We start from the raw sequence: 115,343 nt of genomic DNA on the forward strand, positions 1-115,343 counted from the left end.
GCCCGCTGGCGGATGATCCAATCCAGGAAACCATCACCTTTGATGATTTCGCCAAAGTTGACCTGCGCGTGGCTCTGATTGAAAACGCCGAGTTCGTGGAAGGTTCCGACAAGCTGCTGCGCCTGACGCTGGATCTCGGCGGCGAGAAGCGTAACGTCTTCTCCGGCATCCGCTCTGCTTACCCGGACCCGCAGCCGTTGATTGGCCGCCTGACCGTGATGGTGGCCAACCTGGCACCGCGTAAAATGCGCTTCGGCATCTCGGAAGGGATGGTGATGGCCGCAGGCCCTGGCGGCAAAGATATCTTCCTGTTAAGCCCGGATGACGGTGCGCAACCAGGCCAGCAGGTGAAATAAACTGCATAAAAAAACGCTGCTTCGGCAGCGTTTTTTATTTATGAATTCTGAAAAAATCCACCTTTATGCCTTTTTTGTTCCGCCCCAAATTACCGCAATGTAGTATCTGATATCTCTCAATTCCTCTATTACCGAACACAAAATGCGCACTAAAAATATAATACCGATGGTAACAGCCATCATGATGATACTGACCTGTCTGTGCGGGTGCGACAACACCGAAAAAAAGAAGGTTTTTATAAACAAGATCAATAATGTAGAAATAACCACCACATTTATTTATAAGGGAGATAAAGTACTCAAGCAGATATCAAAAAATAGAATGTATTATTCCGATACCCCGGGTAAGACGAAAGAAGCATTCGAAAAAGACATGAGCCCAATGCAGCAGGAATATCGAAAAATAAAAGGATTAGAGGACGCAATCGTGTATTTCGATACTTATGCTGAAGAGACCGTCACGATGAATATCGATGAGCTCGATTTTGATATGCTGAAGAAAGTAACGGGCATCAGCACAACGGGCACCAGGGGATTAAGCATGAAAAAGACGCAGGAGCAATTTGAAGCATCCGGATTCACAGAAGTAAAATAGGAGCGCGATCGGGTCTTTATGACAACGACCGCAGCACCCGCATTTGTAAAATCGCAGGCCGGATAAGGCACCACCGCCATCCGGCAGCAACGTGCGCCGGAATGCCTGATGGCGCTTCGCTTCTCAGGCCTACGAAGGCGGCGTTATGATTTTACCGCGTGCTCGCGAATCGCCAGACCGCGCAGGAAATAGCGCAGGAACTGGTCGCCGCATTCGCGGAAGTTTTTGTGGTCAGGGGCGCGCATCATGGCGGTGATTTCCGGCATAGAGACGCGGAACTGCTGCTGAGTCAGGATAGCCAGAATATCGTCGGTTTTCAGCGCAAACGCGATACGCAGTTTCTTCAGCATGATGTTGTTGTTAATACGGCGTTCTACCGCCAGCGCCGGCGCAGACTCGTCGCGACCGCGCTTTTCGTAAATCAGGCCGTTCAGGAAGCACGACAGCATAATATCAGGGCACCGTACGAAGCCTTCTTCATCCTCTTTGCGCAGCCACGGCGTCAGCTGTTCAGCGGTGACTTCGGCTTCGCCCAGCGCGAAAATGCGCACCAGATCGTTGTTGTTCATTTTCAGGATGTAGCGGACGCTGCGTAAAATATCGTTACTGACCATAGTGCCTTCGACGGTGGTGATGAAAAAATTTGATGGCTGATTCTACACGAATTACAGCCCCAGCGCCTCTTTCAGGGTCTTTAAATAGCGCCGGCTCACCGGCACCGTCTGCCCGTTGCGCAGCAGCAGTTCGGCCTGGCCGTTGTCTTCCAGACGAATTTCCTTCAGATGCGCCATGTTCACCAGATGCTGGCGATGGCAGCGGATGAGCGGCGTTCGGCTCTCCAGCGTGCGTAGCGTCAGCTCGGTAAACCCTTCTTTTCCTTCGCCGCTGGTGACGTACACCCCGCTCATCCGACTGCTGACAAAGGCCACATCATCCATTTGCAGCAGATAAATGCGGCTATGCCCGGTGCAGGGAATAAACTTCAACGCCTGCTGGCTCTCGCCGAGCAGCGACACATCCTGCGCCGCGCGCTCCTGGCGCAGGCGAGCGAGCGTTTTCTCGAGTCGTTTTTCTTCGATGGGCTTGAGCAAATAGTCAAAGGCATGTTCTTCAAAGGCTTTTACCGCATATTCGTCAAAAGCGGTCAGAAACACGATATAAGGCCGGTGTTCCGGGTCGAGCATCCCAACCATCTCCAGCCCGCTGATGCGCGGCATCTGGATATCCAGGAACAGCACATCCGGGTGCAGCCGGTGTACCGCGCCGATGGCCTCAACCGCGTTGGCACATTCGCCGACAATCTCCAGATCCTGCTGGGTTTGCAGCAGCACGCGCAGGTTCTCCCGCGCCAGCGGTTCATCATCGACAATCAGCACTTTAATCATGCACTCTCCTCCAGAGGTAACCGCAGGGTAACACGGGTAAAACGGTCCGGCTCGCAGGCCACCGAAATGCCGCACTCGTCGCCAAAGCGCATTTTCAGCCGCTTATCAACCAGACTCATGCCCAGCCCGCTGGACTGTGCGTTGGGCAGATACAGCCCGGCATTATCTTCAATCTCCAGCACCAGATGCTGCCCCTGCTGGCTCGCGCGCAGGGTAATTTCCCCCACGTCCATCAGTTGCGAAGTCCCGTGCTTAATGGCGTTCTCGACGATCGGTTGCAGGGTGAAGGCCGGAAGCTGGTGGTGGGCCAGCGCATCAGGAATCGCCAGGTGCACCTGCAGCCGCGACTGAAAACGCGCTTTTTCAATTTGCAGGTAGGCGTTCACATGCTCAATCTCGTCGGCCAGGGTGACAATTTCCGACGGCCGTTTGAGGTTCTTGCGAAAAAAGGTCGACAGATACTGCACCAGTTGGCTGGCCTGTTCGCTGTCACGGCGAATCACCGCCTTCAGCGTATTCAGGGCGTTAAACAGAAAATGCGGATTGACCTGCGCGTGCAGCAGTTTAATTTCCGATTGTGTCAGCAGTGCTTTCTGCCGCTCGTACTGCCCGGCCAGAATCTGCGCCGACAGCAGTTGGGCAATGCCTTCGCCAAGGGTTCGGTTGATGGAGCTGAACAGCCGATTTTTGGCTTCATACAGCTTAATGGTGCCGATGACCCGCTGATTCTCGCCGCGCAGCGGGATCACCAGCGTCGAGCCAAGCTTACAGTTGGGGTGAATCGAGCAGCGGTACGGCACTTCGTTACCGTCGGCGTACACCACCTCGCCGGTTTCAATCGTTTTCTGCGTATAGCGCGAGGAAATCGGCTTGCCGGGCAGATGGTGATCTTCACCAATGCCGGTAAAGGCGAGCAGCTTTTCACGATCGGTGATCGCCACCGCACCGATATCCAGCTCCTGGATCAGCACCTGCGCCACCTTCATGCTGTTTTCTTCGTTAAACCCTTTACGCAAAATACCCTCGGTAGAGGCCGCCAGCTTCAGGGCGGTTGCGGAAAACGCCGACGTATATTTTTCAAACATCGCCCGTTTATCCAACAGGATGCGCATAAACAGCGCCGCGCCCACGGTATTCGTCACCATCATCGGGGCGGCGATACTTTGCACCAGGTGTAGCGCATCCTCAAACGGGCGCGCAATCAGCAGGATGATAAGCATCTGCACCAGCTCGGCCACCAGGGTAATCGCCCCCGCCGTTAACGGGCTGAAAACCTTATCCGGGCGGCCGCGACGAATGAGAAAACTGTGCACCAGCCCACCCAGCAGCCCCTCGACCATCGTCGAAATCATACAGCTGAGCGCCGTCATCCCGCCCATCGAATAGCGATGCAGACCGCCGGTCAGCCCGACCAGCCCACCGACCACCGGGCCGCCGAGCAGGCCGCCCATGACCGCGCCAATGGCACGCGTGTTGGCGATAGAGTCTTCGATATGGAGGCCGAAATAGGTACCGAGAATACAAAAAATCGAGAACGTGACGTAACACAGCAGCTTGTGCGGCAGGCGGACGGTGACCTGCATCAGGGGAATAAATAGCCGCGTTTTGCTCATCAGCCAGGCGATGACCAGGAAAACGCACATCTGCTGAAGCAGCAGCAACACCAGATTAAACTCGTACATACCCAAACACCACAGCTGAAATAAAACTGCGTAACATACACATACTCGGCATAACTTTCTTTGAAACCTGGCAAAAAAAGTGCAAAAAAAGCGACCGATCACATTTTATCCACTTTCCATCGCCGAAAAGTGAATAAAAAACGACCGCTGCAGGTCACGACGGCAAACCCCGTCTAAAGTTAAATGGGGGACCGCATGCCGGAGGACAAGATGGCGCTTTACACAATTGGCGAAGTGGCTCAGCTTTGTGATATCAACCCGGTTACGCTGCGCGCCTGGCAGCGACGCTACGCGCTCTTAAAGCCGCAGCGCACGGACGGCGGCCATCGCCTGTTTAACGACGACGATATCGACCGCATTCGCGAGATCCAGCGCTGGATTGAAACCGGCGTTCAGGTAAGCAAGGTGAAAAGTCTGCTCAGCGAACCGGCCGACGGCTGGCGAGAGCAGCAGGAGACGGCGCTGCGCGACCTGCGTAATGGCAATCTCCAGCACCTGCGTCAGTGGGTTAAGGATCTGCGTCGAAGCCACGGTGCCCGCACGCTGGTCGATAACCTCTTTACCCCGCTGCGCCAGCGCCTGCAAAGCGCGCAATTAACGCTCCCCACCCTACTTGGCCTGCTCGACGGTGTGCTGATCAATGATATTGCGCTGAGCCTTGCTTCCGCGCGGCGAAAATCCGGGCCGCAGGCGCTGGTGGTGGGCTGGAATATCACCGACGTTACCCGACTGTGGCTGGAAGGCTGGGTTGCCTGTGAACAAGGCTGGCGCGTTGACGTGCTGGCGCATCCGCTGGCGCAGATCCAGCCTGAACTGTTCCCTGGACAGACGCTGTTAATCTGGTGCGGCGCAGCCCCCAGCGCCCATCAGCAGCAGCAGTTGGCGCGCTGGCAGGAAGACGGCGTGGCCTTCGCACTTCCTGCCAATTAATCGTTCGTTAACAGCTGCGCTTCGCGGTATAATCTTTTGGTTAACAAAAGGAGTACACAATGAAGTCAGCTAAATTTGCCGCGATCGTTCTTTTCGCCCTGATGGCTATCAGCGGTATCGGTGGCGTGATGCTCGCCGGCTATTCGTTTATTGTGCGCGGCGGTGTCGGCTGAGACGCAGACTTATCCGCTCAAAGACGCGGTCGACGATAATCGCCGCCAGCGCCACCAGCATTGCCCCCTGAATCACATAGGCCGTGTTAAACCCACTCAGGCCGATGATTATCGGTGTGCCTAACGTATTGGCCCCTACCGTTGATGCAATGGTTGCGGTACCGATATTGACGATAACCGAAGTTCGTATTCCCGCGACGATCACCGGTGCCGCCAACGGCAGTTCTACCTGACGCAGACGCTGACCGCCCGTCATCCCGATGCCTTCTGCGACGCGCTGTGCGCCAGCTGGCACGGCCGCCAGCCCGGCCAGCGTGCCTTGCAGAACCGGTAAAATACCATAGAGCGTTAGCGCCACGATTGCCGGCTTCTCGCCAAATCCCATCACCGGTACCGCCAGCGCCAGCACGGCCACGGGGGGAAAGGTTTGCCCCATCGCCGCCAGCGTTTCCACCAGCGGGCGAAACTCACGACCGGCCGGTCGGGTCACCAGTATGCCAGCGCTGACGCCTACCCCAATCGCCATCAGACTGGAGAGCAGAACCAGTTCGCCATGCGCCAGCGTCAGCGCCAGAAAACTGGCCTGCTGATAGAGCGGACGCGGCTGCTCGGGAAACAGCGAATGCAGCAGCGGCTCGCTGTACGGCAGACCGAGCAACAAACCGATAAACAGCGCCATCAGCCACAGCAGGGGATCACGAAACGCGCGCATCGGCCGACTCCTCGCGCAAAAGATCGGCAAAATGCAGCGCGCCGTAAGACTCCCCCGCCGCATTACTGACCGGCAACACCGTACGCCGCTGGACCATAAAGCCCGACAGCGCATCGCGCAGCGAGAGCGAATCGGCAATCGCCTCTCCCTGAGCGCGTTCACCGTGGCGCACATAGTCTGCCACCTGGCGTAATGACAGCAGGCGGACGCCCAGTTCGCTGCGGCCAAAAAAGGTGCGTACAAACGCATTGCCCGGCGCGCCGAGCATCTGCAGCGGCGTCCCCTGCTGCACCACCTCGCCACCATCCAGCAGGATCAGGTTATCCGCCAGGCGCAGCGCTTCATCAATATCGTGCGTGACCAGCACAATGGTGCGCCCAAACAGTTGGTGAATACGGCGCATCTCTTGCTGTAGGGCGCTGCGGGTGACCGGATCGAGCGCGCCGAATGGTTCATCCATCAGCAGCACGTCCGGATCGCCGGCCAGCGCCCGCGCGACGCCGACGCGCTGTTGTTGGCCGCCGGACAGCTGATGCGGATAGCGGGCTCGCAGCGCGACGTCGAGCCCGAGCAGCGCCATCAGTTCGTCGATACGCGCGTTTATCCTTGCCTGCGGCCATTTCAACAGCTGCGGAACGGTAGCGATGTTCTGCGCCACCGTCCAGTGCGGGAACAGGCCAATCGACTGAATGGCGTACCCCATGCGGCGGCGCAGCGCCAGCAGCGGCTGCTGACGGATGTCCTGACCGGCGAAACGGATCGTCCCGCTGTCCGGTTCGACCAGCCGGTTAATCATCTTCAGCAGCGTCGATTTCCCCGAACCCGAGGTACCAATCAGCACAGAGAACGCGCCTTCCTCCAGCCGCAGGGTCAGATCCTTCACGGCCGGATGCTCGCCGAACGTTTTATTTACCTGCGAAAATTCAATCACCGGCTTCTCCTTGTAGTAGGGTCGCCGCCAGGTTCAGCAACGCGTCGATGACCACGGCCAGAGCGACGACCGGGATGACGCCCAGCAGCACCAGATCCAGCGCGCTACTGAGCAGCCCCTGGAACACCAGCGCACCGAAACCGCCCGCACCGATCAGCGCCGCCACTACCGCCATCCCCACCGTTTGTACCACGACCACCCGCAGGCTGCGCAGTAGCACCGGCAGCGCCAGCGGCAACTGCACACGCAGGAAGGTTTGCCCGCGGCTCATCCCCATCGCGGCGGCGCTTTCCAGCACCTGCGGCGAGACCTGCTGCATCCCAGCCACCACGCCACGCACCAGCGGCAGCAGCGCATACAGCACCAACGCAATCAGCGCAGGCGTGAGCCCGGTGCCCGCGATACCCAGCGTCGCCAGCCACGGGAAACGCTGCACCAATCCGGCCAGCGGCGCGATCAGCACGCCAAACAGCGCCACGGAGGGAATGGTTTGAATGATATTGAGTAGCGTGAAGACGCCAGACTGCCGACGCGGGTTCCGCCAGCACATCAGGCCCAACGGCACGCCAATCAGCAGCGCGGGCAACAGCGTGCCCCACAGCAGCGTGAGGTGCTGGTATAGCGCATCGTTAAAGGTTTCCCGGCGGTTGGCGTATTCTTTCAGCAGCGACAGCCCGTCCAGCGCCCCGCTCCACAACAGCCAGCACGGCAGCAGCCACAGCTGTACATTCAGCAGCCAGCGCCACGGCACGCGGGGCGTCAGGCGACGAATAGCTTCGCTGCAGATGAGCAATATCAGCAATAGCCCTAGCCACAGCCCGCTGCCCGGCGAAGTCCGCGCCAGCGCGCCGCCATTTTGCGCCAGACGCTCGGCCGCTGCCCCCGCCGTCCACAGCAGCAGCGTAAAGCAGGTCTGCCCCAGCAAAAGAATCAACAGGCTGGAAAGACGTCCGGGAAGCCAGCAGAGGACCCAGAAAGCCAGCGGTACCGCCAGCAGGAACAGCGGCGAGAATGACCAGATTTGCCACAGCCACAGGCCGTTGCCCGACACCAGCCGGTTCGGGGCAAAATTGGCAAACGGCAGCGCGGCGGCGGCCAGCAGCATCAGCGTCAGCAGCGCCACCACGCGATGAGAACAACGAGACATGAGAATAACCGGTTACTTCACCCAGCCTTTTTCCTTCAGATAGCCTGCCGCAACGCTTTTGGCATCCAGCCCTTCTACCGCAATTTTCGCATTCAGCGTTTGCAGGGTTTTCTCATCCAGGCTGGCAAACACCGGCTGAAGCCATTTCGCCATATCCGGGTTGGCGTTGAGTACCGCCTCACGTACCACCGGCGTAGGCGCGTAGATCGGCTGCACGCCTTTCGGATCGCTGAGCGTTTGTAGCCCCAGCGCCGCCACCGGGCCGTCGGTACCGTAGGCCATCGCCGCGTTAACGCCGGAGGTTTGCTGAGCAGCCGCTTTGAGGGTTACCGCCGTATCGCCGCCCGCCAGCGACAGCAGCTGATTCTGATTCAGCTTAAAATCATAGGCTTTTTCAAACGCGGGCAGCGCGTCCGGACGCTCGATAAACTCCGCCGAGGCTGCCAGCTTGAAGCTGCCTCCCGCCTTCAGGTAGCGGCTCAGGTCGGCCAGTGAGGTGAGCTTATTTTTGTCCGCCACGTCCTGGCGAACGGCCAGGGTCCAGGTGTTATTCGCGGGGGCCGGCGTCAGCCAGATAAGATGGTTTTTCTCGGCGTCGAGCGTTTTCACCTTCTCGTACCCGGCCTGGGCATTTTTCCATGCCGGGTCGTTTTCATCTTTGAAGAAGAAAGCGCCGTTGCCGGTGTATTCCGGGTAGATATCCAGCTCGCCGGAGGTTACCGCTCCCCGCACGACCGGCGTGGTGCCGAGCTGAATTTTATTCACGGTTTTGACGCCGTGGCTTTCCAGGACCTGCAAAATTAAGTTGCCCAGCAGCGCGCCTTCGGTATCAATTTTTGATCCGACCTTCACCGGCTCGGCGGCCAGTGACGGCAGACTTACCGCCGCCAGCAGCGCCAGCGTCCATCCCCTTGCAATCGTCATACGCGTTCCTCTTATTTGCGCTCAATTAACAGGCGCTTAAGCAAAAAGCGTAGACGAAAATAGAACATTCAGCCCTGTTCCGGCATTTTTAACGGCAGGGTGAGTAAGCTGGCGGCAAAATACAGCAGCGCAATCACCCATAGCGTTCCTTCCACACCGAGCGGGTTAACGCACAGCGTAACAATAAGCGGGCCGACAAAATTGCTGAGGCCGGATCCAAGATTCAGGCAGGAAATAGCCGCGCCCTTATTTTCCGGCAACAGTGACGGAATCAGTGCGCTGAGGGGGCCAAATGCGCCCAGACCGATAGCGTAAATCGCCAGCGCGGCGATCAACGCCGTGCTGCTGTGGCCAAACAGCACCGGCGCGTAGCACACCGCCAACGCCGCCAGCCCGCATAGCGTACCGGCAAACCACACCACCGTGTTACGCCAGCCGATGGTATCGCCCAGCCAGCCGAAGAAGTAGTTGGCGAAGATGTTGACCACGTTGACCAGGCCCCAGATGGTCAGCCACTCTTCAATGCTAAAGCCAAAGCGCGGCAGATACACCGGCATCAGGATCACCAGCGAAAATTTGCCAATATCGTTGATGGTTTTTACGACCACCGCGAGGCGCATTTTCGGTTCGCGCACCAGCACCACGATACCTTCCACCAGCGCCTGTCCCACCGCCTGTCCTTGCTGCCACTGGGGCTTGTCACGGTTGAGGATCAGCGCGCAGCCGCAGCCTGCCAGCACGAACACAAAGCCTGACAGCAGCGTGGTAGTCTCGCCTAATCGGGGGATCATAAAGCCGGAGAACCACGGCCCGACGATGGTCATACCAACGCCAAAGGCTATCCAGAACCAGGAAACGGCGCGCCCGAGAATACGGCTTTCACAGCGCTGGTTAATCCACACCAGAAACGAATAAGCAAACAGCGGATAGGCCATACCGCGCACCGCGTAGCTCACCATCATCAGCGGGTAGTTGCCGTCGGGCAGTGCGACGAAAATAAACGGCAGCGAGCCCACGAAATAAAGCAGCGTTGCCAGCCACATCAGACGGCGTACGCCCAGCACGCCTGCGCCAATGCCGGAAAACCAGGAGACGGCCGCCACGCACAGGCCAAAAACGGAAGACAGCAGGCTGATGTGCACCGCATCAAGACCACGCTGCTGTAGCAACGATGCCAGCCAGCTCTGTTCGATAGTGGCTCCGGTGATAAACAGGAAAACGCCGACGAACCCCCATACCAGCTCGCGCGGCAGACCCAGGCGCGCCCAGACTCCCTGTTGAATATATAAACTTTGATCGGTCATGTCCGTTACTCAAAAAACGTCCCGGCCGAAGCCGGGCAAGTCCTCTTATTTTCCCCAGCGGTGCCGCACCGCCGGGGCGCGGTTATGCGTTTTTCAACTGCGCGGATTGCTGCTGTTTCTCCCGCAGCAGGCTGCGGTTAACGTGGCCCACGGTGTTATCACCCCAGCAGTGGTCATACGGCATCCCGGTCAGGCTTTCGATGACCGCTTTGGTCTCTGCGGTGACGGTCGCTTTGCTGCCGCCCTGTTTCAGGCGCGCCACTTCCTCGTTCAACACCGCATGGGTGCGGCTGTTGACCTTAAACTGGAAGGCGGACCAGATGCCCCACAGCGTCAGCGCGACCGGCAGAATAATCATGATGCCGAGGATCATGTTGATTGCCGACTGCGGCTGACTGCTGTGGCCGGTAATAAAGCCGGACATTTGCAGCGCCACGCCCACCAGGAAAATGGACAGCGCCTGTGACGCTTTACGCAGCAGGCTCATAAAGCCCGCGAAGATACCTTCACGACGGTTACAGGTCAGAATTTCATCCACGTCGGCAACGAAGGTGTAGTTGTTCCATGGAATGGAGTAGATACCGCCGCGCGCCAGACCGGCTACGCCCGCCGCCAGATACAGCAGCGCCATACTGGTGGAGCCGTAGAGGTAGGTCACGGCGAACAGTACAAAGGCCACCAGCGCCATCAGCGCCTGGGTGGCGAACGCGCGGGACGGCGAATAGCGCAGCGTCAGCCAGGTGGCGACGCCCACGCCAAAGAATTGCAGGCCGTTGATGACGCTCAGCAGGTTACTGGCCACCACCGACGAGGTTGCCAGAGCAAAGACCACGAAGTAGGTAAAGACCGAGTTGAAAATATCCTGCGCGACCGAGCCGCCCAGGTACATCCCCAGATGCGAACGGAAGGTTTTAATCTTCAGCGTAGAAACAAAGTCGTAATAGATATCGAACAGGCGTTTACCCAGCGGCTGCTTCTCTTCGCTGGCGACGCTGCGTTCGCTCTGCTCGATTTCCTCAAGAGAACGCTCCCAGGTGCCGAAGTACACGAAGAACAGCACCACCATAAAGGCAACGGTGAAAATCGCCCCGGCGTAGAAGAACGAGATAGCGGAGTCAGAGCCGAAGTACGCCAGCAGACGCCCCGGCAGGAACGCAGCGGTAAAGCCGGCGAACTGGGCGATATACATGCGCGCGCTGGTCAGCTTCGAACGTTTGGTGAAATCGTTGGTCATCTCCGCCGACAGCGTGTCGTAAGGGATTAAAATCATCGAGTAGACAATTTCGAACAGAATATAGACCAGCAGGTACATCCAGTAGTTGAATCCCTGCACCCACAGCAGGCTATAAACCGCGACCAGCGGAATACTCAACAGCAGAAAGAAGCGGCGACGGCCAAAGCGGCGACCGAGGCGCGTTTTATGGAAGTTATCGGAAATATACCCCATGCATGGGCACATGATGACATCAACAATACGCGCCACCGCAAACAGTGAGCCAGCTTCAATCGGCGTCAGGCCGCAGAAGGTGGTCAGGAAGAACAGCAGCCAGGCGCTCACCAGCGTAAACGCGCCCGAGCCGATAACATCCGCAAGGCCATAGCAGATGTAGTTGTGGAGTTTTATCTCCCGCACTTTTTTTATCATTTTCCATCCCCTTGAACAGTACAAAACGGCGAGGCCAGGGCCACGCCGTCATCAAATAGACTCAGGCGTCGGCGTTGTCCTGCACGATGGCGTGCGTGTTCCAGCCAGCGGGCAGCGGCTCAGGTCGACGAATGCGCAGATCGATCAGCGTCAGTTCGTCTACGCCGCGGGCGTACACCGCCGGTAGCCCTCCCGGATAGCGCTCAACGCCCCAGGCGCGCCCGGTTTGCGGATTGACGCGATAGGCGTTATCCAGCCCCATGCCGGTTGGGCTTGCCGGGTTGCACGGCGGGCGAATGTCGTAGCACCCCTGTTCGTCAGACGGCCCGGACAGCTGGTGCAAGGCCAGTCCGTTAAAGGTGACGCGGCGAATCTCCCCTGCCGTTTCGCTGTGCAGGTTGATAGCGCCTTCGCTCGCGCCGGAAAGCTGGTTGAAGGTGATGTCTTCGATGCTGCCCGGAGGAACCTGCGGGTCACGATGGCGCACAGAGATAAACACCGGATCGGCTTTTCCCCAGTGGCACGGGTGGCCGTGGCGACAGTCAAAAAGGATGTTGCTGAAGATCATCTGGCTGAAACGGCCGCCGTCGCGGGAAACGAGGCCAATGCCGCGATTGGACTCAAAGATGGAGCAGTTATGCACGGCGATATGGCTGATATCGGCAAAGGTTTCAGTGCCAATTTTGATGGCGCAGCTTTTTGAGCGGATCAGGCAGTTGCTGACCACCACGTGGCGAGTCGGCTGCTGTAGCGCCGCCGGTTTGCGGGTGGTTTTAATGCAGATACCGTCGTCGGCGGCGCTGAAATAGCTGTCGCTGATATGCACGTGCTGGCAGCTGTCGATATCCAGCGCGTCGGTGTTCGACAGCGCCAGATCGTTATCAATCGTCAGGTTCTGAATGAATACCTGATTGCAGCTCACCAGGTGCGCTGTCCACATCGGCGAATCGCTGAGGGTGATATCGCGAATACGCACCTGCTGGCAGCCTTCCAGGACCAGCATGCGCGGGCGCTGGGTTTTCGGCTGGCGATAGCCCTGGGCATCGGCACGGGTAGCGAACCAGGCGTCAGCCCCGCCGTCCAGGCAACCTTCACCGCTGAGGGTTATATGGTGGCGATCGCGCGCATAAATCAGCGCCATGCGCGACAGTTCGGCCACCGTCTGGGTTAACGCCGCCGGATAGTCTGCGTCGTTCGGGCTCGCCAGCAGCCGCGCGCCGGCTTCAAGGTGCAGAGTAAAGTTGGACGGCAAAACAAGCGTGCCGGTCAGCCAATCGCCCGGCGATACCACCAGCGTGCCGCCGCCCGCGCGGTCGATTTCATCAATCAGCTGCTGCAGTTGGGCGGTGAGCGGCGTTTTACCGCTGCGATCGAGTGAGGTGTTATGCAGTGAAATCTTCATGTGGCTACCTGCGAATGTTGAGATAGCTGCATTTAACGCGGATTCCACGCCTCTCTCGTGGAGCAGAAGCGGGCTTTTTTACGTATTAGTGAATGGTGTCACGGCGGATATGGCGGCTTCGGACGGGTTTTGAACCCGCGCACAAAACGTGGTGGCCCGGGTTTAGCGATAAGTGAAGTTCGTCACAGAACACGCGACATCAGGGGCGATAAACGGGCCGTTTCGCGCAGACTTCGCCACAGCAGAAAGAAAATGGTGACAGGGAGCACAAAATGGCGCGAAATCGGGCGTTGGGGGATTGCCCCTCACCCTGAGCCTCTCTCGGGGACCAGGGTGTGCGGTGTGTTCGCACACGCTCCGAGGCGCGCCCGCAGAATGCTCAGGGCAAACAGCGATCGTTCCAACGATAACCCCACCAGCAAAAAGAACCTAACGAGAATATGAATAACACCGGCCAGGCTATCGCAAATGAAATCGCAGTATATTATTTTCAAAAAGCCTTGCCGGTTATACGCCATAAAGCAACGCTGAAAATACGAGCCCCCCGGATAGCAGGAATACCCTTACCGATACATGAGAAGTATTTTCAATAATCATAAAGCCATATGACACTCGCAGTCGCAGAGCGCTCCTCCGAATGAATTATGCAATAAAACCCACAGAAAAACATTATTCTCAATGGTTGTCGTAAAAATCCTAACAACGCTTTTAGTAAAACGCATTTTTACTTTTATTACATTGTTTTATAAGCATTTTTAATAAAAACAAAAACACACCAGAATTGATAAAAATATATTATTGAGAAAAATACAAATAATATAAATAGACTTAAAAATGCATCAATTTACTCGCCGCCGTCACTCGTTGACACCCCCTGACATTGGCTGTATACATTGCTTCAAAGGAACTCATTACTCATTGTTGTAATACCAACAGATATTTATCCATTAAATAGCTGTGGGGCTGGCTTTGGTTCTCATTAATTCATCGGCAATTAATTATCTATCAACCAACAGTCAGCGTCTTTAAGGAAGAGGTGCGCAGATGAACAACACAAAGAGATACATCGATAAAAAAACTTTTTTTAAAAGGACCACGTTGAGCATTGCTGTTGCTCTCATCTCAGTAGGAAGCCACATTCCTGTTGCTTATTCTGACTCAGTACTGGATTACGATAACGTCCTTTACTATTACGGTGGCTCAACAGCGTTGGGCGCTTATGATACCGTGAATATTACCACCACAGCGTCTGGAGGCACCTCACCACTAGCGGGATTTGGCGCTTATCTGCAGACTAATGGCGCAAATACCTACTTGCTAAACAACGTTACGATTAGCACCACTGGGTCAGCCGCCGATGCGATCAGGGGCAACAGTGAAGCCATATACTTCAGGGCCAAAAACCTCACCATTACCACCACGGGTTCATCCGCCGACGGGATAAACGTCGCGTCTGATTTTAACAATAATTATGACTCTCTGGTTTATGTGACAGAGTCGGCCAACATTTCGGTGAAAGATGGCGTCGCCGTCAGAGCCAATAACTTCCAGAACGCCGGGGCAAACAGCATTATTATCCTGGCGGGCAGTAATGTCATTAAGGTGACAGGCACCGGCAGCGCATCTAACACTAGCGACAGCAAAGGTTATGCCGTCTATGCCGGTAACCGAAATACGGATACTAACGGCATCGGTATTATGGATATTCTTAAGGGAAAAAATAATAACACCTTAGGAAACTCCTACGTCTTCATCGGCAAGAACTCTGAAATATCCACGGCGACTAGCGCGGGCCATGCCGTCTATGCCAACAAAGGTGGGCTGATCCAGTTAGGCGATGGTGTCGATATTTCGACTACCGGTGCCAACGCTTACGCCATTTATGCTTCCACCGAACAGCAGGGTACTTATACCGATAACGTACGCCCAGGTAGCGTCTACCTGGAGGGCGGTGCAAAACTGAGAGCCGCCAACAGCGCCAATGTTATCCAGGCCAAAGGGGTGGGTTCCATTATTTCCAGCCAATCCCTTGCGGTGCCGGTCATCGCTGATGATTACAACAGATTGGATAGGCTCAATATCGACAGAACCGCCCTGTCTGACACCGAAGGGGTTTTTGATATTGAAGGCAATATTGACGCCACCAGCGGCGGCACGGTTGCGCTGAATATGTCTGATACCTCCCGTTTTTTAGGCTCTTCCAGCGTCGATGCGGCATCAACGGTTAATCTCAACATCATGGGTAGCGACAGTCTGTGGACAATGACGAAGGATTCAACGTTAACCAACCTGACGCTGGATAGCGCCACGCTGCTATTCCAGGCGCCGGGCAGCGGCGATCCCTTAACACCGAAAACGCTCACCGTGTACGGTAACTATGTAGGTAACGGCGGGCTGCTGGTGCTCAACACGGTGCTGGGGGATGATAATTCCTTAACCGATAAGCTGATCGTACAGGGAGATACCTCCGGGACGACTCGGGTGGCCATCAATAACGCCGGCGGTAGCGGTGATAAAACCATTACAGGGATTGAAGTGATTCACGTCGATGGCCTCTCTGACGGCGAGTTTGTGCAGTCCGGGCGTATTGTTGCCGGGAGTTATGACTACGCCCTGCAGCGTGGAGAGGGAACGCAGTCCGCTAACTGGTATCTGCTTAATGCCGCGGCCCCGATCGTTGAGCCAGAGCCGACCCCCGACCCCGCTGCGGAAGTTCCCATCGTCAACCCGGAACAGCCCACCATGCGTCCGGAAAGCGGAGCCTATATTGCCAACCTCGCAGCCGCTAACTCGATGTTTAACACCCGCCTGCACGATCGTTTGGGCGATACCCAGTACATCGACCGGTTGACCGGTGAAGAGAAAGTCACCAGCATGTGGCTGCGAAACATTGGCGGTCACACCCGCTTTAAAGATTCCAGCGGCCAGTCGAGTACCCAAAGTAACCGCTATGTCCTGCAGCTTGGCGGGGATATTGCGCAGTGGAGCACCAACGGGCTGGATCGCTGGCATCTGGGGTTGATGGCAGGCTACGGCAACAGTCAGAGCAATACCCGCTCTAACGTCACCCGTTATCACTCCCGTGGGCAGGTGACCGGCTATAGCGTCGGGCTTTATGGAACCTGGTACGCGAATGAAGCCGACAAAACCGGAACCTACGTGGATACCTGGTTCCTCTATAACTGGTTTAATAACAAAGTCTATGGGCAACAGCTCGCCACGGAGAAGTACGACTCTGATGGGATCACCGCGTCCATCGAAGGCGGCTACAGCTACCTGATGGGCGAACGTAGCGACGGCCGCTCGACCTACTGGATCCAGCCTAAAGCACAGTTAACATGGATGGACGTGCAGGCCGATACCCACACCGAAGCCAACGGCACGCGGGTGAAAGGTAAAAACGACGGTAATCTGCAAACGCGTCTCGGCGTAAAAGCCTTTATTAAAGGGCATAACGCCATTGACGACGGCAAGAACCGCGAGTTTCAGCCCTTTGTTGAAGCCAACTGGATTTATAACAGCCAGTCGTATGGCGTCGCAATGAATGGCGTCTATAACTACCAGGCCGGGACGCGCAACATTGGCGAACTGAAGGCTGGGGTCGAAGGGCAACTGGGGAATAATTTGCATATCTGGGGCAACGTTGCCCAGCAGATCGGGGATAAAGGCTACAGCGATACACAAGGTATGTTAGGTATCAAATACGCTTTCTAAGCACGCCAGATGACGCTCATCGGTCGCCCCCCCGATGAGCGGTCGCTGAACTTCTCCGCCTCCGCGGAGAAGTTCACGACATCAAGATCACGCTTACAACAGCTCGAACTCACCCTGCTTAACGCGCGCAGAATCCACGCCAATAAAGACATTGAACTTGCCCGGCTCAGCGGCGTACTTCATCTGCTGGTTCCAGAACTTCAGCGCCTCTACGTCAATCGGGAAGCTCACGGTCTGGGTCTCACCCGGCTTGAGGGTCACCTTCTCAAAGCCCTTCAGCTGTTTCACCGGGCGGCTCATTGACGCCGTCACATCCTGCAGATACAGCTGAATCACCGTCGCCCCTTCGCGCTTGCCGGTGTTGGTCACCTGCACGCTGGCGGTGACCCGGCCGTCCGGCTTCATGCTCGGCGCGGACATTTTCACGTCAGAAACCGAGAAGGTGGTGTAGCTCAGACCGTAACCAAACGGATACAGCGGGCCGTTGGCTTCGTCAAAGTAACGCGAGGTGTACTTGTTCGGCTTGTCGGCATTGTACGGACGCCCGGTGTTGAGGTGGCTGTAGTACTGCGGAATCTGCCCCACGGAGCGCGGGAACGACATCGGCAGTTTACCGGAGGGGTTGTAGTCGCCAAACAGCACGTCGGCAATGGCATTACCGCCTTCGGTACCGGCGAACCAGGTTTCCAGAATGGCGTCAGCCTGGCGGTCCTCATTCACCAGCGTCAGCGGGCGACCGTTCATCAGCACCAGCACCAGCGGCTTGCCGGTAGCTTTCAGCGCGGCTATCAGATCCTGCTGGCTTTTCGGAATCGAGATTTCAGTGCGGCTGGACGCTTCATGGGCCATGCCCTGCGCTTCCCCCACCACCGCAACCACCACATCAGATTGTTTGGCGGCGTTGACCGCTTCGTCAATCATCGCCTGCGGCGAACGTGGGTCGACCTTCACCGCTTCTTCATACAGATTCAGGAAGTCGATGATGCCTTTGTCGGCGGTGACGTTTGCGCCTTTGGCGTACAGCACTTTGCCTTCGCCGCCCATCACATTTTTAATGCCGCTCAGCACGGTCACCGACTGACCGGCGACGCCGGCGGCAGACCAGCTCCCCATCACGTCACGCTGGCTGTCGGCCAACGGGCCAACCACCGCGACGGTAGCGTTTTTCTTCAGCGGCAGAGTGTCCAGACGGTTTTTCAGCAGCACCAGGCTCTGGCGCGCCACCTCACGGGCCTCGGCGCGATGCAAACGGCTTTCGGCGTTGGTATCCTGCGGGTCTGAGTCTTTTGGCCCTAAGTGGCTGTAGGGGTCGTTAAACAGCCCCATATCATATTTCACGTTCAGCACATGCCGCGTGGCGTCGTCGAGCTCGGCCATCGTCACTTTGCCCGCCTTCACCAGCCCCGGCAGGTACTTGCTGTAGTACTCGTCGCTCATGCTCATATCAATGCCGGCCTTCAGCGCCACGCGTACGGCATCTTCCGGGTCGGCGGCAACGCCATGTTTAATCAGCTCTTTAATCGCCCCGTGATCGGAGACCGTGATGCCTTTAAAGCCCCACTGGTCGCGCAGCACGTCTTTCAGCAGCCAGGCATCGGAGGTGGCCGGGGTGCCGTTCAGCGAGTTTAAGCCGATCATCACCGCGCCGCTGCCCGCATCCAGCCCCGCTTTATACGGCGGCATATAGTCGTTGAACAGACGCTGCGGGCTCATATCGACGGTGTTGTACTCCTTACCGCCTTCCACCGCGCCATAGGCGGCGAAGTGTTTAACGCTGGTCATCACCGAATAGCGATCTGCGGGACTTTTCCCCTGCATCGCTTCCACCATGGTTTCACCCATGATGGAGGTTAAATAGGTATCTTCACCGAATCCTTCTGAGGCGCGGCCCCAGCGCGGATCGCGCGAGACATCAACCATCGGCGCCCAGGTCATGTTCAGGCCATCGTCGGCGGCTTCATAGGCCGACACGCGACCGACGGTTTTCACCGCATCAAGGTTAAACGTTGAGGCCAGGCCGAGGCTAATCGGGAAGACGGTGCGCTGGCCGTGCACCACATCGTAGGCAAAGAACAGCGGGATCTTCAGGCGGCTGAGCGACATCACCTGATCCTGCATCGCACGGATATCCTGACGGGTGACGGTATTGAAAATCGCCCCTACCTGGCCGTCTTTAATCATGTCGCGGATAGCCTCTTTCGGGTTATCCGGCCCGACGCTAATCAGGCGCAGCTGACCGATTTTTTCATCGACCGTCATTTTTTTCAGCAGCTCGGTCACAAACGCGTCCCGCGCCTGCGGCGTCAACGGATGGTTGCCGAACAGATCCTCCGCCAGAGCGGGTTGTAGCGCCAGGCTCACGGCGACGCCAACAGAAAATAACCATTTCATATTTTTGTAGTCTCTTTTATCCATGCCGGGTAGAGCGGCTGAGAGTCGATGAAAAACCGCAGTTTGCCATAAAGTTAAAGGAGCGGGGTAAAGAAAGCCAAGGTTATTCTCTGATTTTTAGAAACATTCACTCCCCCAATGATCATACAAAGCGCTATTCTTAGAGACGACAAATTTGCCCCACCACAAGGAGTGGAAAATGGCTGCTCAAACCACAACCGATAATAATGCCCTGATTAACGAACTCTCCCGTCTGGTTGGTCACGCTCACCTGCTGACCGACCCGGCGAAAACCGCCCGCTATCGCAAGGGCTTCCGCTCCGGCAACGGCGAAGCGCTGGCCGTGGTCTTCCCCGGTTCGCTGCTGGAACTGTGGCGGGTGCTGAACGCCTGCGTCAATGCGGATAAAATTATTCTGATGCAGGCTGCTAACACCGGTCTGACCGAAGGTTCAACGCCTAGCGGCAACGACTACGATCGCGATATCGTGATTATCAGCACCCTGCGTCTCGATAAGCTGCACCTGCTGGACAAAGGCGAGCAGGTGCTGGCATGGCCGGGCACCACGCTCTATTCGCTGGAAAAAGCGCTCAAACCGTTGGGCCGCGAGCCGCACTCGGTCATTGGTTCTTCCTGCATCGGGGCGTCGGTCATCGGCGGGATCTGCAACAACTCTGGCGGTTCTCTGGTCCAACGCGGCCCGGCCTATACCGAGATGTCGCTGTTTGCCCGCATTGACGAAAACGGCAAGCTGACGCTGGTTAACCATCTGGGTATCGATCTGGGCACAACGCCAGAGCAGATCCTCAGTAAGCTTGATGACGATCGCGTGAAGGACAGCGATGTACAGCACGACGGACGCCACGCTCACGATCACGACTACGTCAACCGCGTACGCGACGTCAACGCCGATACACCGGCACGCTATAATGCCGATCCGGACCGTCTGTTTGAGTCTTCCGGGTGTGCGGGCAAGCTGGCGGTTTTCGCCGCGCGTCTTGATACCTTCCCGGCAGAAAAACGCCAGCAGGTATTCTACATTGGCACCAACCAGCCGGATGTGCTGACCGAAATCCGCCGTCATATTCTCGCCGAGTTTAACAACCTGCCGGTGGCGGGCGAGTATATGCACCGCGATATCTACGATATTGCTGAGCAGTACGGCAAAGACACCTTCCTGATGATTGATAAGCTCGGCACCGACAAAATGCCGTTCTTCTTCACCCTGAAAGGCCGTACCGATGCCATGCTGGAAAAAGTGTCGCTGTTCAAACCGCACTTTACCGACCGCTTTATGCAGAAGCTGGGCCACGCGTTCCCGGCGCACCTGCCGGAGCGCATGAAAACCTGGCGCGATAAGTACGAACATCATCTGCTGCTGAAAATGTCGGGCGACGGCATTGATGAAGCCAAGGCATGGCTGGTGGAATACTTTAAACAGGCCGAAGGTGATTTCTTCGTTTGTACGCCGGAAGAAGGCAGTAAAGCGTTCCTGCACCGCTTCGCCGCGGCAGGCGCGGCTATTCGCTACCAGGCGGTGCACGCCGACGACGTTGAGGATATCCTGGCGCTGGATATCGCGCTGCGTCGTAACGACACCGAGTGGTTTGAGCATTTACCGCCGGAGATCGATAGCCAACTGGTGCATAAGCTCTACTACGGCCACTTTATGTGCCACGTTTTCCATCAGGATTATATTGTCAAAAAAGGCGTCGATGCCCACGCGCTAAAAGAACAAATGCTGGCACTGCTGCGCGAGCGCGGCGCACAGTATCCGGCGGAGCATAACGTTGGCCATCTGTACGAAGCCGATGACAATCTCAAACGCCACTATCGCGAAAACGATCCGACCAATAGTATGAACCCGGGGATCGGTAAAACCAGCAAGTTGAAAAACTGGGGCGAAAAAACCAACGCATGATGTGAGGTAGCTCGAAACCTGTAGGCCGGATAAGCGCAGCGCTTATCCGGCCTGCGGTCCGGGCAACACGGTTAACCATAAGGAATTCAATGATGTCTACGCTTGATGTCACCTGCAACGCCGATATTGAAATCCGCAACGCGCAGGCCGACGATGTTCAGGCTATTGCCGCGCTGTATGCCTGGCACGTCCTCAATGGGCGCGCCTCATTTGAAGAAGTCCCGCCGTCCATCGATGAAATGCAGCAGCGGATGCTGCATATCCAGGAGCAGGGGCTTCCCTGGCTGGTGGCGCTCTATCGCGGTGAAATTGTCGGCTACTGCTATGCCAGCCCCTACCGCCCTCGCCCGGCCTATCGCTACACGCTGGAAGAGTCTATCTACATTGATACCAGCATGACCGCCCACGGTATCGGTAGCCGCCTACTCGCGGCGCTGATTGCAGTATGCGAACAGGGCCCGTGGCGGCAAATGCTGGCGGTGATCGGCGACGGCAATAACAATACCGGCTCGCTGCGCCTGCATAAAAAACACGGTTTTGAAGTGGTCGGTCAGCTGCGAAGCGTCGGCTACAAGATGGGGGACTGGCGGGATACGGTTATTATGCAACGCCCACTCAACGATGGTGACTGGACGTTGCCGGAATAAAGAGAACTTAATCGTCCTGGGTGGTCTGCCCGCTACGCTGGGCTTTCGCGATGTCGCCTTCCACCTGGGCCTCTTTCTGCTTTTTATAGCTCAGGGCCGCGGCCGGTACCGGCATCACCTTCCCGGTTTCAACCCAGGTACGCAGACGGCTGGCGTCGGCAAAGTGGGTATATTTGCCGAACGCATCCATCACCACCATCGCCACCGGGCGCTTGTTCATGACGGTGCGCATCACCAGGCAGTGGCCTGCCGCATTAGTAAAGCCGGTTTTCGTCAGCTGGATGCTCCAGTTATCGCGATACACCAGATGGTTGGTGTTGCGGAACGGCAGCGTATAGGCAGGACGAGCAAAGGTGGCGGTGTCTTCTTTCGTCGTGCTCAGTTGACCAATCAGCGGATACTGTTTGGTGGCAATCAGCAGCTTCGTCAGATCGCGCGCGGTGGAGACGTTATGAATCGACAACCCCGTCGGCTCAACGTAGCGGGTGCGGGTCATACCCAGCGCCTTCGCTTTGGCATTCATGGCGCGGATAAACGCATCATAGCCGCCCGGATAATGGTGCGCGAGGCTCGCGGCGGCGCGGTTCTCAGAGGACATCAGCGCCAGCAGCAGCATATTTTTACGGCTAATCTGGCTGTTGAGGCGCACGCGGGAGTAGATCCCTTTCATCTCCGGCGTGTGGCTGATATCGACAGTCAGCATTTCATCCAGCGGCAGGTGTGCGTCCAGCACCACCATCGCCGTCATCAGCTTGGTGATTGACGCCATCGGTCGCACCAGATCGGGCTGGTTGGCATAAATGACTTTATTCGTTTCAAGATCGACAATCATCGCGCTACCGGAGGCAATTTCCGGCTGCGAAGCCACGGCGGAGACGGCGGTTTTAGCACTCGCCTGAGGCGCAAAGGGCACAGCCAGCACGAAAGCGAGGCTGAGCAGGGAAACGCGAAATTTCTGCATGGTGAGTATTCTGGTGGTTATTTATGCACATTATGATAGACAGCCGCTTCGCCCTAAACGATTGCGAAGCGGAACAGCCCATCATAGCGCGGAGAACGCGGCATCTACCAGAAAATAATGGTGAACAAATGCTGCATTGCTGACGTGATTAAATTCACATCAGCAATACATATAGGCACTCAGAACAGCCGGTAGCCGTAGCCCCACAGCACCACGGTCAGCGCCAGCAGCACCTCCAGCACCAGCACGCCGATGGCGAGGGTTGAACTGGCAAAACTGAGCCCCTCTTCCCTATCGATATTCAGGAAGGTGGGAATACCGACGTACAGCAGATATCCGGTGTAGAACAGCGCCACCGTACCGACCAGCGCACACAGCCACACCAGCGGGTAGAGCGCCACGATGCCGCTCAGGAAGATGGGCGTCGCCACGTAGCCAGCAAACACCATACAGCGCTTGAGCGACGGACGTTGCGGATAGTTGCGCGCCATCCACCAGATAACGCGCCCCATCACCGCGACGCCAACCAGCATCAGCGCATAGAACAGTACCGCCATGCCCAGGCCGGTCATCAGCGACAGCCGGACCACATTCCCGTCGCCAAAATTCCAGCCCAGCTGAGTGGTGCCAATAAACGCACAGACCACCGGAATGGCCGCCATGACCAGCACATGATGCACGTAGTGGTGAGAAACGGTTTCGTTCTCGCTACGGATAACATGCATTTCTTTATCAGGGTGGGAGAACAGTCCCCATACATGGTTCATAACGCCTCCTCTGCACGGCTTCGTACCACGTTGCTGTAAGTATAATTCACAGCAATGATTATTTTATGTACAACGCAAAAAATAGCGGGCCCTGCAATCTCGCCGTGAGGGTGTATGATGAATAGTATGATGTTGTAAGGAGTGAGTGTTTGTATGGATATCAATAACCTGATTTCCCATTATGGCTACGCCGCGTTAATTATCGGCAGCATGGCGGAAGGCGAAACGATTACGCTGCTAGGCGGCGTGGCTGCCCATCAGGGGCTGCTGAAATTTCCGCTGGTGGTGATCTCCGTGGCGCTGGGCGGCATGATTGGCGATCAGGTGCTGTATCTTTTAGGCAGAAAGTTCGGCGGGCGACTGCTGAGGCGCTTCTCGCGCCACCGGGCACGAATTCGTAAGGCGCAGAGGCTGATTAAGAACCACCCCTATCTGTTCGTGATCGGTACCCGCTTTATGTACGGCTTTCGCGTCATCGGCCCGCTGCTGATTGGCGCCAGCGGCCTGCCTCCGAAAATTTTTCTGCCGCTGAATATCTTTGGCGCAGTGGTGTGGGCGCTGCTGTTTACGACCCTTGGTTATCTGGGCGGCGGGGCAATAGGCCCGTGGCTTCACCATCTTGATAAACACCTGAAGCATCTCATCTGGCTGGCGCTGGCGATTGTGCTGGTGGTCGCCGCACGCTGGTGGTTTAAACGGCGTGAGGCGAAAAAACCGCAGGAATAAGGATACCCGGCCCGGCGTTCACGCCGCCGGGCACTGTCCGGAGTTGGCGGTACGCGCCTCGTCCGGGGGCATCAGCATCAGAAGGTGTATTGAACCCCTACGCGGTAACGCGTCTGGCGGTCTTCCTCGGTGCTGCTGACGGAGACGTTGCCAATTTGCGCATAGGGCTTCCAGTTTTTATCGATGCTGTAGGCCACTTTGAAATCCAGTTCGTAATCGTCTTTGCCGTTGTCATAGCGATTATAATCCTGGCTCTTTTTATACAGATAATTGCCCTCAAACGCCCACGGCCCGGTTTTATAGCCTAGCCACAGATCGCCACGATTAATATGCTCATCGTCTTTATCCGCCGAGGTGTCACGGGCATATTCATAGCGATAGCGGGCCGCAATATAAAAACCGCCTTCGAAATTATACTGCCCTCGAATATAGGGTTTATAGATCGCCTTCGATGACGATGTTTCCAACGCAAAGCCGGGTTGAATCGCAATATTCGGCATGGCGTTAAACTGATAGCTAACGACATATTCATCGCCATTATCAACAACATCATTAAAGGCTTTATCCGAATGCTCGCCGCCCGACTTGGTTTTGGCCTCCACCGAGAAGCCAAAGCCGTTACCAAAACGATGAGAGATCAGCACCCTGTCTTTCTGGCCCTGCGAGGTGTCGGTATATTCATGGCGCAGGTCAATGGTAACCGCACTTGCCGATGCGCTGACCAGCGCCAGCATTCCAAAGGTTATTAATTTTTTCACGCAATCGTCCTCTGCTTTTTGTTAATAAAAATCAGTGAGGAACTGGCTGTAATATTTAAAAAGCAAATGTCATTATCAATAAATATACATTAAAACTAAAAGGATATTATTTTTCTGGGGAGCGATATTAGGGGGCGTGTAGACAGGTGTCATGCATTTAAAGATAAATACGTGATCGCAGGCATATTTTAATTCAAGCGCTATCGTTATTTTTAATTAAAATAAAAATTAGATTTTGAGAAAATATATTAGCGGTTAATACTATTTAATCTGAATATTTGTTTTTCATTTTCCCCCTGCAAACGAAATGCAGGGGGAAGCGAACGCCGGGAGCCTTACTTTTCGTTGACGTGATAACCGCCACCCAGCGCCGAGGTTAGCTGAATGCTGGCATCAAGCCACTGGCCATGCAGGCGTAACGCATTAATACGCTCCTGTAGCACCGGCAGCTTCGCCAGGCTGACCTTCGAACCCGGAATAATCCCGGCGTTCATCCGCGCCTGCGCCAGGTTAACCACCCGCATGGCGTCTTTCTCCACCTGCGCCTGCCGCTGGCTTTTTGCCATCAGCGTTTCCACCTGGCTGGCGGTTTTTGCCACCTGGTTTACCGCATCAACCACCGCTTTGTTGTATTTCGCCACCGACAGACCATTCTGCGCGCTGGCGATATCCAGATTGGCGTTTAACCGGCCGCTGTCAAAAATCGGTAGCGTCAGCCCGGCCGTCACGCCCATCTGATTCGCCGAGTGGCGGAACAGATCGCTTAAGTGCAGCGCATCCTGTTGCAGGAACGCCATCAGATTGATATCGGGATAGAACGCCGCTTTTGCCGCGTCGATTTCGCTCAGCGAAGCCTCGATATACCAGTGTGCGGCCTGCAGATCCGGACGGCGGGCTAACAGCTCATAGCCCAGCCGGGACGGCATTTTGCTGGCCACGGCGGGCAGCGTAGCCGGACGCAGGTTCAGCGGCTGGCTCTGGGCGTTGGTTAAGGCCATAAGCCGGGCCTCAATCTCTTTCATATTGCCTTCAACGTCGGCCAGCTGCTGATCGGTTTTACCCACATTAATGTCGTTTTCCGCCCCTTCAGCGGAGTCGGTGATGCCATGCTCATACAACGAGGTGTCAACGCTGACAATCGTATTCTGTTCGCTTTTTACCTGCTCCAGCACGCCGTGAATGGCCGCTTCGGTCTGCCACTGCCAGTACAGACGAGCCACGCTGCTGGCCAGCAGCTCGCGGGTCTGCGCCAGCTCGGCCACCTGCGCCTTCACTTCCCCAATGCGTGCTTGCACTTCGGCGCGGTTTTTTCCCCACAGGTCAAGATCCCAACCGGCGGTCAGGCCAAAGGTGCCGTTGGTGTACCACGGGCCGGTATTGCCGTCGGTATCGGTAGCAAACGGCCCCATCAGACCTTCAGCCGACATTTTCTGTCGTTCAAGATCGGCACCGAAATCGACTTCCGGCCCCAGCGCCGATTTCGACATCCGCGCCTGCGCTTCCGCAAGCTTGATGCGCTGTTCAGCAATCTGCATATCCGGAGCATTCGCCAACGCGCGACGAATCAAGTTATTGAGCTGGGCATCATGATAGTCTTGCCACCACTGACTCTGCGGCCAGCCGTTCTTCAGCGCCGCGGGTAAGGTCGTTGTCACCTGTGAAGCCGGCATCTGCAGCGTCATCGGGTTGCCAATATCATGCGAAGGGGCGCAGCCCGCCAGCGCGAGGAGCAGGGTCAAGCCAGACAGCGCGCGTGTTTTCAGAGTCAGGTTCATGAGATACGTCGGTTAAACACAGAGGCGGCTATCATAAATTAAATGATCGCCTTCCTTTTAGTAACGCGTGTGGGAACACAGACGGACACACTTAACGACAGCCACAAACATTTCGCCTTCAGGGTGTGAACATGAGTCAGAATATTTACGACGACCCGCAGTTTTTTGCCGGTTATGCCACGCTCGACCGTTCGGTCAAGGGGCTGGACGGCGCGCCGGAATGGCCCGCGATACAGGATATGCTGCCGTCGCTCGCCGGTTTACGGGTTGTCGATCTCGGCTGCGGCTACGGCTGGTTTTGCCGCTGGGCGCGCGATCAGGGCGCCGCTAAGGTTACCGGATACGATCTCTCCAGCCTCATGCTGGAGCGGGCGCGGGAGATGACCGACGGCGCAGACATTGAATACCGTTGTGAAGATTTGCAGACCCTCACGCTTGCCGCTAACAGCTGCGATATGGTGTACAGCTCGCTGGCGCTGCACTATTTGCCTCATATTACCCCGCTGCTCACCTGCGTTTATCAGGCTCTGACGCCGGGTGGTACACTGCTATTTTCCGCAGAACACCCTATCTATACCGCCCCGCTCAAGCAAGGTTGGCAGGAAGATGAACAGGGGCAGAAAAGCTGGCCGGTTAGCCATTATCAGCAGGAAGGCGAGCGTATCAGCAATTGGTTTGCCGACGGCGTGAAGAAGCAGCACCGGACGCTTGGCAGTTGGATCAACGCGCTGGTGGCCGCCGGATTTGTGATTGAATACCTGAATGAATGGGGACCAACGGCAGCGCAGATTGCCGTTAACCCAGCGCTGGGTGAAGAGAAAGAGCGGCCGATGATTTTTATTCTGCGCGCGCGTAAGCCAGCGTGAATTGGGAGGATTGCCGGATGGTGGCTACGCCTTATCCGGCCTACCAGAGGTGGGGATGCTTTTAGGCCGGATAAGCAAGCGCCATCCGGCAATTCACCGAGGCTTACGCTTTCAAGCTCGCGCCGTTGGTCGCAATCACCTCTTTATACCAGCCAAAGCTTTTTTTCTTACTGCGCGCCAGCGTGCCCGTTCCATCATCGTGGCGGTCGACGTAAATAAAGCCATAGCGTTTAGATATTTCCGCTTTTGACGCGCTAACCAGATCGATAGGCCCCCAACTGGTAAAGCCCATCAGCTCAACGCCGTCTTCAATCGCTTCGCGCGCCTGCACCAGATGATCGTTCAGGTAGCTAATGCGGTAGTCATCATGAATACTGCCGTCGGCGTCCACGCTATCCTTCGCCCCCAGGCCATTTTCCACGATGAACAGCGGTTTTTGATAACGATCCCACAGCACGTTCAGCAGCGTGCGCAGGCCTAGCGGGTCGATCTGCCAGCCCCACTCCGAGCTGGCCAGATGAGGGTTTGGCACCATGTTGAGGATATTGCCGCGCGCCTTCTGATTCAACGCTTCATCGGCGGTGACGCAGCCGGTCATATAGTAGCTGAAAGAGATGAAATCAACGGTGGAGCGCAGCGCTTCACGGTCGGCGTCGGTAATCGCCAGCGTAATGCCGCTATCGCGCAATTCCCGCAGCATATAGCCCGGATAAGCGCCGCGGCATTGGACGTCACCAAAGAACATCCAGCTACGATTTTCCTGCAATGTCTTAAAGACGTCTTCCGGTTTACAGCTCAGCGGATACACCAGTCCGCCCAGCAACATGTTGCCGATTTTACCTTCCGGCACGATCTCATGGCAGGCTTTGACCGCGAGCGCGCTAGCCACCAGCTGATGATGGATGGCCTGGTACACCTCCCCTTTGCTACTGCCCGTCGGCAGGCCGACCCCGGTCATTGGCGCATGCAGCGACATGTTGATTTCGTTAAAGGTCAGCCACAGCTTCACTTTGCCTTTATAGCGCTCAAACACGGTACGTGCATAGCGCTCAAAGAAGCCAATCACCTGACGGTTGCCCCAGCCGCCGTAGTTTTTTACCAGCGCCCACGGCATTTCATAGTGCGACAGCGTCACCAGCGGCGTGATGTTGTATTTTGCCATTTCATCAAACAGTTTGTCGTAGAAGGCCAGCCCGGCCTCATTCGGCTGCGCGTCGTCGCCGTTCGGATAGATACGCGTCCAGGCAATGGACACGCGCAGGCAGTTAAAGCCCATTTCAGCGAACAGCGCGATATCTTCCGGATAGCGATGGTAGAAATCGATAGCCACATCTTTCAGCGCGCTGTCACCCTCCACCCGTTCAACCACCTCGCCAAACACGCCGTGCGGCTGCACATCGGAGGTGGACAGTCCTTTCCCCTCCTCCAGATATGCGCCCTCAATCTGGTTTGCAGCGGTGGCGCCGCCCCAAAGAAACGTCTGCGGGAATGTTTTCATCTCTCTCTCTCCTGTGATTAATGCGTAAGGGTCAGCAGCGGCTGGCCGGCCTGAACGGCGCTGCCGGCAACGATTTCCAGCTCCGGATAGTCGTCGCTGTTGCTGATAAGAATGGGCGTCACCAGATCGTAACCGGCGTCGAGAATTTGCTGGCGGTCGAAGGTTAAAAGCAGATCGCCCTCCTGAATTTTGTCCCCTTCCTGGACGTGCGCGGTAAACGGCGCGCCGTCGAGTTTGACGGTATCAATACCGACGTGGATAAGCAGTTCAATACCGCTGTCGCTTTGCAGCCCAATGGCGTGCCTGGTCTGGAAAATCGAGGCCACTTCACCGCTAAACGGAGCCATCACCTTGCCCTCGCTGGGAATGATGGCCACACCTTTACCCAGCAGACCGCTGGCAAACGTGGTGTCGGGTACCTGCTCCAACGCCAGTACGGTGCCGCTCATAGGGGCCAGCACATCCTTTTCCGTGGCCATCGCGACCGCGACCGGCGCGGCGGCGTTGCGCGGCAGCCCGGCAAAAAAGGTCAGCGCACAGGCGACAATAAAGGCTACCGCGGTGCCGATGAGCCCGCCCCAGACGCTGGCATCAATGCCGCCCGGTGGAATCATCTGCGCCGGGAAAAAGATATTGGGCAGACCGAACGAGAAGGCATAGCTATTACTGAACGCGGTAATGGCCCCGCCGAGCGCACCGGCTACGCAGCCGAAGATAAACGGGCGGCGCAGCGGCAGCGTCAGTCCGTAGATCGCCGGTTCGGTAATACCAAACAGCCCGGCAGAAAACGCCGACCCTGCCAGCACTTTCTGGCGCACGTCGCGGGTTGCCAGAAAGATCCCCAACACGGCACCCACCTGTGCCAGCACCGCCGGCAGAACGATCGGCAGCATCGAGTCATGGCCGAGCACGGTCATGTTGTTGATCATCAGCGGCACCAGCCCCCAGTGCAGACCAAAGATCACGCAGACCTGCCATAACCCTCCCAGCACCGCCCCAGCCAGCCACGGCGCGACCACATAGATAATCTGGTAACCGTTCGCCAGCATATGGCTAAGCCAGGTCGCCACCGGGCCAATGATCAGGAAAGTCAGCGGGACGACAATGGCCAGGCAAATGGCCGGGGTAAAGAAATTTTTCATCGCCGAGGGCAACAGATCGTTGCTACGTCGCTCAATCCAACAGCTGACCCAGGCGGCAAGAATGATAGGAATCACCGACGAGCTGTAGTTGATAAACGTCACCGGTATACCGAGGAAATACTCCGCCGTCGCCCCCGGGGCCTGGGCCGCTTCAAAGGCCTGTATCATCAGCGGATGCGTTAGCGCGCCGCCAATAACCATGGTAATAAACGGGTTGCCACCAAATTTTTTCCCCGCGGTATAACCGAGAAACAGCGGGAAGAAGAAGAACAGCGCGTCGCTGGCGGCAAACCAGATTTTATACGTCGCCTGCTCCGGGCTTAGCCAGCCGCACGCCAGCGCCAGCGCCAGCAGCCCTTTCAGCAGACCGGTGGCCGCCATCACACCAATAAACGGTGCAAAAATACCGGAGACGATGTCGATAAGCTGGCCCAGCAGCGACGTTTTCTCCCCCTTTTCCGCAACCGGTTCGCTGTCATCGGTGATTCCAACCTCATGGCGCACCGCCTGCCAGACATCATGAACGTGATTACCAATCACCACCTGAAACTGGCCGCCGCTCTCGACCACCATGATCACCCCAGGGTGCGCCTTCAGGGCCTCGGCATCGGCTCTGCCGCTCTCTTTCAATTTAAAACGCAGCCGTGTGGCACAGTGAACCAGACTCACAATATTCTCTTTGCCGCCGACGTGGCGGAGAATATCCTGCGCGAGTGCTTTGTATTTCATGCTGTATTCCTTGACCGGGTATAAAAAACAAAAAAACCCGAGCACGCCGCCGGGTAGCGTCGCGCTCAGGTTTTGCCTGCGTAATGCAGTAACAATCCAGTTTTAAAGGGGTTAACGCCCCTCTTTTCTCACCCGTTCAATATGAATGGCGAGAAACATAATCTCTTCCGTCGTCAGCGCACGCTGATAGCCGTTTTGCAAATGCAGCGCCACCGTTTCCGCGCACTTCCACGCCTTGGGATAATTGTCTTTCACCGCGCTATGCAGCTCCGCGTCGTCATCCTCTACTACCGTGCGCGTCAGCATTCGCTGGGCGAAAAACTTAAGATGAGTCACGAAGCGCTGGTAGCTTAACGACTCTTCGTTGTACTCAAGATGCAGCTGATACTTCACCAGCTGGAGAATCTCCTGCATCACTCGGGTGACGTGCATCACCTCAGGCATTTCGCTATTAAGCTGCGCGGTCACCAGATGCAGGGCAATAAAACCGGCTTCATCCTCCGCCAGCGCCACGCCCAGGCGCTGCGCAATCAGCGCACGCGCTTCCTGGCCGAGCGTAAACTCTTTCGGGTATAGCCGTCGGATCTCCCACAGCAGCACGTTACGCAAGGCTACGCCCTTTTTCTGCCGCTCAATGGCGAAGTGGCAATGGTCAGTCAGCGTGATATACACGCTTTCCTGCAGCTTGCCGAGCCGTTCGCGCGCCCGTTCGATAATCCGGTCGCAGGTGGTCATCACCTCAAGCGGTATCTGACTGAGTAGTTCACTTAAACGCCCCACCAGCTCATCGCTCTGGAGGGCAAAAATTTTCTCGATTTTCGACTCATCCAGTGAATCGCCGACGTGTTTCTGAAAGGCCAGCCCTCGCCCCATCACCACCTGCTCACGCCGGTGTTCATCCAGAACCACCACCACATTATTATTAAGTACTTTGGCGATCTGCATTTACGAACCCCAGAAACAAAAAAACCTGACTTCTGACAAAGGTCAGAGAATCAGGTTTTGCCTGCCGTAGCAGTAACAATCGGCTACGAGTATTTCATTTAAAAGTGGATTGACTCAATAGCGCAGAGAGAAAATTGTGATGCGGATCGGATAGTTTATCCGCGCCAATCGTTGATAACCCGAGCAATCAGCCGTGATTCCTGCAGCGCGCGCACGGCGGTAAACAGCTCGGAGGCCTCGGCGTACTCTTTGCGCAGGTAGCCCAACCACTGTTTGATGCGCGCCACGTGATACAGCCCGGTGTCGCCCTGTTTTTCCAGGCGGGTGTACTTTTGCAGCAGTTCAACCACCTGCGGCCACGGTAGACGCGGCGCGTTATATTTGATGACCCGGCTTAAATTCGGCACGTTTAGCGCACCGCGGCCAATCATCACCGCGTCGCAGCCGGTCACGGCCATGCACGCCTGCGCGCTGTCATAATCCCAGATTTCGCCGTTAGCAATCACCGGAATCGACAGACGCTGACGGATGTCTGCGATCGCCTGCCAGTTAATGCGCTCGGCCTTATAGCCGTCTTCTTTGGTGCGCCCGTGCACCGCCAGTTCAGTGGCCCCCGCCTGCTGTACCGCATCGGCAATTTCAAACTGCCGGGCGCCGCTGTCCCAGCCGAGGCGCACTTTCACCGTCACCGGCAGGTGTGCAGGCACCGCCGCGCGCATCGCCTTCGCCCCCTGGTAGATAAGCTCCGGGTCTTTGAGCAACGTCGCCCCGCCGCCGCTGCCGTTAACCGTTTTCGACGGGCAGCCGCAGTTGAGATCCACGCCCCACGATCCCAGCTCCACGGCGCGCGCGGCGTTCTCCGCCAGCCACTCAGGGTATTGCCCCAAAAGCTGAATGCGTACGCGGGTGCCGGAAGGAGTCCGGCTGGCGTTATGCAGCTCGGGGCACAGCTTATAAAACGATTTTACCGGCAATAGCTGATCCACCACGCGCAGGAATTCGGTGATGCATAGATCGTAATCATTCACTTCAGTCAGCAGCTCGCGCACTAATGAGTCGAGCACGCCTTCCATCGGCGCCAGTAAAACACGCATATTGTTATCCGGAAAAAAAAGAGGCGCTATGGTAACGTCTCTGCATCCAGCTTTCCACTGCCAGGAATGCGCCAATTATTGACACATCAGGAGGTGAATCATGAAGTCCAGGGATATCCAGCTAAAGACCATCCAGCCGCCGCGCGGATTCAGCGATGTACCGCCGGTTACGCTGACCGATGCCACCCTGCTTGAGCGCAAAAATAAGCTGCTCGAACGGATGCAGGAAGAACGCTTCGATGCGCTGGTGATTTACGCTGATAAAGAGCACGGCGGTAACTTTGAGTACCTGACCGGGTTTATTCCGCGCTTTGAGGAAGGGCTGCTGGTGCTGCATAAGTCCGGGCACGCCACCGCTATCCTCGGCAATGAAAACCTGAAGATGGCGGCCCATTCGCGCATTCCGGTCACGTTGAAGCACTGCCCGCTGTTCTCGCTGCCCAATCAACCAATGGACAACGAAAAACCGCTGGCGCAGCTGTTCAGCGAAACGGGGCTGAGCGCGATGTCAAAAGTGGGGCTGGCGGGCTGGAAGATGTTTACCGCCACCGGCAGCGATAACGCTAAGCTCTTCGATCTGCCGTGGTTTATCGTCGAGGCGATAAAACAAAGCACGCACGCGGATCTGGTCAACGCAGCGCATCTGTTTATTCGCGGTGATAAAGGGGCGAGAACGGTCAATAACGCCAACGAAATCGCCCATTATGAGTACGGCGCTAACCTCGCCTCCCGCTGCATGCTGGCGGCGCTGGATGCCGTTGAACCGGGCGTGCGTGAGGTCGAACTGGGCGCCCTGCTCGCCGCCGAAGGGCAAGCGCCATCGGTGGTCACCATCGCCGCAGCCGGTCAGCGTTTCGAGAAAGCCAACCTTTATCCTTCGTGGAAAAAGGTCGAACGAGGACAGCCGTTGTCGATGACTACCGGGTTTAAGGGCGGGCTCTCCAGCCGTACCGGGTTCGTGATTGCCGATGAGAACGAACTGCCGGAAAACCAGCGTGATTATCTGGCGCGCGTGGTGAAGCCCTATTTTGGCGCCGTGGCGACGTGGCTCGAAAATATCAGCGTGGGGATGCCGGGCGGCGAGCTGTACGATTTAGTCGAGCGCGCGCTGCCAAAAGCTCAATACGGCTGGCACCTGAATCCTGGGCACCTGAGCGCGGATGAGGAGTGGATGTCATCGCCAATCTACCCTGGCTCGAGCGAGACGCTGAAAAGCGGCATGGTGATGCAGATTGATATTATTCCCTCGGTGCCGGGGTATACCGGAACCAGCGCGGAAGAGAGCGTGGCGCTGGCCGACGCAACGCTACGCCAGCAGATAACACAGGAGTATCCAGCACTGTGGGCACGCATCGAGGCGCGGCGGGGCTATATCCGCGAGACGCTGAATATTGCATTAAGCGACGACGTCCTGCCGTTGTCGAATGCGGTGGGATATTTACGACCCTTTATGCTGGCCAAAGATAAAGCGCTGGTGATGCAGGCCGGATAAGGCAATGCCGTCATCCGGCAATCTGCGCGAGTGGTGCCGGATGGCGCTGCGCTTATCTGGCCTACGGAATATCCGGCCGCACGCGGCCATGCAGGCCGGATAAGGCTACGCCGTCATCCGGCAATGTGCGCAGCTTATCAGGCCAACAGGATCTGTCTTCACTACGCTAAATTAACGCGGTTGCAGGCAGTTATCCTCTTTCCAGCCGTACAGCCACTCGATGCCGCGATAGAACTCGTCCTGGGTTTTACCTTTCCACAGCAGGTTACGCACCTGGCGTTCAACCCCTGCCGCGTGGTACAGACGCCCCATTTCACGCGTAGACCACACGATGCGCGCCGTACGCGGAATACGTACCGACTCATACAGCGCAAACGCGCGGGCGGCATCGCCGTCGCATTCGGTCAGCGCTTTGCCTAAGGTCACCGCATCTTCCAGCGCCATACAGGCACCCTGCGCCATATACTGCGCTACCGGATGCGCGGAGTCGCCCACCAGCGTGATGCGATCGTTGCCCCATTTCTCTACCGGCTCACGATCGGCGGTAGACCAACGGCGCCAGGTGGTCGGTTTATCCAGCATCTGACGAGGACGCGGGTGAATGCCTTTAAAGTACGACAACACCTCTTCTTTGCTTCCGTCGCGTACGCCCCACTCTTCCGTTTCACGGCTGTGGAAGGTCACGACGAGGTTGTACTGCTTACCACCGCGCAGCGGGTAATGAACCAGATGGCAGTGCGGGCCAGCCCACAGCACCGGTGCGTTGATGCGCAGATCTTCCGGCATATCCTCACGCTCAACCACCGCGCGATAGACCACGTGCCCGGTCACGCGCGGCGTGTCGCTGAGCAGACTCTGACGCACCACCGACTTCACGCCGTCGCAGCCGATCAGAATATCAGCCGTCCAGCTGTTGCCTTTATCATCAAACACGGTGACATCGTCCGCCGTCTGGCGGATATCCGTCACATGGGTCGAGGTGCGATATTTCACGCCAGGGTGCTGTAGCGCCGCTTCCCAAACGGTGGCATGAATATCCACGCGGTGAATAACCGCATACGGGCCGCCGAAATGGTCACGGAATGCCTGACCCGTTTCGATACTAATCACTTCTTCACCGTTGACCGCATCCATCATGGTGATGTGATCGGTAAAGACCGCACGTTGACGGGCGACCTCACCGACTCCCAGGCTGTCGAGCGCCGAAAACGCATTTGGCCCTAACTGGATCCCGGCACCGATTTCGCCGATTTCATGCGCCTGCTCCAGCAGCATCACCTGAATGCCCTGGCGCGCCAGCGACAGCGCGGTAGCCGCACCGCCGATACCGCCGCCGACAATAATTGCACGCGTTACTTTAGCCATCATAATTCTCCTTCTCAGACTACGCCGGGATTTTGTCCTGCTGGTTTTCAGGGGCCGCGGCGATAAACGCCGGCAGCGCGGTACAGGCATCATAGACCGCTTTACAGCGCGGGAACCCGCTCAGATCGCAGCCCATACGCTCAGCGTTAGCCCACTGCGGCACCAGGCAGCAGTCGGCTAGCGTCGGCGAATCGCCCACGCAAAACGCCCCTGAATGGCTACGGCGCAGCAGCTGTTCCACTGCGCTTAGCCCCTGCTGGATCCAGTGTGCATACCAGCGTTTTTTCTCTTCTTCACTGACCTTCAGCTCATCGCTGAGGTAGCGCAATACGCGCATGTTGTTGATGGGGTGGATGTCGCAGCAAATGGCGTACACCACTTCCAACACGCGCATGCGCTGTGGATCGTTCGCCGGTAGCAGCGGCGTCTGCGGGAAATGTCTGTCCAGCCAGTCAATAATCGCCAGCGATTGCCCCAGCGATTCACCGTCGTCGGTGACAAGCGCCGGTACCAGCCCCACCGGGTTGAGGCGTCGGTACTCCAGCGCGTTCTGCTGGCCAATACGAATGTTGACGCCCACCGTCTGATGGTCAATGCCCTTCAGCGCCAGCGCAATGCGCACGCGGTAAGAGGCCGAACTATTAAAAAAACTGTACAGCTTCATCGCTCACCTCAAACAATTTTCACCGTGATTGGCGTTAAACCTTCCACGTTACCGGTGATGGTTTCGCCCTTCACCACGGCGCCAACGCCTTCCGGCGTACCGGTGAAGATCAGATCGCCCGGCTGCAGTTCGAAGAAGCCAGACAGGTAGCTGATGGTTTCTTTGACGTCCCAGATCAGATGCTCAATATCGCTGCGCTGACGGTCTTCGCCATCAACCTGCAGCCAGATTGGCGCTTTTTCCAGAGACGGCGCATCGGCTACTTTGTGCAGCGGTGCAATCGGGGCAGAGAGGTCAAAGGCTTTGCCGATTTCCCACGGGCGGCCCATCTGGCGCATTTCCATCTGGCGATCGCGGCGGGTCATATCCAGACCGGTGGCGTAGCCCCAGATGTACTCTTCCGCTTTCTCCAGCGGGATATCGCTGCCTTTTTTACCAATCGCGACGACCAGTTCAATTTCATAGTGATAGTTGTCGGTCTGCGCCGGGTAGGCCAGGTTCAGCGTTTCACCCGCCGCAACCGGCACCACGGCATCTGCCGGTTTACAGAAGAAGAACGGCGGCTCGCGATCCGGATCAAAGCCCATTTCACGGGCGTGCGCAGCATAGTTACGGCCAACGCAGTAAACGCGGCGTACCGGGAACTGCTCATCGCTGCCCACAACCGGAATCGCCACCGGCGCCTGAGGTTCAAATACGTATTTGCTCATCTTTCTTCTCCTGAATTAATAACGCGCTTCGCGGAACAGTCCCAGGGCTTCCTGGACAGGTCTATCCGAGAAACTGAATAACACGGTCTCTTCTGGCGTGTTGAACGACACGCTGTGCCAGGTCGGCACGACAAAAATATCTTTCGCTTTAAAGCTGAAGGTCTGCTCGCCAATGGTCACCTCACCGCTGCCCTCCACCACGTGGTAAATGGTGCTGTCGGTGGTGCGCGCCTGACGCGACTGGAAGCCTTTCGGCAGCAGCTGCAGGAAGGCCCCCATCGACGGCATCGGATAGCCGCCGGTGACCGGGTTGACGTAGCGCATCTTATAACCGTCCCATTCATCGGCCTCGCCCATACGGGTCAGGTCATGCAGGGCATCGCGGCTGCGGTCATAGCGATAGTTGAAAATAGGCGATGAGTTGCCAACCTGGTGGCGCAGCGGCAGCATGTTGGCCGCGTAGCGCGGCAGATAGTCGCCTTCTTTACGCGTGACCGGCTGCTGATCCTCCGGGTAGTCTTCGGCGAAGCCGCAGCCAAGGTAGTTCACCAGCGGCAGATCCAGGCCATCCAGCCAGATAACCGGTTCTGAACCCGGGTTGCCGTGATCGTGCCAGCGCCACTGCGGGGTCAGGATAAAGTCGCCCGGGCTCATCTGAGTGCGTTCGCCGTCGACGGCGGTAAACGCGCCGTGGCCTTCAACCACAAAGCGCAGCGCCGACTGGTTATGGCGGTGACTCGGGGCGACTTCACCCGGCATGATCAGCTGTAAACCCGCGTACAGCGACGAGGTAATGGATGACTGGCCGCGCAGGCCGGGGTTTTCCAGCACCAGCACGCGGCGCACCGCCTCTTTTGCGCCAATCAGGTTGCCGCTTTCCAGCAGCAGCGGGCGAATTTCCTGATAGTTCCAGTAGGCCGGCGCGCAGTTAGCATTTGGCGTTTTAGGCACCAGGTGATGCAGCGACTCCCACAGCGGCGTCAGGTTTTGCCCTGAAATGTGCTGATAGAACTGCTGGCGATCGTGTTTTACGTCCGAGGTCATTATTATTCTCCTTAACTTTTCACCGCGCCCATCACAGGCTGCGATTCGGGTACTCGGGAAGGTCGGCGTACGACCAGCGTCAGCAGCGTAAGCATGACGGCGCTAACGGCGGCCGGTACGGCGATAACAAAAAACAGGGTGTCGAATGAGAAGTTCATCGCCATCATCATGCCGCCGGAGACGGAGCCGACGATGGCGCCGCAGCGGCCGACGGCGTTAGACCAGCTCACGCCGGTGGCGCGACTTTGTGTGGGGTACAGCGTGGCGGTCAGCGCATTAAGCCCGACCTGCGATCCGCTGATACCGATACCGGTGCCAAATATCGCCAGCGCCATCATCCACAGGCCGTTTTCACTCAGGCCAATCATGACGATACACACCGCGCCCAGCGCATAGCTGACGGCCAGCACCCAGAAGGGATTGAATTTATCCATCAGCACGCCCAGCATCAGCGCCCCTAGCGTACCGCCAACCTGGAAGGCTGCGGTAACCCAGGAGGCATGCTGCAAATCGATGCCGCGATGGTTCAGCAGCGTCGGCATCCAGCTTGAAAGCAGATAGATGATCAGCAGACTCATAAAGAACACCACCCACAGCATCAGCGTAATGGTGAGCTGACGCCCGGCAAACAGCTGGCTGATGCTGCCTTTCTGGGTAGCTGCCGGTTCGTCGAGCCAGAATTCAGTCTCTTCATAACGCTCGCCGGTCATTGCGCTCACGGTGCGGGTAATCTGCGCCTGTGGACGCTGGCGGCGAACCAGCCAGCGCGGCGATTCCGGCAATGCGGCCAACAGCCCGAAGAACAAGACCAGCGGCAGCACGCCGCCCAGCACCAGAATGCCGTGCCAGCCAATCACCGCCACCAGTTGCGCGCTGACGATACCGCCCAACGCCGAGCCGAGAGTAAAACCGCAGAACATCAGGGTAACCAACGCGCCGCGACGGCGTGTAGGCAGGTATTCAGAGGTCATGGTGATGGTATTCGGCATCGCACCGCCAAGGCCGAGACCGGTTAAGAAGCGCAGGACAATCAACGCTTCCAGATTCGGCGAGAAGGCTGACAGCAGGCTAAAGAGGCCAAACAGCGCCACGCAGCATTCGATAACGCGTTTGCGCCCGAAGCGGTCGGACATCGGCCCGCACAGCAGCGCGCCAGCGGTTAAGCCCAGCAGACCTGCGCCAAAGAGCGGTGCCAGGTCAGCGGCAGTCAACTGCCAGTGGTCGCGTATTGCTGGAGCGATAAAGCCGATGGCGGCGGTGTCAAAACCGTCCATCATCACCACCAGAAAACAGCAAATGATGACGCGCCACTGCATCGCGCCGATAGGGGCGGCGTCGATTAGCGCCTGAAGTTCACGTCGTTGCGTCATAGGGAAGGCCTCGAAAATGCAGGTTATCCATTTATTCGCCGTTCGCGCGTCTGGCCCGAACGGCACAGGGTAAGATGTTTCTTTTTTTGCTTTTATGTTGCTATTTTGTGATAAAAGAAATGAGTTGTACAATGGCATTTCATGCCTAACCATAACCTGGAGGTTATATCTGATGGCAGACTGGACGCAGAAACTGAAGCTACATCATTTGCATATTCTGGTGGCGCTCGGCGAGCAGGGAAATCTGACCCAGGTGGCGAAGATGATGCACATCACCCAGCCTGCGCTGTCGAAATGGCTCACCCAATTTGAAGAGGAGCTGGGTCTGACGCTGTTCGAACGGCACAGCAAAGGGCTGCGTCCATCGGAAGGCGGTAAACTGCTGCTTCAGCACGCCCAGCGGTTGATCAACGATATCGAGCGTTCACAGTTTGAGATGGAGCGATTTAAGCAAGGAGGGCTGGTCGGCAGCCTGAAAATTGGCTGCTCGCCGGTGGCAACCGACTGCGTCTCCCACGCCATTTTCCCGCTGCTGGCCGAAATGCCGACGCTGCATCTCAATATCGAAGAGAAAGTCATGACCCCGCTGCTGCACGATTTGCAGTCGGGCGTGGTGGACGTGGTGGTCGGGCGCATCGGCGGCCGGGCGCTGGAGCTGCCGTTAAACTACGAAGTGCTGTACACCGAGCCGGTATGTTTTGTCTCACGTCCCGACCATCCGCTGGCGCGCCTTCCTCGTCTGGGTTGGAACGACCTGGCTCCGTGGCGCTGGATTGTCTGGCCGAACGGAACGCCTATCCGCCAAAGTATTGACAACGCGCTGGTAGAAAACGGCGTCATGCTGCCGGAAAATACGATTGAATCGGCATCGATGAACGTGAGCGTCAACCTGCTGCAAAGCAGCGATATGATCTCTATTCTGTCTTTGCGTCTCGCCGAGCGCTACCAAAGTCAGGGGCAGCTGTCGATTCTGGCGCTGCCGCGCATTGAGCAGAAAGGCAGCGTTGGCGTATTCTGGCGTAAGAAGGATCTACCGTCGCTGGCGCTGAGCCGTTTTCTCCACTATTTATCGCACCCGGTACAAAGCGAGAGCTAGCCCCTTGCACTGGGCCTGATGTTCCGCGTGTCTATATCAGGTATGCTCAGATTTCATGATGTGATCGGTAGCACATTTTAGGGTTTAATTGTATGATGAATGCATTCCACCAAAGGTGAATCCCATGCTCAAATCACTGAATCTTATCTGGCAATACCTGCGTGCATTCGTGCTGATTTACGCCTGTCTTTATGCCGGAATTTTCGTTTCATCGCTGCTGCCGATTACCATTCCCGGCAGCATAATCGGCATGCTTATTCTTTTCGTCCTGCTGGCGCTCCAGGTTCTGCCCGCCAAATGGGTTAACCCCGGCTGCTATGTGTTAATTCGCTACATGGCGCTGCTGTTTGTCCCGATTGGCGTAGGCGTCATGCAGTACTTTACCCTGCTAAAAGCTCAGTTTGGCCCGGTCGTAATCTCCTGCACCATCAGTACGCTGGTGGTGCTGGTGGTGGTGAGCTGGAGCTCACATCTGGTGCACGGTGAACGTAAAGTCGTTGGGCAAGAAGAGGCGGATAAATAATGTTGCATTATATCTGGTGGTCCCTGCCGCTAACCCTGGTCGTGTTCTTTGCCGCTCGCCGGCTGGGCGCACGCTTTAAAATGCCGCTGCTCAACCCGCTGCTGGTGTCGATGGTGGTGATCATTCCGTTCCTGATGCTGACCGGCATTCCGTACGATCGCTACTTTAAAGGCAGCGAAGTGCTGAACGACCTGCTGCAACCGGCGGTGGTGGCCCTCGCCTATCCGCTCTATGAACAGCTGCACCAGATTCGCGCCCGCTGGAAATCTATCATCACCATCTGCTTTATCGGTAGCGCGGTGGCCATGATTACCGGGACTTCGGTCGCGCTGATGATGGGCGCATCACCGCAAATCGCGGCGTCTATTCTGCCAAAATCCGTCACCACGCCGATTGCAATGGCGGTCAGCGGCAGCATCGGCGGGATCCCCGCCATCAGCGCCGTGTGCGTGATTTACGTCGGGATCCTCGGCGCAGTATTTGGCCATACCCTGCTCAACCTGATGCGTATCACCACGAAAGCCTCGCGCGGACTGTCAATGGGTACCGCATCGCACGCGCTGGGGACCGCACGCTGTGCAGAGATGGACTATCAGGAAGGCGCATTCAGTTCGCTGGCGCTGGTTATCTGCGGGATTATCACCTCGCTGATTGCCCCGTTCCTGTTCCCGATCATTCTGTCGGTGGTGGGATAAAACGAGACAAATCACACATTTTCAAATGCAATTACATACGTTGCATTAACAATGAGATATTGATCACTAATTGAAGCGTTCGTGCCCCGTACACTACCATTCCATTACAACGTTACGAGGCACAACGCCATGCACCCACGTTTTCAATCTGCTTTTACGCAACTGGCGGCAGATCTGCAGACCGCTATCGCCCCGCTGTTAGCCGATCCGCACTTTCCTGCTCTGCTGACCGCCGAGCAGGTCTCTTCGCTGCAAAAGGCGACGGGGCTGGACGAAGACGCGCTCGCTTTCGCGCTCCTGCCGCTGTCTGCAGCCTGCGCCCGCGCGGACCTCTCCCATTTTAACGTCGGCGCGATTGCCCGCGGCGTCAGCGGCACCTGGTACTTCGGCGGCAACATGGAGTTTCTCGGTGCCACCATGCAACAAACGGTTCACGCTGAACAAAGCGCCATCAGCCACGCCTGGCTGCGCGGCGAAAAAGCGCTGCAGGCCATTACCGTTAACTACACGCCGTGCGGCCACTGCCGTCAGTTTATGAACGAGCTGAACAGCGGGCTGTCGTTGCGTATTAACCTGCCAGGCCGTCAGCCGCATACGCTGAAAGACTACCTGCCGGATGCGTTCGGGCCAAAAGATCTCGATATCAAAACGCTGCTGATGGATGAGCAGGATCACGGCTATCCGCTTGAAGGCGATGCGCTGGCACAGGCTGCTATTCAGGCCGCTAACCACAGCCACACCCCGTACAGTCAAGCGCCTTCCGGCGTAGCGCTGGCGCTGCGTGATGGTACGATTTTCAGCGGCAGCTATGCAGAAAACGCGGCGTTTAACCCAACGCTGCCGCCGCTGCAGGGCGCACTAAACCTGCTGAGCCTGAACGGCTACGACTACCCGGATATCCAGCGTGCCGTTCTGGCCGAACGCGCCGATGCGCCGCTGATTCAGTGGGATGCCACCGCCGCGACGCTGAAAGCGCTGGGCTGCCACAATATCGATCGCGTGCTGTTAGGTTAACGATGTAGGCCTGATAAGCGTAGCGCTATCAGGCGAACTGGAGCAGATTGCCGGATGGCGGCTTTGCCTTATCCGGCCTACAAACGGCAATCCGTCTCCGTTGTCTAATTTCCCCGCAATTAAACGATGGTTTCTTGCTCTTGCCCGACGGGTACAGTAGCCTGATGTCTCCCTCGTCGACTATTGAGCCAAGTGAATGTTAAAGCGTGTGTTATACAGCCTGTTAGTCCTGTGCGGCCTGCTGCTGTTGACCGTGCTGGGTCTTGACCGTTGGATGAGCTGGAAAACCGCACCCTATATTTACGACGAGCTTCAGGATCTTCCCTACCGCCAGGTGGGCGTGGTGCTCGGCACCGCGAAGTATTATCGCACCGGCGTTATCAATCAGTACTACCGCTACCGCATTCAGGGCGCGCTCAACGCCTATAACAGCGGCAAGGTTAACTATCTGCTGCTGAGCGGTGACAACGCGCTGCAAAGCTACAACGAGCCGATGACCATGCGCCGCGACCTGATTAAAGCCGGCGTTGCGCCGGAAGATATCGTGCTGGATTACGCCGGTTTCCGCACGCTCGATTCCATTGTGCGCACGCGTAAGGTGTTCGATACCAACGATTTCATTATCATCACCCAACGTTTCCACTGCGAGCGCGCGCTGTTTATTGCACTGCATATGGGGATTCAGGCGCAGTGCTACGCCGTGCCGTCGCCGAAGGATATGTGGAGCGTACGTCTGCGCGAATTTGGCGCCCGCTTCGGCGCGCTGGCCGATCTGTATCTTTTCAAACGCGAACCGCGCTTCTTAGGCCCGCTGATTCCCATTCCGGCCCAGCAGGAAGTCCCCGAAGATGCGCAGGGCTACCCGGCGGTGACGCCGGATCAAATGCTGGAGCTACAGAAGAAGAAATCCGCCGCTAAGGTTGATGAGTGATATCGCTGTCACACATCACGTAAAATGCGAATAACGCGCGATCTCAGGTACTTAGCTTGTCTTTATCGTGTTTGCTGCCGGAGGCCATTCTGATGATGCCGTCGATTGGCTTTAAATTGATGACAGACAAACTGGCACGGTGGGACAGCTATGAATGCGCAAAATAAAACAGAGTAAACCTCCGCTTCAGATAAATTGCTCTAATGGATTCTCATTGCGCAAACAGTTCCTATTTGCATCTTATGTATTCCTGCTATCTCCGAAAAAACACAGTATAAATAGGGCTATTTGTGAATGCTTTCACAGACCCCTCCCCTTCATCCGCTTAGCCTGCCAGTAGTTGTTTCACTTTATTTGCCTTAATTAAACTAATCATTAAGGGAGCCATCATGTCACAACACGAATATCAGGCTGAGCTGATTCCCGCCTTTACGCCGCTATTGGCGATCAAAGAAGCTTCCCGCTGCCTGCTGTGCCACGACGCGCCGTGCAGTCAGTCTTGTCCGGCGGAAACTGACCCGGGCAAGTTCATTCGTTCAGTCTATTTCCGCAACATTAAGGGCGCAGCCGAAACCATTCGGGAAAATAATGCGTTAGGGGCCGTGTGTGCACGAGTCTGCCCAACGGAAAAGCTGTGCCAGCAGGGCTGCTCGCGCTCGGGAATCGATACACCGATTGATATCGGCCGCCTGCAGCGTTTTGTCACCGATTTTGAGCAGCAAACGGCAATGCAGATTTACCAGCCGGGCCGTAAGGATAAAGGCAAAGTCGCCATTATTGGCGCGGGCCCTGCCGGATTACAGGCCAGCGTCACGCTCACCAACCTGGGTTATGACGTTACCCTGTTCGAAAAAGAGGCCCAGCCCGGCGGCTGGCTACGGCACGGCATTCCGGAATTTCGCCTGCCGCAAAAGGTCCTGGATACTGAAATTGCGCGCATCAGCGAAATGGGCGTGACGATTCGCTGTGGCTGCGAGGTTGGCAAAAACCTGACGCTCGCCGAGCTAAAAACCGACTACCGCGCCGTACTGCTGACCGTTGGGATGTCCAAAGGCTCGACGCTGCCGCTGTTTAACGACGCCAGCCAGGTCGAAATTGCCGTCGACTTTCTCCAGCATGCTCGTACCTCTGGCGGCAACATCAGCGTACCGCAAAGCGCGCTGATTGTCGGCGGCGGCGACGTGGCGATGGACGTGGCCAGCACGTTGAAAATACTCGGCTGCCCGTCCGTCACCTGCGTAGCGCGCGAAGAGATGGCCGAATTCCCGGCAAGTGATAAAGAGTTCACTACCACCCAGGCACTAGGCGTGTCAATTATTGATGGCTTTACGCCTGTCGCCGTGACGGGCAACAACGTCACTTTCCAGCACGTTCGCCTGCCCGGCGAGCTGACGCTGACGGCAGAGCGTATTTATCTCGCCGTGGGCCAACGCGCCGAATTAGAGGCCTTTGCGGGGATTCAGGCGCAGCGCAATATCGTGGAAACGCGCAACTACCAGACCCGCGATCCTCAGCTGTTTGCCGCGGGCGATATCGTCAAGGGAGATAAAACCGTCGTCTACGCCGTGAAGACCGGGAAAGAAGCCGCTCAGGCCATTCATCACTATTTAGAGGAGGCATGAACATGTTAACTAAAGATCTGTCGGTCACCTTCTGTGGCGTCAAATTCCCTAACCCGTTCTGTCTCTCGTCTTCACCGGTAGGCAACTGCTACGACATGTGCGCCAAGGCCTATGACAGCGGCTGGGGCGGTATCGTGTTTAAAACTATCGGCTTCTTTATTGCCAATGAAGTCTCCCCACGCTTCGATCATTTAACCAAAGAAGACACCGGGTTTATCGGCTTTAAAAACATGGAGCAGATTGCCGAACACCCGCTGGCGGAAAACCTGGCGGCGATCCGCCAGCTCAAGCAGGACTATCCCGATAAAGTGCTGATCGCCTCGATCATGGGCGAAAATGAACAGCAGTGGCAGGATCTGGCGAAACTCGTCGAAGAAGCCGGTGCCGACATGATCGAATGTAACTTCTCATGCCCGCAGATGACCTCCCACGCGATGGGCAGCGACGTCGGGCAAAGCCCGGAGCTGGTAGAGAAATACTGCCGGGCGGTGAAGCGCGGCTCTTCTCTGCCCATGCTGGCCAAAATGACGCCAAACATCGGCGATATGTGCGAAGTGGCGCTGGCGGCCAAACGCGGCGGTGCCGACGGTATTGCGACCATCAACACCGTTAAATCGATTACCAATATCGACCTCAATCGAAAAATCGGTATGCCGGTGGTCAACGGCAAATCCAGCATCTCCGGGTATTCCGGCAAGGCCGTGAAGCCGATTGCGCTGCGCTTCATTCAGCAGCTACGCACTCACCCCGAACTGAAGGACTTCCCTATCAGCGGGATCGGCGGGATTGAAACCTGGGAAGACGCCGCCGAGTTTTTACTGTTGGGCGCAGCGACGCTGCAGGTCACGACCGGCATCATGCAGTACGGCTATCGTATCGTCGAAGATATGATAAGCGGCCTCTCCCACTACCTTCACGATCAGGGCTTCCATTCGCTTGATGAGATGATTGGCCTTGCCAACCACAACATCGTACCGGCCGAAGACCTTGACCGCAGCTATATCGTCTACCCGCATATTCATCAGGAAAAATGCGTCGGCTGCGGCCGCTGCTATATCTCCTGCTACGACGGTGGGCATCAGGCGATGGAGTGGAATGAGGAGACCCGCACGCCACATTGCAATACCGAAAAATGCGTCGGCTGCCTGCTCTGTGGACACGTCTGCCCGGTGGCCTGCATTAGCCTTGGGGAGATATCCTTTAAACCGGGTGAAAAAGCGCACGCCGTCGCGCTTTAATCCCTTCGACCTGGTCTGCAAAATCAAAAGCCCGGCTTTTTTCGCCGGGCTTTTCTTATGTTTCTCTTGCTACGCTTATTTCTTACGTGCGTATTTCAGGGAGTCCAGCGCCACGGCGAAGATAATGATCCCGCCCTTGATGATGTACTGCCAGTAAGGGTTCACGCCGATATAGGTGAGGCCGTAGTTGATAACGGTGAAGATAATGACACCGGTCACTACGCCCAGCACGGTACCTACGCCGCCGCTGAACGATACCCCGCCGACCACGCAGGCCGCAATCGCATCCAGTTCATACATAAAGCCAAGGTTGTTGGTCGCCGAGCCGATACGGCCCGCTTCCAGCATCCCGCCGAAGGCATAGAACACGCCGGACAGCGCATAAATCACCAGCAGGTTCAGCGCCACGTTAACGCCGGAAACTTTCGCTGCTTCCGGGTTGCCGCCGATGGCGAAAATATTTTTACCAAAGCGGGTTTTGTTCCACAGGATCCACACAAAACCAACGGCGATCAGCGCGTAGAAGGTGATGTAGGATAAGCGGAAGCTCCCCAACGCAATAAAGCCCTGCGTGAAGGTGGAGAAGCCGCTGTCAAAGCCGGAAATTGGCGATGCGCCCACGAAGTCATAGTACAGGGAGTTAATACCGTACACGATGATCATGGTACCCAACGTGGTGATAAACGGCGTCACGTTCAGATAAGCAATGATAATACCGTTAATCAGACCAATCACCGCGCCAATGGCGCAAACGATCAGGATAACCACGAAGATAGGCATGGTCGCCATCTCCGGGAATACCTTATTGGCATTCTCCATCGACTGTAACAGCGTCGCCGCAATAACCGCCGCCAGACCCACCTGGCGACCCGCCGACAGGTCGGTACCCTGGGTCACAATCAGCCCCGCCACGCCCAGCGCAATGATAATACGTACCGAAGACTGGGTCAGAATGTTACTGAGGTTCAGCAAACTCAGGAACGTTGGGTCCTGGATAATAATAATGGCCAACAGAACCAAAAGAACGACGTAAATACCGCCATCTTTGAGATAGGTCAGAAAGCTTTTTTTATTTAACGCACTCATGTCGAGCCCCTGCGATTAAAGGTGCAATGACGCAAGACGGAGAATTTCGTTTTGCGTTGTTGTTTTTGTTTCTACAATACCGGCAACCAGGCCATTACTCATGACAAGGATGCGGTCAGTAATACCCAGTAGCTCAGGCATTTCTGAAGAAATAATAATGATCCCTTTATCTTTCTTCGCCAGCTCAGCGATCAGTTGATAAATTTCAAATTTCGCGCCAACGTCAATACCGCGGGTGGGTTCATCGAGCATCAGAATTTCTGGTTGAGTCAATAACCAGCGGCCAATAATAACCTTCTGCTGGTTACCGCCCGATAGTGAACCAATCTGAGTATGGTGCCCCGGCGTTTTCACACGCATAGAGTCAATAACCCACTGGGTGTCGCTCTTCATGCGCGAATTATCCAGCAGGCCAATTTTGTTTTTATAGCTCTTAATATTTGAAATTAATGAGTTAAAACCGATATCAAGATAAGCGTAAATCCCGGTTGAACGACGTTCTTCGGTCACCAGGGCGAAACCGTTATTAATGGCTTCATTGGCGTTATGGTTGTTGATTTTCTTCCCGTGCAGCGTAATGGTGCCGGAAGATTTCTCACGGACGCCAAACAGCGTTTCCACGATATCGGTACGCTTGGCGCCCACCAGCCCGGCAATCCCGAGAATCTCGCCTTTGCGCAGCTGGAACGAGACGTCGCGAATCGACGGCTGACGCAGCGAGGTCAGGTGCTGAACATCGAGAATCACCTCACCCGGCTTATTCTGGCGATCGGGGAAGCGCTGGTTCAGCGAACGGCCCACCATCATGGCGATAATCTTGTCCATATCCAGCCCTTCCAGCGGCTGGGTGGCGATCCACTGCCCGTCGCGCAGAACGGTAATTTCATCACACAGCTGGAAGATTTCTTCCATCTTGTGGGAGATATAGACAATGCCACAACCGCGATCTTTCAGCTTACGGATAATGGTGAACAGATGGTTCACCTCTTTCTCCGTCAGCGACGAGGTTGGCTCATCCATAATCACGATTTTCGCGTTATAGGAGAAGGCCTTGGCGATTTCAATCATCTGCATCTGTGAGACGGATAACGTGCCCACGCGGGCGCGCGGGTCAATATCAATATCCAGCTCATCAAAGATGGCTTTGGTATCACGGTACATTTTGTCCTGATCGACAAACACGCCTTTGGTGGGGTAACGCCCCAGCCACATGTTATCCATCACGGAACGCTGTAATACCAGGTTAAGCTCCTGGTGCACCATCGAAATGCCGTTTTCCAGCGCCTCTTTGGCAGAATGGAAATCAATTTCTTTACCCTGGAAGAGAATACTGCCGGAATCTTTTTGGTAGATCCCAAATAGGCATTTTAATAACGTTGATTTGCCCGCACCGTTCTCACCCATTAATGCATGGATAGAGTGCGGGCGAACTTTCAGGTTAACATTATCGAGTGCTTTTACGCCCGGAAATGACTTGTTGATCTGGCTCATTTCCAACAAGAATTCGCCAGACGGCTCTCTATTATTGTTGTCCATATATACCTGGCTGCGATAATTCTGCGTCAGTATTTTTGGGGCGCACGGACGTACGCCCCATATATTTAAAGATTACTTACCGGTGAATTGGCTAAGGTTGTCTTTATCTACGCCAACGTAAGGTACGCGGACGATTTTGTTTTCGATTTTCCAGTTAGTACCGTCAGCGGCACCTTTGCCTTCAGCCAGGTTTTTCGCCAGATCGAAGGTGGCTTTCGCCTGGTTGTTAGCATCGTTCAGCACGGTACCGGCCATCGCACCGGATTTCACCAGCGCCAGCGCTTCTGGCAGGGCATCCACGCCGAATACCGGGATGGAAGATTTGTTGTGCGCCTTCAGCGCTTCTACTGCACCCATTGCCATCGCATCGTTGTTGGCGATAACCACTTCAATTTTGTTGGCGTTCGGGCCGGACAGCCAGGCGTCCATTTTGTCTTTAGCCTGAGCGGTATCCCACATGGCGGTATCCAGCTGCAGCTGTTGGGTTTTCAGACCTTTGTCATTCAGCTCTTTGATAACATAGGTGGTACGCGCTTCAGCATCCGGATGGCCCGGTTCGCCTTTCAGCAGCACGAACTGAATCTGACCGTCTTTGTTCAGGTCCCAGTTCGGGTTTGCCGCCCAGTGTTTAGCAATCAGGTCGCCTTGGATAATGCCGGATTCTTTGGAGTCGGTGCCCACATAAAACGCTTTGTCATAGCTATCCAGCGCTTTACGAGAAGGTTCTTTGTTGAAGAAAACGATCGGCACGTTCTGGCCGCGCGCTTTTTCAATGACCGTACCCGCAGCCGCCGGGTCAACCAGGTTAATCGCCAGCGCTTTCACGCCTTTTGCCAGCAGAACGTCAATCTGATCGTTCTGTTTGGACTGGTCGTTCTGGGAGTCGTTCATCAGCAGCTGAACGTCCGGGGCGGACTTGCCGTCTTTCTCAATCGCCTTGCGCACAACGGACATGAAGTTGTCGTCGTATTTATAAATCGTCACACCGATACGCGTATCGGCAGCGTGCGCTGCGGCACCGAAAAACATGCTGGCCATCAGAGCAGACAGGGTTAACACCTTCTTATTCATGGTATCTCCGGTTTTATTATGCAGGGTAGTACGGGTGAAAATAGTCGGCGGGCATGGTTAATGGAATGTTACCACCCGACGAAATTCACTGATAAAAATTTGTTCTTCCGTGTTGAGTAACAATCCAGGTTACGATTAAAACTGTTTTTGCAGCCGTTCAACGCGATTAAAAGTGATTAATCACCGTTACATCATGTTTCAGTCTGGTAAACGCTGCCACTATAGCCACGGCGATGTTAACAATCTGTGAATTTACTCACAGATTGAAAACGGTTACATCGGTTTAACACTTTAGTTCGTGATGGGATGCACAAATTGCCGCTGAGCGACCGAATGACGGCGTACCAGGGTCGGCATAAAGCAGTGCGTCGCATCGGCATCGAGCTTGCCCGCCGCCCCCAGCAATGCCAGTTCTGTGGCCTGTTTCGCCATTGAAACAATGGGATAGCGCACGGTAGTTAACTGTGGATCGGTGTAACGCGCGATGGGAATGTCGTCAAAACCAATCACTGAAACCTGCTGCGGCACCGCAATGCCGTTGTCTTTAAGCGCGCTTAGCGCACCGGCAGCCATGCTATCGTTGTAAGCAAACACCGCCGTTAACCCGGCGTTGCGTCCCAGCAGTTCAACCATTGCCGCTTCACCGCCCTGCATATCCGGCGTGCCGGTACCCACCCAGCTCTCGGGCCCAACAATGCCCTGCTCCAGCAGCGCCCGCGACCAGCCTTCCCGCCGCAGGTCGTCATCTTCGATATGGTGGCTGGACGCCAGGTACCCGATACGTTGATGGCCATGATTGAGCAACATCCGCGTGCCCATCAGCGCGCCACTCACGTTATCCAGGCACACGCAGCGATGCGCGTAGCCGGGAACAAGACGGTTGATAAGCACCATGCCGGGCATCTGCGCCATGAATTCACTGATTTCACGGTCGCTCAGCGCTTTCGAATGCACGATCAGCGCGCTACAGCGCTGGCGGATGAGCACCTCAATGGCATTACGCTCTTTATCTGCCTCATGGTAGCTGTTACCAATCAGCACATTTTTGTGATGCTGCTGGGCCACCGTATCAACGGCTTTGACCAGCGCACCGAAGAAGGCGTCGGAGACATCCATAACCACCACACCGATGGTGTCGCTCACCTGGGTCGCCAGCGCCTGGGCGTTGGCATTAGGCCGATAGCCCAGCGCGGCAACCGCTTTCATCACCGTATCCCGGGTGTCCTGACTCACCAGCGCGCTATTGTTCAGCACCCGCGAAACGGTGGCGACGGATACCCCCGCCTGGCGGGCGACATCACGAATGGTGACCATACTCACCGCCCGGTAGACTCTTGCTGCTGTACACGTGACACCTCCTGGGTCCATCAAGAAGCGCTATTCTGGCAGCGAGTTTGCGGCAACTACGTGAGGGAGTTCACACGTCTGGAAACGGTTACATCCATTTTGTTAATGGTTGTGATCTTGATCGTTATCTAAATGTGTTGCGGAAGGAAACGCCTGCGGCTTTTGCCGTCAGCTGTCGCCACAGCCACTCCACCGGCCCCTGACGGAAACGGCGCAGCCACAGCAGCGAAAAGGTAAGGTTGACCAGCCAGACCGGAACCACAAACGCCAGCAGCATCAGGCGGTCAAAGTCCATAAACAGGCCGAAATGGTAGAACAACGTGGTGCAGATAAGGGTTTGTAGCAGATAGTTAGTGAGCGCCATACGCCCTACGCAGGTCACTGCGGCAGTCAGCTTAAATCGGCTGATTTGTGGCCAATAACCGTAGGCTAACGCCGCGTAGCCGAGCGTCTGAAGCGGCGCGCTGATTTCACGCGGGGCCTGCAGCAGGAAAGCGCACCAGCGGTAGTCCCAGCCAAGATGCCACTGTAACGCAATGGACGGCAGATTAATCAGCACGCCGAGCGTAATGCACACCGCCGCGCAGCGGCGATAGTGGCGCGGGCTGAACTGCCCTTTCAGCCAGCCGCAGCGCATCAGCGCGGCGCCCATCAGCATCATCCCCGCCAGCTGCCAACCGTACTGTGCACCCAGCGCCAGCAGGTTTGCCGATAGCATATCGGCGCGGTTTCGGAAGGCTTCAACGCCGCCGTTCAGCTTCCAGTAGTGTTCGTAAAGCAGGCTTGACGCATCCGGCAGCCACGAGCGGCTTTGCCCGTTATCGGCAATCAGCCCCAGCAGGATAAGCACCGCAACGCCCACGGCGTACAGCATCACGCCGGTATTAAACAGCGCCTTCACTTCACCGGCATCGCGCACCAGACGCCAGCAAATCAGCCCCACCAGCGCATAGGCCAGCAGAATGTCGCCGTCCCAGAATAGCAGCGCGTGTATAAACCCAAGTAGAGCCAGCAGCGTTAAACGACTTTGGATCCAACGCGAACCGCGCGGCAGCAGAAGCTGTAGTCCTGCGCCAAATAGCAGCGCAAACAGCGTGAGGAATTTAACCTGCGCGAAAAGGTCAAGAACAGCCCACGTCCAGGCATCGCGCGAGGTGACCTCACCGTACCAGGCCGGGTTAAGGTAAGCCGCCTTCGGTAAACCGAAGGCGCTGATATTGAGCAGCAGAATTCCGAGTATGGCAACGCCACGAATAAAATCCAGCGTGACGTTACGCTCCATCTACCGACTCCGTTTACCGATTAGTTGTGGTGACGCACCGCGCGCAAGAACTCCTGGCGGGTATTCTGGCTGGACTTGAACAGGCCGCCGAGTGATGTCGTGGTGGTGGCACTGGTCGCATCACGAATACCGCGCGCCTTCACGCAGTAGTGCACCGCATCGATGGACACCGCCACGTTGTTGGTGCCAAGCAGCGTTTGCAGCGCGGTCAGAATTTGCTGCGTCAAACGCTCCTGCACCTGAGGGCGCTGGGCAAAGAACTGCACAATGCGGTTGATTTTCGACAAACCGATCACCGAATCTTTCGGGATATAGGCCACGGTCGCTTTACCGTCAATGGTGACAAAATGGTGTTCGCAGGTACTGGTCAGGGTGATATCGCGCACCGTCACCATTTCATCGACCTTCATTTTGTTCTCAATGACGGTAATTTTCGGGAAATTCGCGTAATCGAGGCCCGAGAAAATTTCGTTTACATACATTTTTGCTATGCGATGCGGCGTTTCCATCAGGCTGTCATCACTCAGATCGAGATTCAGCAGCTGCATGATCTCAGTCATATGTCCAGCAATCAGGCGCTTACGGGTTTCATTATCCATTTCGCGCACCGGTGGGCGCAGCGGGGTTTCCAGACCACGGGCGACCAGCGCTTCGTGGACCAGGACCGCTTCTTTACTTAGTGATGACATAGTGTTTCTCCTGCAGGTGTGGCGCTTTGCTTTTATTGGTGCAAAGTTTGCACTCATTGTGCGTGAGGCGACGCACAGAATCCAGTCTTCGGCGCGATAATTATTGCAATCGTTCTTATCTTTCGGGCTGCGGACGCCAGACCAGCATCCCGCCAATCAGCAGGGCCACGGCGGCGATGCCCAGCGCCGGTTCCAGCCGCTGCGTCAGCCAGGTTGAGAGCGCCGACGTCATCGGCCCCACCAGTTGACCAATGGCGTAGCCGGTGGTTAAGAGCCCGGCCATATAACGCGTATGATGCGGAGCCAGCTCCCGCCCGAACAGCAGCGACAGCTGAACCGCCGCCAGGAAGCCGCCGCCAACCAGCAGCGCGCCGACGACCAGGCCGCTCATTCCCGGCAGCAGCCAGGCAGCGAGCACACCCGCCCCCTGTAGCCACAAGACGATGGCCAACCGCTGATGGCTGTGGCCAAAGCGGCGCATCGCAATGCTCAGCGCAATTCCCGTCGCCCCGGCCAGCCCAAAAACCGGCCAGATAAACTGGGCAAACAGACTGTCTGGAAAACGCTGGCTGGCCAGTTGTGACAAGAACGTTGCAGGTAAAATATAGCCGAAACCGGCCAGGCTGTAGCTCCAGACCAGCCGCCGTAAAGGCGTCGTGAGCGTCAGGGGTGGCGGCTGCTCGCCGCTGCGATGCAGCTCACCGGGACGCGGAAGCCAGCGCGCGACCATGACCACCAGCAGCAGCGCCAGCACGCCATAGAGCTGCCAGCCCGCAGCGGCGCTCAGCGACTGGGCGTGAATAAAGACGCCGAGCAGCCCGCTGATGGCGATCCCGGCCCCCGGCCCGGCAAACACCGCCGCGCTGAGCCCCGGCCGGGCATAATGTGCCAGCCGTTCATTGACCCACGCTGCCGTTAGCACCATCCCCCAGCCGCTCATGCAGCCGATGACAAAGCGCAGCGCACCGTGTAACCAGGCGTTATCCGCCAGCGCGGAGAAAAAGGTCAGCGCGACAGCGCCAATAATGCCCAGATACAGCCGCGCTTCAACGCCGCGACCGGCGCGCATCGCATCCCAGGCCCCGACCAGATAGCCCAGATAGTTCAACGCCGCCACCAGCCCGGCGCTGGTCAGCGTCAGCTGGCCTTCGGCAATCATCAGCGGCACCTGAGGCGTAAAGGCAAAACGCCCTATCCCCACCGTCGTCACCAGCACCAGAAAGCCGCTGAGCGCAATTCGTACCGGCATGAACGCCTCAAATGTAAAATTAAAGTTATCTTTATGATGCAACATGTGAAGCATGTGCGGAAGTGAAAGTTACTCACCGACGATGAATTATCTGTATGATGACATTATTAATTCTGACCAAAACCGCGAGGAGCCCGCATGGAAATGCTTGAAGAGCACCGCTGTTATGGCGGCTGGCAGCAGCGCTGGCAGCACCATTCCACCACGCTGAACTGCCCGATGACGTTGAGTCTGTTTTTGCCGCCAGAAGGAAAAAAGACGCCGCCGCCGGTGCTGTACTGGCTGTCCGGCCTGACCTGCAACGATGAGAACTTCACCACCAAAGCGGGCGCGCAGCGCATCGCCGCCGAGCTGGGTATTGTTCTGGTGATGCCGGATACCAGCCCACGCGGCGAAGGCGTAGCCAACGATCCGGGCTACGATCTGGGCCAGGGCGCCGGTTTTTATCTCAACGCCAGCGAAGCCCCCTGGGCGGCCCACTTCCGCATGTACGATTACCTGCGCGACGAGCTGCCGGCGCTGATTCAGGCGCAGTTTAACGTCAGCGATCGCTGCGCCATCAGCGGCCATTCCATGGGCGGCCACGGTGCGCTCATGCTGGCGCTGAAGAACCCAGGTCAATACTGTAGCGCGTCAGCCTTTGCGCCGATCGTCAACCCGTGCCGGGTACCGTGGGGGCAGAAAGCGTTTAATGCCTATCTGGGGGATGACGTTACTCGCTGGAAAGAATGGGACAGCACCGAGCTGCTGCTGGCAAGCCAGGCAGAACATGCCATCCCGATGTTGATTGATCAGGGCGATAACGATCAATTCCTCGCCGATCAACTGCAGCCTGCGGTCTTTGCCGAAGCCGCGCGGCAGAAAGACTGGCCGCTGACCCTACGCATTCAGCCGGGTTACGACCACAGCTATTACTTTATTGCTTCGTTTATTGAAGATCACCTGCGCTTCCACGCCGAACACCTCTTCAAGTAGGCCGGATAAGGTGCTCGCGCCGCCATCCGGCAATGCCTGCCTGATGGCGCTGCGCTTATCAGGCCTACAGATCATCCCCCAATCACATCGCTTCCATTTCCGGCAACGTAAACGGATACGCCTTGCGGTACTGCAACGGCGTTTTGCCCATATTCTTGCGAAAGCAGGTAATAAACCACGCGTACTCGGTGAAACCGACCCGTTCGGCAATATCCCGCACCGAATGCTGTGAATGCAGCAATAACTCGCAGGCCTGGCGAATACGCCGCATCATTAAATACGCTTGGATAGTTCCGCCGGTTTCATCGTGAAAACGCCGGGAAGTGTGCCCGCGTGAGCACCCCATCACCGCTGCGATGTCCTCCAGCGAACAGCGCTCGTGGTAGTGGTTTTCCAACCAGCGGATGATTGTCGACGAGAAGGTATTATGCCCGGCCGCTTGCTCCTGCTGTGGCAACAGGCTAATCAGCTGCATGATCAGAAAGGCACTGTCGCTGGTGCTCCAGCTGGCATCCTGAGTCAACGTTTCAAAGCGCTGTAGCAGCGTTTCAATCACCGGGTGCAGGTCGCCGACATCGAACACCCGCGCCTTCTCACCTCGCCCGCACAGCTGGCGCAACAGCATCTGCTGGCGGGGAAAATCGCGCAACCACGGCTCCAGCAGCAGCGGGTTAAAGTGAAGGGTCGTCCGATGGTAGACGTTGCGCTCGTCCTGCTCGACGTACACCTTATGTAGCTTACCGGGCGGGAAAATAAATAAACGCCCCGGTTTCACCGTGTACTGCTGATGTTCCAATAGCGCGATCCCCACCCCGCGCGATACGCAGAGGATTTCCGCACACTGGTGCCAATGGTAGTAGTTGGCGGGCATATTCTGCATACGATTGAAATAAATAGACTTATCGTTGAGATGTATCTGTTCAAGCCAGGTTGTGTCTTCCGTTTGCCGGGAATGTGCCACCGCGTCCGCCTCGCATGTTAATAAACTTAAACTTTCATCATCGGAATAAAACTTCCACGGCAAAATACGCCAAAAATTATTTTAAATTACCTGACGTACGCAAAAGTACGAGCACTATCACATTTGTTGCCCGTCGCAAATTCCTATTATTCGTCCGCCATCAACAGACTGAAACGGGATTTCACTATGCGGACGAAACAAGAATACAGTGCGTTACTACAGGGTTGGATTGCGGCGGCAGTTCCCCATCTGTCGGCCGACTGCACGCGCCTTCATGCCGGCGACACCGCCGCCCAGTATCCGGACACGGTGGCCGGTATGGAGGGAGTTATTCGTCTGCTGTGGGGAGCATTTCCGCTGGTTAGCGGCGGTACGACGCCGCCATGGTATGCGCAATTAGTGACCGGCGTCCGTCACGGCTGCGATCCGCAGCACCCCGGATACTGGGGCGATGTTGGTGACAACGACCAGCGCTGCGTCGAGATGGCGGCATTCGGTCTCGGGCTGGCGCTGCCGGACAGCGGGCTATGGCAGGCGCTGTCTGCCACAGAACAGGACAATCTGGTTCGCTGGCTGAGCCAAAGCGCCGAGGTCGCCGTGCCGGATAACAACTGGCACTTTTTCCCGGTATTGATTCAACTGGGACTCAAATGCGTCGGGCGCGGCTATGATATGGCGGTGATCAACCGTCATCTCGACGCCATCGAACCCTTCTGGCTCGGCAACGGCTGGTACTGCGACGGCCACGGTAAGCCGCGCGACTACTACATTTCCAGCGCGTTTCACTTCTACGGCCTCATCTACAGCCACTTTATGCAGGATGTCGACCCGGAGCGCTGCCTGCGCTATCGTCAGCGCGCCCAGCGCTTTGCGCAGGACTACCGTTACTACTTCACCACCGACGGTGCGGCCATTCCCTTCGGTCGCAGCTTGACCTATCGGTTTGTCCAGGTCGCCTTCTGGAGCGCCGTCGCCTTTACCGAACTGGATGTTTTTACGCCCGGCGTGGTCAAGGGATTCATTCTACGTCACCTGAATTACTGGCAGACGCAGCCGTTTATCGGCGCCGACGGGCTGTTTTCGATTGGCTACGCCTACCCGAATCTGATTATGGCCGAAGATTATAACAGCCCCGGTTCCCCCTACTGGGCGCTGAAAGCCATGCTGATTCTGGCGCTGCCGGAGGAGAGTCGATTCTGGCGCGCGGAATGTGAGCCGATGCCCGCACTTGACGTGCACCACCCTATCCCGGAGGCCGGGCAAATTGTGGTGCACAGCGACGGCGGCCGCCACGCGTGGATGCTCATGTCCGGTCAGTTCGACAAAAATAACTTTGTGAACTTCGAGCAGAAGTACAGCAAATTCGCCTATTCCAGCCACTTCGGCTTCACTCTGGAGCGCGGCCGCTACGGGCTCAACCACGCCGCGGTGGATTCGATGCTGCTGTTCAGCGCAGGAGACGACTACTATCGCGGCCGCCGCGCATGCGACAGCGCGGAAGTCACCGGGGACTGGGTGCGCAGCGAATGGCGACCATGGCCTGACGTTATCGTCACCAGTTGGCTGATGGCGCAGGAAAACGGTCACATTCGCGTTCACCGCATCACGACACCTCGAAATCTGCAATGCGTTGAGGGGGGATTCGCCGTCAATCACCACCACCTGCGCAGCCGTCTTTGCTACGGCGATGCGGTAACGCTGGAAACGCGCCATGACTACAGCCGGCTGGTCAATCTGTGCGGCAATCGCCGTGCAAGTACCGTGACGACCCCACCCAACAGCAACCTGCTGTTTGCGGCACCGGCCGATATTCCCTGCTTGACCACACAGCTGGAAGCGGGCACCGGCTGGCTGGCCTGCTACGTCAGCGCCGACCCAGGCGCGGTACGCCCCATGCCCGATGATCTGACTTTTGACCTTGCTACCTCGCAGTTAACCGTGAACGGCAAAACGCTCACGTTGAAATAACCCTGACCTCTGATTCGCGGCGGAGACCGTTATGACTACACCCATCCAGTCGACTCGTTCGGCATACATCAAGCTAAGTCTGTTTGTTTTTCTTTTTACCTTTACCTGGGCGGCCAGCTTCGGCCTGTACGCTATATGGCTCGGCGACAAGGCCGGGCTGGACGCCGTAGACATTGGCACCGTTTTCGCGGTGAACGGCGTCTTCGCGGTGGTCATCAAGCCGGTATACGGCTTCATCATGGACAAAATCGGCATGAAGAAGCACCTGCTCTATTTTGTCTGCATCGTCTCTGCGCTGATGGCGCCCTTTTACATCTGGATCTACCTGCCGCTGCTGCAAAGTCATTTTATTAGCGGGATGATCGTCGGCGCACTGTTCTTCAGCCTCGGCTGGTACGCGGGGGTCGCGGCAGAAGAGTCCTACGTTGACCGCTTCAGCCGCCTCTACAATATGGAGTTCGGCCGCATCCGCATGTGGGCGGCGCTCGGCTGGGCCACCGCGTCGTCATTTTCCGGCTTCCTGTATAACATTTCGCCGAAAATCAACTTCGCCATCAGCAGCGTATCGGCGCTGTGTATGTTTGCCGTGCTGCTGACGCTGAAGGTGGACCACTTCGGCCAGGAAGAGAACAGCGTCCTGTCAAAAGATAAGATTGTGATTACGGATGTACTGCACCTGCTGGCGAACCGTAAGTTCTGGATGTTTGCGCTCTATATCGCGGGCGTGGCGTGGATGATGTTCATCGCCGAGCAGCAGTTCTCGCGCTACTTCGTCACCTTCTTTGCCACCAAAGAAGAAGGCAACGCGATGTTCGGCTACATGAGTACCGCCCAGTCCGCCGCCGAATTCTTCGGCATGATGCTGGTGCCGGCGATAATTAACCGCATTGGCGCTAAACAGGGAATGCTGCTCACCGGGCTGGTCATCAGCGTGCGTCTTATTATCTCCGGCCTGACCAACGATCCGCTGATTATCTGCCTGGTGAAACCGCTGTACGGTATTGAAATCGCGCTGATTCTGGTGTCGGTCTTTAAGTATATCGCCGAGCATTTCGATAAACGCGTGAACGCCACCATGTACCTGCTGGGCTACCAGGCGATGATTTACGTCGGTTCCATCGTCGTTGCGCCACCGGCGGGCTACGCCTACCAGACCATCGGCTTTGAGCATACCTATCTGATTATGGGCATTATCGCCCTGGTCTTTACCGGCGTTTCGGCCCTCACCCTTTCAGCCTGCTACAGCCACAAAAAGAGCGCTGTAGGTCAGGAAATCAAACATCAAGCACTTAATTAATACGGGAAAATGACCGCATGACGTCTGAAATGATCAATAAAGAACCGCTTACCCGCTGTCGGCTTCAGCCTGGTGAACGCGACGCGCTAAGCCAAAAAATTCGCGGGATAATGCCCACACTGCTGGCGGCAATTGACAGCAACGCGCACTATTTTGGCCAGCGCTTCCCCGATGCGGCCTGTGAAAAAGGGGTCTACCCCATCATCGACAATATTGAGTGGACCACCAGCTTCTGGACCGGGCAGCTGTGGCTGGCCTACGAGTGGACCGGGCAGCCGCGCTACCGCTCGCTGGCAGAACAGCATATTCACTCGTTCGGCCAGCGGATCATCAACCGCGATCATACTAACCACCACGATCTGGGCTTTCTCTACAGCCTTTCATGCGTGGCGGGGCAACGGGTGACCGGCAACCGCGAAGCGGGTTATATCGCGCTGCTGGCCGCCGATGCGCTGATGGAGCGCTATAACGAAAAGGCCGGGATCATTCAGGCATGGGGCGAGCTGAACAATCCTGAACAACAGGGGCGCATGATCATCGACTGCAATATGAACCTACCGTTGCTGTATGAAGCCACGCGCGCCAGCGGCGATCCGCGCTATGCCAACGCAGCCAAACAGCATATCGATCGCGCGCGCCGCTACATCGTGCGTGAAGATGGTTCTACCTTCCATACCTGGTATATGGATGTCGAAACCGGCGAGCCGCGCTTTGGCAATACGCATCAGGGCTTCTCCGACGATTCATGCTGGGCACGCGGCCAGGCGTGGGGCGTGTACGGTTTTCTGCTGAACTATCTGCACACCGGCGACGATCGCCTGCTGGCGCTCAGCCAGACGCTGGCAAATTACTACCTGAATCGCCTGCCGGAGGATCTGATCTGCTACTGGGATCTGGCGCTCACCGATCCCGCCAGCGAACGCGATAGCTCGGCGGCAGCGATTGTCGCCTGCGCGCTGCTTGAGCTGGTGAAACATCTGCCGGCCACGCATCCGGATAAAGAGAGCTACGAAACCCTGGCGCTGCGCATGATTAATCGCATGATCGATGAATACGTTAACCGCGAACATACCCCAGGTCAGGGTTTGCTGAAGCATTCGGTGTACTATTTCAAAGGCGGCATTGGGGTGAACGAGTGCTGTAGTTGGGGGGATTACTCCCTGATGGAAGCGATAACGCGCGCGGTACAGAACTGGCGCAGCTACTGGTAATCAAACAGCCCGATGGCGCTACGCACATCGGGCCTACGCGTTCGCGTAACATTGTCGGCCGGGTAAGCGCTTGCGCCACCCGGCACCACTATGATGACGCTTTAGAAGCGGTAATCTACCGCCATAAAGTACCGGCGTCCGTCCTCGTTATAGCTGTAGTCGTCACGCGACAGATCCTTATCCCCAAGGTTAAGCACGCCCGCACGCAGCTTCACGTTTTTCGTCGCCTGCCATGCTCCGCCGAGATCCCAGGTGGTGTAGCCGCCCGGCGTTTTCGACGTACTGCTTACCGCACGCTGCTTGCCGGTGTAGCTCGCCGCCAGATAGAACGACCAGTCCTGTAGCGGCGTCCAGTCAACGCGCCCGTTACCCGTATGGAACGGCAGCTCCTGTAGCGGTTTATCGTCACCGTTGCTCAGATCGCGACCGTCGTTGTAGGTGTAGTTCAGCGTCATTTTCCACTGCTCGCCAAACGGCACTTTCAGCTCGGTTTCCACCCCACGAATACGCGCTTTATTCACGTTGTAGTACGCAAACACCGGTACGCCATTTTTAAAACCGACAAAGTTCGGATAACCCGGCGCAGCGTTTTTATCACTTGTACGGTTAACGCTTATCATATCGTCGATATCATTCTGGAAAGTGGTCACACTTCCCTGCACGCCGTCCAGCCAGCCTTCATCCCCCTGGTAGTAAAGACCGATTTCAAAGCTTTCGCTGGTTTCCGGCTTCAGGTCCGGGCTGCCGACAATACGGCAGCTGCCGCGGCAGGAATTAGAGGTCCAGTCCGGGCTTAGCTGAAGCAACGATGGCGCTTTAAACGCGGTCGCCCAGCCCCCTTTTACCGTCAGCGTATCGGTGGCGTTATACACCAGATACGCGCGCGGGCTCCAGTGATCGCCATAGGTTTCATGGTCATCCATACGGATCCCGGTCGTCAGCGCCAGCGGTTCAAAAATCCGCCATTCATCCTCAAGGAACAGCGCGTACTGGCTAGCAGAAGTTTTCGTACTGGTGCTTCCCGTCAGATTGACCGGATCGGTCAGCTTATCGTAGCGCCATTCGCCGCCGAAGGTGACCAGTTGGTTAATCACGCCCAGCGGCAGCACGTATTTGCCGTCGATGGCATTGCTTTCTGAGGTAATTTCACTGGTGTTGCCCGGGTTCTTATTAACGACTTTCTCGCCGTAGTACTTCAGCTCGCTGTTGCCGATATCCCAGCGGCCGTTGTGGCTCAACGAGTAGTTCTGACGTTCCAGACGGTTACGGTCGAGCGAGTCAGACTCACGATCCTGGCGATCAAAACCATACCCGGCGGTAATATCGTTGTTTTCATTCGGCGTCCAGGCGAATTCGACGTTGCCGTCGCGGCTGGTGTAGCCCTCAATACGCGGCGTTTCGCCGGTGGTGCTGGAGCGAGAAGCCTGCTGATCGTCCTTCTCACGTTTTGACAGGCTGCCGAACGCCTTCACGCCCAGTACGCCGTCCACCAGCGGGCCGGAGGTAAAGAACTGACCATTCCAGGTATCGCCGCGGTCGCGATGTTCCTGAATTGTCGTATCGGCAGTGAGCGTTCCCGTCCACTTCGTACCGATCTTTTTCGTGATGATATTGACCACCCCGCCCAGGGCGTCGGAGCCGTACAGCGAGGACATCGGCCCGCGCACCACTTCAATGCGTTCAATGGCGTCAACCGGGATCCAGTTCAGGTCAAAGTCGTTATGGCGGAAGACGGCGTTACGTGAATTCACGCGCTTGCCGTCAATCAGGATCAGGGTATAGCTGCTGCTCAGCCCACGAATGCTGACGCCCTTACGGTTATCCCCCTCATTGGTAAGCTGAACGCCCGGCACTTCTTTCAGCACATCTTTCAGGTTCTGCACCGGTTTACGCTGCAAATCCTGCTGGGTAATAACGCTGATACTGGCGGGGGCATCCTTTACGCTTTGCTCGGTGGCGGCCGCCGTCACGACCATGATTTCATTATCCTCTGCCGCGCACACCGGCAGCGCCAGGGACATGACGGACGCGCACAGCCCGCCCCGAACGATGGGGTTTAACCTAAACATTTCCATTCTCCATGAGGTGAATACTCAATTAAAACAAAGGGTCTTGCTCACAAATGCTGCTTAATGCCGCTGACCGGCGGCCTGTTTTTTTATGCAGATGTGGCTGGTCCTTCGGCATTTATCTCACCGAGAAAAGGAAGTGGCTTCATCTTTTTGTATGGGTTGTGATGATAAAGGTAATGATAACGATTATCAATTAAGGTTATTTAAAGTTATGTCAAGAAGTAACAATTAATAAACATTCAGGCATAAAAAAGCCTCTCCGAAGAGAGGCTTTATTGGCAATCCGGTCGCTCACTCGCGTTACTGCTTAAAGCGTTCCGGGAAGTGCATTTCGCTGTAGCGGACAAAGTGCGTCCCGCGGCTCAGCTTATAACCAAACCAGATGACCAGGAACAGCGGGATACCAATATAGGTTGCCGCCACGCCGCCCCAGTCGATGGTGTCGGCGAGGAACGCTTCATAGTTCTGACCCAGGGTAATGATCAGGCACAGCACGAAGGCAAAGATCGGCCCCAGCGGGAAGAACCCGGAACGGTACGGCAGGTTATTAATATCGTGCCCCTGCATCACGTAACCGCGACGGAAGCGATAATGGCTAATCGCAATCCCCAGCCAGGCAATAAAGCCGGTCATCCCGGAGGTATTCAGCAGCCACAGGTACACGGTCTGGTTGCCAAACATTGAGGTCAGGAAGCAAAGCCCGGCAATCACGGTAGTGGCATACAGCGCGTTGCGCGGCACACCGCCACGGGACAGCTTAGCGAAGATACGCGGCGCTTTGCCATCGCAGGCCAGGGTGTACAGCATACGGGTAGAGGCATACATCCCGGAGTTACCCGCCGAGAGCACCGCCGTCAGAATAACCGCGTTCATAATAGCCGCCGCAGACAGCAGGCCCGCGTGCTCGAACACCAGGGTGAACGGGCTGACGGAAATATCTTTCACGTCGTTACGCAGCAGGCTGGGATCGGTGTACGGAATAATCAGGCTGATAATCAGAATCGCAAACACGTAGAACAGCAGGATACGCCAGAACACCTGACGCACCGCGCGCGGAATGTTCTTCTCCGGATCTTCAGATTCACCCGCCGCGATACCAATCAGCTCGGTTCCCTGGAAGGAGAAACCGACGATCATCGCCACGCCAATCATTGCCGACAAACCACCGGCAAACGGCGCATCGCCGGTTGTCCAGTTGCTCCAGCCGACCGGCTGCGCGCCCTTGAAGATGCCGAGGATCATCATGATACCGACGATGATGAAGATGATAACGGTGGCGACTTTAATCAGCGAGAACCAGTATTCCGCTTCACCGAAGCCTTTCACCGAGATGTAGTTCAGCAGGAAGATGACGCACAGGAACATCGCGCTCCAGATCCAGCCCGGCGTGTCCGGGAACCACCAGCTCATGACCAACTGTGCGGCCACAAGGTCGACGGCAATGGTCACCGCCCAGTTGTACCAGTAGTTCCAGCCCAGCGCGAAGCCGAAGCCCTCTTCCACATAGTTCTGACCGTAGGTCGCGAAGGAGCCGGATACCGGCATATACGCCGCCAGCTCGCCCAGACTGGTCATCAGGAAGTACACCATCAGGCCAATCAGAATATAGGAAAACAGCGCGCCGCCCGGGCCCGCCTGAGAAATGGTTGCGCCGGACGCAACAAACAGGCCTGTACCGATAGATCCGCCAATGGCGATCATCGTCAGGTGACGCGCCTTGAGTTCGCGGCGTAGCGCGGGCGCTTGTGTGGTTTTCGTTTCGGAACCCATGTGAAAATGCTATCCATCCAAAAAATGAGGCGCGATTGTAGCAGACGAAGCCGGCAGATCACGGTAGAAATGCGCTGTTATAAGAGACCTTCATGATTTCCTCTGGATTATTAGTAAAGGACAAAAATGCGATTCGCACAAATTGGCGTACAAAGAGCGGAGGTATTACGCAAAATCGCGGTGGCGAACAAGAAGGATTGGATAATGAAACGCAAAGGCCTGCGTAAAGATAAGCACGCATCGACGCTCAATGTTCTTTTCACCCTCATGTTAGGCTTGTTTTTCGTCGGCGTCGGGCTTTTCCAGACCCTCTGGGCGATCGATGATTGGTATTTCAGGCCAGACTATATTACCGATGATACGGGATCCGTCTTTGCCGGTTCGTTATTTATTGGATTGATCATTATCATCTTCGTCGCCAGCAGCTACATACCTGACGAGTGCGCCGGTGAACGCTTCGCTAAATGGGCGGTTCTCTTTTGCCTGGGCATGGCGCCGCTGTGGTCAATCGGTGTTTGTGTTCTGCGCTACCAGACAATCGCCCAATATAAAACGCCTCAATTCGGTGTTTGTTACAGCCGTAGCCGCGGCCATCGAACTTACATGTACGTCAAAAACAGTGATTGGTGTCAGCATTTTGGCCGTACCGTTTTGACGCCTTCGCCGACCGTGGTACGGAGTGACTGATGCGCAAACCGACCGCGTCGACGGTGATGGAGGGCACGCCGAACTGGCAAGTCTATCTCGGGGTCGTCGTTTTCTTGCCGATGCTGACGGGTTACTCGCTGTACCTGGCGTACGGCTATATTTCGCAACTTTGGCTCTTTCCTATGCCGGACTTCTGGTCGCAAAGCATGCTCGAAGCTAGCATCGCCTGCTGCGGACCCGCCCTACTCCTGTTCACCATACTGGGTAATCTTAAGCTTTTGTTTTCGATTACCCTGCCCATTCCTCTCGTCCAACGAATCTTGACGCCCATCGCATGGCTTACGCTTACGTTATTGCTGACAGCAAATGCGCTCATCCTGCTCCTTCACATCAGCTATTTCAGCCCGGATCGTTACATTCGCTGCTGGGAGCCGTTTCCTGTCGGGACGTGGTATTACGCCAGAACCGCCGGAATCTGCGAACAGCACGGACTGGCCCCCGTGCAGTTTCTTAACATTCACAGTAGTGCAAAAAACGTTTCAGCGCGTTAGAAAGATGCTTCTGCCGATGATGAATACGCCACAGCGTGCGGCTCAACGTCGGCAGTGGAACGGGCACCTCGACCAGCGTACCTGCCGCCAGTTGCTCAGCAATCACCCGGCGTGAAAGGCAGCTAATGCCCAGGTCGTGACGCACCGCGTGCTTGATAGCTTCAGAATTCCCCAGCTCCATCCCCATCTGGAACTGCGGCAGATGCGAAAGCAGCAGGTAGTCGACAATTTCGCGCGTACCGGAACCCTTCTCACGCAGGATCCACGGCGCCATCGCCAGCTTATCGAGCGTGATTTCGCCCAGCAGCCAGGCGCTGTGCGGCGCTGAAAATACTACCAGTTCATCTTCCAGCCACGGCTCGGCGATGATATCCGCCGAATGGCAAGGCCCTTCAATCAAACCGATATCGACGCGGAAATCGGCCACCGCGTTGATCACGTCCTGACTATTACCGACGCTCAGCTCCAGCGGCAGCGTGGGAAAATCTTTGCGGTAGCGGGCAATCACCCCCGGCAGGATGTAATTGCCGATCGTACTGCTGGCATAGACGCGAATCGCCCCGTTATCTTCGCGAAACAGCTGTTCAATTTCGCCCGCTTGCTCCAGCAGCGCCAGCGCACGCGGATACAGCAGACGCCCGTGCTCATTCACCACCAGTCGTTTACCAACCCGATCGAAAAGCTGAACCCCGAGCTGACCTTCCAGGTCAGTCAAGGCCGCGCTGACTGCCGATTGTGACAGCGCCAGCATCTGCGAAGCCTGGGTGGTGGACCCGCTTTTCAGCACTTCTGCAAAAACTTCGAGCTGTCGTAGCGTGATATGCATAGTTTCCCGGCCCGTCAGAGCCGCCTTACCAGTTATTACGATTAATTATAAATATATAATCAATTTTATTTTTAAACCACTCGGGCGTAACCTTTTTACCAGACAAAGGAGAGGGTTATGACACAAGTCACCTTACAGACACACCATCATCGTAGTATCACACACTTTATCCCTGGGCTTGCGCTCAGCGCCGTCATCACCGGCGCGGCAATCTGGGCAGGCAGCGTGCCGGCTATCGCCGGTGCGGGGATGAGCGCCCTGACGCTGGCTATTCTGTTTGGGATGGTCATAGGTAACACCGTCTACCCAAAAATCTGGCAGTCCTGCGACGGGGGCGTGCTCTTTGCCAAGCAGCACCTGCTGCGTCTGGGGATTATTTTGTACGGCTTTCGCCTGACGTTCTCGCAGATTGCTGACGTCGGCGTCAGCGGCATCATCATTGACGTACTGACGCTTTCCAGCACTTTCTTTATCGCCTGTTGGTTAGGGCAGAAGGTCTTTGGCCTGGATAAACAGACCAGCTGGCTTATCGGCGCAGGCAGCAGTATCTGTGGTGCCGCCGCGGTGCTGGCGACCGAGCCGGTCGTCAAAGCCGAGGCCAGCAAAGTCACGGTCGCCGTCGCGACGGTAGTCATTTTTGGTACGCTGGCGATTTTCCTCTACCCGGCGATGTATCCGCTGCTGGCGCACTGGTTTAGCCCGGAAACCTACGGCATTTATATTGGCTCCACCATGCACGAAGTTGCTCAGGTGGTCGCGGCCGGTCATGCTATCAACCCGGACGCTGAAAATGCGGCAGTTATCGCCAAAATGCTGCGCGTCATGATGCTGGCTCCGTTCCTGCTGTTTATGGCCGCACGCGTTAAACAGCTGGCCCCGGCGAACGCCGAGCAGAAAAGTAAAATCACCATTCCGTGGTTTGCCATTCTGTTTATCGTGGTGGCGATTTTCAACTCGTTCCACCTGCTGCCGGAAAGCCTGGTGCAAATGCTGATTACGCTCGACACCGTCATGCTGGCGATGGCGATGGCAGCTCTGGGTGTCACCACCCACGTCAGCGCGCTGAAAAAAGCCGGTGCAAAACCGCTGCTGATGGCGCTGGTGCTGTTTATCTGGCTGATTGTTGGCGGCGGCGCGATTAACCTCGCTATCCATAGCGTGATGGCATAATCGAACACGACGCTCCCCGCTTAACCCGCTATACTCACCCCTTTTGAGTATGGCGGGTTTTTCTCGTCATATTTCAAGTTGCAGACGCGTCGTTGTCTCTTGCCACCTTCCTGCAACTCGAACTCTTTAGGGAACCCATGATGAAATACATCGGAGCGCACGTCAGCGCCGCTGGCGGCCTGGCAAACGCCGCAATTCGGGCCGCTGAAATCGAAGCCACCGCCTTCGCCCTGTTCACCAAAAATCAGCGCCAGTGGCGCGCCGCGCCGCTGACCCCCGAGGTTATCGACGACTTCAAAGCCGCCTGTGAAAAATACCACTACGCCCCGGCGCAAATTTTGCCACACGACAGCTATCTGATTAACCTTGGCCACCCGGTTGAAGAGGCGCTGGAGAAATCACGCGAGGCCTTCATTGATGAGCTGACGCGCTGTCAGCAGCTGGGGCTGACGTTGCTGAACTTCCATCCCGGCAGCCATCTGCTGCAAATTGATGAAGATAAATGTCTGGCGCGCATTGCCGAATCTATCAATATCGCGCTGGCGCAGACCGAAGGCGTGACGGCAGTCATTGAGAACACCGCCGGTCAGGGCAGCAACCTCGGCTTTAAGTTTGAACATCTGGCCGCCATCATCGATGGCGTAGAGGATAAATCCCGCGTTGGCGTCTGCATCGACACCTGCCACGCATTTGCCGCCGGTTACGACCTGCGCACCCCCGAGGCCTGCGCGGAATCATTCGCTGAGTTCGAGCGCACTGTCGGTTTTAACTATCTGCGCGGTATGCACCTGAATGATGCCAAAAGTGAATTTGGTAGCCGCGTTGACCGCCACCATAGCCTGGGTGAAGGTAACATCGGCCACGATGCGTTCCGCTTTATCATGCAGGACAACCGTTTTGACGGTATCCCGCTGATTCTGGAAACCATCAACCCGGATATCTGGGCAGAAGAGATTGCCTGGCTGAAGGCACAGCAGACCGAGTCTGCCGCCGCCTGATTGCCCGGTGGCGTCACATTTACCGGGCCTACGGGTAGTCGCAGCCGCCATCAGGTATAAAAAAAGGGCCGAATCCTCGGCCCTTTTTCACGTTTTTCGAACGCTTACGCTTTCGCCGCGACCTCACCTTCCGGGCGCTTCAGCACCGCGTAAGATAGGCCCGCCACCAGCGTACCGACGACAATCGCCACCAGATAGCCCAGCACCGGCGTGATCGCGCCAGGAATCAGCAGCACAAACAGACCACCGTGCGGTGCCATCAGTTTCGCGCCAACCAGCATCGAGATAGCGCCGGTTACCGCGCCGCCAACGATGCAGCAAGGCAGAACGCGCATCGGGTCACGAGCGGCGAACGGAATCGCCCCTTCAGAGATAAAGCACAGACCCAGAACCAGCGCCGCTTTGCCCCCTTCACGTTGACCTTTATCGAATTTGTTACGCGCAACCAGCGTTGCAATCCCCATTGCCAGCGGCGGAACCATACCGGCCGCCATGATGGCTGCCATCGGCGCATAGGTTTGCGTAGACAGCAGGCCAACGCCGAAAGCGTATGCCGCTTTGTTAACCGGACCACCCATATCGGTACACATCATCGCCCCCAGGATTGCGCCCAGCAGGACCGCGTTCGCGGTGCCCATGGTCTGCAACCAGTGGGTCAGCCAGTTCAGCAGCGCGGCGACCGGTGTGCCGATCAGGTAGATCATCGCCAGACCCACGATCAGGCTGGAAACCAGCGGAATGATCAGGATCGGCTTCAGCGCTTCCATGCTCGGCGGCAGCTTCAGCTTGGTGCTAATCAGCTTCGCCACGTAACCGGCCAGGAAACCGGCAATGATACCGCCGATAAAACCGGAGCCGCCGCTTACCGCCAGCATACCGCCGATGAGACCTGGGGTCAGACCCGGACGGTCAGCAATGGAGAAGGCAATAAAGCCCGCCAGCACCGGCACCATCAGCGCAAAGGCTGAACCGCCGCCAATCTGCATCAGCGCAGCGGCCAGCGTCCCTTTCACTTCAAATGCTTTGATCCCGAATGCGAAGGACAGCGCAATACACAGGCCGCCCGCAACCACCATCGGCAGCATGTAGGATACGCCGGTCAGCAGGTGGCGATAAGCGCCGCCGCCGCTCTCTTTTTTCGCCGAATCGGCCGGCGTTTTGCTCTGGCCTGAAGGCTGGTACGGCTTGGCCTCGACTATCGCTTTATCCAGCTCCTGCGCCGTTTTCTTCAGCGCCAGGCCGGTTGTTGTACGGTACATCGGTTTACCGGCAAACTTCGCCAGATCCACTTCGATATCCGCCGCCACGATAACCAAGTCAGCCTGCTCAACTTCTTCCGGCGTGATAGCATTGCCCGCGCCCACGGAGCCACGGGTTTCTACTTTCACCCACAGACCGCGTTTTTTAGCTTCGGTTTCAATGGCTTCTGCTGCCATAAAGGTGTGCGCAACGCCGGTTGGACATGCCGTTACCGCCACGATGCGTTTGACCGCCCCGGTCGCCGTCGGCTCAGCCTGCATCGGCGCTTCGTACGGCAGCGCGTGGGCTTTGGCTTCGCTCAGGAACAGCTCCGGATGAGAGACCGCGCGGTTGATGTCGCCAAGATAAACCTGTTTGCCCGCCAGCGCCGTGTCGGCCGGCAGAGCGGAGCCCAGCACGATCGCCAGTTCAGCATCGTTCGGGTTATCAATTAACTCCAGGCGCGCTTTTTGCGCCGCCGCGCCCAGCAGGGTCTTCGCCATATAAGCACGAGCCTGTCCGAGTTTGGCATCGATAATCAGCAGCGTTTTCATACGCCTCTCCTGCTGTTAGTTAAAGGGTTTCAGGTCGACGCGCGCCATCATCGCGGCCAACTGGGTACGATCGGTAATCCCGACGTTGCTCTGGCTTACCGCCAGCGCGGCAACCGCCGTCGCCAGGCGCAGGGTATGCTCGCTGGACTCGCGCATCAGCAGACCGTAAATCAGACCGCCAACCATCGAATCCCCCGCCCCTACGGTGCTGACCACTTCCATTGAAGGCGGCTTAGCAATCCACTCGCCGGAAGCGTTCACCCACAGCGCACCTTCCGCGCCGAGCGAAATCACCACGTGGGCGATGCCCTGCTCACGCAGCGCGTGGGCAGCTTCAATCACGTCTTTCATTTCAGGCAGCTTGCGGCCAGCCCAGATTTCCAGCTCGCGACGGTTTGGCTTCACCAGCCACGGCGCGGCTTTCAGGCCCGCCACCAGCGCTTCACGGCTGCTGTCGAAAATGATGCACGGGCACTGACTGCGCAGACGCGTCATCCAATCGGTGAACGCTTCCGGGCTAACGCCCGCCGGCAGGCTGCCGCTGACGCAGACCATATCGAACTGACCCAGCCAGCTCAGGGAATCGTTAACGAAACGCTCCCAGTCCGCCGGCGTCACTTCAAAGCCAGAGAAGTTAAAGTCGGTCACCTCACCGTCTTTCTCGGTCAGCTTCACGTTAATACGCGTACGGCCCTGCACCACCTGGAAGCGGTTGGCAATGCCCAGTTCGCTGAACAGCTGCTGAAAACCGTCCTGGTTATCTTTACCCAGGAAGCCGCCAACGGTCACGTCGATGCCCAAATCTTTCAGCACTTTGGCCACGTTGATGCCTTTACCCGCCGCGTGCAGCCCGGTGGTGCGAACCAGGTTCACTTCGCCACGCTCGATTTCTGGCGTGAACCCTACCAAATCATAGGCCGGGTTTAAGGTAATTGTGGCTACTCTTCTGCTCATTTATGCGCCCTCCCCGAGGCCTGAAGCGATGGCTTCGCCGATGGCGTCCAGCGCCTGACGAGCATCATCACCCTGCGCGGTAAACCGCAGGCGATGACCTTTCTTAACACCCAGCGCCACCACTTTCATCAGGCTGCGGCCGTTAGCCGGTTTACCGCTGCCGTCCAGGTTGGTGACGGTGATGTCGCTGCTAAATTGTTTAATGGTATTGACCAGCATGGTGCCCGGGCGGGCGTGCAGGCCGTGTTCGTTACGAATAACAAATTCTTCGCTCAGCACGTCGTCAGCCGCCGCATCATCGCTGGTCAGCAACGCTAACAGCGTGGCCGCGTCAGCCTTCAGCAGACGTTCAGCTTTGTTGTCCAGCAGCAGGTTGACCAGACGGTTCAGCACGGCCGTTGGCTGCGCATCGGTCATGGCGACGGTAATCAGCACAGATGCCGCTGCTTCACCAACGGTAAACGGCTCGGCCGCACGGCTGACCGCGATAGCGCTGCGCAGGTTGCCTTCAGCGCTGTCGCTCAGCCAGATGCCCTGACCCAGGTTCAGCGGGCGATCGTTGATCACCTTCGCGACAAAATTCGCATCGACGGCGCCGGCTTCTTTTAAACGTGCTGCGTTCAGCGCCTGCAGCGTGACCAGATCGCTTGCCGCGACGTCCAGCGACAGCATGTCGTTGTCCAGCTTCAGCGCTTCGCTCTGTTTTTCCCCCATCAGCAGGGCACGCAACTCTTCGGCGGTCGTCGCGGTTTTCAGCTGTTCAGCCACCGCGTCATCGCTCAGCACATGCGTCAGCTGACGCAGCAGGCCAAGATGCTCGTCGGAGCTGGCGGCAATACCAATGGCGACATAGGCGGTCTGCCCTTCCCCCCAGGTAACGCCCTGCGGGAACTGATAAACCTGAACGCCGGTTTTCAACACCTGATCGCGAGTATCGGTCGTGCCGTGCGGAATGGCGATGCCGTTACCCAAGAACGTGGAGGTTTGTTGCTCACGCGCCAGCATGCCGGCGACGTAACCGTCAGCGACGTTGCCCGCGCTGACCAGCGCAGCGGCAACCTGCCGAATAGCCTCTTCTTTATTCGCGGCCTGCTGGCCGGGATGAATATCCTGAACAGTTAACTGGAACATGGTTCCCCTCGCTCGCTGAATTGAATCGATTCAGCTTTTGTGAGACAAAATCGCCGTACTCCGCGGGACAGATGCTGAAGACGACGCTGAAACGTTTCAATAATTTTGTGCCTTTCTTAATCAGCCTGCAAGTTCTGCTGACATTTTGATTGCATAAATTAGATCTACAGCACATTTCATTAGCATTCACGCCACATTTGCTGAAGCGAGATGATGCTCCCATCAACCACTTCAGCATGATGTAAGCTGGTTTTTTGAAATGCTTTTTTAATTTTTCGTGCCAAATTTGATTCAGGTGACTGTTCATCTTCTGAGCCGCGGCGTAAACTCGCCGCCTCTCCTACAGTGACCGATAAAACAACATGCAAAACAGTACCGCCGACGCCCCACGGCGATCGTTTGATTTCACGTCCTCATCCTTCCTGATTGTCGCATTTTTGACCGGTATCGCCGGTGCGCTGCAAACGCCCACGCTGAGCCTGTTTCTCAGCAACGAAGTCCACGTTCGTCCGGCGATGGTCGGCTTCTTTTTTACCGGCAGCGCGGTTATTGGTATTTTTGTCAGCCAGTTTCTCGCCTCATGGTCCGACAAGCGCGGCGATCGCAAAAATTTGATTGTGTTCTGCTGCCTGCTTGGGGTGCTGGCCTGCGCGCTGTTCGCCTGGAACCGCAACTACTTTATTCTGCTGTTTGTCGGCGTGTTCCTGAGCAGCTTCGGTTCTACCGCTAACCCACAGATGTTTGCACTGGCGCGTGAGCACGCCGATAAAACCGGTCGCGAAGCGGTCATGTTCAGCTCCATTATGCGTGCGCAGGTGTCGCTGGCGTGGGTGATCGGGCCCCCGCTGGCCTATGCGCTGGCGATGGGGTTCGGCTTCACGATGATGTATCTGTCGGCGGCGGCAGCGTTTGTGGTTTGCGGCGCCATGGTCTGGCTGTTTCTCCCCACCATGCGCAAAGAAACAACCGCCATCGGCGGCGCTATTCAGGCTCCGCGCACCAATCGTAAAGACGCGCTGCTGCTGTTTGTCATTTGTACCCTGATGTGGGGGACTAACAGCCTCTATATTATTAATATGCCGCTGTACATCATCAACGAACTGCACCTGCCGGAGAAGTTAGCAGGAATCATGATGGGCACCGCCGCAGGGCTGGAAATTCCGACGATGTTGATTGCTGGCTACTTTGCTAAGCGATTGGGCAAGCGCTTTCTGATGCGCGTTGCCGCCGTGGCGGGCCTTTTCTTCTATGTCGGTATGTTGACCTTCAACAGCCCGACGCTGCTGCTCGCTATGCAGCTATTAAACGCGGTGTATATCGGTATTCTCGGCGGGATTGGTATGCTCTATTTCCAGGATCTGATGCCAGGCCAGGCGGGCTCTGCTACCACGCTGTACGCCAACACCTCGCGCGTCGGCTGGATTATTGCCGGTTCACTCGCAGGTATCGTGGCCGAAATCTGGAACTATCACACCGTGTTCTGGATTGCGCTGGTCCTGTGTGCCGCAACAATCGTCTGTCTGATGCGGATTAAAGACGTCTAAGGCGCGGTCAGCGCCTCAAGATGCAGTAACCAGGTCATCGCCTCTTCACGGTTTGCGCCGCACATATCGCGCGCGGGCTGCAGCCCGGCACAGACCTTCGGGCGCAGAGGCGAGCCAAAGATTTTGCAGCGCTGGCGTTCGTCCAACTGCACGCAGGGCGTATTGGCCGGTTTGCCGTTGGGCATGCCGGGAATAGGGCTGGTAATAGAAGGAGCAGTGCAGCAAGCCCCGCAGTCCGGACGACACTCCATCAAGGCTCTCTGTTCTGGTGTAGAGGTGGATGCGGCGCACAGTACCACCTTTTAGTCAGAGATAGCAAAAGCCTTTAATTCCGCTTGCCTGAAACGCCCGGCACGAGTACTTTTACGCGATATTTTAGACCCCTTATTCACAGGATAATTGCAATGCCAAGAGCGAACGAAATTAAGAAAGGAATGGTGCTGAATTACAACGGCAAGCTGCTGATTGTAAAAAATATTGATATTCAGTCACCGAGCGCCCGCGGCGCCGCAACGCTGTACAAAATGCGTTTTTCCGATGTCAGCACCGGCCTGAAAGTAGAAGAGCGCTTTAAAGGCGATGATATGGTCGATACCGTCACCCTGAACCGTCGTTTCGTCGATTTCTCTTATATCGACGGTAACGAATACGTGTTCATGGATAAAGAAGACTATACCCCGTACATTTTCTCCCACGACCAGATTGCGGAAGAACTGCAGTTTATCCCGGAAGGCGGAATGCCGGACATGCAGGTGCTGCTGTGGGATGGCCAGGTGCTGGCGCTTGAGCTGCCGCAGACCGTAGACCTGGAAATTGTCGAGACCGCACCGGGCATTAAAGGCGCTTCCGCCAGTTCCCGTACAAAACCGGCTACCCTGACCACCGGTCTGGTTGTCCAGGTACCTGAATACCTGACTTCCGGTGAGAAAATCCGCATCCATATCGAAGAAAAACGCTATATGGGCCGCGCGGACTAACCGCTGATTCTTGCACAATAAAGAAAAAGGACAGCCTGGCAGGCTGTCCTTTTTTATGCGTGTCGTATTTCCCCTCACCCCGATCCTCCCCCGATGGGCGAGGAAGAAAATCGCACGCTGCGCGCCTCGAGGCCCAAGGACACAGCGGCGATTCACTCCCCTCAGAGGGAGAGAATCAGGACAGGGAAATCGCGTTTACAGCAGGTCGCGGAACTTGGTCATTTTCAGCGCCAGCTCAACGCCGCGCACTTCCGCCAGACCTTTCAGGCGACCAATCGCCGAGTAGCCCGGGTTGGTTTTCTTCTTCAGATCGTCCAGCATCTGGTGACCGTGGTCAGGACGCATCGGAATCGGACGCAGATCGCCGGCTTTCTTACGACGCTGCTCTTCGGTGAGGATCGCGTCAACCACCGCCACCATGTTCACGTCGCCCTGCAGGTGGGCCGCTTCGTGGAAGGTTTTCGGGTTATCTTCACGGCAGGTGGAGCGCAGGTGCGTGAAGTGAATACGGTCGCCGAAGGTTTCGATCATTTTCACCAGGTCGTTATCCGCGCGCACGCCGTAAGAACCGGTGCACATGGTGAAACCGTTGTTGATGCTGTTAACGGTTTCTTTCAGCCACTGCATATCTTCAATGGTAGACACAATGCGCGGCAGGCCGAGGATCGGACGCGGCGGATCGTCAGGGTGAACCGCCAGGCGCACGCCCACTTCTTCCGCAACCGGCACGATCGCCCGCAGGAAGACAGCCATATTTTCACGCAGCTGATCTTTGCTGATGTGGTCATACTCCGCCAGACGCGCGCGGAACTGGTCAAGGGTATAGCCCTCTTCCGCTCCCGGCAGACCGGCGATGATGTTGCGGGTCAGCTTGGTGACGTCCGCTTCGCTCATGGCGTTGAAGTATTCCAGCGCCTGACGCTGCTCTTCCGCAGAGTAGTCCGCTTCAGCGCCTTCGCGCTTGAGGATGTGCAGTTCAAAGGCCGCGAAGGCAATCTGGTCGAAACGCAGCGCTTTCGAACCGTCTTCCAGCGTGTACTCAAGGTCGGTACGCGTCCAGTCGAGAATGGGCATAAAGTTGTAGCACACGGTATCAATACCGCATTCCGCCAGGTTACGGATGCTCTGCTGATAGTTAGCAATCCAGGTCTGGTACTGACCAGAACCGGTTTTGATGTCTTCGTGAACCGGGATACTTTCAACAACGGACCAGGTCAGCCCTTTTTCAGCCAGCATCGCCTGACGCTGTTTAATTTCTTCAACCGGCCATACCTGACCGTTCGGAATGTGGTGCAATGCGGTCACTACACCGGTTGCGCCAGCCTGACGCACATCATCAAGAGATACCGGATCGTTCGGGCCGTACCAACGCCAGGTTTGTTCCATTGCCTCTACCTCTAAAGTTGTTATACCAATAAAATCACCGTTAATGACGACTACCATACATGTTTATTCTAAACCGTCAAATAATCCGCCTGGATTGATTGATCCAGCTCACAGTAACGGGATAAATACGGCACACCAATTCAATTTGTTGTCATATAACTTTACACTGCGCAGGTTAATTAATCGTTAATTGGATGTGTAAACAATGAAGACTATCGCCTCGTGCCCCCTCCCTGACAGCGTGCAGCGCCCACAATATGATAGACAAAGGTTGCGTTCGCGGATTGTGCACTTTGGTTTTGGCGCCTTTCACCGCGCGCACCAGGCGCTGTTAACCGACCGGGTGCTCAACCAGCACGGCGGCGATTGGGGCATCTGCGAAATCAGCCTGTTTAGCGGCGATGTCCTGATGAGTCAGCTGCGTCAGCAGGATCATTTGTTTACCGTGATGGAAAAAAGCGCGGCGGGTAACCAGCCGATTATTATCGGCGCGGTCCATGAGTGCCTGAACGCAAAGCTGGATTCACTCGCCGCCATTATCGAAAAATTCTGCGAACCCCAGGTGGCCATCGTCTCGCTGACCATTACCGAAAAAGGGTATTGCCTCGATCCGGCCACCGGCCATCTCGATTTCACCCAGCCGCGCATCGTGCACGATCTGCAATCGCCGGACGAACCGCATTCCGCGCCGGGGATCCTCGTTGAAGCGCTGCACCGTCGCCGCGCGCGCGGCCTGCCGGCGTTTACCGTGCTTTCCTGCGACAACATTCCGGATAACGGCCACGTCGTCAAAAACGCCGTGCTGGATATGGCGACCCGCCGCGATCCGCAGCTGGCGAGCTGGATTGCTGAACACGTCAGCTTCCCCGGCACCATGGTCGATCGTATCGTCCCGGCGGCCACCGACGCCTCACTGGCTGAAATCACCCGCGAACTTGGCGTTGAAGATCCCTGCGCTATCAGCTGCGAACCGTTTATTCAGTGGGTAATTGAAGACAACTTCGTCGCCGGTCGCCCCGACTGGGGTAGCGTCGGCGCGCAAATGGTCGACAACGTGCTGCCGTGGGAAGAGATGAAGCTGCGTATGCTCAACGGCAGCCACTCCTTCCTTGCCTATCTGGGCTATCTGGCGGGTTACGCGCACATCAGCGACTGTATGCAGGACGCGTCCTATCGCCGCGCCGCACGCCACCTGATGATGGCCGAACAGGCCCCCACGCTGAGCATTTCCGGCGTCGATCTCGGTGCCTACGCCGATAGCCTGATCGACCGCTTCAGTAACCCGGCGTTGCAGCATCGCACCTGGCAGATAGCCATGGACGGTAGCCAAAAACTGCCGCAGCGTCTGCTTGACGGTATTCGTATTCACCTGAAAAACGGCAGCCGTTGGCCGCTGCTGGCGCTGGGCGTTGCTGGCTGGATGCGCTACGTCAGCGGTATTGACGATGCGGGCGAGCCAATAGATGTGCGCGATCCGCTGGCGGAAAAAATTCGCGGCATCGTTGCCAACAGCGATGACGAAAGCCGGGTTGCCGCACTGCTGACGCTCCAGGAAGTTTTCGGCAGCGACCTGCCGGCCAATCCAGTGTTTGTGCAAGCCGTTGAACAAGCATGGCAAAGCCTGGTCCACGAAGGCGCACGCCAGGCAGTGCTGACGGCGCTGAACCGTTAACATTTCCTGCCATAACGCGGGCCGATTTTCACGTGGCCCGCTTCTCCCCTTCTCTTTTCATCCCGTTTTCGTCAGGATAGAGTGATCTCGTTAACACTTTTTCTTATCCCGGAGCTCTCGTGACGAAAACCAATCTGATCACCGGCTTTCTCGGCAGCGGTAAAACCACCTCGATTCTGCATCTGCTGGCACATAAACCCGCCGATGAAAAATGGGCCGTGCTGGTCAATGAATTTGGCGAAGTCGGTATCGACGGCGCACTGCTGGCCGACAGCGGCGCATTGCTAAAAGAGATCCCCGGTGGCTGCATGTGCTGCGTCAACGGCCTGCCGATGCAGGTAGGATTAAACACGCTGCTGCGCCAGGGCAAACCGGATCGTCTGCTGATTGAGCCCACGGGTCTGGGTCACCCGAAGCAGATCCTCGATCTGCTGACCGCCCCGGTGTACGAGCCATGGATCGACCTGCGCGCCACGCTGTGTGTGGTAGACCCGCGCCAGCTTCTGGATGAAAAAGTCCTGCATAACGAAAACTTCCGCGATCAGCTGGCGGCGGCTGACATCATCGTCAGCAACAAAGCCGACCGCGCAACGGCAGAAAGCCAGCGGGCAATGGCCGACTGGTGGCAGCATAACGGCAGCACGCGCCTGCACGTGGAAGCGACGCAGGGCAATATTGATGTTGCTCTGCTTGATACCCCGCGCCACAACCTGACCGAGCTGCGCGCCAGCGCCGCCCATGCGCATTCACATCCCTCGAACAAAGGTCTGGCCGCCTTAAGCCTGCCGGCGCACCAGCGCTGGCGTCGCAGCGTCAATGAGGGCCAGGGCTACTATGCCTGCGGCTGGATTTTTGATGCCGACACCACTTTTGATACCATCGGCCTGCTCGAATGGGCGCGGCTGGCTCCGGTCGCCAGGCTGAAAGCGGTGATGCGTATTCCTGAGGGCCTGGTGCGTATTAACCGCCAGGGGGCCGATCTGCATATTGAAACGCAGAATGTCGCTCCGCCCGACAGCCGAATCGAGCTCATTCACGACGCGCAGTGCGACTGGAATGCACTACAATCCGCGCTGTTGAAACTTCGTTTAGGGTAATGCCGCTAAGGTTTCCTGCGAGATTAACTGCGGTGAATTTGATAATGCGAACACGTTTTCCCTTGATTTTGTTACTGAACGCCGCCGGCGTGGCGTTATTTATGTCCTGGTATCTGCCTGCCAATCACGGGTTGTGGTCGACCGCGGACCTGGCTATTTTTCAATTATTTAATCAAGGGTTAACGCCGGATAACCTCGGCTATGCGTGGTTTTTAGCCATTATTAACAACCGCGCGTTCGATGGCTGTTCGCTGCTGGCAATGGGCTGCCTGATGCTGAGCTTCTGGGTTAAAGAAAACGGCGAAGGCCGTCGACGTATCGTCATTATTGGCCTGGTCATGCTGCTGGCGGCGGTCATCATTAATCAGCTGGCCCAGCATCTGATGCCGGTCACCCGTAGCAGCCCATCGGTTTCCGTCCCCGGCGTACACCGCGTCAGCGATTTTATTGCCTTCTCCACCAAAGACGGTTCACGCGACAGTTTCCCCGGCGACCACGGAATGATGCTGCTGATATTTGCCACCTTCATGTGGCGCTATTTTGGTCGTAAAGCGTTCGCTATTTCACTGGTTATTTTTGTGGTTTTCGCTTTCCCGCGCGTAATGATCGGCGCCCACTGGTTTACCGATATCGCCGTCGGCTCGCTCACCGCCGTACTGATTGGCGTACCGTGGGTGTTAATGACGCCATTAAGCGATACCCTCATTTCGCTATTTGAGCGAAATTTACCCAATTTCGCCAAACTGAAATTAGGTCACTAAATAACCATTGTGTCTGACACAGCAAAGAGAGGGCCACGGCCCTCTTTTTCATTTCTTATATATTTTTTATCAATGTAATCTTCCGGTCACAATATTCACCAGAATAATGAATGAGTTGCCCATTTTCTGTCCACTGCAGGCTTTTTTTTACCCATTCACAAATTTTAACTTTGTGTATCACTATTTCTTATAAAAAATAGGGCAAAAGCGCTCGCAATGCCGCTTTCGTTAAGGTAATCTCATTCGCGTTTGTCGCTTCGAAGGGCAATTATTGCGTTCTTAAATTAAAGTTTGTGCGCTGCGCCACAAAACTGAATTCAAAGAATTGTCTCATTGATTGCGTGTATTTAGTCTCAGACGCGTTTGGCATTTTTTATAACGGCTACGGTCGTTAAGGACTTCAAGGGAAAACAACGAAAATGGTCAAATCTCAGCCGATTTTGAGATATATCTTGCGAGCGATTCCAGCAGTAGCAGTTGCGGTTCTGCTTTCTGCCTGTAGTTCAACCGGTAATACCGCAAAGAATATGCATTCTGAGACGCTTGGTGTGGGTAGCGGTGATACCTCTTCACTGCAAGCCTCTCAGGATGAATTTGAAAGTATGGTGCGTAACCTCGACGTGAAATCACGTCTGATGGAGCAATACGCAGGCTGGAAAGGCGTCCGTTACCGTCTGGGTGGCGACACCAAACGCGGCATCGACTGCTCCAGCTTCGTCCAGCGCACCTTCCGCGAACAGTTTGGTTTAGAGCTGCCGCGCTCCACCTGGGAGCAGCAGGAAACGGGCAAATCCGTTTCGCGCAGTCAGCTTCGTACCGGTGACTTAGTACTGTTCCGCGCAGGCTCAACCGGCCGTCACGTTGGTATTTATATTGGTAACAACCAGTTCGTTCATGCATCCACCAGCAGCGGTGTGACCATTTCCAGCATGAATGAGCCATACTGGAACAAGCGTTACAACGAAGCTCGCCGCGTGTTGAGCCGTTCGTAATGGCCCTTACCGCCGGTTTCCCTTGGCTGGCGGTAAGCATAAAAAAAGCACTGCTCTGGCAGTGCTTTTTTTATGCTTCATCAGTATTCTTTTCTTTAGAGTTCCGTAGCATAGAGAAGTTGCATGTTTACCCGTTACTCATCAATTAACCGCCGAATTGTATTCACCAGCATTATTGCTGGGCTACTGATTGCCCTGGTTGCCGGGGTGGCGCAGTTTTCTATTTTTCATCATCGCCGTTCCGAGCAGTTTGATACTACCATCTCAAGCCTGCAAAACTACCTGAACAGCTATTTCAGCCAAATCCTCGTCACCATCGATTCACTCCAGCCGCTCACGGTGAACGCCTGTGAAGAGGTCTCTTCAGAACTGACCGCCCGGGCCGCTTTTAGTATGAACGTGCGCGCCTTTCTGCTGGTAAAAAACCACGTCGCCTACTGTTCCTCTGCGACCGGGCCGATGTCGATGCCGCTTAAGGATCTGGTTCCGGATCTCGACCTGAGCAAAAACCACGTGATGGGGATCCTCTCCGGCACGCCGATGATGCCGACCACTCCGGCCTTTGTGCTGTGGGTCAAAAGCCCGCTGCTGGAAAATCGCGGCGTCTTCGCCTCGATTAACGCCAACTTAATGCCGTGGGTGCTCTACTCATCGAAACAAACGCCCTACAACGGCGTGGCGCTGGTGGTGAACGGTAAGACGGCCATTTCCACGTTTAGCAGCAAACCTATCGCGTTGAGCGAAATTACCGATACCCCGGTTCGGCACGTGAAAATCAAGGGCGTCCCGCTGGAAGTGTATCTGTACAGCAACGCCTCCAGCACCGATAACTCGCTGTATGCCCTGCTATTAGGTCTGGCCTGTGGGCTGATTGGCGGCATGCTGTGCTTCTATATCCTGACCATCCGCTCGCGGCCGGGAAAAGAGATTCTTTCCGCCATTAAGCATCGCCAGTTTTACGTGGTTTATCAGCCGGTCGTGAATGCTAAAAATCAGCAGATTGGCGGCGTCGAGGCGCTGATGCGCTGGTCACACCCAACGGCGGGCAATATTCCGCCGGATGCTTTTATCAGCTTTGCCGAAGCGCAGAACCTGATTGTGCCCCTGACACAGCATCTGTTCGAGCTGATTGCCGCCGATGCGCAGACGCTAAAAGACATTCTGCCGCCAGGAGCCAAACTTGGTATCAACATCGCGCCGGGGCATCTGCACGCCGAGAGCTTCCAGCAGGATATACGCAAGCTGGCGGCCAGCCTGCCGGATAACTACTTCCAGCTGGTACTGGAGATTACCGAACGCGACATGCTGCACCAGGAAAAGGCGATGAGCCTGTTTTCCTGGCTGCGCAGTGAAGGCATTGAAGTGGCAATTGATGATTTCGGCACCGGCCACAGCGCCCTCATCTACCTTGAGCGCTTTACCCTCGATTACCTGAAAATCGACCGCGGTTTTGTGAGCGCAATTGGTCGCGAGACCATTACGTCCCCGGTACTCGATGCCGTGCTGACGCTAACCCGGAGGCTGAATATTGTCACCGTGGCCGAAGGGGTTGAAACCGAAGAACAGGCCGCGTGGCTGCGGGACCACGGCGTCGATTACCTCCAGGGCTATCTGATAAGCCGCCCGCTGGCGCTCAACGACCTGATGGCGGAATACCGTAAGCCCGCAAAGTATTTCACACAAGATTGACGGTCTATTAAGATTTCGTGATAAAAGGTGTGTTCAATCAAGCTGTTTCATCGCGGGGTGCCCCTATTGTGATCGTAGCGCGTATCTGTTTTGCCCTGCTGCTGTGCGCTTTCTCGACGCAGGCGCAGACGATAAAAGAAAGCTTCGCGTTTGCGGTGATCGGCGAGCCGAAATACCCTATCGACTTCCATCATTTCGATTACGTCAATCCCGCGGCACCGAAGGGGGGAAACGTCACGCTGGCGGCCATCGGCACCTTCGATAACTTTAACCGTTACGCTCTGCGCGGCAATGCCGCCGTCCGTACCGAATCGCTGTACGATGCGCTATACACCACCTCTGACGACGAGCCGGGTAGCTACTACCCGCTGGTTGCCGAGCATGCACGCTATGCCGATGATTTTTCGTGGGTGGAGCTGACGCTTAACCCGCGCGCACGTTTTCATGACGGCAGCCCGATAACCGCCCGCGATGTCGCGTTCACCTTCCAGAAATTCATGACGGAAGGCGTACCGCAGTTTCGGCTGATCTATAAAGGCACCACCGTTAAAGCGATTGCCCCGCTCACCGTACGCATTGTGCTGGCCAAACCCGGCAAAGAGGACATGCTGGGGCTGTTTACCCTGCCCATCCTACCGGAAGCGTTCTGGAAAGATCATAAACTGAGCGATCCCTTAAGCACACCGCCGCTGGCCAGCGGTCCCTACCGCATCAGCGGTTGGAAAATGGGGCAGTATATTATTTACTCCCGCGTGAAAGACTATTGGGGTGCCGATTTAGCGGTAAACCGCGGGCGCTGGAATTTTGACTCGCTGCGCTACGATTATTATCTCGACGATAACGTCGCGTTCGAAGCCTTTAAGGCAGGTGCCTACGATGTACGCACCGAAAGCAGCGCCAAAAACTGGGCAACCCGCTATATCGGCAAAAACTTCGCCAGCGGCTATATCGTCAAGAATGAACAGAAAAACGATGCTGCACAGGATACCCGCTGGCTGGCGTTTAATATCCAGCGTCCCGTATTCGCCGACCGGCGAGTGCGTCAGGCGGTAAGCATGGCGTTTGATTTTGAGTGGATGAACAAAGCGTTGTTCTACAACGCCTACAGCCGCCCCAATAGCTATTTTCAGAACACCGAATACGCCGCCCGCGGCTACCCGACCGCCGACGAGTTAATCCTGCTGGGGCCGCTTAAAGACGCGCTGCCGCCGGAGGTATTCAGCGCTATTTATCAGCCACCCACCTCACGCGGCGACGGTTTCGATCGCCAAAACCTGCTGCAAGCAGGACAGTTGTTGAACGAGGCGGGCTGGGTGCTGAAAGGCCAACAGCGGGTCAACGAAAAAACCGGCCAGCCCCTGCGTTTTGAGCTGCTGCTGCCGTCCGGCGGTAACGACCAGTGGGTGATGCCATTCCAGCATAATTTACAGCGCCTGGGCATTACGATGGATGTCCGCCAGACCGATATCTCGCAGGTCACTAACCGCATGCGTAGCCGCGACTACGACATGATGCCACGGCTATGGCGAGCGATGCCGTGGCCCAGTGGGGATTTACAGATTTCGTGGTCATCAGCCTATATCAACTCGTCCTACAACGCCCCCGGCGTCGCCAGCCCGGCGATCGACAGCCTGATTGACCAGATCATCCGCTGGCAGGGTAACAAGCAAAAGCTGGTGCCGCTTGGCCGCGCGCTTGACCGAGTGTTAACCTGGAACTATTACATGCTGCCGATGTGGTATATGTCGGGCAGCCGCACCGCCTACTGGGATAAGTTCGCCTACCCGGCCGTACATCCGCTGTATAACGCCGGCATCGATGCCCCCGGCTTCGACACCTGGTGGTATGACGTCAATAAAGCGGCGCGTCTGCCCGCCTCCCGACGCTAAGGAGAGAACATGGCCGCCTATTTGGTACGTCGACTGCTGCTGATTATCCCAACCCTGTGGGCCATCATCACGCTGAACTTCTTTATTGTGCAAATCGCCCCCGGCGGCCCGGCCGATCAGGCCATTGCCGCAGTAGAGTTTGGTCAGCAGGGCAGCCTGCCCGGCGGCGGAGGCGGTATGGGCGGCGGCCAGTCGCGCGCGGGGGTCAGCAATATTGCCGAAAGCCAGTATCGTGGCGGCCGCGGCCTCGACCCTGAAGTGATTGCTGAAATCACCCAGCGCTACGGCTTTGATAAACCGCTGCACGAGCGTTACTTCAAGATGCTCGGTGACTATCTGCGCTTCGATTTTGGCAACAGCCTGTTCCGCAATGCCTCAGTGATGCAACTGATGAAAGAGAGCCTGCCGGTATCGGTGACGCTGGGGCTCTGGAGCACCTTGATCATCTACCTGGTCTCGATACCGCTCGGCATCCGCAAAGCGGTGTATAACGGTAGCCGCTTCGATATCTGGAGCAGTACCGGGATTATTATCGGCTACGCCATTCCGGCGTTTCTGTTCGCCATCGTCCTGATCGTGCTGTTCGCTGGCGGCAGCTACTACGATATTTTCCCGCTGCGTGGGCTGGTGTCGGCGAATTTCGCTACTCTGCCGTGGTATCAGAAAATCACCGACTATCTTTGGCACATTACGCTACCGGTGCTGGCAACGGTCATCGGCGGCTTTGCCGCGCTGACCATGCTGACCAAGAACGCTTTTCTTGATGAAATCCGCAAGCAGTACGTGGTCACGGCACGGGCGAAAGGCGTCAGCGAGCGGCAAATTCTGTGGAAGCACATCTTTCGCAACGCCATGCTGCTGGTGATCGCTGGCTTCCCCGCGACCTTTATCAGCATGTTCTTCACCGGTTCGTTGCTGATTGAGGTGATGTTCTCGCTGAACGGCCTGGGTCTGCTGGGCTATGAGGCGACCGTCTCACGCGATTATCCGGTCATGTTCGGCACGCTGTATATCTTTACTCTGATAGGCCTGCTGCTGAATATCGTCAGTGACATCAGCTATACGCTGGTCGATCCCCGTATTGATTTTGAGGGCCGCTAGTCATGACCCTAAGCTCCGTTAATCAGGCACGCTGGGCGCGCTTTTGCCACAACCGCCGTGGCTACTGGTCGCTGTGGATTTTTCTGGCACTCTTTATCTGCAGCCTGTGTGCAGAGCTGATCGCCAACGATCGGCCGCTGCTGGTGAGCTATCAGGGCAGCCTGTATACACCGGTATTGAAAACCTACAGTGAAAAAACCTTCGGCGGCGCGTTTGCCACTGCCGCCGACTACCAGGATCCGTGGCTCCAGCAGCGACTGGCGCAAAACGGCTGGGTGCTGTGGGCCCCGGTGCGTTTTGGCGCCAGCAGCATTAACTACGCCACCACGACCCCCTTCCCGTCGCCGCCGTCGCGGCAGAACTGGCTGGGCACCGACGCCAATGGTCGCGACGTGCTGGCGCGCATTCTTTACGGAACCCGTATCTCGCTGCTGTTTGGTCTGATTCTGACCGTCTGCTCCAGCGTCATGGGCGTGCTCGTCGGCGCGATTCAGGGCTACTATGGCGGGCGCGTCGACCTCTGGGGCCAGCGTTTTATTGAGGTATGGTCGGGAATGCCGACGCTGTTTCTGATAATCCTGCTATCAAGCGTCGTACAGCCCAACTTCTGGTGGCTGTTGGCCATCACCGTGCTGTTCGGCTGGATGTCGCTGGTTGGGGTAGTGCGGGCGGAGTTTTTGCGTACCCGTAACTTCGACTATATCCGCGCGGCCCAGGCGCTGGGCGTGGGCGACCGCAGTATTATCCTGCGCCATATGCTGCCCAATGCGATGGTCGCCACCCTGACCTTTATTCCGTTTATTCTCTGTAGCTCCATTACCACCCTCACCTCGCTGGATTTTCTCGGCTTTGGGCTGCCGCTCGGCTCGCCTTCATTGGGTGAACTGCTGTTACAGGGCAAAAATAATCTACAGGCCCCCTGGCTTGGGATCGCCGGTTTTCTTTGCGTCGCCGTCCTGCTGTCGCTGCTGATTTTTATCGGTGAAGCGGTGCGCGATGCCTTCGATCCTTCTAAGGCGGTATAAGATGCAGCAGCCACTTCTGGAAATCGACAACCTTTCTATCGCCTTTCGCCAGCAGGGTGTGACCACCACCGTCGTCGAGCAGCTCTCGCTGTCGCTGAACGCCGGTGAAACGCTGGCGCTGGTCGGTGAATCGGGTTCAGGGAAAAGCGTCTCGGCGCTGTCCATTCTGCGCCTGCTACCGGAGCCACCGGTCAGCTATCCGACCGGTGATATCCGCTTTGCCGGCGAGTCGCTGCTCCATGCCAGCCCGCAAACCCTGCGCGGGGTGCGCGGAAACCGCATCGCCATGATCTTCCAGGAACCGATGGTGTCGTTAAATCCGCTGCACACGCTGGAAAAACAGCTCGGCGAGGTGCTGTCGCTGCACCGAGGGATGCGTAAAGAGGCAGCGCGCGGCGAAATTCTCGACTGCCTGGAGCGCGTTGGCATCCGTCATGCTTTAAAACGGCTGGCGGACTACCCGCACCAGCTTTCCGGCGGCGAACGTCAGCGGGTAATGATTGCCATGGCCCTTCTCACCCGCCCGGAGCTGCTGATTGCCGATGAACCCACCACCGCGCTGGACGTTTCGGTACAGGCGCAAATTCTTCAGCTGCTGCGCGAGCTGCGCGCGGAGCTCAATATGGGGCTATTGTTCATTACGCATAACCTGAGCATCGTGCGCAAATTGGCCGACCGGGTGGCGGTAATGCAGCACGGACGCTGCGTTGAACAAAACGCATCAACGGCGCTGTTCGCAGCCCCCCAGCATCCGTACACCCGCAGGCTGCTCGACAGCGAGCCCACCGGCGAGCCCTGCGCCCTTCCCCCGGACGCCGTGCCGCTACTCGAAGTGAATCAGCTCAGCGTGGCATTTCCTGTGCGTAAAGGCATTCTACGGCGGATCGTTGACCAGAATCAGGTGGTGAAAAACCTGAGCTTTACTCTGCGAGCCGGTGAAACGCTGGGTCTGGTAGGGGAATCGGGTTCAGGTAAAAGTACGACCGGGCTGGCGCTGCTGCGGCTGATTGCTTCTCAGGGTGAGATTCGCTTCGCCGGTGAAGCCCTTCAGGGGCGCAATCGCCAGCAGATGCTACCGCTACGCCATCGTATTCAGGTGGTATTTCAGGACCCCAATTCGTCGCTCAACCCGCGGCTGACCGCGCTACAGATTATTGAGGAAGGTCTGCGGGTGCACCAGCCGTCGCTGTCGTCGGCCGAACGCGAACAGCAGGTTATCCACGTCATGCAGGAAGTGGGGTTAGATCCCGACACCCGCCAGCGCTACCCGGCGGCTTTTTCCGGCGGGCAACGGCAGCGCATCGCCATCGCGCGGGCGCTAATCCTCAAACCGCAGCTGATCGTGCTGGACGAACCCACCTCATCGCTCGATCGCACCGTTCAGTCACAGATCCTGGCGCTGCTCAAGGCGTTACAGGAAAAGCATGGTCTGGCCTATATCTTTATCAGCCACGATTTGCAGGTTGTCCGATCGCTGTGCCACCAGGTCATCGTGTTGCGGCAGGGAGAGGTTGTCGAGCAGGGTGAATGTCGGCGCGTTTTTACCGAACCCAGGCAGGCGTATACGCGTCAGCTCATCGCGCTGAGCTGACGGTTAAAACGGATTGTTACCGGAAAACGGCTCAGCAATGGCGACGCCAAAGTTTTTCAGACGGCAGGTCGCGGCAAATTCGTCCTGGCGCTTCACAAACAGGCACGGCTCGCCTTCGCACTCCAGCACGGAGCAGTCGACGGAGATATCCGTGAGCGCCTGGCTAAGCGAGTGCATCACCGGCCAGGCGCTGTCGCCGTCCGGACTTAAAAGCTTGAGCGCCACCAGCGCGTTTTCGCCCGCCGTGCCATTTTGCGGAATCGGTTCAACTTTGGAACCTGCAAAACCCGCAGACCAGCGATAGTCCTGCGGCAGTCGATGTACGATTGATAGCTGTAATGTCATTACGTTCTTTCCCCGGAAGCAACAGTGCTTCACAATTATTTCACATCCATATTAACACATTGTTGACAAATCGTCCTGCATCCAGCAAAAAAACGCCTGCATTCAACATTCTTCTTACGACATCATTCGGTGTACTGATGCATTTGCGCGCTATATGTACCCGTATCTGTGATCTAACGCAATCTTTTTATCTACAACAATGTGACTTTTTACATTAATGGATTTTACATAAAAGAAACATTACACCCCAGCGGCAATGCAATTTCTGTTGATATGTATCAACAAAGGGGCGTATTTCGCCCCTGCAAAAAGCTGACTAGTGCGACGCTTTGCGCGGTCGACTGGCGTAGAGATAGAAGAGGATGGAACAGGAGGCGCAGAGCGCAATGGAAATGAGCATCGGCCAGGCGGTGGTAAAGGTGGCCATCGACAGCAGCGCACCCACAATGGCGCCGATACCGAAGCGGAAGGTGCCAGCCAGCGAAGAGGCCGTACCGGCCATATGCGGAAACTCATCAAGAATGACCGCCATGGCGTTAGAAGAAACCATCGACACGCAGCCGATAAACGCCGCAATCCCCAGCACCAGCGACCAGAAGCCGACGTCCAGCAGCGCGGTGACCACCATCCAGATAGCCATCGCAAACTGAATCAGCAGCCCGGCGCGGAACATCCACAGCGCCCCCACCCGGCGGACGAAGCGACTGTTGATCGTGGTAGTAATAAAGAGGAAAACGATGTTCAGCGCGAAATAATAGCCAAAGTGCTGCGGCGAAACGTGGTTCAACTCGATGTAAACAAACGGCCCGGCGCTCAGGAACGAGAACATTGCCGCAAAGCTAAAGCCGCTAGCCAGCATGTAGGCCAGCACCCGCTTGTGGCGGAACAGCGAAGCAAAGTTGCCGAGCGTGGTGCTTAGGCGAAACGGCTGACGCCGCTCAACCGGCAGCGTTTCATCGATAAAGAAGTAGATCATCGCCGACGCCAGCAGCGCCGCTAACGCCAGAATCCAGAAGATTGCATGCCAGCTAAACCACACCAGTACCGCACCGCCGACCATCGGCGCCACCAGCGGCGCGATGGTGGTCACCAGCATGACAAACGACATCATGCGCGAGAACTCTTCTTTCGGATAAATATCGCGCATCAGGGCGTTTATCACCACGCTTGCCGCTGCCGCCGCCAGACCGTGGAAGAAACGCGTGGTGATGAGGTAGTCGATTGTCGGTGCTAGCGCACAGGCCACCGCCGCCGCGGCAAAGATCAGCGTGCCGCCGAGGATCACCGGCTTGCGTCCCAGGCTATCGGCCATCGGGCCATACAGCAACTGGCCAAGCGCAAAGCCGAGAATATAGGTGCTGAGGGTCATCTGCGCGCTGCCGGCCGGAACGCCAAACTGCGCGGAAATGACCGGCAGCGCCGGAAGGTACATGTCGATCGACAGCGGCATTAACATGGCCAGAAGGCCAAGAATAAAAACAATCTTTAACGACGAGCGCGGCCTGGACGTCACAATCTACCTCTAATGAGTGGGTTAGCGCATTGGGGCGCCAACGCTGGCGATTTCTTCTGCGGTTAATGGGCGGTATTCCCCTGGCTCCAGCGTGGGGTCGAGGGCTATCTCGCCGATGCGTTCACGATGCAGCCCTACGACGTGGTTGCCCACGGCGGCAAACATCCGTTTTACCTGGTGGTAACGGCCTTCGCTGATGGTCAGACGCACTTCAGTAGGCGTCACCACTTCCAGCACGGCGGGTTTGGTGAGATCTTTTTCATTGTGCAGCTGCACACCTTTGGCAAACTGCGCGGCGGTATCATCGCTTACCGGGTTTTCCAGCGTCACCAGATAGGTTTTTTCGCAGTGGTGACGCGGCGAGGTGATGCGATGAGACCATTGACCGTCGTCGGTCATCAGCACCAGCCCGGTCGTGTCGATATCCAGACGCCCCGCAGCATGCAGCTTGTGCGCTACCGGTTCATCAAGGAAATACAGCACCGTCGGGTGATCCGGATCTTCGGTTGAGCAGACATAGCCCTGAGGCTTGTTGAGCATAAAATAGCGCGGACCGCTCTGCTGCGTCAGCGAATTGCCTTCATAGGCCACGCTATGTTCGGGTTGCAGTTTGAAGGCGGTATCGCGTACCACTTCGTCATCAACGGTCACGTGGTGCCCGCGGATCAAACGCCCGGCAATAGCACGGCTGACGCCGAGTTGCTGAGCGATAAACTTATCAAGTCGCATGAAGTATTTTTAGCCTGTAATAGTGCCGGGTGCCGGACGAAACGTCCGCAAAAGGAGTAGTAACAATCGTTAAGTATAACGGGCTTGTTATCCCACTCAAGCGAAAAGATTCATGGCATACTATTTGGCTATTAAGGACTAACATCACGGCAATGACTTTTACACTACGTCCCTATCAACAGGAAGCGGTTGACGCCACCCTGGCCTACTTTCGCCGCCATACCGAACCTGCGGTTATCGTGCTCCCCACCGGCGCAGGCAAAAGTCTGGTCATCGCCGAGCTGGCGCGGCTGGCGCGCGGCCGCGTTCTGGTGCTGGCTCACGTGAAAGAGCTGGTCGCACAGAACCATGCCAAATACTGCGCGCTCGGGCTGGAAGCCGATATTTATGCCGCCGGGCTGAAACGCAAAGAGAGTCACGGTAAGGTGGTTTTTGGCAGCGTACAGTCCGTAGCGCGAAATCTTGACCATTTTCAGGGGGAGTTTTCGCTGCTGATCGTCGACGAATGCCACCGCATCAGCGACGACGACGATAGTCAGTACCAGCAAATCCTCGGCCACCTGCAAAAGGTCAATCCGCAGATCCGCCTGCTCGGACTCACGGCAACGCCCTTCCGCCTCGGCAAAGGCTGGATTTATCAGTTCCACTATCATGGTATGGTGCGCGGCGATAAAAATGCCCTGTTCCGCGACTGTATCTACGAGCTGCCGCTGCGCTACATGATAAAGCACGGCTACCTGACGCCGCCGGAACGGCTGGACATGCCGGTCGTGCAGTACGATTTCAGCCGCCTGCAGGCCAACAGCAATGGCCTGTTCAGCGAGGCGGATCTCAACCGTGAGCTCAAACAGCAGCAGCGCATCACGCCGCACATTATTAGCCAGATAGAAGAGTTCGCACAGACGCGCAAAGGGGTGATGATTTTCGCCGCCACCGTTGAACACGCCCGGGAAATCACCGGCCTGCTGCCCGCCGATGATGCCGCGCTGATCACCGGCGAAACGCCGGGGCCGCAGCGCGACAGCCTGATTGAGGCGTTTAAAAACCAGCGGTTCCGCTACCTGGTGAACGTCGCGGTCCTGACGACCGGCTTTGATGCGCCGCACGTCGATCTGATTGCTATCCTGCGCCCAACGGAATCGATCAGTCTGTATCAACAGATTGTCGGCCGCGGCCTGCGGTTGGCGCCGGGGAAAACGGACTGTCTGATTCTGGATTACGCCGGCAACCCACACGACCTGTACGCCCCGGAAGTGGGGGCACCCAAAGGTAAAAGCGATAACGTGCCGGTACAGGTATTCTGCCCTGGCTGCGGCTTTGCCAATACCTTCTGGGGCAAAATGACCGCCGACGGCACGCTCATTGAGCATTTTGGCCGCCGCTGCCAGGGCTGGCTTGAGGATGATGAAGGCCACCGCGAGCAGTGCGACTACCGCTTCCGCTTTAAAAACTGCCCGCAGTGTAACGCCGAGAACGATATTGCCGCCCGCCGCTGTCGCGAGTGCGACACCGTACTGGTGGACCCGGACGATATGCTGAAGGCGGCGCTGAAGCTAAAAGACGCGCTGGTGCTGCGCTGTAGCGGCATGGTGTTACAGGACGGGATGGACGAAAAAGGTGGCTGGCTGAAAATCACCTATTACGACGAAGATGGTGCCGACGTCAGCGAACGCTTCCGTCTGCACACACCCGCACAGAAAACGGCGTTTGAGCAGCTGTTTATTCGCCCGCATACCCGTACGCCCGGCGTACCGCTGCGCTGGATAACGCCCGCCGATATCCTCAGCCAGCAGGCTCTGCTGCGGGCACCGGATTTTGTCGTCGCCCGCAAAAAAGGCCCCTACTGGCAGGTGCGGGAAAAGATCTTCGACTATGAAGGGCGCTACCGCCGGGCCAACGAACTACGCTAGCTGTGCGTTTGCTTCACCCACACCAAGCGATCGACAGCAAAACCGAGGCCGCGGGCAATGTTCAGGTAATTCTGACGTACCTGCGGCGGCAGCGTCGGCGTGCGCGACAGAATCCACAGATAGTCGCGGTTGGGCCCGCTGACCAGCGCATATTGGTATTCATCATCCAACGCAATCACGTTGTAGCCACCGTAGAACGGACCAAAGAAGGAAACCTTCAGCGCTGCCGTCGTGGGCTCACCGGTAAAATACGCCTTCCCTTCACTCAGCTTCCACTCGCCTTTCTGCGGGTCGAAGCCGCGGTTGGCGACAGAAATCCCGCCGTCGGCCCGTTTGCCATAGGTTGCATTAACCTGCTCCAATCCCCGTTCAAAGCGGTTCTCCAGGCGAGCAATCTCATACCACTTGCCCAGATAACGGCTCGCGTCAAAATCATTAATGGGCGTGACGCCTTTCGGCGGCGTCGGCGAGCGGCAGGCCACCAGCGCCAAAGAAATAGCCACCCCCGTCACGATGGGCCATATTCTCATGTCTCCTCCTGTCAAAAATGGCTCGCCTTAAGTGTAGAGGATAGAAAAGCCGCGTGGTCAAATTCAGACAAGGGAGCGAGCCCTGGCGTAACGCCCTCTTCCCGGTGAGGTTTTCATTGCCCGCCCGGGGAATCGAAGCTATAATGCCGCCCGCTTTCACATCCGTGAAGCAGATCATTTGCCTGCTGCTGGGTCGCCTGTAGCAGGATTAATCAAGAGAGCTATTCAATGTTTACTATCGAAGCACAAGCACGTAAAGAGCAGGGTAAGGGTGCGAGCCGCCGCCTGCGCGCAGCTAACAAGTTCCCGGCTATCATTTATGGTGGCGAAGCAGCTCCGGTTGCTATCGAACTGGACCACGACAAGCTGTGGAACCTGCAGAACAACGCTGAATTTTACAGCGAAGTTCTGACCATCGTTGTTGATGGTAAAGAAGAAAAAGTTAAAGCTCAGGCGGTGCAGCGTCACCCGTTCAAGCCGAAACTGTCTCACATCGACTTCGTACGCGCTTAATCGCTAACGAATCTACGTGATGAAAGAACGGCTCCTTATGGGAGCCGTTTTTTTTACTTCGATGCGGCATCCCGCACAATCTTCTCCGTACCTGTCGCCGATATCACGGCATCATTCACGCCGTCTTTCAGCGTAATTCCGCTCACCTGCGCAAAGTTCCACGCTTTCCCGGCAGGATCGAAAGTGACCTGCGTAAACTGACTGTCTCGCAGGAAGCTAATATTGCTCGCCTGGGTATGGCGAAACTTCACGTTGTGGAACGCAATATCCTGATGATAAGCATCGCGCGCATAGGTAATGCCGTACGCTTGCGTCATTTCCTGCGCGGTCATGCCGTCAACCAGAATACTTTTCTTCGCTGCCGTACCGTCCACGGAGACGTTTTCCACGGTCACGTTGCGGAACTGCGCAGGCTCGGCCGCTGGCGTGGTGTCGTTAACATCCGCGCTGTATTTAATAGTGAAAATAAAGGGTTCTTTCGCCAGGTCTTTCATGGCGTTATTACGGAATACCACTTCACGTGCGCCGCCACCGTAATAAGGGCGACTTTTCATGCGCAGGCCGATATCGGTCAGGTACATCACGTTATCTTCGGCGATAATTTTTTCTATCCACGCGCCGGTATGACTACCGGTTACCACTGCGCCGTGCGCTTTGCGGAAATAGTTGTTAAAGATCCACGCGCCGCTTTGCGCCTTCTGAGCAAAAGTTTCCACGCCTTTCCCGTAGCCCGCGGCGAAATTCATGCCGTCATCGCCGGTATCAAAGAAGTTGTTAAACACCAGGCCATGCTGACTGTTGCCCAGCTCAATGCCGTCGGCGTTATTACCGTCGAAAGTTTTATGGCTCAGCGCATTGAAGGCGAGATTCTCCGACTCCAGCACCATAATGCCGTGGAAGGCCGGATTCAGGATGGTAAGACCTTCCAGATAAAGATTGCGCACGCCGCGCAGCGTCATCAGGCTAGAACGACGGTTTTTATACGCGCTATCGCGGTCCATGCCTTCCGCTACCGCCTGCTCGGTCTGATTTTTTGCCAGTACGCCATCTTCCCCGACTTTCTTCGCATTGCTGGCGCGATACTGCGGCAGGGTATTGCCCAGTTCATCCACTATCGATTCCGCCCCGCCCGCCTTCACGCCGCGCGTCCAGCCGTTGCCATCAACGGTACCCTTACCGACCAGACGAATATTCTGGAAGGTTCCCGCATGCGAGCTACCGCGATCGTTCGCTTCCAGTGCGTTAATCAGCGACGGTGGGCGCTTCGGCAACGGATTATCGGTGTAGGGATAGAGGAAATAACCTTTGCTCATCGGGTAGTCTGCCGGATTATCCGAGCCCAGCAGGGTTGCCCCTTCGGCGATTTCCAGCGTCATGTCGCTGTGCAGGAACAGGGCGCCGGTTTTAAAGACGCCATCGCGAATCGTCACCTTACACCCCTGGGGATAAGCAGCAAGCGTGCAGCTGTCGATCGCCTTTTGTAACGCCGTCGTGTTCAGCGTTTTGCCATCGCCTATCGCCCCCACGCTTTTCACATCAATCACGTGCGGTGTTTTGGTCGTACGCAGCGTTATTGGCTGGCTGTCAGCAGACTCTTTTCCATCGGCATAGACGGCGCGAACCGTGAAGCGATACTGCGTATCGGCCTTCAGGCCATCGGCGGTGAAACTGCGCAGATCCACCTTTTGCTGCCAGCCGTCATCCAGCGTTTGGTAAAAATTATCAATGTAGGGTTTAGCCGGCGAGTAAACGTCCTGGTTATCCCGCACGCTGCCCACAAACGTCCCGTCGCGGTAGATATGGTAATCGACCACCTTTTCTGCCTCGGCGAGCGGCTTTTCCCATACCAACACCGCGTGCGTATCATCGGCGGAGAGTACCGGCGACTGGACATTCTGTGGGGCCGCAGATCCCTCGCGCTGTGCCGCAGCGCTATTATCACAGCCGCTGAGCGCACCAGCGAAGACGATCGCCAAGGCTAACGCGATCCGGGAGTGTCTGAAGGTATTGTGCATGTTTAATTATCCTCTCAGTTACCCGCGGCATCAGGCAAAAAATACCGCGGCCATAGGCCGTTCTTTGCTAAAACGGCCCTCCTTTTATCAAATCAAAATAACTTTGCATATAAAATGAAACGCATTTTTATTTATTTTGTTAAGAAATAACTGAGAGTAAGGTCAAAATTCAACCCGTTAAGGCGCGGTGTGATAGCAGAATTGCGAGTGGGGTCACTCAAGATACGCGAATACGAGGATAGACAGAGCCCGCAGCAGTGCGTGCGGGCTCTGAGGGGTTAACTCTTGCCTGAGGTCCGGCGCTGTAGCTGGTCGCGCAGGTTTGGAGGCGTGCCTTTAATGGTCAGCGTGTCGGTCGCAGGGTCCCAGAAAATACGCTCACCCAGCAGCATGGCGTCGAAGTTAATCGTCAGGCCGCCGCCGCTGCCGGCAAATTTAGTCAGCTGACGCAGCGTGCTGCGATCCGCCGGGAAGCTCTCTTCCAGCTCGTAGCCTTTTTCGGCGGTAAACTCGCTGAAGCTCACTTCACTCACGCCAGACAGCTCTTTAGACAGCGATTCCAGCTCGATTTCTTCCCCAGCCTGCAGTTGTTCGTTGCAGTAGGCGTAAACCTGCTGACGCACGTTCTGACGTTCGTTTTTATCCAGCTCCGCTTCAGCGGCAAAATCGTCCAGCGCCTGCAGCAGGCCACGGTTCTGCACCTTGGCGTTAAGGCCCTCGCTGGCGCCGAGGAAGTCCATAAAGAAGTCGGCAACTTTGCGGCCGACGCGGCCTTTGAGGAAGGTCAGATAGCGGGTTGACTCCGGATTAGTTTCCCACTCGGTTAAATCAATACGCGCCACGATATCCGCGTGGTTAATGTCCAGGTAGTGGGTCGCGCTGATATCCAGCTGTTCGTTAACGCGCATACTGCTCAGGTTATTGAGCACCGCCACCAGCAGGTATTCCACCGCCAGATAACGATAGTGGCAAAACAGCACGATGCCGCCGTCGGCAAACGGATACTTCGCCAGTTCGTCACGCAGACGGCCGGTGGCCGCACGGCTGAACGCCAGGAAGTCTTCCTCGCCCTGACGCTGCAGTTTCAGCGCCTGCGCCAGCTCGCTTTCTTCAGTAAACAGGCCGTAGGCCTTGTTCTTTGCGCTGTACACCCGATGCAACTCTGCCATCATTTCTTCAACCGGCGCGGTTGGCTCCAGCAGCGTGTCGCGCAGCACCACGTCAAGGTTTTGCTCGTCGCGTTTGACGAGCTGATGCAAAGCAATCTGGTCGATATCCAGACTCATGTTAAACTCTCCTTAATGATCGGGTGTATTCAACCACCCCCGATGTCACTGTGCAACACGCACTTTACCGAGGTCGCGGCAGTATAATGCGCAAAGGATAACGCGTTACGCCGAAAAAAAGCGGAAAAAATGCTGCTGCTACGGTAATATACTGCCCTTTAATGAACAGACAGATTTCGATTTATGCCACAACAATCCCGCTATAGTGATGAACACGTAGAACAGCTGCTGAGCGAGCTGGCTAACGTGCTGGAACAACATAAAGCCCCGACCGACCTTTCGCTGATGGTTCTGGGTAATATGGTGACCAACCTGATTAACAGCAGCGTAGCTCCGGCTCAACGCCAGGCTATCGCACGTTCTTTTGCCCAGGCGCTGCAATCTTCCATTGATAGCGATCCTGCGCACTAAGGGTACAAGCAACAGTTTATGGTGACACATCGTCAGCCCTATCGAGAAAAAGTCTCCCAGATGGTTAGCTGGGGGCACTGGTTCGCCCTGTTCAACATGCTGTTGGCCATGGTGCTCGGTAGCCGCTATCTGTTTGTTGCCGACTGGCCGACAACGCTGGCCGGACGCGTTTTCTCCTACATCAGCCTTGTCGGGCACTTCAGCTTTCTGGTGTTCTCTGCCTACCTGCTGATACTGTTCCCCCTGACCTTTGTCGTCATGTCCCAGCGCCTGATGCGCTTCTTGTCCGCCATTCTGGCGACGGCGGGCATGACGCTGCTGCTTATCGATAGCGAGGTCTTTACCCGCTTCCACCTGCACCTTAATCCGGTGGTATGGGAGCTGGTGATCAACCCCGATCAAAACGAGACGGCCCGCGACTGGCAGCTCATGTTTATCAGCGTGCCGGTTATCCTGCTCGTAGAAATGCTCTTTGCAACCTGGAGCTGGCAGAAGCTACGCAGCCTGACGCGCCGCCGCCACTATGCGCGCCCGGTGGCATGGTTCTTCTTTGCGTCCTTTATTGCCTCGCACGTGATGTATATCTGGGCGGATGCGAACTTCTATCGCCCGATTACCATGCAGCGCGCTAACCTGCCGCTTTCCTATCCGATGACGGCCCGCCGCTTCCTGGAAAAACACGGTCTGCTCGACGCCCAGGACTACCAGCGCCGTCTGGTTGAACAGGGCGATCCTGAAGCCGTCACCGTACAATATCCGCTTAGCGATCTGCGCTTCCGCGATATGGGTGCCGGGCAGAACGTACTGCTGATTACCGTCGATGGCCTGAACTACTCACGGTTCGAAAAACAGATGCCATCGCTGGCGCATTTTGCCCACGATAACGTCAACTTTACCCAACATATGAGCGCCGGGAATACCGCCGATAACGGTCTCTTCGGACTGTTCTACGGTATTTCACCAACCTACATGGATGGCGTCCTGGCCGCGCGTATTCCCGCGGCGCTGATCAGCGCGCTGAACCAGCAGGGCTACCAGCTGGGGCTGTTCTCTTCCGACGGTTTTGAAAGCCCGATTTATCGTCAGGCGCTGCTGTCCGACTTCTCGCTGCCGCCGGGCAAAGCGCAGAACGATACGCAAACGGCGAACCAGTGGATTAACTGGCTGAAGAACAATGCCCAGGATGAGAACCGCTGGTTCTCGTGGGTATCGTTTAACGGCACCAGCGTCAGTAACGCGCAGGCAACCGATCAGCAGTACGGCCGCGCGGCCGCCCAGGTTGATGAACAAATTAGCCGCGTGCTGGACGCCCTGCGTGACTCAGGCAAGCTGAAGGATACGGTCGTCATTATTACCGCTGGCCACGGCGTCGCGCTGAACGGGCAGAATAATAGCTTCGAGTGGTCACGCGCGCAGCTTCAGGTTCCGCTGGTCATCCACTGGCCGGGCACACCGGCGCAGCGCATTGGTTTGCTGACCAACCATAAAGATATTATGACGACGCTGATGCAGCGCCTGCTGCACGTCAGTACGTCGGCCAACGAATACTCGCAGGGGCAGGACCTGTTCAGCGCAGCTCGCCGTCATAACTGGGTCACCTCAGCGGATAACGACTCGCTGGCCATTACGACCCCGACGATGAGCGTGGTGCTCGATCGTAACGGTCACTATAAAACCTGGACCGCCGAAGGCGAGCGCGTGCGTGACCAGAAAGCGCAGCTCAGCCTGCTGTTACAGGTGTTAACAGAGGAAAAACGCTTTATCGCTAACTGATTGATTAATTATGAATCAATCGGCAAGCCGACGACTTGCAATCAGCGATAAAAGCGGTAGTATGGCCTTCATGCGTCGGCACGTAGCGCAGCCTGGTAGCGCACCGTCATGGGGTGTCGGGGGTCGGAGGTTCAAATCCTCTCGTGCCGACCAAAAAGACCATATAAACCAGCCTCTTGAGGCTGGTTTTTTTATGGCTGCTTTATGTGCGGGGTGAAACTGGGGTGAAAGTGGGGAGTAATGCCGTCAATTTAACGCCCGTATTTCACTTCACTCGCAACAAATCGCTGTACCTTGTCGTGTACCGTGGCGACAACATTTCTCTCTTCATTTGCCAATTCTGTTGAATACCCTGCCCCGCAAAATACAGCGTCCCTCGCCCATCTTTTGCATTGATGTGATCCAGAACCTCCATTAACTTTTCACTACCCGCGCGCGGGGCGATCTCATCAAACAGGTTCAGCTGCGCCACCCCCTGGCTGAAGAAGTCGCCAAGCATCACCCCGGCTTTCTGAAAGCGGTGACCGTCGCGCCAGATTTTATCTAAACAGCGTGTGGCCGCATTGATGATGTCCCTGCTGTCCTGTGTCGGCGTCAATAATTTAACCGAAGAGCTGTTGCCGTAGTATGGCTCGTTAAGTGCAAATGGCGACGTTTTGACGAAAGCGGAAATAAACCTGCAGTACTGATGCTCGCTACGTAATTTCTCCGCTGCGCGTGCTGCGTAGCTACAGATTGCCTGCCGCATCTGTTCGTACTCTGTGACGCGGTCGCCAAACGAGCGGGAGCAGACGATCTCCTGTTTTGCTGGGGCAAATTCCTCAAGTTCGAGGCAAGGCTCACCGCGCAACTCGCGTACCGTTCTCTCCAATACCACGTTGAAATGTTTGCGGATTGTCCAGGTGCTTTGCTCTGAAAGCTCCAGGGCGTTTTTGATACCCATTGCATTGAGCTTTTTACTGATGCGCCTACCGACGCCCCAGACATCTTCAACGGGCACCAACGCAAGCAAACGGCGCTGCCGCTCGACGTTCGACAAGTCAACGACACCGCCAGTCTGTCTCTGCCACTTTTTGGCGGCGTGATTCGCCAGCTTGGCCAGCGTTTTTGTCTGCGCTATTCCGACCCCCACGGTCAGGTGCGTGCGTTGCAATACGGTCGCGCGGATCTCTTTGCCAAATGCCGTCAGATCACGGCAGTTACGCACGCCGGTAATATCGCAGAATGCCTCGTCGATACTGTAAATTTCGACGCGGGGACTCATCTCCTCAAGCGTCGTCATCACCCGATGAGACATGTCAGCATACAATTCATAGTTGCTACTGAAGCAGACCACACCAGCGCGCCGGAACAGATCCCTTTGCTTGAAATACGGCTCCCCCATTGTGATGCCTGCGGCCTTCGCCTCTGCTGACCTCGCGATCACGCAGCCGTCGTTATTCGAAAGAACGACCACCGGCCGACCTTTCAAATCCGGCCTGAATACAGTCTCGCAGGAGGCGTAGAACGAATTCACATCACAGAGCGCAAACATATCAACTGGCAGCTTTCACGATGAAAGTCACAACGCCGAACACGTCCAGCGTCTCTTCACTGCCAACGATGATCGGAGAGTAAGCGCTGTTCATCGGGTTTAACTGAACAGTCGGACGAAGCTGCAGGCGCTTCACAGTGAACTCCCCCTCCACCGCGGCGATAACGATATCGCCGTGCTCAGCCGTTTTCGAACTGTCCACAACCAGCAAATCACCATCACTTATCCCAGCTTCTATCATTGAATCGCCGGACGCTTTCACAAAATAGGTAGCGCTGGGGTGCTGGATAAGCAGCTCATTCAAATCAATACGTTGTTCCACGTAATCAGCTGCGGGCGAAGGAAAACCGCAAGGAACCCGATCACTGAACAGCGGCAGCGTGACAATCTCACGCAGTTCTACTGGTGAATAAAACTTCATAATGAACTCACTCATATTGACACTGTTTATACATGGGTCTTCCCTTGTTGTGGTGGCTGAAGGCATGATAATGGTGTATTTAATCGCCAGAGGTCACCGCCATGGACGAAAAGTCCCTCTACGCTCATATTCTCAACCTGTCCGATCCGTGGCAGGTAAAGTCCCTTTCTCTCGATGAAAATGCCGGTTCTGTTACTGTCACTATTGAGATCGCTGAAAACACCCGGCTAGCCTGTCCGACCTGCGGTAAATCCTGTTCTGTTCACGATCACCGTCATCGTAAATGGCGCCATCTTGATACCTGCCAGTTCACCACTATTGTTGAAGCCGATGTTCCACGAATTATGTGTCCGGAGCATGGCTGCCTGACGTTGCCTGTTCCGTGGGCTGGCCCCGGAAGCCGGTATACGTTGCTATTCGAATCGTTCGTTCTCTCATGGCTGAAAATCAGCACCGTTGATGCTGTCAGGAAGCAACTTAAGCTCAGTTGGAATGCGGTTGACGGCATTATGACCCGGGCAGTTAAGCGAGGTCTTGCCCGGATAAAAAAGCCATTATCCGCCCGTCATATGAATGTGGATGAGGTCGCCTTTAAAAAAGGACATCGTTACATAACGGTGATCTCCGATCGCGATGGTCGGGCGCTGGCCTTAACGGATGATCGCGGCACAGAGAGTCTTGCCGGCTATCTTCGCACGCTCACTGATGGGCAGTTGCTGGCTATCAAAACGCTCTCAATGGACATGAACGCGGGCTATATAAGAGCAGCGCGTATCCACTTACCCAGTGCGGTTGAGAAAATCGCCTTTGACCGCTTCCATGTGGCGAAGCAACTGGGCGAGGTAGTTGATAAAACCCGTCAGAATGAACATCCGCACCTCCCTGTTGAAAGCCGACACCAGGCAAAAGGAACCCGCTTCCTGTGGCAGTACAGCGATAAGTGGATGACCGAATCCCGGCAGGAAAAGCTGATGTGGCTGCGTGCACAGATGAAGCTGACGAGCCAGTGCTGGGCGCTGAAAGAGCTGGCAAAGGATATCTGGAACAGGCCATGGAGCGAGGAAAGACGGAGTGACTGGCAGAGATGGTTGGCGCTGGCGGCTAACAGTGACGTTCCCATGATGAAAAATGCCGCGAAAACGATAGGAAAAAGGCTGTACGGGATCCTGAATGCGATGCGACACAGTGTCTCAAACGGAAATGCGGAGGCACTTAACAGCAAGATCAGGCTGCTGAGGATAAAAGCCAGGGGATACCGAAACCGGGAGCGCTTTAAACTGGGGGTGATGTTCCACTACGGAAAGCTGAATATGGCGTTCTGAGCCTTCCCACCATGATCGGGGAAGACCCTTGTTTATACATACAAACACCTTTCCAAGCCAGCAGTGGTGCGGTTTATAGCGTTTTAGTAGCGGTGTCATGGGGTGTCGGGGGTCGGAGGTTCAAATCCTCTCGTGCCGACCAAAAAGTCAAAAAAAACCAGCCATCATGGCTGGTTTTTTTATGCCTGATCTTCAGGCTTAACGTGTATGCGTCATTAACCATGCAATCGCAATACAGCCAATTGCAAATATCAATACCAGACACAGCAGCGCTAAAATATAGAGTATTTTTCTGAACATTGTTTTATTGACTAAAAGGGAGAATCTGCGCATTCACCACCTGGTAATCTTTATTTTTATCAATGACGACTCTAATCATCCATTTCCCTTTAACATAATCGCTTTCGCCATAAGGCTGATACTTATGGTTTAATAAATAATCCAGAGCAACGTTAGCACGCATTCCTAATATTGTTTCGGCATCCCCCCGGACTTCACCAATGGCAACTGGCTTAGCTTTTGCAGCAGCCGCCTGATTCTGCGCTTTGGTTTTGTGAATATCACAGCCGTGCCCATCATTCATTTGCGTACAGCCAGATTTATCCAGCTGTTTGCGATATCCCTCGCTGATGGCCTGCGCGGTGAATGTGACGGAGAGAATAAGACCAGCTAAAATTATTTTTTTCATTACCAATGACCTCGGGAACCTGATTGAGCAGCGCCGCCGCCGATATGATTATCACCACCTAAACCATGCGCACTAGTAGAATTAGCCGCATTATTTCCACCGTTGCCCGTACCGTGTTCAACGCCGGAATTCATCCCGCCATGGTCGCCCCCTCTTCTTAACGGCTGATTGAATGCGCCATTGAAGGGTACCGCAACCTGAGCGTCAGGGGGGAGCGAACCCGCCTTCACAATGCCGTTTGGGGTCTGAATTAAAGCCTCAGAATGCAGGCTGGAGACGGCAACGTTGATAGTCCCAGGGTTTATCTGCGGCGTCAGATTTAAATGACCTTTCACGCCATAGTGATTAACTTGTTGAGCATGGAGCAGCGCCTGCTGCATTTGGTAGCCTTTTATTTGTTGTGCGGTCAATTCACTTTCAGTGACGCCGCGCCACACGCTACCATCCGACATTTTTACAGAATAAGAACCATCCTGAGCCTCATTGACGACCTCACTATGACTAAAATCTACCGTCGCAGAAACAGACGCAGAAATAAAAGAGAGAACAACAATTAACTTTTTCACCATTTAACCTTTAACTATGACAACAAACCATATCAAATAAAACGCCTACCCTTTCGGATAGCGATAATGCTTTTTTAAAATTATTAATATTTATCGGTTACTGATTAAAACCAGCTTACCTTTTACTAACAACGTTGGTCAGATATCAATGTAAAAACAATAAATATGGCCAACTCGTTAACAACCCACATACATCAACATCAAACGCATTAATACGTAAAACGAGCATGGCGATTCCGCGCAGATAAATATCGCGCTCATGTTCGGTAATGCAAATGACGTAGGCGCGGCAATGTAGCAATATGTGCTGTGATACACCAATGAAACTTTTTCACGGTGCAACTATCTCTTTTTTTGATCGGGGATATCATCGACTATGATGATTTATGCAGAGGAATTTATTTTATGGATATTTTCTCAGCTCACCGTCAGCGGCATCGACGTGCGCAACAGGTAAGGCCCCTTGCCCGCCAATGAGATAAAAAACCAAGCATAAGGCAGAAATCGATATATAGAACTATTCCTAATGCAAAATTTGGTAAAAGACGATTATCATTCATCCCAGGAATGATATTATCTCCCGGTTGCAAACTGATAAAAAGGATGAACAGTGAAAAACGCACATAAGCTTGCCGCATCATTACTCGCCATCGCCTGCGTCTCCAGCAGCGCGTGGGCTGCTGAACAGCCGCTGGAAAAAATTGCCCCTTACCCGCAGGCTGAGAAAGGCATGAAGCGCCAGGTGATTCAGCTACCGGCGCAGAAAGATGAGTCTGCCTATAAGGTAGAACTGTTGATTGGTAAAACGCTGGAAGTCGACTGCAACCAACATCGCCTGGGCGGCGAACTGGAAAGCAAAACGCTGGAAGGCTGGGGCTACGACTATTACGTAGTTGAAAAAATCAGCGGCCCGGCGTCAACCATGATGGCCTGCCCGAACCAGGAAAAAACCAAGAAATTCATCACCGCTTCGCTAGGCGATGACGCTATGCTGCGCTACAACAGCAAGCTGCCGATCGTGGTCTACGCGCCAGAGAATGTCGAAGTCAAATATCGCATCTGGCAGGCTCAGGAAACGGTGCATAACGCCGAAGTGCGTTAATCTCCCCCTGACGGGCTTGAGGTGACAATAAAAAAACCGGCATTCGCCGGTTTTTTTATCTCTCGTGACCAGAAATTACGCCGCGGGTCATGTTCATACCTTACAGCGCAATATCCGCAATCTCTTTCACCGGTACCGCCTTCGGCGCGGTCTGAACGGCCGGGACAGGATCCGCCTCGCGAACGCCTTCATGACGCAGGCCCAGCACTTCACTGGTATAGGCCAGCGTTTTATCAATCAGATGCGGATTCTCAGTTAACGTTGAGCCATAGGTTGGCACAACCTGGCGAATCTTCGTCTGCCACTCTGCGGTCTGCATTTTATCCTTAAACACTTTTTCCATCAGCTCAAGCATTATCGGCGCAGCGGTCGACGCCCCCGGCGATGCGCCGAGCAGTGCGGCAACGGTCCCTTCATCGTCGCTGACAACTTCAGTCCCCAGACGCAGCACGCCGCCAATCCGCGCGTCACGTTTGATTATCTGCACACGCTGGCCCGCCTGCCACAGGCGCCAGTCCTGTTTTTTCGCCATCGGATAGTAGGCACGCAGCGCCGCATGGCGGTCCTTATCTTTCTGTAGCACCTGGCTGACCAGATATTTAACCAGATCGAAGTTATCCAGCCCGACGTTAAGCATCGGCAGAATGTTGGATTTATTGGTCGAGGCCAGCAGGTCCCACAGCGATCCATTTTTCAGAAAACGCGTTGAGAAGGTCGCGAATGGCCCAAACAACACCACGCGCTTACCATCAATAATACGGGTATCAATGTGCGGCACCGACATTGGCGGCGCACCAACATCAGCCTGACCATAAACTTTCGCCAGGTGATGGTTCACCACGTCCGGGTTTTCGCACACCAGGAACTGGCCGCCAACCGGGAAACCCGCGTACTCTTTGGCCTGTGGAATTTTGGTCTGCTGCAGCAGTTTCAACGCAGCACCGCCCGCACCAATAAAGATAAACTTCGCCTTAATGGTGCGTTTCTCATGGCTATTGTTGGCATCAGATACCGTCACGCTCCAGCTGTTATCGGCGTTACGACGGAAACGACGCACCACGGTGTTCAGCTGTAGGGAAAAGCGATCGCGCTTTTTCAGTGCGTTGATCAGCTGGCGGGTAATTTCGCCATAGTTGACGTCAGTGCCGGCTTCGGTACGAGTCGCCGCAATTTTCTGCTGCGGATCGCGTCCTTCCATCACCAGCGGAGCCCACGCCTTGATCTGCTCGTGGTCTTCGGAATAGCGCATGCCGTTAAACAGCGGGCTCTTCTGCAGCGCGCGATAGCGGGCGCGCAGGAAATTAACGTTGTCATCGCCCCACACAAAGCTCATGTGCGGCACGGTATTAATAAAACTTTTCGGCTGCGTCAGCACGCCTCGCGTCACCTGGTGGGCCCAGAATTGACGCGAGATCTGGAAGGCTTCGTTGATATCAATGGCTTTTTCGATGCTGACGGAGCCGTCCGCTTTTTGTGGGGTATAGTTGAGTTCCATCAGCGCCGAATGCCCGGTTCCGGCGTTGTTCCAGCCGTTTGAGCTCTCTTCCGCCACGCTCTCCATCTGCTCAACCATGGTAATCGACCAGTCTGGCTCCAGTTCCTCCAGCCATGTACCCAGCGTAGCGCTCATAATTCCGCCACCGATCAGCAATACATCTGTCTCATGCACCGCACGAGTCTTCGCCTTATTCGCCACAGAAGTCTTCTCGGTACCCGATTTCTGTGAGTTGGGTACAGCTATGTTTTTTTTCATCGTAGGGGGCCTTACTTGACTTTCGAGTTGTTACACGCAGGTAAAAACATCCGTACGGTTACGTTACCACCAGGGCGGGTAAATTTAAATATTGTTTAAAATTTAAGTTGAGTTTTGAGATCTGTTATTAAAATGTTTAATAAATGTGTACAGAAAATGAGATTTGGTACTAGTAGAATGTGACGGGAAGCGGTATTATTCTCCCCTTTGTGATGGTACGCACGCAAGCTGTGGCTTATAGAAAACCGGCCATCGATAACCTGCGAACACCCTATGTCAAACACCTCATCCCTGAGCGTTCTGCGCTCACCGTCGCTGTTTACGCGCGAAGTGCTCGCTGGCGTCATCACCGCGCTGGCATTAATTCCTGAAGTGATCTCGTTTTCGGTCATTGCCGGCGTTGACCCCAAGGTCAGCCTGATCGCCTCGGTCGTCCTGTGCCTGAGTATGTCGTTTCTCGGCGGCCGCCCGGCGATGGTCACTGCTGCCGCGGGCTCAGTGGCGCTGGTGATCGGCCCGATGGTGCATGCGCACGGCGTGGCGTACATTCTACCGGCGGTGCTGCTGGCTGGCATCATTCAAATTTTATTTGCCCTTTGCGGTATGGCGAAGCTGATGCGTTTTATCCCGCATGCGGTGATGACCGGCTTCGTGAATGCGCTGGGCATTCTGATCTTTTTTGCTCAGGTTCCGCACTTCTGGAGTCGGAATCCGCTTATCGTTGCGCTGTTTGTCGCCACGATGCTTATCGTCCTGTGGCTACCGCGCGTGATGAAAAGCATCCCTTCCCCACTGGTCGCCATCGCGCTGCTGACTCTGTTTACCGTCACCAGCGGGCAAATTCTGCCAACCGTCGGTGATGAAGGCTCAATGAGCGGCGGCCTGCCGGGTCTGACTCAGTGGCAGGTACCGTTGGACCTCAACACCCTGAAAATTATCTGGCCCTGCGCCCTGAGCATCGCCTTCGTCGGGCTGATGGAATCGCTGCTGACCGCTAAACTGGTGGACGATCTCAGCGCGACACCGTCAAACAAAACGCGGGAAAGCGCCGGTCTGGGCATCGCTAATATCCTGGCCGGCTGCTACGGCGGTATTGCCGGCTGCGCCATGATCGGTCAGACCATCGTTAACGTTGAAATGGGGAGAGCCCGCAGCCGAATTTCCACCGTTGCGGCGGCGCTGGTGCTGTTGCTGCTGGTCACCGCGCTCAGCGAAGTGATGGCAAAAATACCGATGTCGGTGCTGGCTGGCATTATGGTGATTGTGGCATTTAAGACGTTCAACTGGCCAAGCCTCCAGCCGGCGTCGCTGAAGCGGACGCCGTGGCCGGAAACGCTGGTGATGCTGGTGACCGTCGCGGCGACGGTCAGTACCGGAAACCTGGCCATTGGCGTGCTGGCCGGTATTATAATGATGGTGCTGGTGCCTGCACGCCTGAAACAGCGGGCGAAGCTTAAAGCAGAAACACCGTCGCCAACCCCAGAAAAATAAAGAACCCGCCGGTATCGGTGATGGCGGTAATCATCACGCTCGAGCCGACCGCCGGGTCGCGCCCGAGCTTCGCCATGATCATCGGGATCAACACCCCCATGATTGAGGCCACCAGCAGGTTAAGGATCATCGCCAGCGTCATCACGCCGCCGAGCGCCAGATCGTCGTACAACAGCCAGGTGACAGTGCCCATAATGCCGCCCCAGACGATACCGTTAATCAGCGCGACTCCCATTTCACGCAGGATCAGAAACGAAAAGTTCCCCGGCTGAATATGCTGAAGGGCCAGCGCACGAACGATCATTGTGATGGTCTGGTTACCGGTATTACCGCCTATCCCGGCAACAATCGGCATCAACGACGCCAGCGCCACCAGCTGAGAAATGGTGTGTTCAAAACCGTCAATCACCCGCGAGGCAATAAACGCCGTACACAGGTTAATCGCCAGCCACGCCCAGCGGGTTTTTACCGCTTTGGTCACTGGCGCAAAGACATCTTCCTCGCTGCTCAGACCGCCCATTCGACGCAGGTCGCTGTCGGTTTCCTCATACACGACGTCAACGATCTCATCGATGGTCAGACGCCCCATCAGCTTGCCATGGGTATCAATGACCGCGGCGCTGATCAGGTTGTCACGTTCGAAGGTACGGGCAACAATTTCCGATTTTTCTTCCGGGTGAAAAGCCACCGGATCGGGCTCCATCACCTCGTGAACGTGTTTATCGGCCGAGTTGAGCAAAATTGTTTTCAGCTCCAGCTCGCCAATCAGGGTCTGATCGCGCTGCACGACGAACAGTTTATCGGTGTTTTCCGGCATTTTGCCCAACCGACGCAGGAAGCGCTGTACCGAGGCCAACGTGACGTCCGGGCGAATAGTGATCACCTCGAACTCCATAATTGACCCCACCTGGTCGTGGGCATAGTTCATTACCTGATGCACACGCGCGCGTTCCGCTGGCGACATCGACGCCAGCAGACGTCCGGTCAGGTCACGCGGCAGGTGCTGCACCAGGTAGATTTGTTCGTCAATATCCAGCGTTTGCAGTGCATCGAGCAACGCCCGGTCGCTCATATCCTCAATGAGGTCGTCCCAGACGTTCTCCGATGCTTCCAGCAGCACTTTCCCGCGGCGGTCATCTTCGACCATATTCCACAGCGCATGGCGTTCTTCGGACGGCAGCGCTTCCAGCGTATCGGCAAGATCCGGCGGCGGCAGATGCGCCACCAGCGCGCCGACTTCCGCCAGGTCGTCAGCCAGCGTGCCTTCATCGTACTGCTCTGCAAGCGTCAGCTTGCCCAGCAGCGCGGAAGTGACGGCTTTATCGGTGGTTAACAGCCAAATCAGGCGCTGACGCTCTTCATCACGCAAACGGGCGCTGTTCTTTTTCAACAGTGGCATGAATAATCCTTATTCGTGGGACATCGCCCGGACGGATCGCCGGGCGAATTAAGCATAGCGCGCAGAGATGTAAAAAAGTTTAAACGGGCCGTTCGGACGCTGAAAAAAGCGGCAGAACGGTTAAAAAAATCAGGCGGTACGAGCCACCGCGTCGCGGGAAGCCCGCTCGCGCTCCTCGCCGACCAGCTCACTGAGCTGACCGTTGCGCATTTCCAGCAACCGATCGGCGTGAATAAAGTAATGGTCGTCGTGGCTGATGGCGAAAATCGTTTTCCCCATCTGCTGCATTAACGGCAGCAATACCTGATAGAACTCGCGGCGGAAATGCGGATCCTGATCGGCGGCCCATTCATCAAGCATAATGATGTCGCGCTCTTCCGCCAGCGCCAGCAGCAGCGCCACGCGTTTCTTCTGTCCTTTGGACAGCTTCAGGTCAAGAATGCGCCCGCCTTCCAGCGCCACTTTATGTGTCATCTGCAGCTGAGCCAGCCATTTATCGACCAGCGCCGGATCGGCAACCTGGCCTTCCGGCCCCAGCAGTTGATCAAACAGCCAGACGTCGGTGAATACCGCCGAGAACAGCTTCCGGTAGTCTTCCGGTTTATCGGCCGCCAGCGGCTGGCCGTCCAGCAGGATCTGCCCGGACACCGGCTGATAAAGTCCGGTCAACAGCATCGCCAGCGTCGACTTGCCGCTGCCGTTACCACCAATCAAGAACACCAGCTCACCGCGCTTGAGCGTCAGATTCAGCGGACCCACCGCAAACGTGTTGTCTTCATAGTGGAAAGTGACGTCACGCAGTTCTAGCGTCTGCCAGTTCGGGTGGGCCGTGGGCTGCGGGAAGGACTCCCTGAACGGCGCCAGCGCGAACTTATTCAGCTTGTTAAAGGCCACCTGTGCGCTCAGCAGCGTAGGCAACGCCCCCACCGCCGACAACAGCGGCGTGCGCAGGAACAGCAGCGTCAGTGAATAAGTGGCAGCGACGTTGGTATCGGCCCAGCCGAGACTGTTCGCCATCCAGAACACCAGGCCAATGGCGCCCAGCATCATAATGTTCGACCAGTTAACAGCGCTCAGGTGGAACGTGTCGGCGCGCACAATATGATGACGATAGTCCTGAGCATTCGGCGTGAATTTTTTCTCAAACACGTACTCCGCGCGTTCACGATTGAGGGTCAGCTCTTTGCGCCCTTCCAGCACCGTCTGATAATCGTTATACAGCCGGTCTTCGGTTTCGCGCAGCGTCGCCATATGGCGATACACCCGCGCCACCAGCATGAAGCCGCCCCAGATGGTCAGCGCCATCCACAGCGCGGTGATCAGCAGCATTTTCGTCGACAGCATGGCCAGGTAGGCCGCCGAGCCAACGGTCAGGATAATGCCCTGCACCAGCTCCGGCAGGCGCACAAAGGCAATGGTGATGGCACGGATATCGCTGGTCAGGCCTGCCAGCAGCGAGGCGCTGCCGAGCTTCTCTACGCGCTCGACCTGCGTGTCGAGGATCCGTTTGATAAACTCGCGGCGCAGGCGATAGACAAAATGGTGGCCCAGGGTCGTCAGCGCGAGCTGCGAGCCCAGGGTGACCGCCATCAGCAGCAACAGCAGGCCGAGAAATTCTGGCAGTACGGCGAGCGTCGTGTCGACCGTCTCAATCAGACGTACGTTGATGAAGGCGATAAGCCCGATACCGAGTGCGGCGCTCAGCAGGCTCAGGGCGATAACGCCGATAAAGGGCCAGCGATACTGACGCCAGACAAGTAACAGAAGTTCCATAACAGCAACCAGAGCAATCAAAACAGCCAGCAGTGTAAACTGCTGAGCTACCACATCAAGAATAATTCTTATTTTTATTCGTTATCATGCGGCGCGGCGGAAGGTCAGGTTATAGCGCCACGGTCCAACCTGCGGATGACAACCTTCTTTCAGCGGCAGAATCGCGTGATAGAACAGCCGTGATTCACCGCCCCACACCACCACGTCACCGTGCTCGAGCAGCACCCGTCGCAGCGGATCGCTGCGCCGTAAGCCGCCAAACTGAAACACGACGGGCAGCCCAAGCGAGACCGAGACGATCGGTGCATCCAGGCGCGCTTCGTCTTTATCCTGGTGCAGCGACAATTTGGCCCCCGGCTGATAGCGGTTAATCAGGCAAGCGTCCGGGTCAAAGCCTCGGTAACCGGCGCGTTCCGCCGCCGCCTGTGCAAGCTGGCGAAAGCACGCGGGCATCGCCGGCCAGGATCGGCCGCTGAGCGGATCGACCGACGCATAACAGTAGCCATGGCGATCGGTGCTCCAGCCTAGCGGCCCGCAGTTAGTCATCGCCACCGACATGGTGTAACCGCCCGGCGTCACCATATGGCGAAACGGCGAGACGGCGGCCACCTGTTCAATCGCAGCTAACAATACCGTGCTGTGCTCGCGCGCCAGCCGACGCACAATCATCGCGCCGGGTGCCAGCGGCTCTGACCATGGCGTCTCTTCGGCAAATAAATCTAACATTCCCCCTCCTCAGCTTTTTCCCGCTGCAACAGCCGGGCTTTGCGCGTCGCCCCCCAGCGGTAGCCTGACAGACTGCCGTCGCCGCGAACGACCCGGTGACAGGGCACCAGAATGGCCAGCCGATTGGCCGCACAGGCGCTGGCAACCGCACGCACCGCTTTGGGCCTGCCGATAGCGGCCGCTACCTGCTGGTAGCTTCGGGTTTCACCGGCAGGAATCGCGCGCAGCGCCTGCCAGACCTGCTGCTGAAACGCGGTGCCGCGAATATCCAGCGGCAGGTTGAGCGCCGCAGCATGAGGCTCAAGGCTGGCAATCACGGCACGGGTTTGCTCGCTGACCAGCGCATCGCCCTCCAGCAGCTCGGCGGCAGGAAAACTGTGCTGTAGTTCGGCCAGCAGCCCGGCATCATCATCGCCAAGCAGTACGGCGCACACGCCGCGCTCGCTCAGCGCGACCAGGCAGCGCCCCAGTGAACACTCACCGACGGTATAGTGAATCTGCGCCGCTTTGCCACCCTGACGTCGCGCGCGCGCCGTCATTCCCAGCAGTGCATCGGCATGGCGATAGTAACTGCTGCTTGACGGAAACCCTGCGGCCAGCACCGCCTGCGTGACCGGCTCCCCCTCACGCAGGGCCTCGCGCAGCCGGTTCGCCCGCCAGGCCTGCTGCCAGGCTTTTGGCGTCAGGCCGGTTATGGACTTAAATAAGCGATGAAAGTGGTATGGGCTAACCGCCACAGCCTGTGCCAGTGCCTCAAGCGTGACCGGGCTGTCCTGCTCCAGCAGCCGACAGGCGCGGGCCACTTTGGCTATATTTTGCTGTTCAGGAGAAAGGCGGTCGGGCTGGCAGCGTTTGCAGGGGCGGAAACCGCCCGCCAGCGCGGCGCTGGCGTCGCGATAGAAACGTACGTTCTGGCGCAGCGCATGGCGCGCGCGGCAGGACGGACGGCAAAAGATGCCGGTGGTCAGTACGGCAAACACGAACTGACCGTCGGCCTGAACATCGCGATCGAGAACCGCCTGCCAGCGCGCCTCGTCGGTATAGAGAGAATGAATAGTCATTGCGGGCTCCTCCTCTTAGTGTAATCGTCACCGTGCCAGAAAGGAGGCATTAAAAAACCCGCAATCTTGCTTTTTAATTTTTGCCGCTGACCAGGAAAGCGCGGAACTGTGGTGACATCCAGGTGGTGAAACCGTCGCCTTCTTTCATAATCATATACACAGCCAGCCCCTGCTCGCGCACCACCTGCTGGGCCTTTTCGGTACCCAGCACCATCAGGCCAGTATCCCAGCCATCGGCTTCCAGCGCGGTCGGCGCGATCACGGTGACGGACACCAGCTTGTGAGTAATCGGCCGCCCGGTTTGCGGGTCGATTACGTGTGAGATCCGCTGGCCGTCAAGCTCGTAATAGTTGCGGTAGCTTCCGGAGGTGCTGATACCGTGGCCGTTAATATCGACGATCGCCTGGACCGCGTTCTCACGGTCGGTCGGTTTCTGAATAGCCACGCGCCACGGCTGACCGTCGCCGTTCATCCCACGGCTCACCAGCGCCCCACCAACGGAGACCAGATAACGCGAGATGCCTTCTTCCGCCATCAGGCGCGCCAGATGATCGGCGGCGTAACCCTCGCCTACGGTAGAGAGATCGACGTACAGATCCGGGATCGATTTTTGTAAATACTGCCGATCCGCGCGGTTGATCACCGTCAGTTTGTCCAGCCCGGTGCGCGCTTTAGCGGCGTCAATCTGCGCCTGGGTCGGCGTACTCACCGGCTGTTTATCCGGACCAAAGCCCCAGAGGTTGACCAGCGGCCCAACGGTGATATCCATTGCGCCAGCGGTTTTACGCCCGATACGCAGTGATTCCGTCACGATATCGGCCATGGCTTCGCTCACCGGCCACGGCGTCGTGCTCTGCGAGTGGTTGAAGCGCATCAGCGCCGAGTCGTTCTTCCAGGTCGACAACAGACGGTCATCGCCGTCCAGCTGCGTCTGCACCTTGTTGCGCAGCGCTTCGGCCCGGTCTTTATCAATCCCCACCACGCTCACCCGCCAGAAGGTGCCCATGGTTTTCCCTTCCAGTACGGTCGCCGTCGCTTTTGGCGCAGCCGGCTCGCTGGCGTTATCGCAGCCCGTCAGTACTATTGCGACGCTCAATAGCGCCATGCGTAAAAAAGTCATTTCCATCCGTTATTACCCTCCTGCAATCGGCGCAAGAGTACACTAATTTGTGGTGTTCAGGCATAAAAAAAGGGGCCAAAGGCCCCTTATGCAACGGTGTTATCAGTATTAGAACTGGTAAACCATACCCAGTGCAACAACGTTGTCGGTAGAGATACCGGCTGACTGA

General features: G+C 56.3%; 99 protein-coding genes, 1 tRNA gene and 1 pseudogene (2 of these 101 only partly in view). 44 read left to right on the plus strand and 57 right to left on the minus strand.

What is annotated here, in order from left to right:
* Positions 1–356, plus strand: partial view of a methionine--tRNA ligase gene (gene metG / locus H7R58_RS14870; protein ID WP_182930324.1) — the end only. 1,672 nt of this gene lie to the left of the window's left edge; only the last 356 of its 2,028 coding nucleotides appear in the window; its start codon lies beyond the left edge, outside the window; the stop codon is at positions 354–356.
* A gap of 181 nt (positions 357–537) precedes the next feature.
* Entirely contained in the window at positions 538–951 is a 414-nt protein-coding gene (locus tag H7R58_RS14875; RefSeq protein ID WP_182930323.1) for a DUF1307 domain-containing protein, read from the plus strand.
* Between the two features lie 143 nt (positions 952–1,094).
* Here the strand turns inward: H7R58_RS14875 and H7R58_RS14880 are convergent, their stop codons facing one another.
* Genes H7R58_RS14880 through H7R58_RS14890 form a run of 3 tightly spaced genes read right to left on the minus strand, consistent with a single transcriptional unit; the run spans position 1,095 to position 4,018 of the window.
* Positions 1,095–1,565 (minus strand): YehS family protein, encoded by a 471-nt coding sequence (locus H7R58_RS14880; protein ID WP_106929442.1) that lies wholly within the window; start codon positions 1,563–1,565, stop codon positions 1,095–1,097.
* Positions 1,566–1,616: 51 nt separating this feature from the next.
* On the minus strand, positions 1,617–2,336 hold the full coding sequence (gene btsR / locus H7R58_RS14885; RefSeq protein ID WP_182930322.1) for a two-component system response regulator BtsR: 720 nt from the start codon (positions 2,334–2,336) through the stop codon (positions 1,617–1,619).
* Complete coding sequence (locus H7R58_RS14890; RefSeq protein ID WP_106929438.1) at positions 2,333–4,018, minus strand: sensor histidine kinase; 1,686 nt, start codon at positions 4,016–4,018, stop codon at positions 2,333–2,335. The genes btsR and H7R58_RS14890 overlap by 4 nt, the downstream gene beginning before the upstream one ends.
* 210 nt (positions 4,019–4,228) lie before the next feature.
* On the opposite strand from H7R58_RS14890, the gene H7R58_RS14895 reads away from it, so the two are divergent.
* Together H7R58_RS14895 and H7R58_RS14900 are read left to right on the plus strand one after the other, a co-directional pair.
* A complete protein-coding gene (locus H7R58_RS14895) occupies positions 4,229–4,948 on the plus strand; it encodes a MerR family transcriptional regulator (protein WP_106929436.1) in 720 nt (239 codons plus the stop codon).
* Between the two features lie 59 nt (positions 4,949–5,007).
* On the plus strand, positions 5,008–5,121 hold the full coding sequence (locus tag H7R58_RS14900) for a protein YohO (protein WP_074398756.1): 114 nt from the start codon (positions 5,008–5,010) through the stop codon (positions 5,119–5,121).
* Here the strand turns inward: H7R58_RS14900 and H7R58_RS14905 are convergent.
* The 7 genes from H7R58_RS14905 to H7R58_RS14935 all read right to left on the minus strand — a co-directional run bounded on the left by H7R58_RS14905 (position 5,096) and on the right by H7R58_RS14935 (position 13,186).
* Positions 5,096–5,833: an ABC transporter permease gene (locus tag H7R58_RS14905; RefSeq protein WP_182930321.1), complete on the minus strand. Its 738-nt coding sequence runs from the start codon at positions 5,831–5,833 to the stop codon at positions 5,096–5,098. The two genes, H7R58_RS14900 and H7R58_RS14905, sit on opposite strands and share 26 nt — an antisense overlap.
* Positions 5,817–6,764 carry an ABC transporter ATP-binding protein gene (locus H7R58_RS14910; protein WP_106929432.1) on the minus strand — a complete coding sequence of 316 codons (948 nt, stop codon included), beginning with the start codon at positions 6,762–6,764 and terminating at the stop codon, positions 5,817–5,819. The genes H7R58_RS14905 and H7R58_RS14910 overlap by 17 nt, the downstream gene beginning before the upstream one ends.
* Complete coding sequence (locus H7R58_RS14915) at positions 6,757–7,911, minus strand: ABC transporter permease (RefSeq protein WP_182930320.1); 1,155 nt, start codon at positions 7,909–7,911, stop codon at positions 6,757–6,759. The genes H7R58_RS14910 and H7R58_RS14915 overlap by 8 nt, the downstream gene beginning before the upstream one ends.
* Before the next feature lie 12 nt (positions 7,912–7,923).
* Positions 7,924–8,835: a glycine betaine ABC transporter substrate-binding protein OsmF gene (locus H7R58_RS14920; protein WP_182930319.1), complete on the minus strand. Its 912-nt coding sequence runs from the start codon at positions 8,833–8,835 to the stop codon at positions 7,924–7,926.
* 68 nt (positions 8,836–8,903) lie between these two features.
* A complete protein-coding gene (locus H7R58_RS14925) occupies positions 8,904–10,139 on the minus strand; it encodes an MFS transporter (protein WP_182930318.1) in 1,236 nt (411 codons plus the stop codon).
* Between the two features lie 82 nt (positions 10,140–10,221).
* Positions 10,222–11,784: an MFS transporter gene (locus tag H7R58_RS14930; protein WP_106929424.1), complete on the minus strand. Its 1,563-nt coding sequence runs from the start codon at positions 11,782–11,784 to the stop codon at positions 10,222–10,224.
* Positions 11,785–11,845: 61 nt separating this feature from the next.
* Positions 11,846–13,186: a glycoside hydrolase family 28 protein gene (locus H7R58_RS14935; protein ID WP_182934417.1), complete on the minus strand. Its 1,341-nt coding sequence runs from the start codon at positions 13,184–13,186 to the stop codon at positions 11,846–11,848.
* A 1,044-nt stretch (positions 13,187–14,230) separates the two neighbouring features.
* Between H7R58_RS14935 and H7R58_RS14940 the strand changes: the two genes are divergently transcribed.
* Entirely contained in the window at positions 14,231–16,900 is a 2,670-nt protein-coding gene (locus H7R58_RS14940) for an autotransporter outer membrane beta-barrel domain-containing protein (RefSeq protein ID WP_182934418.1), read from the plus strand.
* Positions 16,901–16,993: 93 nt separating this feature from the next.
* On the opposite strand, the gene bglX is transcribed toward H7R58_RS14940, so the two are convergent.
* Entirely contained in the window at positions 16,994–19,291 is a 2,298-nt protein-coding gene (gene bglX, locus H7R58_RS14945; protein ID WP_182930314.1) for a beta-glucosidase BglX, read from the minus strand.
* 199 nt (positions 19,292–19,490) lie between these two features.
* Here bglX and dld point away from each other — a divergent pair, with 199 nt between their 5' ends.
* A complete protein-coding gene (dld, locus tag H7R58_RS14950; protein ID WP_182930313.1) occupies positions 19,491–21,212 on the plus strand; it encodes a D-lactate dehydrogenase in 1,722 nt (573 codons plus the stop codon).
* A gap of 92 nt (positions 21,213–21,304) precedes the next feature.
* Complete coding sequence (locus H7R58_RS14955; RefSeq protein WP_106924430.1) at positions 21,305–21,859, plus strand: GNAT family N-acetyltransferase; 555 nt, start codon at positions 21,305–21,307, stop codon at positions 21,857–21,859.
* A gap of 7 nt (positions 21,860–21,866) precedes the next feature.
* Here the strand turns inward: H7R58_RS14955 and pbpG are convergent, their stop codons facing one another.
* Complete coding sequence (gene pbpG, locus H7R58_RS14960; protein WP_106924429.1) at positions 21,867–22,820, minus strand: D-alanyl-D-alanine endopeptidase; 954 nt, start codon at positions 22,818–22,820, stop codon at positions 21,867–21,869.
* A 179-nt stretch (positions 22,821–22,999) separates the two neighbouring features.
* Positions 23,000–23,587 carry a Yip1 family protein gene (locus H7R58_RS14965; protein ID WP_106924428.1) on the minus strand — a complete coding sequence of 196 codons (588 nt, stop codon included), beginning with the start codon at positions 23,585–23,587 and terminating at the stop codon, positions 23,000–23,002.
* Between the two features lie 153 nt (positions 23,588–23,740).
* Here H7R58_RS14965 and H7R58_RS14970 point away from each other — a divergent pair, with 153 nt between their 5' ends.
* Positions 23,741–24,313 (plus strand): DedA family protein, encoded by a 573-nt coding sequence (locus H7R58_RS14970; RefSeq protein WP_182934419.1) that lies wholly within the window; start codon positions 23,741–23,743, stop codon positions 24,311–24,313.
* Positions 24,314–24,390: 77 nt separating this feature from the next.
* On the opposite strand, the gene H7R58_RS14975 is transcribed toward H7R58_RS14970, so the two are convergent.
* Entirely contained in the window at positions 24,391–25,047 is a 657-nt protein-coding gene (locus H7R58_RS14975) for an oligogalacturonate-specific porin KdgM family protein (protein WP_182930609.1), read from the minus strand.
* Between the two features lie 359 nt (positions 25,048–25,406).
* Complete coding sequence (gene mdtQ, locus H7R58_RS14980) at positions 25,407–26,846, minus strand: multidrug resistance outer membrane protein MdtQ (RefSeq protein ID WP_182930312.1); 1,440 nt, start codon at positions 26,844–26,846, stop codon at positions 25,407–25,409.
* 131 nt (positions 26,847–26,977) lie between these two features.
* Between mdtQ and H7R58_RS14985 the strand changes: the two genes are divergently transcribed.
* Entirely contained in the window at positions 26,978–27,712 is a 735-nt protein-coding gene (locus H7R58_RS14985; RefSeq protein ID WP_182930311.1) for a class I SAM-dependent methyltransferase, read from the plus strand.
* 103 nt (positions 27,713–27,815) lie between these two features.
* Here the strand turns inward: H7R58_RS14985 and H7R58_RS14990 are convergent, their stop codons facing one another.
* The 4 genes and pseudogenes from H7R58_RS14990 to dusC all read right to left on the minus strand — a co-directional run bounded on the left by H7R58_RS14990 (position 27,816) and on the right by dusC (position 33,120).
* Positions 27,816–29,210: a glycoside hydrolase family 1 protein gene (locus H7R58_RS14990; RefSeq protein ID WP_182930310.1), complete on the minus strand. Its 1,395-nt coding sequence runs from the start codon at positions 29,208–29,210 to the stop codon at positions 27,816–27,818.
* A gap of 17 nt (positions 29,211–29,227) precedes the next feature.
* Positions 29,228–31,166 (minus strand): annotated as a pseudogene (gene bglF / locus H7R58_RS14995) (PTS beta-glucoside transporter subunit IIABC).
* A 26-nt stretch (positions 31,167–31,192) separates the two neighbouring features.
* Positions 31,193–32,026 carry a transcriptional antiterminator BglG gene (gene bglG, locus H7R58_RS15000; RefSeq protein ID WP_182930308.1) on the minus strand — a complete coding sequence of 278 codons (834 nt, stop codon included), beginning with the start codon at positions 32,024–32,026 and terminating at the stop codon, positions 31,193–31,195.
* Positions 32,027–32,181: 155 nt separating this feature from the next.
* Entirely contained in the window at positions 32,182–33,120 is a 939-nt protein-coding gene (dusC, locus tag H7R58_RS15005; RefSeq protein ID WP_182930307.1) for a tRNA dihydrouridine(16) synthase DusC, read from the minus strand.
* A 100-nt stretch (positions 33,121–33,220) separates the two neighbouring features.
* On the opposite strand from dusC, the gene H7R58_RS15010 reads away from it, so the two are divergent.
* The gene (locus H7R58_RS15010; protein ID WP_182930306.1) at positions 33,221–34,612 is read left to right on the plus strand and encodes a M24 family metallopeptidase; all 1,392 of its coding nucleotides are present in this window, start codon (positions 33,221–33,223) and stop codon (positions 34,610–34,612) included.
* A gap of 171 nt (positions 34,613–34,783) precedes the next feature.
* Here the strand turns inward: H7R58_RS15010 and H7R58_RS15015 are convergent, their stop codons facing one another.
* Genes H7R58_RS15015 through H7R58_RS15035 form a run of 5 tightly spaced genes read right to left on the minus strand, consistent with a single transcriptional unit; the run spans position 34,784 to position 39,765 of the window.
* The gene (locus tag H7R58_RS15015) at positions 34,784–35,977 is read right to left on the minus strand and encodes a 3-hydroxybenzoate 6-monooxygenase (RefSeq protein WP_182930305.1); all 1,194 of its coding nucleotides are present in this window, start codon (positions 35,975–35,977) and stop codon (positions 34,784–34,786) included.
* A gap of 19 nt (positions 35,978–35,996) precedes the next feature.
* Entirely contained in the window at positions 35,997–36,641 is a 645-nt protein-coding gene (gene maiA / locus H7R58_RS15020; RefSeq protein ID WP_106924417.1) for a maleylacetoacetate isomerase, read from the minus strand.
* A gap of 8 nt (positions 36,642–36,649) precedes the next feature.
* Complete coding sequence (locus H7R58_RS15025; protein WP_106924416.1) at positions 36,650–37,351, minus strand: fumarylacetoacetate hydrolase family protein; 702 nt, start codon at positions 37,349–37,351, stop codon at positions 36,650–36,652.
* Positions 37,352–37,366: 15 nt separating this feature from the next.
* Entirely contained in the window at positions 37,367–38,395 is a 1,029-nt protein-coding gene (gene gtdA / locus H7R58_RS15030) for a gentisate 1,2-dioxygenase (RefSeq protein ID WP_106924415.1), read from the minus strand.
* An 11-nt stretch (positions 38,396–38,406) separates the two neighbouring features.
* Positions 38,407–39,765 (minus strand): 3-hydroxybenzoate transporter MhbT, encoded by a 1,359-nt coding sequence (locus H7R58_RS15035; protein ID WP_106924414.1) that lies wholly within the window; start codon positions 39,763–39,765, stop codon positions 38,407–38,409.
* 172 nt (positions 39,766–39,937) lie between these two features.
* Here H7R58_RS15035 and H7R58_RS15040 point away from each other — a divergent pair, with 172 nt between their 5' ends.
* The 7 genes from H7R58_RS15040 (at position 39,938) to preA (ending at position 46,884) form a co-directional block, all read left to right on the plus strand.
* Positions 39,938–40,861 carry a LysR substrate-binding domain-containing protein gene (locus tag H7R58_RS15040; protein WP_106924413.1) on the plus strand — a complete coding sequence of 308 codons (924 nt, stop codon included), beginning with the start codon at positions 39,938–39,940 and terminating at the stop codon, positions 40,859–40,861.
* Positions 40,862–40,985: 124 nt separating this feature from the next.
* Complete coding sequence (locus H7R58_RS15045; RefSeq protein WP_106924412.1) at positions 40,986–41,384, plus strand: CidA/LrgA family protein; 399 nt, start codon at positions 40,986–40,988, stop codon at positions 41,382–41,384.
* Positions 41,384–42,079: a CidB/LrgB family autolysis modulator gene (locus tag H7R58_RS15050; protein ID WP_106924411.1), complete on the plus strand. Its 696-nt coding sequence runs from the start codon at positions 41,384–41,386 to the stop codon at positions 42,077–42,079. Before H7R58_RS15045 ends, H7R58_RS15050 begins: the two co-directional genes overlap by 1 nt.
* 129 nt (positions 42,080–42,208) lie before the next feature.
* Positions 42,209–43,093: a cytidine deaminase gene (gene cdd / locus H7R58_RS15055; protein WP_106924410.1), complete on the plus strand. Its 885-nt coding sequence runs from the start codon at positions 42,209–42,211 to the stop codon at positions 43,091–43,093.
* A 196-nt stretch (positions 43,094–43,289) separates the two neighbouring features.
* Positions 43,290–44,024: an outer membrane permeability protein SanA gene (sanA, locus tag H7R58_RS15060; RefSeq protein WP_106924409.1), complete on the plus strand. Its 735-nt coding sequence runs from the start codon at positions 43,290–43,292 to the stop codon at positions 44,022–44,024.
* Between the two features lie 389 nt (positions 44,025–44,413).
* Positions 44,414–45,646 carry an NAD(P)-dependent oxidoreductase gene (locus H7R58_RS15065; RefSeq protein ID WP_182930304.1) on the plus strand — a complete coding sequence of 411 codons (1,233 nt, stop codon included), beginning with the start codon at positions 44,414–44,416 and terminating at the stop codon, positions 45,644–45,646.
* 2 nt (positions 45,647–45,648) lie between these two features.
* Positions 45,649–46,884, plus strand: coding sequence for an NAD-dependent dihydropyrimidine dehydrogenase subunit PreA (preA, locus tag H7R58_RS15070; protein WP_182930303.1), 1,236 nt, complete (start codon positions 45,649–45,651; stop codon positions 46,882–46,884).
* A gap of 75 nt (positions 46,885–46,959) precedes the next feature.
* Here preA and mglC read toward each other — a convergent pair whose 3' ends face one another.
* The 7 genes from mglC to H7R58_RS15105 form a co-directional block, all read right to left on the minus strand.
* Entirely contained in the window at positions 46,960–47,970 is a 1,011-nt protein-coding gene (gene mglC / locus H7R58_RS15075; protein WP_106924406.1) for a galactose/methyl galactoside ABC transporter permease MglC, read from the minus strand.
* A gap of 15 nt (positions 47,971–47,985) precedes the next feature.
* Complete coding sequence (mglA, locus tag H7R58_RS15080; protein ID WP_106924405.1) at positions 47,986–49,506, minus strand: galactose/methyl galactoside ABC transporter ATP-binding protein MglA; 1,521 nt, start codon at positions 49,504–49,506, stop codon at positions 47,986–47,988.
* A 72-nt stretch (positions 49,507–49,578) separates the two neighbouring features.
* On the minus strand, positions 49,579–50,577 hold the full coding sequence (gene mglB, locus H7R58_RS15085; protein WP_106924404.1) for a galactose/glucose ABC transporter substrate-binding protein MglB: 999 nt from the start codon (positions 50,575–50,577) through the stop codon (positions 49,579–49,581).
* A 291-nt stretch (positions 50,578–50,868) separates the two neighbouring features.
* A complete protein-coding gene (gene galS / locus H7R58_RS15090) occupies positions 50,869–51,891 on the minus strand; it encodes an HTH-type transcriptional regulator GalS (RefSeq protein WP_106924403.1) in 1,023 nt (340 codons plus the stop codon).
* Positions 51,892–52,048: 157 nt separating this feature from the next.
* Positions 52,049–53,206, minus strand: a complete 1,158-nt coding sequence (gene yeiB, locus H7R58_RS15095; RefSeq protein ID WP_182930302.1) for a DUF418 domain-containing protein YeiB — start codon at positions 53,204–53,206, stop codon at positions 52,049–52,051.
* 20 nt (positions 53,207–53,226) lie between these two features.
* A complete protein-coding gene (folE, locus tag H7R58_RS15100) occupies positions 53,227–53,895 on the minus strand; it encodes a GTP cyclohydrolase I FolE (protein WP_106924401.1) in 669 nt (222 codons plus the stop codon).
* A 115-nt stretch (positions 53,896–54,010) separates the two neighbouring features.
* Positions 54,011–55,144, minus strand: coding sequence for a YbfB/YjiJ family MFS transporter (locus H7R58_RS15105; protein WP_182930301.1), 1,134 nt, complete (start codon positions 55,142–55,144; stop codon positions 54,011–54,013).
* Between the two features lie 138 nt (positions 55,145–55,282).
* Between H7R58_RS15105 and fghA the strand changes: the two genes are divergently transcribed.
* Positions 55,283–56,119 (plus strand): S-formylglutathione hydrolase, encoded by an 837-nt coding sequence (gene fghA, locus H7R58_RS15110; protein WP_182930300.1) that lies wholly within the window; start codon positions 55,283–55,285, stop codon positions 56,117–56,119.
* Between the two features lie 82 nt (positions 56,120–56,201).
* On the opposite strand, the gene H7R58_RS15115 is transcribed toward fghA, so the two are convergent.
* Positions 56,202–57,080 carry an AraC family transcriptional regulator gene (locus H7R58_RS15115; protein ID WP_197974854.1) on the minus strand — a complete coding sequence of 293 codons (879 nt, stop codon included), beginning with the start codon at positions 57,078–57,080 and terminating at the stop codon, positions 56,202–56,204.
* Positions 57,081–57,266: 186 nt separating this feature from the next.
* Here H7R58_RS15115 and H7R58_RS15120 point away from each other — a divergent pair, with 186 nt between their 5' ends.
* Genes H7R58_RS15120 through H7R58_RS15130 form a run of 3 tightly spaced genes read left to right on the plus strand, consistent with a single transcriptional unit; the run spans position 57,267 to position 61,556 of the window.
* The gene (locus H7R58_RS15120; RefSeq protein WP_182930299.1) at positions 57,267–59,048 is read left to right on the plus strand and encodes a DUF2264 domain-containing protein; all 1,782 of its coding nucleotides are present in this window, start codon (positions 57,267–57,269) and stop codon (positions 59,046–59,048) included.
* A gap of 31 nt (positions 59,049–59,079) precedes the next feature.
* A complete protein-coding gene (locus H7R58_RS15125) occupies positions 59,080–60,345 on the plus strand; it encodes an oligosaccharide MFS transporter (RefSeq protein WP_106924398.1) in 1,266 nt (421 codons plus the stop codon).
* A 17-nt stretch (positions 60,346–60,362) separates the two neighbouring features.
* Positions 60,363–61,556, plus strand: a complete 1,194-nt coding sequence (locus H7R58_RS15130; RefSeq protein WP_197974852.1) for a glycoside hydrolase family 88 protein — start codon at positions 60,363–60,365, stop codon at positions 61,554–61,556.
* Positions 61,557–61,657: 101 nt separating this feature from the next.
* Here the strand turns inward: H7R58_RS15130 and cirA are convergent, their stop codons facing one another.
* Together cirA and H7R58_RS15140 are read right to left on the minus strand one after the other, a co-directional pair.
* Positions 61,658–63,625, minus strand: coding sequence for a catecholate siderophore receptor CirA (cirA, locus tag H7R58_RS15135; protein WP_106924397.1), 1,968 nt, complete (start codon positions 63,623–63,625; stop codon positions 61,658–61,660).
* A gap of 303 nt (positions 63,626–63,928) precedes the next feature.
* On the minus strand, positions 63,929–65,398 hold the full coding sequence (locus H7R58_RS15140; protein ID WP_106924396.1) for an amino acid permease: 1,470 nt from the start codon (positions 65,396–65,398) through the stop codon (positions 63,929–63,931).
* Positions 65,399–65,524: 126 nt separating this feature from the next.
* Between H7R58_RS15140 and H7R58_RS15145 the strand changes: the two genes are divergently transcribed.
* On the plus strand, positions 65,525–66,085 hold the full coding sequence (locus H7R58_RS15145) for a hypothetical protein (RefSeq protein ID WP_182930297.1): 561 nt from the start codon (positions 65,525–65,527) through the stop codon (positions 66,083–66,085).
* Positions 66,085–66,597: a hypothetical protein gene (locus tag H7R58_RS15150; RefSeq protein ID WP_227674188.1), complete on the plus strand. Its 513-nt coding sequence runs from the start codon at positions 66,085–66,087 to the stop codon at positions 66,595–66,597. The genes H7R58_RS15145 and H7R58_RS15150 overlap by 1 nt, the downstream gene beginning before the upstream one ends.
* On the opposite strand, the gene yieE is transcribed toward H7R58_RS15150, so the two are convergent.
* A complete protein-coding gene (gene yieE, locus H7R58_RS15155) occupies positions 66,557–67,423 on the minus strand; it encodes a DNA-binding transcriptional regulator YeiE (RefSeq protein ID WP_106924394.1) in 867 nt (288 codons plus the stop codon). The two genes, H7R58_RS15150 and yieE, sit on opposite strands and share 41 nt — an antisense overlap.
* Before the next feature lie 117 nt (positions 67,424–67,540).
* Between yieE and H7R58_RS15160 the strand changes: the two genes are divergently transcribed.
* Positions 67,541–68,593, plus strand: a complete 1,053-nt coding sequence (locus H7R58_RS15160) for a YeiH family protein (protein ID WP_106924393.1) — start codon at positions 67,541–67,543, stop codon at positions 68,591–68,593.
* A gap of 140 nt (positions 68,594–68,733) precedes the next feature.
* Positions 68,734–69,591: a deoxyribonuclease IV gene (gene nfo, locus H7R58_RS15165; RefSeq protein ID WP_182930296.1), complete on the plus strand. Its 858-nt coding sequence runs from the start codon at positions 68,734–68,736 to the stop codon at positions 69,589–69,591.
* A 104-nt stretch (positions 69,592–69,695) separates the two neighbouring features.
* On the opposite strand, the gene fruA is transcribed toward nfo, so the two are convergent.
* The 3 genes from fruA to fruB are packed head-to-tail and all read right to left on the minus strand — an operon-like array spanning position 69,696 to position 73,469.
* Positions 69,696–71,384 carry a PTS fructose transporter subunit IIBC gene (fruA, locus tag H7R58_RS15170; protein ID WP_182930295.1) on the minus strand — a complete coding sequence of 563 codons (1,689 nt, stop codon included), beginning with the start codon at positions 71,382–71,384 and terminating at the stop codon, positions 69,696–69,698.
* 15 nt (positions 71,385–71,399) lie between these two features.
* On the minus strand, positions 71,400–72,338 hold the full coding sequence (fruK, locus tag H7R58_RS15175; protein ID WP_182930294.1) for a 1-phosphofructokinase: 939 nt from the start codon (positions 72,336–72,338) through the stop codon (positions 71,400–71,402).
* A complete protein-coding gene (fruB, locus tag H7R58_RS15180; RefSeq protein WP_106924389.1) occupies positions 72,339–73,469 on the minus strand; it encodes a fused PTS fructose transporter subunit IIA/HPr protein in 1,131 nt (376 codons plus the stop codon). It lies immediately after the preceding gene.
* A 362-nt stretch (positions 73,470–73,831) separates the two neighbouring features.
* Between fruB and setB the strand changes: the two genes are divergently transcribed.
* On the plus strand, positions 73,832–75,013 hold the full coding sequence (gene setB / locus H7R58_RS15185; protein ID WP_182930293.1) for a sugar efflux transporter SetB: 1,182 nt from the start codon (positions 73,832–73,834) through the stop codon (positions 75,011–75,013).
* Here setB and H7R58_RS15190 read toward each other — a convergent pair.
* Positions 75,010–75,264, minus strand: a complete 255-nt coding sequence (locus H7R58_RS15190; RefSeq protein WP_106924387.1) for a YkgJ family cysteine cluster protein — start codon at positions 75,262–75,264, stop codon at positions 75,010–75,012. The two genes, setB and H7R58_RS15190, sit on opposite strands and share 4 nt — an antisense overlap.
* Before the next feature lie 153 nt (positions 75,265–75,417).
* Here H7R58_RS15190 and yeiP point away from each other — a divergent pair, with 153 nt between their 5' ends.
* Positions 75,418–75,990 (plus strand): elongation factor P-like protein YeiP, encoded by a 573-nt coding sequence (yeiP, locus tag H7R58_RS15195; RefSeq protein ID WP_106924386.1) that lies wholly within the window; start codon positions 75,418–75,420, stop codon positions 75,988–75,990.
* A gap of 195 nt (positions 75,991–76,185) precedes the next feature.
* Here yeiP and uxuA read toward each other — a convergent pair whose 3' ends face one another.
* Positions 76,186–77,376 carry a mannonate dehydratase gene (uxuA, locus tag H7R58_RS15200; protein ID WP_106924385.1) on the minus strand — a complete coding sequence of 397 codons (1,191 nt, stop codon included), beginning with the start codon at positions 77,374–77,376 and terminating at the stop codon, positions 76,186–76,188.
* 205 nt (positions 77,377–77,581) lie between these two features.
* Between uxuA and H7R58_RS15205 the strand changes: the two genes are divergently transcribed.
* The 9 genes from H7R58_RS15205 to yejF all read left to right on the plus strand — a co-directional run bounded on the left by H7R58_RS15205 (position 77,582) and on the right by yejF (position 89,193).
* A complete protein-coding gene (locus H7R58_RS15205) occupies positions 77,582–79,048 on the plus strand; it encodes a mannitol dehydrogenase family protein (RefSeq protein WP_182930292.1) in 1,467 nt (488 codons plus the stop codon).
* Between the two features lie 119 nt (positions 79,049–79,167).
* Positions 79,168–80,145, plus strand: a complete 978-nt coding sequence (locus tag H7R58_RS15210) for a CobW family GTP-binding protein (protein ID WP_182930291.1) — start codon at positions 79,168–79,170, stop codon at positions 80,143–80,145.
* A 44-nt stretch (positions 80,146–80,189) separates the two neighbouring features.
* Positions 80,190–80,906, plus strand: a complete 717-nt coding sequence (locus H7R58_RS15215) for a phosphatase PAP2 family protein (RefSeq protein WP_181357951.1) — start codon at positions 80,190–80,192, stop codon at positions 80,904–80,906.
* Between the two features lie 419 nt (positions 80,907–81,325).
* Positions 81,326–81,898 (plus strand): bifunctional murein DD-endopeptidase/murein LD-carboxypeptidase, encoded by a 573-nt coding sequence (mepS, locus tag H7R58_RS15220; protein ID WP_106924382.1) that lies wholly within the window; start codon positions 81,326–81,328, stop codon positions 81,896–81,898.
* 123 nt (positions 81,899–82,021) lie between these two features.
* Entirely contained in the window at positions 82,022–83,587 is a 1,566-nt protein-coding gene (locus H7R58_RS15225; protein ID WP_182930290.1) for a cyclic di-GMP phosphodiesterase, read from the plus strand.
* A 71-nt stretch (positions 83,588–83,658) separates the two neighbouring features.
* Entirely contained in the window at positions 83,659–85,476 is a 1,818-nt protein-coding gene (locus H7R58_RS15230; RefSeq protein WP_182930605.1) for an extracellular solute-binding protein, read from the plus strand.
* A 9-nt stretch (positions 85,477–85,485) separates the two neighbouring features.
* Entirely contained in the window at positions 85,486–86,577 is a 1,092-nt protein-coding gene (locus H7R58_RS15235) for a microcin C ABC transporter permease YejB (RefSeq protein WP_182930289.1), read from the plus strand.
* Between the two features lie 2 nt (positions 86,578–86,579).
* Entirely contained in the window at positions 86,580–87,602 is a 1,023-nt protein-coding gene (locus H7R58_RS15240; protein ID WP_106924379.1) for a microcin C ABC transporter permease, read from the plus strand.
* A gap of 1 nt (position 87,603) precedes the next feature.
* Entirely contained in the window at positions 87,604–89,193 is a 1,590-nt protein-coding gene (gene yejF, locus H7R58_RS15245) for a microcin C ABC transporter ATP-binding protein YejF (RefSeq protein ID WP_106924378.1), read from the plus strand.
* 3 nt (positions 89,194–89,196) lie between these two features.
* On the opposite strand, the gene H7R58_RS15250 is transcribed toward yejF, so the two are convergent.
* From H7R58_RS15250 to rsuA, 3 genes are all read right to left on the minus strand, one after another.
* Positions 89,197–89,538, minus strand: coding sequence for a YejG family protein (locus H7R58_RS15250; RefSeq protein ID WP_106924377.1), 342 nt, complete (start codon positions 89,536–89,538; stop codon positions 89,197–89,199).
* Between the two features lie 316 nt (positions 89,539–89,854).
* Positions 89,855–91,051 carry a Bcr/CflA family multidrug efflux MFS transporter gene (locus H7R58_RS15255; RefSeq protein ID WP_106924376.1) on the minus strand — a complete coding sequence of 399 codons (1,197 nt, stop codon included), beginning with the start codon at positions 91,049–91,051 and terminating at the stop codon, positions 89,855–89,857.
* A gap of 21 nt (positions 91,052–91,072) precedes the next feature.
* Positions 91,073–91,780, minus strand: coding sequence for a 16S rRNA pseudouridine(516) synthase RsuA (rsuA, locus tag H7R58_RS15260; protein ID WP_106924375.1), 708 nt, complete (start codon positions 91,778–91,780; stop codon positions 91,073–91,075).
* Positions 91,781–91,932: 152 nt separating this feature from the next.
* On the opposite strand from rsuA, the gene H7R58_RS15265 reads away from it, so the two are divergent.
* Positions 91,933–93,690: a DEAD/DEAH box helicase gene (locus H7R58_RS15265; RefSeq protein ID WP_182930288.1), complete on the plus strand. Its 1,758-nt coding sequence runs from the start codon at positions 91,933–91,935 to the stop codon at positions 93,688–93,690.
* Here the strand turns inward: H7R58_RS15265 and H7R58_RS15270 are convergent.
* The gene (locus H7R58_RS15270) at positions 93,687–94,220 is read right to left on the minus strand and encodes a lipocalin family protein (protein WP_106924373.1); all 534 of its coding nucleotides are present in this window, start codon (positions 94,218–94,220) and stop codon (positions 93,687–93,689) included. The two genes, H7R58_RS15265 and H7R58_RS15270, sit on opposite strands and share 4 nt — an antisense overlap.
* 228 nt (positions 94,221–94,448) lie before the next feature.
* Between H7R58_RS15270 and rplY the strand changes: the two genes are divergently transcribed.
* Positions 94,449–94,733: a 50S ribosomal protein L25 gene (rplY, locus tag H7R58_RS15275; protein WP_106924372.1), complete on the plus strand. Its 285-nt coding sequence runs from the start codon at positions 94,449–94,451 to the stop codon at positions 94,731–94,733.
* 53 nt (positions 94,734–94,786) lie between these two features.
* Here rplY and H7R58_RS15280 read toward each other — a convergent pair whose 3' ends face one another.
* Entirely contained in the window at positions 94,787–96,748 is a 1,962-nt protein-coding gene (locus H7R58_RS15280; protein WP_106924371.1) for a glycosyl hydrolase family 28 protein, read from the minus strand.
* Between the two features lie 278 nt (positions 96,749–97,026).
* Positions 97,027–98,034, minus strand: a complete 1,008-nt coding sequence (gene yejK, locus H7R58_RS15285; protein WP_106924370.1) for a nucleoid-associated protein YejK — start codon at positions 98,032–98,034, stop codon at positions 97,027–97,029.
* Positions 98,035–98,217: 183 nt separating this feature from the next.
* Between yejK and H7R58_RS15290 the strand changes: the two genes are divergently transcribed.
* From H7R58_RS15290 to H7R58_RS15300, 3 genes are all read left to right on the plus strand, one after another.
* Positions 98,218–98,445 (plus strand): YejL family protein, encoded by a 228-nt coding sequence (locus H7R58_RS15290; protein WP_106924369.1) that lies wholly within the window; start codon positions 98,218–98,220, stop codon positions 98,443–98,445.
* Positions 98,446–98,463: 18 nt separating this feature from the next.
* Entirely contained in the window at positions 98,464–100,218 is a 1,755-nt protein-coding gene (gene yejM, locus H7R58_RS15295; protein ID WP_106924368.1) for an LPS biosynthesis-modulating metalloenzyme YejM, read from the plus strand.
* A gap of 76 nt (positions 100,219–100,294) precedes the next feature.
* A tRNA-Pro gene (locus tag H7R58_RS15300) sits at positions 100,295–100,371 on the plus strand.
* Between the two features lie 112 nt (positions 100,372–100,483).
* Here H7R58_RS15300 and H7R58_RS15305 read toward each other — a convergent pair.
* Both H7R58_RS15305 and H7R58_RS15310 read right to left on the minus strand, forming a co-directional pair.
* Positions 100,484–101,752 carry a Y-family DNA polymerase gene (locus H7R58_RS15305; RefSeq protein ID WP_182934421.1) on the minus strand — a complete coding sequence of 423 codons (1,269 nt, stop codon included), beginning with the start codon at positions 101,750–101,752 and terminating at the stop codon, positions 100,484–100,486.
* 1 nt (position 101,753) lies between these two features.
* Positions 101,754–102,173 (minus strand): translesion error-prone DNA polymerase V autoproteolytic subunit, encoded by a 420-nt coding sequence (locus tag H7R58_RS15310; RefSeq protein WP_182934804.1) that lies wholly within the window; start codon positions 102,171–102,173, stop codon positions 101,754–101,756.
* A gap of 101 nt (positions 102,174–102,274) precedes the next feature.
* On the opposite strand from H7R58_RS15310, the gene H7R58_RS15315 reads away from it, so the two are divergent.
* A complete protein-coding gene (locus H7R58_RS15315) occupies positions 102,275–103,495 on the plus strand; it encodes an ISL3-like element ISKox3 family transposase (protein WP_000343760.1) in 1,221 nt (406 codons plus the stop codon).
* 304 nt (positions 103,496–103,799) lie between these two features.
* Here H7R58_RS15315 and H7R58_RS15320 read toward each other — a convergent pair whose 3' ends face one another.
* On the minus strand, positions 103,800–104,183 hold the full coding sequence (locus tag H7R58_RS15320; RefSeq protein WP_182930684.1) for a hypothetical protein: 384 nt from the start codon (positions 104,181–104,183) through the stop codon (positions 103,800–103,802).
* Positions 104,183–104,752: a hypothetical protein gene (locus tag H7R58_RS15325; RefSeq protein ID WP_106924366.1), complete on the minus strand. Its 570-nt coding sequence runs from the start codon at positions 104,750–104,752 to the stop codon at positions 104,183–104,185. The genes H7R58_RS15320 and H7R58_RS15325 overlap by 1 nt, the downstream gene beginning before the upstream one ends.
* 607 nt (positions 104,753–105,359) lie before the next feature.
* Between H7R58_RS15325 and eco the strand changes: the two genes are divergently transcribed.
* Complete coding sequence (gene eco / locus H7R58_RS15330) at positions 105,360–105,851, plus strand: serine protease inhibitor ecotin (RefSeq protein WP_182928574.1); 492 nt, start codon at positions 105,360–105,362, stop codon at positions 105,849–105,851.
* 100 nt (positions 105,852–105,951) lie between these two features.
* Here the strand turns inward: eco and mqo are convergent, their stop codons facing one another.
* Positions 105,952–107,604, minus strand: a complete 1,653-nt coding sequence (gene mqo / locus H7R58_RS15335; RefSeq protein WP_106924364.1) for a malate dehydrogenase (quinone) — start codon at positions 107,602–107,604, stop codon at positions 105,952–105,954.
* 330 nt (positions 107,605–107,934) lie between these two features.
* Here mqo and H7R58_RS15340 point away from each other — a divergent pair, with 330 nt between their 5' ends.
* Positions 107,935–109,095, plus strand: a complete 1,161-nt coding sequence (locus tag H7R58_RS15340) for a SulP family inorganic anion transporter (protein ID WP_182930604.1) — start codon at positions 107,935–107,937, stop codon at positions 109,093–109,095.
* Here H7R58_RS15340 and mgtE read toward each other — a convergent pair.
* The 6 genes from mgtE to H7R58_RS15370 all read right to left on the minus strand — a co-directional run.
* Entirely contained in the window at positions 109,058–110,494 is a 1,437-nt protein-coding gene (mgtE, locus tag H7R58_RS15345) for a magnesium transporter (RefSeq protein WP_106924362.1), read from the minus strand. The two genes, H7R58_RS15340 and mgtE, sit on opposite strands and share 38 nt — an antisense overlap.
* A 129-nt stretch (positions 110,495–110,623) precedes the next feature.
* Positions 110,624–112,267, minus strand: coding sequence for a multidrug ABC transporter permease/ATP-binding protein (locus H7R58_RS15350; protein WP_106924361.1), 1,644 nt, complete (start codon positions 112,265–112,267; stop codon positions 110,624–110,626).
* A gap of 84 nt (positions 112,268–112,351) precedes the next feature.
* Positions 112,352–112,993 carry a DNA oxidative demethylase AlkB gene (gene alkB, locus H7R58_RS15355; protein ID WP_182934422.1) on the minus strand — a complete coding sequence of 214 codons (642 nt, stop codon included), beginning with the start codon at positions 112,991–112,993 and terminating at the stop codon, positions 112,352–112,354.
* Entirely contained in the window at positions 112,987–114,054 is a 1,068-nt protein-coding gene (ada, locus tag H7R58_RS15360; RefSeq protein ID WP_106924359.1) for a bifunctional DNA-binding transcriptional regulator/O6-methylguanine-DNA methyltransferase Ada, read from the minus strand. Before ada ends, alkB begins: the two co-directional genes overlap by 7 nt.
* Before the next feature lie 73 nt (positions 114,055–114,127).
* Complete coding sequence (gene apbE, locus H7R58_RS15365) at positions 114,128–115,180, minus strand: FAD:protein FMN transferase ApbE (RefSeq protein WP_182930287.1); 1,053 nt, start codon at positions 115,178–115,180, stop codon at positions 114,128–114,130.
* Positions 115,181–115,282: 102 nt separating this feature from the next.
* Positions 115,283–115,343, minus strand: partial view of a porin OmpC gene (locus H7R58_RS15370; RefSeq protein WP_106924357.1) — the final stretch only. It continues 1,109 nt past the right edge of the window; 61 of the gene's 1,170 nt are visible here — the last part of the coding sequence; its start codon lies off the right edge, out of view; it ends in the stop codon at positions 115,283–115,285.

It is taken from the genome of Klebsiella sp. WP4-W18-ESBL-05 (assembly GCF_014169075.1).
Classification (GTDB): domain Bacteria; phylum Pseudomonadota; class Gammaproteobacteria; order Enterobacterales; family Enterobacteriaceae; genus Kluyvera; species Kluyvera ascorbata_B.

Coding starts and splice junctions, on each gene's coding strand:
- H7R58_RS14875 (WP_182930323.1), top strand. CDS start 538: ATGATGATACTGACCTGTCTGTGCGGGTGCGACAACACCGAAAAAAAG.
- H7R58_RS14880 (WP_106929442.1), bottom strand. CDS start 1,565: ATGGTCAGTAACGATATTTTACGCAGCGTCCGCTACATCCTGAAAATG.
- btsR (WP_182930322.1), bottom strand. CDS start 2,336: ATGATTAAAGTGCTGATTGTCGATGATGAACCGCTGGCGCGGGAGAAC.
- H7R58_RS14890 (WP_106929438.1), bottom strand. CDS start 4,018: ATGTACGAGTTTAATCTGGTGTTGCTGCTGCTTCAGCAGATGTGCGTT.
- H7R58_RS14895 (WP_106929436.1), top strand. CDS start 4,229: ATGGCGCTTTACACAATTGGCGAAGTGGCTCAGCTTTGTGATATCAAC.
- H7R58_RS14900 (WP_074398756.1), top strand. CDS start 5,008: ATGAAGTCAGCTAAATTTGCCGCGATCGTTCTTTTCGCCCTGATGGCT.
- H7R58_RS14905 (WP_182930321.1), bottom strand. CDS start 5,833: ATGCGCGCGTTTCGTGATCCCCTGCTGTGGCTGATGGCGCTGTTTATC.
- H7R58_RS14915 (WP_182930320.1), bottom strand. CDS start 7,911: ATGTCTCGTTGTTCTCATCGCGTGGTGGCGCTGCTGACGCTGATGCTG.
- H7R58_RS14920 (WP_182930319.1), bottom strand. CDS start 8,835: ATGACGATTGCAAGGGGATGGACGCTGGCGCTGCTGGCGGCGGTAAGT.
- H7R58_RS14925 (WP_182930318.1), bottom strand. CDS start 10,139: ATGACCGATCAAAGTTTATATATTCAACAGGGAGTCTGGGCGCGCCTG.
- H7R58_RS14930 (WP_106929424.1), bottom strand. CDS start 11,784: ATGATAAAAAAAGTGCGGGAGATAAAACTCCACAACTACATCTGCTAT.
- H7R58_RS14935 (WP_182934417.1), bottom strand. CDS start 13,186: ATGAAGATTTCACTGCATAACACCTCACTCGATCGCAGCGGTAAAACG.
- H7R58_RS14940 (WP_182934418.1), top strand. CDS start 14,231: ATGAACAACACAAAGAGATACATCGATAAAAAAACTTTTTTTAAAAGG.
- bglX (WP_182930314.1), bottom strand. CDS start 19,291: ATGAAATGGTTATTTTCTGTTGGCGTCGCCGTGAGCCTGGCGCTACAA.
- dld (WP_182930313.1), top strand. CDS start 19,491: ATGGCTGCTCAAACCACAACCGATAATAATGCCCTGATTAACGAACTC.
- H7R58_RS14955 (WP_106924430.1), top strand. CDS start 21,305: ATGTCTACGCTTGATGTCACCTGCAACGCCGATATTGAAATCCGCAAC.
- pbpG (WP_106924429.1), bottom strand. CDS start 22,820: ATGCAGAAATTTCGCGTTTCCCTGCTCAGCCTCGCTTTCGTGCTGGCT.
- H7R58_RS14965 (WP_106924428.1), bottom strand. CDS start 23,587: ATGAACCATGTATGGGGACTGTTCTCCCACCCTGATAAAGAAATGCAT.
- H7R58_RS14970 (WP_182934419.1), top strand. CDS start 23,741: ATGGATATCAATAACCTGATTTCCCATTATGGCTACGCCGCGTTAATT.
- H7R58_RS14975 (WP_182930609.1), bottom strand. CDS start 25,047: ATGCTGGCGCTGGTCAGCGCATCGGCAAGTGCGGTTACCATTGACCTG.
- mdtQ (WP_182930312.1), bottom strand. CDS start 26,846: ATGAACCTGACTCTGAAAACACGCGCGCTGTCTGGCTTGACCCTGCTC.
- H7R58_RS14985 (WP_182930311.1), top strand. CDS start 26,978: ATGAGTCAGAATATTTACGACGACCCGCAGTTTTTTGCCGGTTATGCC.
- H7R58_RS14990 (WP_182930310.1), bottom strand. CDS start 29,210: ATGAAAACATTCCCGCAGACGTTTCTTTGGGGCGGCGCCACCGCTGCA.
- bglG (WP_182930308.1), bottom strand. CDS start 32,026: ATGCAGATCGCCAAAGTACTTAATAATAATGTGGTGGTGGTTCTGGAT.
- dusC (WP_182930307.1), bottom strand. CDS start 33,120: ATGCGTGTTTTACTGGCGCCGATGGAAGGCGTGCTCGACTCATTAGTG.
- H7R58_RS15010 (WP_182930306.1), top strand. CDS start 33,221: ATGAAGTCCAGGGATATCCAGCTAAAGACCATCCAGCCGCCGCGCGGA.
- H7R58_RS15015 (WP_182930305.1), bottom strand. CDS start 35,977: ATGGCTAAAGTAACGCGTGCAATTATTGTCGGCGGCGGTATCGGCGGT.
- maiA (WP_106924417.1), bottom strand. CDS start 36,641: ATGAAGCTGTACAGTTTTTTTAATAGTTCGGCCTCTTACCGCGTGCGC.
- H7R58_RS15025 (WP_106924416.1), bottom strand. CDS start 37,351: ATGAGCAAATACGTATTTGAACCTCAGGCGCCGGTGGCGATTCCGGTT.
- gtdA (WP_106924415.1), bottom strand. CDS start 38,395: ATGACCTCGGACGTAAAACACGATCGCCAGCAGTTCTATCAGCACATT.
- H7R58_RS15035 (WP_106924414.1), bottom strand. CDS start 39,765: ATGACGCAACGACGTGAACTTCAGGCGCTAATCGACGCCGCCCCTATC.
- H7R58_RS15040 (WP_106924413.1), top strand. CDS start 39,938: ATGGCAGACTGGACGCAGAAACTGAAGCTACATCATTTGCATATTCTG.
- H7R58_RS15045 (WP_106924412.1), top strand. CDS start 40,986: ATGCTCAAATCACTGAATCTTATCTGGCAATACCTGCGTGCATTCGTG.
- H7R58_RS15050 (WP_106924411.1), top strand. CDS start 41,384: ATGTTGCATTATATCTGGTGGTCCCTGCCGCTAACCCTGGTCGTGTTC.
- cdd (WP_106924410.1), top strand. CDS start 42,209: ATGCACCCACGTTTTCAATCTGCTTTTACGCAACTGGCGGCAGATCTG.
- sanA (WP_106924409.1), top strand. CDS start 43,290: ATGTTAAAGCGTGTGTTATACAGCCTGTTAGTCCTGTGCGGCCTGCTG.
- H7R58_RS15065 (WP_182930304.1), top strand. CDS start 44,414: ATGTCACAACACGAATATCAGGCTGAGCTGATTCCCGCCTTTACGCCG.
- preA (WP_182930303.1), top strand. CDS start 45,649: ATGTTAACTAAAGATCTGTCGGTCACCTTCTGTGGCGTCAAATTCCCT.
- mglC (WP_106924406.1), bottom strand. CDS start 47,970: ATGAGTGCGTTAAATAAAAAAAGCTTTCTGACCTATCTCAAAGATGGC.
- mglA (WP_106924405.1), bottom strand. CDS start 49,506: ATGGACAACAATAATAGAGAGCCGTCTGGCGAATTCTTGTTGGAAATG.
- mglB (WP_106924404.1), bottom strand. CDS start 50,577: ATGAATAAGAAGGTGTTAACCCTGTCTGCTCTGATGGCCAGCATGTTT.
- galS (WP_106924403.1), bottom strand. CDS start 51,891: ATGGTCACCATTCGTGATGTCGCCCGCCAGGCGGGGGTATCCGTCGCC.
- yeiB (WP_182930302.1), bottom strand. CDS start 53,206: ATGGAGCGTAACGTCACGCTGGATTTTATTCGTGGCGTTGCCATACTC.
- folE (WP_106924401.1), bottom strand. CDS start 53,895: ATGTCATCACTAAGTAAAGAAGCGGTCCTGGTCCACGAAGCGCTGGTC.
- H7R58_RS15105 (WP_182930301.1), bottom strand. CDS start 55,144: ATGCCGGTACGAATTGCGCTCAGCGGCTTTCTGGTGCTGGTGACGACG.
- fghA (WP_182930300.1), top strand. CDS start 55,283: ATGGAAATGCTTGAAGAGCACCGCTGTTATGGCGGCTGGCAGCAGCGC.
- H7R58_RS15120 (WP_182930299.1), top strand. CDS start 57,267: ATGCGGACGAAACAAGAATACAGTGCGTTACTACAGGGTTGGATTGCG.
- H7R58_RS15125 (WP_106924398.1), top strand. CDS start 59,080: ATGACTACACCCATCCAGTCGACTCGTTCGGCATACATCAAGCTAAGT.
- H7R58_RS15130 (WP_197974852.1), top strand. CDS start 60,363: ATGACGTCTGAAATGATCAATAAAGAACCGCTTACCCGCTGTCGGCTT.
- cirA (WP_106924397.1), bottom strand. CDS start 63,625: ATGTTTAGGTTAAACCCCATCGTTCGGGGCGGGCTGTGCGCGTCCGTC.
- H7R58_RS15140 (WP_106924396.1), bottom strand. CDS start 65,398: ATGGGTTCCGAAACGAAAACCACACAAGCGCCCGCGCTACGCCGCGAA.
- H7R58_RS15145 (WP_182930297.1), top strand. CDS start 65,525: ATGCGATTCGCACAAATTGGCGTACAAAGAGCGGAGGTATTACGCAAA.
- H7R58_RS15150 (WP_227674188.1), top strand. CDS start 66,085: ATGCGCAAACCGACCGCGTCGACGGTGATGGAGGGCACGCCGAACTGG.
- yieE (WP_106924394.1), bottom strand. CDS start 67,423: ATGCATATCACGCTACGACAGCTCGAAGTTTTTGCAGAAGTGCTGAAA.
- H7R58_RS15160 (WP_106924393.1), top strand. CDS start 67,541: ATGACACAAGTCACCTTACAGACACACCATCATCGTAGTATCACACAC.
- nfo (WP_182930296.1), top strand. CDS start 68,734: ATGAAATACATCGGAGCGCACGTCAGCGCCGCTGGCGGCCTGGCAAAC.
- fruA (WP_182930295.1), bottom strand. CDS start 71,384: ATGAAAACGCTGCTGATTATCGATGCCAAACTCGGACAGGCTCGTGCT.
- fruK (WP_182930294.1), bottom strand. CDS start 72,338: ATGAGCAGAAGAGTAGCCACAATTACCTTAAACCCGGCCTATGATTTG.
- fruB (WP_106924389.1), bottom strand. CDS start 73,469: ATGTTCCAGTTAACTGTTCAGGATATTCATCCCGGCCAGCAGGCCGCG.
- setB (WP_182930293.1), top strand. CDS start 73,832: ATGCAAAACAGTACCGCCGACGCCCCACGGCGATCGTTTGATTTCACG.
- H7R58_RS15190 (WP_106924387.1), bottom strand. CDS start 75,264: ATGGAGTGTCGTCCGGACTGCGGGGCTTGCTGCACTGCTCCTTCTATT.
- yeiP (WP_106924386.1), top strand. CDS start 75,418: ATGCCAAGAGCGAACGAAATTAAGAAAGGAATGGTGCTGAATTACAAC.
- uxuA (WP_106924385.1), bottom strand. CDS start 77,376: ATGGAACAAACCTGGCGTTGGTACGGCCCGAACGATCCGGTATCTCTT.
- H7R58_RS15205 (WP_182930292.1), top strand. CDS start 77,582: ATGAAGACTATCGCCTCGTGCCCCCTCCCTGACAGCGTGCAGCGCCCA.
- H7R58_RS15215 (WP_181357951.1), top strand. CDS start 80,190: ATGCGAACACGTTTTCCCTTGATTTTGTTACTGAACGCCGCCGGCGTG.
- mepS (WP_106924382.1), top strand. CDS start 81,326: ATGGTCAAATCTCAGCCGATTTTGAGATATATCTTGCGAGCGATTCCA.
- H7R58_RS15225 (WP_182930290.1), top strand. CDS start 82,022: ATGTTTACCCGTTACTCATCAATTAACCGCCGAATTGTATTCACCAGC.
- H7R58_RS15235 (WP_182930289.1), top strand. CDS start 85,486: ATGGCCGCCTATTTGGTACGTCGACTGCTGCTGATTATCCCAACCCTG.
- H7R58_RS15240 (WP_106924379.1), top strand. CDS start 86,580: ATGACCCTAAGCTCCGTTAATCAGGCACGCTGGGCGCGCTTTTGCCAC.
- yejF (WP_106924378.1), top strand. CDS start 87,604: ATGCAGCAGCCACTTCTGGAAATCGACAACCTTTCTATCGCCTTTCGC.
- H7R58_RS15250 (WP_106924377.1), bottom strand. CDS start 89,538: ATGACATTACAGCTATCAATCGTACATCGACTGCCGCAGGACTATCGC.
- rsuA (WP_106924375.1), bottom strand. CDS start 91,780: ATGCGACTTGATAAGTTTATCGCTCAGCAACTCGGCGTCAGCCGTGCT.
- H7R58_RS15265 (WP_182930288.1), top strand. CDS start 91,933: ATGACTTTTACACTACGTCCCTATCAACAGGAAGCGGTTGACGCCACC.
- H7R58_RS15270 (WP_106924373.1), bottom strand. CDS start 94,220: ATGAGAATATGGCCCATCGTGACGGGGGTGGCTATTTCTTTGGCGCTG.
- rplY (WP_106924372.1), top strand. CDS start 94,449: ATGTTTACTATCGAAGCACAAGCACGTAAAGAGCAGGGTAAGGGTGCG.
- H7R58_RS15280 (WP_106924371.1), bottom strand. CDS start 96,748: ATGCACAATACCTTCAGACACTCCCGGATCGCGTTAGCCTTGGCGATC.
- yejK (WP_106924370.1), bottom strand. CDS start 98,034: ATGAGTCTGGATATCGACCAGATTGCTTTGCATCAGCTCGTCAAACGC.
- H7R58_RS15290 (WP_106924369.1), top strand. CDS start 98,218: ATGCCACAACAATCCCGCTATAGTGATGAACACGTAGAACAGCTGCTG.
- yejM (WP_106924368.1), top strand. CDS start 98,464: ATGGTGACACATCGTCAGCCCTATCGAGAAAAAGTCTCCCAGATGGTT.
- H7R58_RS15305 (WP_182934421.1), bottom strand. CDS start 101,752: ATGTTTGCGCTCTGTGATGTGAATTCGTTCTACGCCTCCTGCGAGACT.
- H7R58_RS15310 (WP_182934804.1), bottom strand. CDS start 102,173: ATGAAGTTTTATTCACCAGTAGAACTGCGTGAGATTGTCACGCTGCCG.
- H7R58_RS15315 (WP_000343760.1), top strand. CDS start 102,275: ATGGACGAAAAGTCCCTCTACGCTCATATTCTCAACCTGTCCGATCCG.
- H7R58_RS15320 (WP_182930684.1), bottom strand. CDS start 104,183: ATGAAAAAAATAATTTTAGCTGGTCTTATTCTCTCCGTCACATTCACC.
- H7R58_RS15325 (WP_106924366.1), bottom strand. CDS start 104,752: ATGGTGAAAAAGTTAATTGTTGTTCTCTCTTTTATTTCTGCGTCTGTT.
- mqo (WP_106924364.1), bottom strand. CDS start 107,604: ATGAAAAAAAACATAGCTGTACCCAACTCACAGAAATCGGGTACCGAG.
- mgtE (WP_106924362.1), bottom strand. CDS start 110,494: ATGCCACTGTTGAAAAAGAACAGCGCCCGTTTGCGTGATGAAGAGCGT.
- H7R58_RS15350 (WP_106924361.1), bottom strand. CDS start 112,267: ATGGAACTTCTGTTACTTGTCTGGCGTCAGTATCGCTGGCCCTTTATC.
- alkB (WP_182934422.1), bottom strand. CDS start 112,993: ATGTTAGATTTATTTGCCGAAGAGACGCCATGGTCAGAGCCGCTGGCA.
- ada (WP_106924359.1), bottom strand. CDS start 114,054: ATGACTATTCATTCTCTCTATACCGACGAGGCGCGCTGGCAGGCGGTT.
- apbE (WP_182930287.1), bottom strand. CDS start 115,180: ATGGAAATGACTTTTTTACGCATGGCGCTATTGAGCGTCGCAATAGTA.